The 84,853-nt window shown below is 71.3% G+C and carries 71 protein-coding genes and 1 pseudogene; 16 read left to right on the forward strand and 56 right to left on the reverse strand.

All coding sequences use genetic code 11. The annotated features are described in order from the left end of the window. The 5 genes and pseudogenes from IE97_RS0132555 to IE97_RS0132575 all read right to left on the reverse strand — a co-directional run. Nucleotides 1-260: pseudogene (locus IE97_RS0132555) on the reverse strand (aspartate aminotransferase family protein); the annotation flags it as partial. Between the two features lie 276 nt (nt 261-536). Continuing rightward, on the reverse strand, nt 537-3,068 hold the full coding sequence (gene pepN, locus IE97_RS0132560; protein ID WP_030248567.1) for an aminopeptidase N: 2,532 nt from the start codon (nt 3,066-3,068) through the stop codon (nt 537-539). A gap of 67 nt (nt 3,069-3,135) precedes the next feature. Then, nucleotides 3,136-3,687: a response regulator gene (locus IE97_RS0132565; protein WP_030248570.1), complete on the reverse strand. Its 552-nt coding sequence runs from the start codon at nt 3,685-3,687 to the stop codon at nt 3,136-3,138. Nucleotides 3,688-3,857: 170 nt separating this feature from the next. Further along, the gene (locus IE97_RS0132570) at nt 3,858-4,208 is read right to left on the reverse strand and encodes a chorismate mutase (RefSeq protein WP_030248572.1); all 351 of its coding nucleotides are present in this window, start codon (nt 4,206-4,208) and stop codon (nt 3,858-3,860) included. Between the two features lie 45 nt (nt 4,209-4,253). Beyond that, on the reverse strand, nt 4,254-4,706 hold the full coding sequence (locus tag IE97_RS0132575) for a GNAT family N-acetyltransferase (RefSeq protein WP_030248575.1): 453 nt from the start codon (nt 4,704-4,706) through the stop codon (nt 4,254-4,256). A gap of 122 nt (nt 4,707-4,828) precedes the next feature. Here IE97_RS0132575 and IE97_RS0132580 point away from each other — a divergent pair, with 122 nt between their 5' ends. After that, the gene (locus IE97_RS0132580; protein WP_030248578.1) at nt 4,829-5,716 is read left to right on the forward strand and encodes a hypothetical protein; all 888 of its coding nucleotides are present in this window, start codon (nt 4,829-4,831) and stop codon (nt 5,714-5,716) included. A gap of 13 nt (nt 5,717-5,729) precedes the next feature. Here the strand turns inward: IE97_RS0132580 and IE97_RS0132585 are convergent, their stop codons facing one another. The 3 genes from IE97_RS0132585 to IE97_RS0132595 form a co-directional block, all read right to left on the reverse strand. Next, the gene (locus tag IE97_RS0132585; RefSeq protein ID WP_030248581.1) at nt 5,730-7,385 is read right to left on the reverse strand and encodes a cytochrome b; all 1,656 of its coding nucleotides are present in this window, start codon (nt 7,383-7,385) and stop codon (nt 5,730-5,732) included. Between the two features lie 100 nt (nt 7,386-7,485). Beyond that, nucleotides 7,486-8,220, reverse strand: a complete 735-nt coding sequence (locus IE97_RS0132590; RefSeq protein WP_030248584.1) for a vWA domain-containing protein — start codon at nt 8,218-8,220, stop codon at nt 7,486-7,488. Between the two features lie 13 nt (nt 8,221-8,233). Beyond that, the gene (locus IE97_RS0132595) at nt 8,234-8,965 is read right to left on the reverse strand and encodes an ABC transporter ATP-binding protein (protein WP_030248587.1); all 732 of its coding nucleotides are present in this window, start codon (nt 8,963-8,965) and stop codon (nt 8,234-8,236) included. A gap of 136 nt (nt 8,966-9,101) precedes the next feature. Here IE97_RS0132595 and IE97_RS0132600 point away from each other — a divergent pair, with 136 nt between their 5' ends. The 3 genes from IE97_RS0132600 to IE97_RS0132610 are packed head-to-tail and all read left to right on the forward strand — an operon-like array spanning nt 9,102 to nt 16,151. Next, entirely contained in the window at nt 9,102-12,437 is a 3,336-nt protein-coding gene (locus IE97_RS0132600) for an FtsX-like permease family protein (RefSeq protein ID WP_030248589.1), read from the forward strand. 1 nt (nt 12,438) lies between these two features. Then, a complete protein-coding gene (locus tag IE97_RS0132605) occupies nt 12,439-15,174 on the forward strand; it encodes a membrane protein (RefSeq protein ID WP_030248592.1) in 2,736 nt (911 codons plus the stop codon). Continuing rightward, nucleotides 15,171-16,151: an ABC transporter ATP-binding protein gene (locus IE97_RS0132610; RefSeq protein ID WP_030248594.1), complete on the forward strand. Its 981-nt coding sequence runs from the start codon at nt 15,171-15,173 to the stop codon at nt 16,149-16,151. Before IE97_RS0132605 ends, IE97_RS0132610 begins: the two co-directional genes overlap by 4 nt. 102 nt (nt 16,152-16,253) lie before the next feature. Here IE97_RS0132610 and IE97_RS0132615 read toward each other — a convergent pair whose 3' ends face one another. The 14 genes from IE97_RS0132615 to hisI all read right to left on the reverse strand — a co-directional run bounded on the left by IE97_RS0132615 (nt 16,254) and on the right by hisI (nt 32,584). Continuing rightward, entirely contained in the window at nt 16,254-17,717 is a 1,464-nt protein-coding gene (locus tag IE97_RS0132615) for a glutamate synthase subunit beta (protein ID WP_030248596.1), read from the reverse strand. Further along, nucleotides 17,710-22,308 (reverse strand): glutamate synthase large subunit, encoded by a 4,599-nt coding sequence (gene gltB / locus IE97_RS0132620; protein ID WP_199807073.1) that lies wholly within the window; start codon nt 22,306-22,308, stop codon nt 17,710-17,712. The genes IE97_RS0132615 and gltB overlap by 8 nt, the downstream gene beginning before the upstream one ends. 379 nt (nt 22,309-22,687) lie before the next feature. Continuing rightward, nucleotides 22,688-23,419 carry a VIT1/CCC1 transporter family protein gene (locus tag IE97_RS0132625; protein ID WP_030248602.1) on the reverse strand — a complete coding sequence of 244 codons (732 nt, stop codon included), beginning with the start codon at nt 23,417-23,419 and terminating at the stop codon, nt 22,688-22,690. A gap of 332 nt (nt 23,420-23,751) precedes the next feature. Next, a complete protein-coding gene (lgt, locus tag IE97_RS0132630) occupies nt 23,752-24,726 on the reverse strand; it encodes a prolipoprotein diacylglyceryl transferase (protein ID WP_030248604.1) in 975 nt (324 codons plus the stop codon). Nucleotides 24,727-24,810: 84 nt separating this feature from the next. After that, nucleotides 24,811-25,611, reverse strand: a complete 801-nt coding sequence (locus IE97_RS0132635; RefSeq protein ID WP_030248607.1) for a DsbA family protein — start codon at nt 25,609-25,611, stop codon at nt 24,811-24,813. Nucleotides 25,612-25,697: 86 nt separating this feature from the next. After that, a complete protein-coding gene (gene trpA / locus IE97_RS0132640) occupies nt 25,698-26,516 on the reverse strand; it encodes a tryptophan synthase subunit alpha (RefSeq protein ID WP_030248609.1) in 819 nt (272 codons plus the stop codon). Further along, nucleotides 26,513-27,799, reverse strand: a complete 1,287-nt coding sequence (gene trpB / locus IE97_RS0132645; RefSeq protein WP_030248612.1) for a tryptophan synthase subunit beta — start codon at nt 27,797-27,799, stop codon at nt 26,513-26,515. Before trpB ends, trpA begins: the two co-directional genes overlap by 4 nt. Nucleotides 27,800-27,933: 134 nt before the next feature. Continuing rightward, nucleotides 27,934-28,104, reverse strand: a complete 171-nt coding sequence (trpM, locus tag IE97_RS42625; protein ID WP_199807074.1) for a tryptophan biosynthesis modulator TrpM — start codon at nt 28,102-28,104, stop codon at nt 27,934-27,936. A gap of 21 nt (nt 28,105-28,125) precedes the next feature. Next, the gene (gene trpC / locus IE97_RS0132655; protein ID WP_030248615.1) at nt 28,126-28,935 is read right to left on the reverse strand and encodes an indole-3-glycerol phosphate synthase TrpC; all 810 of its coding nucleotides are present in this window, start codon (nt 28,933-28,935) and stop codon (nt 28,126-28,128) included. Between the two features lie 140 nt (nt 28,936-29,075). Beyond that, on the reverse strand, nt 29,076-29,510 hold the full coding sequence (locus tag IE97_RS0132660) for a DUF2752 domain-containing protein (RefSeq protein WP_078603458.1): 435 nt from the start codon (nt 29,508-29,510) through the stop codon (nt 29,076-29,078). Nucleotides 29,511-29,592: 82 nt separating this feature from the next. Then, the gene (locus tag IE97_RS0132665) at nt 29,593-29,844 is read right to left on the reverse strand and encodes an HGxxPAAW family protein (RefSeq protein WP_030248620.1); all 252 of its coding nucleotides are present in this window, start codon (nt 29,842-29,844) and stop codon (nt 29,593-29,595) included. A 120-nt stretch (nt 29,845-29,964) separates the two neighbouring features. Further along, nucleotides 29,965-30,606 carry a TIGR02234 family membrane protein gene (locus tag IE97_RS0132670; protein WP_030248623.1) on the reverse strand — a complete coding sequence of 214 codons (642 nt, stop codon included), beginning with the start codon at nt 30,604-30,606 and terminating at the stop codon, nt 29,965-29,967. Between the two features lie 41 nt (nt 30,607-30,647). Beyond that, on the reverse strand, nt 30,648-32,129 hold the full coding sequence (locus tag IE97_RS0132675; protein WP_030248625.1) for an anthranilate synthase component I: 1,482 nt from the start codon (nt 32,127-32,129) through the stop codon (nt 30,648-30,650). Nucleotides 32,130-32,140: 11 nt separating this feature from the next. Next, on the reverse strand, nt 32,141-32,584 hold the full coding sequence (gene hisI / locus IE97_RS38840) for a phosphoribosyl-AMP cyclohydrolase (protein WP_078603462.1): 444 nt from the start codon (nt 32,582-32,584) through the stop codon (nt 32,141-32,143). Between the two features lie 140 nt (nt 32,585-32,724). Here hisI and IE97_RS0132685 point away from each other — a divergent pair, with 140 nt between their 5' ends. After that, the gene (locus IE97_RS0132685; protein WP_030248631.1) at nt 32,725-33,360 is read left to right on the forward strand and encodes a TIGR03085 family metal-binding protein; all 636 of its coding nucleotides are present in this window, start codon (nt 32,725-32,727) and stop codon (nt 33,358-33,360) included. Nucleotides 33,361-33,376: 16 nt separating this feature from the next. Here IE97_RS0132685 and hisF read toward each other — a convergent pair whose 3' ends face one another. The 8 genes from hisF to hisD are packed head-to-tail and all read right to left on the reverse strand — an operon-like array spanning nt 33,377 to nt 39,090. After that, nucleotides 33,377-34,132, reverse strand: a complete 756-nt coding sequence (gene hisF / locus IE97_RS0132690) for an imidazole glycerol phosphate synthase subunit HisF (RefSeq protein WP_030248634.1) — start codon at nt 34,130-34,132, stop codon at nt 33,377-33,379. Beyond that, nucleotides 34,129-34,533 carry a RidA family protein gene (locus tag IE97_RS0132695; RefSeq protein WP_030248636.1) on the reverse strand — a complete coding sequence of 135 codons (405 nt, stop codon included), beginning with the start codon at nt 34,531-34,533 and terminating at the stop codon, nt 34,129-34,131. Before IE97_RS0132695 ends, hisF begins: the two co-directional genes overlap by 4 nt. Next, nucleotides 34,530-35,255, reverse strand: coding sequence for a bifunctional 1-(5-phosphoribosyl)-5-((5-phosphoribosylamino)methylideneamino)imidazole-4-carboxamide isomerase/phosphoribosylanthranilate isomerase PriA (priA, locus tag IE97_RS0132700; RefSeq protein WP_030248645.1), 726 nt, complete (start codon nt 35,253-35,255; stop codon nt 34,530-34,532). Before priA ends, IE97_RS0132695 begins: the two co-directional genes overlap by 4 nt. Next, a complete protein-coding gene (hisH, locus tag IE97_RS0132705; protein WP_030248647.1) occupies nt 35,252-35,914 on the reverse strand; it encodes an imidazole glycerol phosphate synthase subunit HisH in 663 nt (220 codons plus the stop codon). The genes priA and hisH overlap by 4 nt, the downstream gene beginning before the upstream one ends. Further along, entirely contained in the window at nt 35,911-36,075 is a 165-nt protein-coding gene (locus tag IE97_RS42630) for a hypothetical protein (protein WP_030248648.1), read from the reverse strand. Before IE97_RS42630 ends, hisH begins: the two co-directional genes overlap by 4 nt. Beyond that, on the reverse strand, nt 36,072-36,665 hold the full coding sequence (hisB, locus tag IE97_RS0132715; protein WP_030248649.1) for an imidazoleglycerol-phosphate dehydratase HisB: 594 nt from the start codon (nt 36,663-36,665) through the stop codon (nt 36,072-36,074). The genes IE97_RS42630 and hisB overlap by 4 nt, the downstream gene beginning before the upstream one ends. After that, nucleotides 36,662-37,768 carry a histidinol-phosphate transaminase gene (locus IE97_RS0132720; protein WP_030248650.1) on the reverse strand — a complete coding sequence of 369 codons (1,107 nt, stop codon included), beginning with the start codon at nt 37,766-37,768 and terminating at the stop codon, nt 36,662-36,664. Before IE97_RS0132720 ends, hisB begins: the two co-directional genes overlap by 4 nt. Continuing rightward, a complete protein-coding gene (gene hisD, locus IE97_RS0132725) occupies nt 37,765-39,090 on the reverse strand; it encodes a histidinol dehydrogenase (protein ID WP_030248651.1) in 1,326 nt (441 codons plus the stop codon). The genes IE97_RS0132720 and hisD overlap by 4 nt, the downstream gene beginning before the upstream one ends. 178 nt (nt 39,091-39,268) lie before the next feature. On the opposite strand from hisD, the gene IE97_RS0132730 reads away from it, so the two are divergent. The 4 genes from IE97_RS0132730 to ybaK all read left to right on the forward strand — a co-directional run bounded on the left by IE97_RS0132730 (nt 39,269) and on the right by ybaK (nt 43,299). After that, the gene (locus IE97_RS0132730; RefSeq protein ID WP_030248652.1) at nt 39,269-40,846 is read left to right on the forward strand and encodes an oxidoreductase; all 1,578 of its coding nucleotides are present in this window, start codon (nt 39,269-39,271) and stop codon (nt 40,844-40,846) included. 157 nt (nt 40,847-41,003) lie between these two features. After that, nucleotides 41,004-42,035, forward strand: coding sequence for a hypothetical protein (locus IE97_RS0132735; protein ID WP_030248653.1), 1,032 nt, complete (start codon nt 41,004-41,006; stop codon nt 42,033-42,035). Nucleotides 42,036-42,046: 11 nt separating this feature from the next. Further along, a complete protein-coding gene (locus IE97_RS0132740; protein ID WP_030248654.1) occupies nt 42,047-42,787 on the forward strand; it encodes an LON peptidase substrate-binding domain-containing protein in 741 nt (246 codons plus the stop codon). An 11-nt stretch (nt 42,788-42,798) separates the two neighbouring features. Continuing rightward, entirely contained in the window at nt 42,799-43,299 is a 501-nt protein-coding gene (gene ybaK, locus IE97_RS0132745) for a Cys-tRNA(Pro) deacylase (protein WP_030248655.1), read from the forward strand. Nucleotides 43,300-43,401: 102 nt separating this feature from the next. Here ybaK and IE97_RS0132750 read toward each other — a convergent pair whose 3' ends face one another. The 4 genes from IE97_RS0132750 to IE97_RS0132765 all read right to left on the reverse strand — a co-directional run bounded on the left by IE97_RS0132750 (nt 43,402) and on the right by IE97_RS0132765 (nt 47,379). After that, nucleotides 43,402-44,115 (reverse strand): AAA family ATPase, encoded by a 714-nt coding sequence (locus tag IE97_RS0132750; RefSeq protein WP_078603459.1) that lies wholly within the window; start codon nt 44,113-44,115, stop codon nt 43,402-43,404. A gap of 56 nt (nt 44,116-44,171) precedes the next feature. Next, nucleotides 44,172-44,993 (reverse strand): ABC transporter permease, encoded by an 822-nt coding sequence (locus IE97_RS0132755; protein ID WP_030248657.1) that lies wholly within the window; start codon nt 44,991-44,993, stop codon nt 44,172-44,174. 76 nt (nt 44,994-45,069) lie between these two features. Then, on the reverse strand, nt 45,070-46,044 hold the full coding sequence (locus IE97_RS0132760; protein ID WP_030248658.1) for an ABC transporter ATP-binding protein: 975 nt from the start codon (nt 46,042-46,044) through the stop codon (nt 45,070-45,072). Between the two features lie 123 nt (nt 46,045-46,167). Continuing rightward, nucleotides 46,168-47,379 (reverse strand): NYN domain-containing protein, encoded by a 1,212-nt coding sequence (locus tag IE97_RS0132765; protein WP_030248659.1) that lies wholly within the window; start codon nt 47,377-47,379, stop codon nt 46,168-46,170. A 222-nt stretch (nt 47,380-47,601) separates the two neighbouring features. On the opposite strand from IE97_RS0132765, the gene IE97_RS40965 reads away from it, so the two are divergent. Then, entirely contained in the window at nt 47,602-47,766 is a 165-nt protein-coding gene (locus IE97_RS40965) for a hypothetical protein (RefSeq protein ID WP_234331881.1), read from the forward strand. A gap of 98 nt (nt 47,767-47,864) precedes the next feature. Here IE97_RS40965 and dnaE read toward each other — a convergent pair whose 3' ends face one another. Further along, nucleotides 47,865-51,404, reverse strand: coding sequence for a DNA polymerase III subunit alpha (dnaE, locus tag IE97_RS0132775; protein WP_030248660.1), 3,540 nt, complete (start codon nt 51,402-51,404; stop codon nt 47,865-47,867). 227 nt (nt 51,405-51,631) lie between these two features. Here dnaE and IE97_RS0132780 point away from each other — a divergent pair, with 227 nt between their 5' ends. The 4 genes from IE97_RS0132780 (at nt 51,632) to IE97_RS0132795 (ending at nt 56,426) form a co-directional block, all read left to right on the forward strand. After that, nucleotides 51,632-52,957 carry a DUF2252 domain-containing protein gene (locus IE97_RS0132780; protein ID WP_030248662.1) on the forward strand — a complete coding sequence of 442 codons (1,326 nt, stop codon included), beginning with the start codon at nt 51,632-51,634 and terminating at the stop codon, nt 52,955-52,957. Between the two features lie 82 nt (nt 52,958-53,039). After that, nucleotides 53,040-53,735 (forward strand): membrane protein, encoded by a 696-nt coding sequence (locus IE97_RS0132785; RefSeq protein ID WP_030248664.1) that lies wholly within the window; start codon nt 53,040-53,042, stop codon nt 53,733-53,735. Between the two features lie 95 nt (nt 53,736-53,830). Next, entirely contained in the window at nt 53,831-54,655 is an 825-nt protein-coding gene (locus IE97_RS0132790) for a thioredoxin domain-containing protein (RefSeq protein ID WP_030248666.1), read from the forward strand. Nucleotides 54,656-54,755: 100 nt separating this feature from the next. After that, the gene (locus tag IE97_RS0132795; RefSeq protein WP_030248669.1) at nt 54,756-56,426 is read left to right on the forward strand and encodes an alkaline phosphatase D family protein; all 1,671 of its coding nucleotides are present in this window, start codon (nt 54,756-54,758) and stop codon (nt 56,424-56,426) included. Here IE97_RS0132795 and IE97_RS0132800 read toward each other — a convergent pair. Next, complete coding sequence (locus IE97_RS0132800) at nt 56,411-56,992, reverse strand: dienelactone hydrolase family protein (RefSeq protein WP_030248670.1); 582 nt, start codon at nt 56,990-56,992, stop codon at nt 56,411-56,413. The genes IE97_RS0132795 and IE97_RS0132800 overlap by 16 nt on opposite strands. A 108-nt stretch (nt 56,993-57,100) precedes the next feature. Here IE97_RS0132800 and IE97_RS0132805 point away from each other — a divergent pair, with 108 nt between their 5' ends. Next, nucleotides 57,101-58,231 carry a mechanosensitive ion channel family protein gene (locus tag IE97_RS0132805; protein ID WP_030248671.1) on the forward strand — a complete coding sequence of 377 codons (1,131 nt, stop codon included), beginning with the start codon at nt 57,101-57,103 and terminating at the stop codon, nt 58,229-58,231. 56 nt (nt 58,232-58,287) lie between these two features. Here IE97_RS0132805 and IE97_RS0132810 read toward each other — a convergent pair whose 3' ends face one another. From IE97_RS0132810 to IE97_RS39510, 6 genes are all read right to left on the reverse strand, one after another. After that, the gene (locus IE97_RS0132810; RefSeq protein ID WP_030248674.1) at nt 58,288-59,028 is read right to left on the reverse strand and encodes an SDR family NAD(P)-dependent oxidoreductase; all 741 of its coding nucleotides are present in this window, start codon (nt 59,026-59,028) and stop codon (nt 58,288-58,290) included. Nucleotides 59,029-59,089: 61 nt separating this feature from the next. Then, nucleotides 59,090-60,676 (reverse strand): Na+/H+ antiporter, encoded by a 1,587-nt coding sequence (locus IE97_RS0132815; protein ID WP_030248677.1) that lies wholly within the window; start codon nt 60,674-60,676, stop codon nt 59,090-59,092. Nucleotides 60,677-60,781: 105 nt separating this feature from the next. Further along, nucleotides 60,782-61,267 (reverse strand): GNAT family N-acetyltransferase, encoded by a 486-nt coding sequence (locus tag IE97_RS0132820; RefSeq protein WP_030248679.1) that lies wholly within the window; start codon nt 61,265-61,267, stop codon nt 60,782-60,784. After that, nucleotides 61,264-62,208 (reverse strand): RluA family pseudouridine synthase, encoded by a 945-nt coding sequence (locus tag IE97_RS0132825; RefSeq protein ID WP_030248680.1) that lies wholly within the window; start codon nt 62,206-62,208, stop codon nt 61,264-61,266. The genes IE97_RS0132820 and IE97_RS0132825 overlap by 4 nt, the downstream gene beginning before the upstream one ends. A 55-nt stretch (nt 62,209-62,263) precedes the next feature. After that, on the reverse strand, nt 62,264-62,953 hold the full coding sequence (lspA, locus tag IE97_RS0132830) for a signal peptidase II (RefSeq protein ID WP_030248681.1): 690 nt from the start codon (nt 62,951-62,953) through the stop codon (nt 62,264-62,266). A 93-nt stretch (nt 62,954-63,046) separates the two neighbouring features. Beyond that, nucleotides 63,047-64,408 (reverse strand): TraR/DksA family transcriptional regulator, encoded by a 1,362-nt coding sequence (locus IE97_RS39510; RefSeq protein ID WP_199807078.1) that lies wholly within the window; start codon nt 64,406-64,408, stop codon nt 63,047-63,049. 638 nt (nt 64,409-65,046) lie between these two features. Here IE97_RS39510 and ileS point away from each other — a divergent pair. Further along, nucleotides 65,047-68,223, forward strand: a complete 3,177-nt coding sequence (gene ileS, locus IE97_RS0132845) for an isoleucine--tRNA ligase (protein ID WP_030248689.1) — start codon at nt 65,047-65,049, stop codon at nt 68,221-68,223. A gap of 197 nt (nt 68,224-68,420) precedes the next feature. Here ileS and IE97_RS0132850 read toward each other — a convergent pair whose 3' ends face one another. The 14 genes from IE97_RS0132850 to IE97_RS0132915 all read right to left on the reverse strand — a co-directional run. Next, nucleotides 68,421-69,545 carry a DivIVA domain-containing protein gene (locus IE97_RS0132850; RefSeq protein WP_030248690.1) on the reverse strand — a complete coding sequence of 375 codons (1,125 nt, stop codon included), beginning with the start codon at nt 69,543-69,545 and terminating at the stop codon, nt 68,421-68,423. A 54-nt stretch (nt 69,546-69,599) separates the two neighbouring features. Beyond that, the gene (locus IE97_RS0132855) at nt 69,600-69,884 is read right to left on the reverse strand and encodes a YggT family protein (RefSeq protein WP_030248691.1); all 285 of its coding nucleotides are present in this window, start codon (nt 69,882-69,884) and stop codon (nt 69,600-69,602) included. A 71-nt stretch (nt 69,885-69,955) separates the two neighbouring features. Further along, nucleotides 69,956-70,597, reverse strand: coding sequence for a cell division protein SepF (locus IE97_RS0132860; protein WP_030248693.1), 642 nt, complete (start codon nt 70,595-70,597; stop codon nt 69,956-69,958). A 127-nt stretch (nt 70,598-70,724) separates the two neighbouring features. Continuing rightward, the gene (locus tag IE97_RS0132865; RefSeq protein WP_030248695.1) at nt 70,725-71,444 is read right to left on the reverse strand and encodes a YggS family pyridoxal phosphate-dependent enzyme; all 720 of its coding nucleotides are present in this window, start codon (nt 71,442-71,444) and stop codon (nt 70,725-70,727) included. Between the two features lie 6 nt (nt 71,445-71,450). After that, a complete protein-coding gene (gene pgeF, locus IE97_RS0132870; protein WP_030248696.1) occupies nt 71,451-72,182 on the reverse strand; it encodes a peptidoglycan editing factor PgeF in 732 nt (243 codons plus the stop codon). A gap of 10 nt (nt 72,183-72,192) precedes the next feature. After that, on the reverse strand, nt 72,193-73,386 hold the full coding sequence (gene ftsZ / locus IE97_RS0132875) for a cell division protein FtsZ (RefSeq protein ID WP_030248699.1): 1,194 nt from the start codon (nt 73,384-73,386) through the stop codon (nt 72,193-72,195). A 288-nt stretch (nt 73,387-73,674) separates the two neighbouring features. Continuing rightward, nucleotides 73,675-74,469, reverse strand: a complete 795-nt coding sequence (locus tag IE97_RS0132880; RefSeq protein ID WP_030248701.1) for a cell division protein FtsQ/DivIB — start codon at nt 74,467-74,469, stop codon at nt 73,675-73,677. A 26-nt stretch (nt 74,470-74,495) separates the two neighbouring features. Further along, nucleotides 74,496-75,593, reverse strand: a complete 1,098-nt coding sequence (gene murG, locus IE97_RS0132885) for an undecaprenyldiphospho-muramoylpentapeptide beta-N-acetylglucosaminyltransferase (protein WP_030248702.1) — start codon at nt 75,591-75,593, stop codon at nt 74,496-74,498. 6 nt (nt 75,594-75,599) lie between these two features. Continuing rightward, nucleotides 75,600-76,964, reverse strand: coding sequence for a putative lipid II flippase FtsW (gene ftsW, locus IE97_RS0132890; protein ID WP_030248704.1), 1,365 nt, complete (start codon nt 76,962-76,964; stop codon nt 75,600-75,602). A gap of 300 nt (nt 76,965-77,264) precedes the next feature. After that, the gene (gene murD, locus IE97_RS0132895; RefSeq protein ID WP_030248705.1) at nt 77,265-78,692 is read right to left on the reverse strand and encodes a UDP-N-acetylmuramoyl-L-alanine--D-glutamate ligase; all 1,428 of its coding nucleotides are present in this window, start codon (nt 78,690-78,692) and stop codon (nt 77,265-77,267) included. Then, nucleotides 78,674-79,765 (reverse strand): phospho-N-acetylmuramoyl-pentapeptide-transferase, encoded by a 1,092-nt coding sequence (gene mraY / locus IE97_RS0132900; RefSeq protein WP_030248707.1) that lies wholly within the window; start codon nt 79,763-79,765, stop codon nt 78,674-78,676. The genes murD and mraY overlap by 19 nt, the downstream gene beginning before the upstream one ends. After that, the gene (locus IE97_RS0132905) at nt 79,765-81,180 is read right to left on the reverse strand and encodes a UDP-N-acetylmuramoyl-tripeptide--D-alanyl-D-alanine ligase (RefSeq protein WP_030248710.1); all 1,416 of its coding nucleotides are present in this window, start codon (nt 81,178-81,180) and stop codon (nt 79,765-79,767) included. Before IE97_RS0132905 ends, mraY begins: the two co-directional genes overlap by 1 nt. A 28-nt stretch (nt 81,181-81,208) precedes the next feature. After that, nucleotides 81,209-82,729 carry a UDP-N-acetylmuramoyl-L-alanyl-D-glutamate--2,6-diaminopimelate ligase gene (locus IE97_RS0132910; protein ID WP_030248712.1) on the reverse strand — a complete coding sequence of 507 codons (1,521 nt, stop codon included), beginning with the start codon at nt 82,727-82,729 and terminating at the stop codon, nt 81,209-81,211. A 182-nt stretch (nt 82,730-82,911) separates the two neighbouring features. Further along, on the reverse strand, nt 82,912-84,853 hold a 1,942-nt coding region (locus IE97_RS0132915), incomplete at its 5' end, for a peptidoglycan D,D-transpeptidase FtsI family protein (protein ID WP_037845159.1).

The following is an 84,853-nucleotide window of genomic DNA, read 5'->3' on the forward strand; positions in this document are numbered from 1 at the left end:
GCGCACAGGGGGTGGGCGGGGTCGGCGGCGTTCTCGGCGAACGCGTGGATCAGGGTGTGCAGGGCGTGCGGGTCGCCCTGGTCGGGCAGGGCCTCCCCCACCGTCTCCCGCATCCGCGCCGCGACGGCGTCCGGCCCGCCCGCGGGCAGTGGCCCGCCGCGTGCCCGGGCGCCGGTGTCCAGCGCGGTGAGCACGGTGTCGAGTAACGGCCGCAGGGCGTGCGGGCCTTGGGTGCCTGAGGCGAGGGGCGGCGTGCTCATGGACTGTCCTCCGGGGCGCTGGGGCGGCGCGCCCGAATAGCCCAACGACCGGATGCGGGAGGAGGTACTTCCGTACGGGGAGATCCTGCTGGAACTCCCCGTAGTGGGTTCCCGGTCTTGAAGTCGTCCGGGGGGTCCTCGGGGCCCGGACCGCGAAGGGGTGGGCCGGGTCGCCGGTCGGCCGCGGCGGCGACGGGGACGGGTGAGCCGGGTCGCCGGTCGGCCGCGTCGGCGACAGGTAGGAGCGGTCGCCTCCGTCGCCCAGGGTCGCCGGTCCTAGTTCTCCTTCCTGCCCTGCTGCACCCGCAATGCCCGTGCCAGGTCGTGGAGTTGGTCGGCGAGCGTGCGGCGTAGTGCCGGGGTCGGGGTGGCGTCGCGCAGGCATTCCTCGCCGAGGCGGAGGTTCTCGGCGTCGACGGCGTGGGTGGGGAAGGCGTCGCGGCCGACGGCCACGGCGATGGCGGGGCCGCGGCGGTCGGCGACGGGGACCGCGTCGGTGTAGTAGCGCGGTACGTACGCGCGTACCAGGTCGGCCTGTTCGGGCTGCCAGAAGCCCTGGGCGGTGGCGGTGAAGAGGTAGGTGGACAGGTCGTCGGAGCCGAACATCGACTGCCAGGCGCGGGCCTTGGCCTCCGGGTCGGGCAGGGCGGCCCGGCAGCGGGCGGCGCCTTCCTGGCCGGTGGCGCTCGGGTCGCGTTCCAGTTCTGCGGTGATGGCTGCCTCGTCGGTGGCGCCGAGGGCGGCGAGCCGGGCGAGGACGCGCCAGCGCAGCTCGGGGTCGAGTTCCGGGCCGCCGGGGACGGTGCCGTCGGCGAGCCAGGCGGCGATGGTGTCGGGGTGGGCCGCGACGTCGATGCGGTGGCGTACGGCGATCAGGCGCAGGCCGGGGTTGTCTCCGTCCTCGGTGCGGCGGATGAGGTCGCGGCACAGCTCGGAGAGGGTGGCGAGCGCGGCCGGCCGCTCCTCGGGTGTGACGTAGCGGTCGGCGATGTGGGTGGAGGCGAAGGCGAGCACGCCCTGGACGATGGCGAGGTCGGTCTCCAGCGGGAGATGGGTCCGGGCGGTCTCCAGGTAGGCGGCGGGTGGGAGTTCGCCGTCCCGGACGGCGTCACGCAGGGCGTTCCAGACGACGGCGCGGGTGAGGGGTTCGGGCAGGCCGGAGAGGTCCTTGCGGACGGTTTCGAAGGACTCCGGGTCGAAGCGGATCTTGGCGTAGCTGAGGTCGGCGTCGTTGAGGAGGAGCAGCGCGGGGCGCTTGCCGATGGGGTGGGCCGCGGTCTGCGGCAGGTCCAGGTCGAGGCGTTCGCGCAGGACGAGGTGTCCGCCGTCGTCGCCGAGGTCCCGGTCGTAGAGGCCGACGGCGATGTGGTGCGGGCGGTTTCCGGTGCGGTCGACGGTGAGGGTGCAGGTGCCGTGGTCGCCGGGGGTGATGTGCGGGGTGAGGGTGTCGACGCCGGTGGTGCGCAGCCAGGCGTCGGCCCAGGCGGGCACGTCGCGTTCGGTGGCGCCGGCGAGGGAGTCGATGAAGTCGGCGAGGGTGGCGTTGGCGAACTTGTGGCGGGCGAAGTGGGTGTTGATGCCGGTGAGGAAGTCCTCCTCGCCGAGCCAGGCGACCAGTTGGCGCAGGGCGCTGGCGCCCTTGGCGTAGGAGATGCCGTCGAAGTTCATGAGTGCGGCGGCGGTGTCGTCGACGGCTTCGGGGGCCACGGGGTGGGTGGAGGGGCGCTGGTCGGCGTCGTAGCCCCAGGCCTTGCGGTTGACGCCGAAGTCGGTCCAGGTGTCCGTGCCCCACTTCCTGGGGGGAGTCCCCCCAGACCCCCCGAGGGTGGCTTCGGTGAGGGTCTGGTAGCCCATGTACTCGGCGAAGGACTCGTTGAGCCAGATGTCGTCCCACCACTTGAGTGTGACGAGGTCGCCGAACCACATGTGGGCCATTTCGTGGGCGATGACCATGGCGCGGGTCTGCCGCTCGGTGTCGGTGACGGCGGAGCGGTAGACGAACTCGTCGCGGAAGGTGACCAGTCCGGGGTTCTCCATGGCGCCGGCGTTGAACTCGGGGACGAAGGCCTGGTCGTAGGAGTCGAACGGGTAGGGCTCGTCGAATTTCTCGTGGTAGCGGTCGAAGCAGGCGCGTGTGACGTCGAGGAGTTCGTCGGCGTCGTCGTCGAGGTAGGGGGCGAGGGAGCGGCGGCAGTGCAAGCCGAAGGGCAGGCCGCGGTGTTCGGTGCGTACCGAGTGCCAGGGGCCGGCGGCGACGGCGACGAGGTAGGTGGAGATCAGTGGGGTGGGGGCGGCTTTCCAGCGGCCGTCCCCGGTGTGCTCGGTGACGCCGTTGGCGAGGACGGTCCAGCTTTCGGGGGCCTTCACGGACAGTTCGAAGACGGCCTTCAGGTCGGGCTGGTCGAAGGCGGCGAAGACGCGCTGGACGTCGTCCATGAACAACTGGGTGTAGACGTAGGTTTCGCCGTCGGTGGGGTCGGTGAAGCGGTGCATGCCCTCGCCGGTGCGGGAGTAGCGCATCCGTGCGTGTACGCGCAGTTCGTGTTCGCCGGCGGTGAGGTTCTTCAGGGGCAGCCGGTTGTCGTCCAGGGTGGCCGGGTCCAGGGGTTGTCCGTCGAGGGTGACGGAGCGCAGTTCGGCCGGCCTGACCTCGACGAAGGTGTCCGCGTCCGCGCGGGCGCTGAACCGGATCAGAGTGCGGGAGTCGAAGGTCTCCTCACCGGTGGTCAGATCGAGTTCGATCGTGTACCGGTCGACGTCGAGGAGCTCTGCTCGGGTCTGCGCTTCGTCGCGCGTCAGTACGGACATGCAGGCCATGCTGCCTGATGGCACGTGCAGGGCACAGGGGCGGATCGGTTTGTGCCCGATGTCCGGTCTACGTACGGTCTTTTTCCAGTTCCCCGGCGTGCGCCCCCATGGGCCGCGGGGGTGGCACGCGTGCGTCGGGATGTGGCAGGGCGGGGCGCGCGGGGTGCGTGTCGGTCCCGTTGTGCTCCTGGACGACGGCGCGCAGGCGGCGCACCTCCCGCTCCAGGGCGAGGTGGCGCCGGTGCGTGTCGAAGAGGTAGCGGACCTTGGTGCGCAGGGCCCAGGGGTCCACGGGTTTCAGGACGAGGTCGGCGACGCCGAGGCCGAAGGCCGTCGTGGTCAGTTCGTGGTCGGCGCCGAATCCGGTGAGCAGGATCACCGGGATGTGCTGGGTCTGTTCGACGCGCCGCATGTAGCGCACGACCTCCAGGCCGCTGACGCCGGGCATGCGCACGTCGAGCAGGAGCAGGCCGACCTGGCCGCGGAGCACCTGCTTGAGTGCCTCGTCGCCGCTGGTGGCCCGGCTGAGCCGGTAGCCCAGCGGGGCCAGTGCGCTCTCCAGCGCGTACAGCGTGTCCTCGTGGTCGTCGACGATGAGGATCCTGGTATCCGACGGCATGGCCCGACGCCCCTCCCTCTTGGAGGTCCAGAGTAGTCCGGGACGCTGACGCGCAGTACTCGTCAGCTGACATGCTGTGTACAGCGCAGCATGCCCGGCGCGGGCCGTGGTGTCACGCCCCCGGGGGCCGCGCTGTCACGCCCCCCAGGGGAGATGGAGCTCGTGTGCCGTCAGTCGCGCCCGGCGGTGGTGCCGTTGAGTGCCTCGTCGGCGATGCGCTCGTGGTGGCGGATGACCTCGGCGACGATGAAGTTCAGGAACTTCTCGGCGAAGGCCGGGTCCAGTTTGGCGTTCTCGGCGAGTGCGCGCAGCCGGGCGATCTGGCGGGCCTCGCGGGCCGGGTCGGCGGGCGGCAGCTGGTGCTGGGCCTTGAGGTGGCCGACCTGCTGGGTGCACTTGAAGCGCTCGGCGAGCATGTGGACGACGGCGGCGTCGATGTTGTCGATGCTGGCGCGCAGCCGGGCGAGTTCCTCGCGGACGGCGGGGTCGGCGTCACCGGTGCCGGTGTAGCTGGTGGTCATGGCGGGTCAGCCTACGGGGAGGGCGCCTGGTGTCCGAGGGTCGTCTCACGAGTCGGCGGTGCTGAGCCGCTTGTGGAAGCAGACGTCCTCGTGGCCGCCGGGTACGCCCTGGACGCGGCCGCGTTCCCGGTAGCCGAGGCGCGGGTAGAAGCCGGGCGCCTGGAAGCTGTACGTGGAGACGATCATGTCGGTGCAGCCGCGCCGGGCGGCCTCGGTCTCCGCCGCGCGCATCAGCCGGCTTCCCCAGCCGGCGTGCCGCTGGTCCTCCCGCACCCAGAGCATGTCCACGGAGCAGAGGCTGCCCCAGGTCCAGGCGGTGAGTCCGCCGATCAGTTCGCCGGTGTCGTCGGTGACGCGGACGGAGAGGGGCGCGGTGGTGGCTCCGTCGGCGGCGACGGTGTTGAAGGCGGTCAGCTCCTCGTCGAGCCGCTTTTCCAGTTCGTCGTCCTGGCCGCCCACCCGGAGCCCGGCGGCGACGGAGCGTTGTTCGCTGGTCACGGCCTGGATTCTGCCCGGCGGCGGCGGGTGGCGGCGAACGGTTTTCGCCGCGGCGGCACGACCCCCTGGTGGACACACTTTCGTACAGTGGAAGCGGGTTCTGGGGCGTCCTGGGGGTAGGCGTGGCGAACGACGGTCCGGTCGAGCACGGCTACCCGCATCTGGAAACGGTGCGGGCCGCCATCACGGCGCTGTACAAGCGGCTGTCCTGCGACACGATCCAGACGTTCGCGACCAGTGTGCTCCCCGCCGACGTGGCGTTCTGCGACACCGACGATCTGTATCTGGGGGCGCAGCGGGTGGCGCACGAGCTGGTGCGGCACTACCGGCTGCCGGACGCCCGGCTGGTCGTGAGTTTCCGGGAGATGCGGCACGCGGCGAACGTCGAGCTCGCGGCCGGGCCGGAGTACTTCGTGGAGCTGAACGACCGGTTCCGCAGGCATCGGCGGGACATCGGGGCGGCCCTCGCCCACGAGGTGATGCATGTGTATCTGCACCGCCTGGACCTGTCGTTCCCGGGCGTGCGGGACAACGAGATCCTGACGGACACGGCGACGACGTACCTGGGCGCGGGCTGGCTGCTGCTGGACGCGTACCGGGAGGACGGGGCGTCGTCGCAGAAGCTGGGTTATCTGACGCCGGAGGAGTTCGGGTACGTCCTGGCCAAGCGCGCGTTGCTCTTCGGGGAGGACCCGTCGGTGTGGTTCACCAGCCCCCAGGCGTACACGGCGTACGGCAAGGGCATGACGCTGGCCCGCCGTGACGAGCAGGAGCCGCCGCTGACGGCGGCGGGATGGGCGGGGCGGCGCCGGTACGCCCGGGACCGGCGGCATGCACCGGCCGGGCCGCCGCAGCCGGGGGTGCGCTACCGGTTCTCTCCTGACGGGGGCGGCCGGTTGCAGGTGTCGTTTCCCTGTCCGACCTGTCATCAGCGGATCAGGGTGCCGGTGCGCGGGCGGGTCCGGGCGCGGTGTGGGCTGTGCCGGAGTGTGCTGGAGTGCGACACGTGAGCGGCTTCCGTGTTCAGTGCCGGTGATCGCCGCTGGTGATCTCCCGGTATTCCTCCGCCGTCGGCTTCTCGATCCGCGCGTCGGGCCCGAACATGGCCTTCGCCAGCCGGGCGCGCAGCCGCTCGGAGCGCTTGACCTTGCGGCGCACGCCGTGCGCGTCGACCACCGGCTCCATCTCGTACGGCGGTTTCTGCTCGTGCTGGGTGAGGGTGAACAGCTCGGCCTGCGAGAGGGGCTCGTGCGCCTCGGTGTACTCGCCGTTCGGCAGCCGTTTGACGGTGCCGGTCTCCCTGCCGTGCAGCACCTTGGCGCGGTCGCGGCGCTGGAGGCCCATGCAGATCTTCTTGGTGACGAGGAAGGCGACGACCGGCAGCACGAACACGCCGATCCGCACGAACCAGGTGATCACGTTGATGGACAGGTGCAGATGCGTGGCCACGATGTCGTTGCCGCCGCCGATGAGCAGTACCGCGTACAGGGTCAGCCAGGCGACGCCCAGGCCGGTGCGCACGGGCGCGTTGCGTGGCCGGTCCAGGATGTGGTGCTCGCGTTTGTCGCCGGTGATCCACGCCTCGATGAAGGGGTAGACGCCGATGGCGAGGAGGATCAGCGGGAACAGCGCGAAGGGGATGAACACGCCGAGCACCAGCGTGTGGCCCCAGAGGTTGATCTCCCATCCCGGCATCACCCGGATCAGGCCCTCGGAGAAGCCGAGGTACCAGTCGGGCTGGGCGCCGGTGGTGACCAGGTCGGGGCGGTAGGGGCCGAAGGCCCACACGGGGTTGATCTGGGCGAGTCCGCCCATCACCGTCAGGACACCGAAGACGAGGAAGAAGAACCCGCCGGCCTTGGCCATGTAGACCGGCAGGAACGGCATCCCCACGACGGACCGTTCCTTGCGTCCGGGGCCCGGGAACTGGGTGTGCTTGTGGTGGAAGACCAGGATCAGGTGGGCGGTCACCAGGGCCAGCATGAGCCCGGGCAGCAGCAGGATGTGGACGGGGTACAGCCGCGAGACGATGTCCTCGCCCGGGAACTCCCCGCCGAAGAGGAAGAACGACAGGTACGTCCCGACGATCGGGATCGACAGGATCGCGCCCTGGGCGAAGCGGATGCCGGTGCCGGACAGCAGGTCGTCGGGGAGGGAGTAGCCGGTCAGGCCGGTGATGATGCCGAGCATCAGCAGGCTCCAGCCGAACACCCAGTTGAGTTCGCGCGGCTTGCGGAAGGCGCCCGTGAAGAACACCCGCATCATGTGCACCAGCATGCCGGTGATGAAGACGAGCGCCGCCCAGTGGTGGATCTGCCGGATCAGCAGCCCGCCGCGCACGTCGAAGCTGATGTCCAGCGTGGACTCGAACGCCCTGGACATGAGCACGCCGTTGAGCTCCGTGTAGGAGCCGTCGTAGACGACCTCCTGCATGCTCGGTTCGAAGAAGAGGGTGAGGTAGACGCCGGTGAGGATCAGGACGACGAAGCTGTAGAGGGTGACCTCGCCCAGCATGAACGACCAGTGGTCCGGGAAGACCTTGCGCATGTTGGCCCTGGCCAGCGCGTAGAGCCCCAGCCGTCCGTCCGCCCAGTCGGCGAGCTTCTCGCCCTTGCCGGCAGGTGGTGCCCTGTGGGCGGAATCCGTCCCGTACACCCGGCGTGCGCCGTCGTCGCCCATACGTCGTCGCCTCCCCGTGGGATCCTTCCCAGCGTGGCACGGCGCGGCGATGGCGCAAACGGGGCGGCGGGGCGGTTGGACCAGGGGGGCGAGAAGCGGCTCAGCGGTCTCCGGGGGCCCGCACGATTCCCTGGGTCCGGGCGGCCGCCAGCCACTGCGGGAACTCCCCCACCAGCCGGTCGTACAGTTCCTCGTCGGGCACCTTCCGCGGATCCTCACCCGCGTGGAAGAACCCGGCGTTGTCGACGATCCGCTTCTCCGGTACGGCCAGCTCGTCGAGCCTCCGCAGGAAGTCGAACTGCTTGCTGCCCGGGTCGCCGAAGCCGATGAACTGCCAGAACAGGGGCAGCTTCGCGGCCTTGCACAGGTACCGTTCCGCGGCGAGTCTGCTGATGGGGCCGCCGTCGGTCTGGAAGACGACCAGGGCGGGATCCCGGGACCCGCTGTCCAGGTAGTGGTCGATGACGGCGTCCATCGCCAGGTGGTAGCTGGTCTTGCCCATGTGCCCGAGCCCGGCCACGATCCGCTCGATCCGCCCCTGGTGACCGGCCAGGGCGATCTCGGTCTCGGCGTCGACGCCGGTGGAGAAGAACACGACCGGCACGGTGCCGTCGTCGTCCAGGTGCGCCGACAGCCCGAGCACCCGGTCGGCCAGCGCCTGCACGCTGCCGTCCTTGTAGTACGGCCGCATCGAGCCGGAGTGGTCTACCACGAGGTAGACAGCGGCGCGCAGCCCGTTCAGGCCGTGCTTCTCGAGGGACACGCCGGCGCTCTTGTAGAGGTTCACCAGCGCGGGTGCCGTCTCCTGGACCTTGCTCAGACTGATCGCGGCCATGGCCGACAGCCTCTCACTCCTCGACGACCACCCCGTCGCTCAGTTCCAGCACCCGGTCGGCCAGGCCGAGGAGTTGGGGGTCGTGGGTGGCGACGAGGGCCGTGACGCCCTCGCTGCGGACCACGGCCCGCAGCAGGTCCATCACCGCCAGGCCGGTGGCGGCGTCCAGCTGGCCCGTCGGCTCGTCGGCGAGCAGCAGGGCCGGGCGGTTGGCGAGGGCCCGGGCGATGGCGACCCGCTGCTGCTGCCCGCCGGACAGTTCGGCGGGCCGCTGCGCCTCGTGGCCGGCGAGGCCGACCAGGGCCAGCAGCAGCGCCACCCGCTCCTCGCGTGCACGCGGCTCGGCCCGGCGCAGCCGCAGCGGCACGCCCACGTTCTCGGCGGCCGTGAGGATGGGGATGAGCCCGAAGGACTGGAAGACGAAGCCGATCCGGTCGCGGCGCAGTTCCAGCAGTTCGCTCTCGCCGAGCGTCGACAGGTCGGTGCCGTCGACGACGACACGGCCGGTCCGCGGCGAGTCGAGGCCGCCGATCATGTGCAGCAGCGTCGTCTTGCCGGAACCGGAGCGGCCCTTGAGGGCGACCAGTTCACCGCGCCGGACGGTGAAGGAGGCCCCGCGCAGCGCGTGCACGGCCCCGGCGCCCGTGCCGTAGGAGTGGTGGACGGCCTCCACCCTCAGCATCGGCTCGCCGGACGCGTCGCCGGCGAGGGCCGCACCGGGCCCCGGGCTGGTGTTCTCGGTCATCACCGCATCCCATACGGAACCGGTCCGGAAGGTCAAGAGCCGAACAACCGAGGTTCGAACTCATGTGCCGGGCCGGTAACTCCGTGATATGCATGCCGGGTTGGGGACGTGGCTCGGCCGACGGGGTGGGGAAAGAGTGACGGGCTTACTGCTGCTGCGCGCACGCGCGCACCGGCTGCTGCTCACCGCCGCCCTGCTCGCCGTACTGCTGACCACCTCGGTGCTCGCCACCCTCGCGGCCTTCTCCGGTTCCGTCGGGGACGCGGCGCTGCGCGGCACCCTGAGGGGCCGGGCCGCGGTCTCCGCCTCCCTGCTCGTCGAGGCGGACGTCGCCCGGGAGGGGCGGGACGCGGCGCAGCGGGCCGTGTCGCGTGGGGCGCGGGAGGCGTTCGGCGGGCTGCCGGTGACCGTGCGGAGGCTGGAGCGGTCCGGGCCGTACGCGCTGCCCCGTTCCCTCCAGGACGCCGACGCCCGGGCCGGGCAGCCCGACCTCACGCACCTGGCCGCCCTCGACCGGTCACGGATCAGGATGGTCTCGGGCAGCCTGCCGGGTCCGGCCCCGGCGGACCGTACCGCCGCCGTGCCCGTCGCCCTGCCCGAGGCGGCCGCCGGCCGGCTGGGGCTGCGGCCCGGAGCGCGCCTCGCGCTCACCGACCGGCTGGGCGGCAGGTCGCTCCAGGTGCGGGTGACCGGCGTGTACCGGGCGGCCGACAGCTCCGATCCCTACTGGCAGGCGGACGCCCTCGGCGGCCAGGGCGTGCGTACCGTCGTCTTCACCACGTACGGGCCGCTGCTGGCCGACGCGTCGGTGCTCGCCTCCGGCCGTACCTCCGAGGACGGCACCGGCTGGGTGGCGACCGCCGACTACCGGACCCTGACCACCGACGGCATCGGCGGACTCCGCGCGGCGGCGGCACGCGCGGCCGATGCGCTGCGCGAGGCCCCGGAACTCGGGGGCGACGCGGAGGTGCGCACCGGGCTGCCCGACGTGCTCGACCGGACCGAACGGGCCCTGCTGGTGTCCCGGTCCACCCTGCTGATCGTCTCCGTGCAGCTGGTGCTGCTCGCCGGGTACGCGCTGCTGCTGGTGGCCCGGCTGCTGGACAGCGAGCGGGCGGGCGAGACCGAACTGCTGCGGGCCAGGGGCGGCTCGCGCGGCCGGATCGCGGGGCTGGCCGCGCTGGAGGCGCTGCTGCTGGCCGTACCGGCCGCCGTCTGTGCCGCGCTGCTGTCCGGCCCGCTGGCCCGGCTGCTGGCCCGGTGGTCCTCGCTCGACCGGATCGGACTGCGGCTCGACACCGCCCCGGCGCTCCAGGTCTGGCTGGTCGCGGGCGGGGTGGCGGTGGGCTGCGCGGCGGCGGTGGTCGCGCCCGCGCTGACGGCGACGGCGCGCACGCCCGTGCGGCTACGGCGAGTCCGGGCCGCGGCATCGGCCGCGCCCGTGCGAGCCGGAGCCGATGTGGCGCTGCTGCTGATCGCGGGCGTGGCGTACTGGCAGCTCGACCGGCAGACCGACGCGACCGGCGGCGGGGTGCTCAGCCGGGACCGGGCCGGCCGGCTGGGCATCGATCCGCTGCTGGTCGCGGCGCCCGCGCTGGCGCTGCTGGCGGGCACGGTCCTGACGCTGCGTCTGCTGCCACTGGCGGCCCGGCTCGCGGAGCGGCGGTCCGCGAGGGGGCGCGGGCTGCCGGCGGCGCTGGCCGGATGGCAGTTCAGCCGGCGCCCGCTGCGCGGGGCGGGTCCGGTGCTGCTGCTGGTCATCGCCGTGGCGACCGGGATGCTGGCGATCGGGCACGGCGCGTCCTGGGACCGGTCGCAGGACGACCAGGCCGACTTCCGGACGGGCGCGTCGGTCCGGGTCCTCGACCACCGGCCCGGCAGCCCCGGGCAGACCGGTCTCTACGCGAGGCTGCCCGGGGCCCGGGACGCCGCTCCCGCGCACCGTGCCGCCCTGGGCCTGTCCGGCGGCCGGCAGGCGACGGTCCTCGCCCTGGACACGGCCCGCGTCGGGGACGGGATGCGGATGCGCGGCGATCTCGCCGACGAGCCCCCGGCGGAGCTGCTGCGGGCACTGGTGCCACCCGCGCGGGACGGGGACCGTGCCGTGCGGCTTCCCGAGGACACGCGGCGGCTCGTCCTCGACGTGCGGATCACGGACGAGCGGGCCGGGTCGGGGCGCTCGCCCTCCGGCCGCGCGCCCGCGCTCACGGCGGTCGTCGAGGACCGGTACGGCATCGCGTACCGCCTGGGCGCCGGGAACGTCCCGGTGGACGGCCGGGTCCACCGGCTCACGCTCGACCTGGACGTGACGGCGACGGGCCGGCGCGCCGCCCCGGCCGGGCCGTTGCGGCTGACCGGCCTGCAGCTCGACGACGCCTCTCCCACCGGCCGCGCCGAACACCACCGGTTCACCGTCGAACGGCTGCGGGCCGGCGGCCGTGACGGTTCCGCGCGGACCGTGCCGGTGCCCGCCGGGACGCGGTGGCAGGGCGGCCGGACCGTGACGATGAACGGCGAGATCGTCGCCCGTGGGTCCGCGCGACCCGCCGCGTCGGGGTCCGCGCCGCTGGCCGTGTCGTACGGCACCGGCTCCGACGCCGACGAAGGATACGGACCGGCTCAGATCTACACCGTCCGCGTCGACACCGCCGGGGCCGAGGCGCCGCGGACCCTCAACGCCGTCGCCACCCGGGACTTCCTGCGGGCGGCGGGGGCCGAGCCGGGTGACACCGTCGACGTACCGCTGTCCGGGGAGCAGCTGCGGGTGCGGATCGTGCGGACGGCCGAGGAACTGCCGACCACCGCCACCGATCCGGCCGGTGAGACCGCGGCCGGTGGAGCGCTGCTGCTCGACCTGCGGGCCGTCGACGCCGTGCTGGCCCAGCGGGGCAGCGCGCCGCTCGCTCCCACCGAGTGGTGGGTGGACGCCTCCCCCCGCGAGGCCGCCGAGATCGCCGCCGCGCTGCGGGCGCGCCCCGACCTCGAGCCGCAGCAGGTGCTGGTGCGGGACGAGACCGCGGCCGAGCTGCTGCGGGACCCGCTCGGCGCCGGGCCGCGCTCGGCGCTGACGGCGGTGGCCGCGGCCGCCGCGGCCCTCGCCGCCGGGGGCTTCGCGGTGGCCGCCGCCGGCGCGCGGCGGGAGCGGTCAGCGGAGTTCGCGGTGCTGCGTGCCCTGGGCACACCCCGCCGGGCTCTCGCCCGCCTGGTGGCGACCGAGCAGAGTCTGCTGATCGGGGTCGGTCTGCTCGCCGGCCTCGGCCTCGGCGCGCTGCTGACCCGGGCCGTCGTCCCGCTGATCGTGCTGACCTCCGGTGCCGCACGGCCGGACCCGCCCGTGCTCGTCGAACTGCCGGTGTCCCGGGTGGTCCTGCTCCTCGTGGGGGTGGCCGCCCCGCTGCTGCTGATCACCGCCGCGTCGGCGCTGCGCCGGGCCGAACCGGCGGTCGCGCTCCGCCATCAGGGGGAGGACTGACATGCCGCGGAACACGCGGGGCGCGCCCTGGGTGCGGACCCGGCTGCGGACCGCGCCCTGGTCCGCCGTCGCCTTCGGGGTGCTGGTCCTGGTCACGGCGTTTCTCGCGGCGGTCCTGCCCCGGGCCGTCGAGGCGTACGAGACGGACGGGCTGCGCGAGGCCGTCGCCACCGCCGCGCCCGGCTCCACCGTTCTGGAACTGCGGGCGCCGCAGCCCGGTCTCGAACGGCCGGACGAGGCCCGCGCGGACGAGGTCCGGCCGGAGGCGCTCGCAGTGGTCGACCGCGCGGCGCGGGCGCTGCTGCCGGAGCCGCTGCGGGCGGACCCGGCCGAGTCGGCGTACGGGCTGCGGACCGGGAAGAGCCTGGAGGGACTGGACGCGTCGCTGCCCCGGCCCGACGGGCTGCCGCCCCGGTTCACCCTGTTCGCGCAGTCGGGGGCGGCCGGGCACGCCACGGTGCGGGAGGGCCGGCTGCCCGCCGCCGGTGCCTCGGTGACCGAGGGCACCAGGGTGGTCGAGGGCGCGGTGACCGCTGAGACCGCCCGCACCCTGCGGCTGCGGGCCGGGTCCACGCTCACCCTGGCCGGCTTCCCGGACGGCCCGCTGACCGTGCGGATCACCGGTGTCCTCGAACCCCGGCATCCGCAGCGGAGTTACTGGTCCGCTGAGCCTGTGCTGCGCACCCCGGCCCTGTCGAGCGACAACGCCCGCCCGCCGCGCTACTACTGGGAGGCGGGCGTCCTGCTGGCGCCCGGGGCCGCCCCGGCGCTGCTCGGCGGCCAGGGCGAGCCGGAGAAGTACTGGCGGTTCGCGCCCGCGACGGGGCGGCTCACCGCGGCGGACGCCTCGGCGCTCGTCGACGCGGTCGCCTCCCTCGAGGACGGGCCGGGGCTGGTGCGGATGCGCGGGGCCGCCGGTCCGACGGCTCAGCTGTCCACCGGCCTGGAGGAGGTCGTCGGCGCCTACACCGAGACCCGTGAGGCGATCACGCCGGTGGTCGCCGTCGCGGCCTTCGGGATCGCCGCGGTCGCCGTGATCGTCCTGGTCATGAGCGGTGGTCTGGCCGCCGCCCGCCGCGACGCCGAACTCGCCCTGCTGCGGGCCCGGGGCGCCTCCCTGGGCGGCGTCGCCGGGCGGCTGCTGGCCGAGAGCGCGGTGCCGGCGGTGCCCGCCGCGGCCGGCGGTCTGCTGCTCGCCGTGCTCGTCGTGGACGGGGCCCGGCCGCTGCCCTCCGTGCTCGGGGCGAGTGCCGTGGCACTGCTCGCGTGTGCCGCGCTGCCGGTGCGCGCGGTGGTGGCGCATCGCCGGCCGCGGGCGCACCAGGAGCGCGACGACCTCGCCCACGCCCGGCCCGGCGGGCGCCGCACGGTCGCCGAACTCACCTTGCTGGTGCTGGCCGCCGGCTCGGTGACGGCGCTGCGCCGCCGCGGTACGGACGGTGCGGGCGATCTGCTGGTGAGCGCCGCCCCGGTGCTCGTCGGGCTGGTCGCCGCGCTGCTCCTCGTACGGCTGTACCCGCTGCCCCTGCGGTGGGCCGCCGGCCCGGCCGGACGACTGCGCGGCGTGGTGGGTTTCCTGTCGCTGGCCCGCGCGGGCCGCTCACCGGCGGCGGTCGCCACGCTCCCGCTGCTCGCCCTGCTGACGGCCCTGACGACGGCCGCGTTCGGTGGGTCCGTGCTGACGGGCGTGGCGGACGCCCGGGACCGGGCCGCGCTGCTGGAGACGGGCGCGGACGCGCGGATCGACACGGCCGACGGCGCCCCGCTCCCCGCCGGCTTGGCGCGGGCGGTACGGGATGTGGCGGGCGTACGGCAGGTCACGGCGGTGGGAGTCGGGTTCGCTTCGGAGCGCGCGCCCGACGACACGCCGTCGCTGATGGTGGTCGGGGTCGAGCCGGACACCTATGCGGGGCTGGCCCGGCGGACGGGACTCGGGGGGTTCGCGGCCGAGCGGCTGAGGGCCGGGGGCGGAGTGCTGGGCGCTGTCGCCTCCCCCGAGGTCGCCGAGCGGCTCGGGCGGGCGCCACGAAGGATCTGGACGGACGGCGGCGCGGTCACGGTGCGGATCACCGCCGTGCGCCCGGCCACTCCGGCCGTCCCCGAGGGTGAGTTCCTGCTGGTCGACGCGGCGGGCCTGAGCGGGTTCGGCGGTCCTGCGCGCCTGCTGGCGGCCGGTGCCGCGATCGACGCGAAGGCGCTGCGGGCGGCCGTGCGCGGCGCCGGATCGAACCTCTCGGTGACCCTGCGCGCCGAGGAACGCGCGGCGCTGGCCGACTCACCGTTGCAGGCCGGCGCCGAACGGATCTACGTCTGGGCCGTCGCCGCCGGCGCGGGGTACGCCCTGCTCGCCCTGATGCTCGGCATGCTGCGGTCCGCGCCGGAACGAGCCGCGATGCTGGCCCGGCTGCGCACCCTGGGCCTGACGACCCGCCAGGGACGTCACCTGCTCGGTCTGGAGGCGCTGCCGCCGGCGCTGCTCGCGGCCGGCGGGGGCCTGGCCGCCGGCTGGGCCACGGTAGGGCTGCTCGCTCCCGGCATCGACCTGGACCGGCTCGCCCTCGCCGGCGCGTCCGGCGTCACGGGGCCGCAGGGGGCCGTACTACGGGCCGACGTCTGGTCGCTGTCCCTGCCCGCCGCGTGCGCGGTGCTGCTGGCGGGGGCGGTGGCGGTCGCACAGGCCTGGTGGGCGGGACGCCGGACACCGATCACTCACCTCAGAGCGGGAGACATGCGATGAGCGGTACGACGGAGTCGCTCGCGGAGCTGGAGCGGCGGGCGGCGCGGCACCGCGACCGGCCGGCGTACGGGCACGACGCCCTGATCGCCTGCGACCGGCTGGTGCGGATCTTCGCCAAGCGCGGCGGCGGGGACGCCGTGGAGGTGCAGGCGCTCCAGGGGCTCGATCTCCTGGTCCAGCAGGGCGAGTTGATGGCCCTGGTGGGGGCGTCCGGCAGCGGCAAGTCGACGTTGATGAACATCCTCGCGGGCCTGGACGTCCCGACCGCGGGCGCCGCGAAGGTGGCGGGCCACGATCTGCTGACGATGGACGCGAAGGCCCGGCTGCGGTACCGGCGTGAGGTGGTCGGCTTCGTCTGGCAGCAGACGGCACGCAATCTGCTGCCGTATCTGACGGCGGCGCAGAACGTCGCCCTGCCCCTGCAGCTGGCGGGCCGCTCGCGGCGGAAACGGGCCGGACGGGCGGACGAACTGCTGGACCTGCTCGGTGTCGCCGACTGCCGGGACCGGCGTCCGCAGGCGATGTCCGGCGGTCAGCAGCAGCGCGTGGCGATCGCCGTCGCCCTGGCCAACTCCCCCGCCGTCCTGCTCGCCGACGAGCCGACCGGCGAGCTGGACTCGGCGACCGGGCAGCAGGTCTTCGCCGCGTTCCGCCGGGCCAACGAGGAACTCGGTACGACGATCGTCATCGTCACCCATGACCAGGCGGTCGCCGGCGAGGTCCGCCGCACGGTCGCGATCCGCGACGGCCGCACCTCCACGGAGGTCCTGCGCCGCACCGAGGTCGACGAGACGGGCCAGGAGTCCCTGGTGGCCCGTGAGTACGCGATGCTCGACCGCGCCGGCCGCCTCCAGCTGCCGACCGAGTACACGACCGCCCTGGACATGCGGGACCGGGTACTGCTGGAACTGGAGGAGGACCACATCCAGGTGTGGCCGGACGGGAACGAGAACGGGACCGGGACCGGGACCGGCTGAGGACATGCGACAGCGCCTGCCCGGTCGTCCGGTCGGGGACTGTGGAGCAGGCGCTGTCAGTGTTCCGCACGCCTTTGTGCGGGACGTCTGTGGAGGTGCCGGTCAGACCATCAGCGCACGGTCCGTCGGCCGGATCGGCGCCGGCAGCTCGCTGGCACCCGTGAGGTGGCGGTCCACGCCGCGTGCCGCCGAACGGCCCTCGGCGATCGCCCAGACGATGAGCGACTGGCCGCGGCCGGCGTCACCCGCGACGAACACGCCCGGCACGTTGGTCTGGTAGTCGCCGTCGCGGGCGATGTTGCCGCGCTCGTCGAGCTCCAGGCCGAACTGGTCCACGAGGCCGTTGTCGCGGTCGGTGCCGGTGAAGCCCATGGCGAGGGTGACCAGCTGGGCGGGGATCTTGCGCTCGGTGCCCGGCTTCGGGGTCAGCTTGCCGTCGATGAACTCGACCTCGGTGAGGTGCAGCCACTGGACGTTGCCGTCCTCGTCGCCCTCGAAGTGGGTCGTCGAGACCGAGTAGACGCGCTCGCCGCCCTCCTCGTGGGCCGAGGTGACCTTGTACAGCATGGGGAAGGTCGGCCACGGCTGGTTGACCGGGTGCCGCTCGTCGTTCGGGCGGGGCATGATCTCCAGCTGCGTGACGGAGGCCGCGCCCTGGCGGTGGGCGGTGCCCACGCAGTCCGCGCCGGTGTCGCCGCCGCCGATGACCACGACGTGCTTGCCCTCGGCCGAGATCGGGGGCGCCACGAAGTCGCCCTCCTGCACCTTGTTGGACAGGGGCAGGTACTCCATGGCCTGGTAGATGCCCTTGAGCTCGCGGCCGGGCACCGGCAGGTCACGGGCCGTGGTGGCGCCGACGGCCAGGACGACCGCGTCGTAGCGCTTCTTCAGGTCCGTGGCCTTGAGGTCGCGGCCGATCTCGATGCCCGTGCGGAAGCGGGTGCCCTCCGCGCGCATCTGCTCGATACGGCGGTTGATGTGCCGCTTCTCCATCTTGAACTCGGGGATGCCGTAGCGGAGGAGGCCTCCGATGCGGTCCGCGCGCTCGTAGACGGCGACGGTGTGGCCGGCGCGGGTCAGCTGCTGGGCGGCGGCGAGGCCCGCCGGGCCCGAGCCGACGACCGCGACGGTCTTGCCGGACAGGCGCTCCGGGATCTGCGGGGCGACGTCCCCGGTCTCCCACGCCTTGTCGATGATCGAGACCTCGACGTTCTTGATGGTGACCGGCGGCTGGTTGATGCCGAGCACACACGCCGACTCACACGGGGCGGGGCACAGCCGGCCCGTGAACTCCGGGAAGTTGTTCGTCGCGTGCAGACGCTCCGAGGCGGCGGCCCAGTCCTCGCGGTAGGCGTAGTCGTTCCACTCGGGGATCAGGTTCCCGAGCGGGCAGCCGTTGTGGCAGAACGGGATGCCGCAGTCCATGCAGCGGCTGGCCTGCTTGCTGATGATCGGCAGCAGGGAGCCGGGGACGTAGACCTCGTTCCAGTCCTTGACGCGCTCCTCGACGGGGCGGGACTTGGCGACCTCGCGCCCGTGGTTCAGGAAGCCCTTCGGGTCAGCCATTGATCGCCGCCTCCATCATCTTCTCGTGGGTCTCGGTCTCGGACAGACCGGCTCGCTCGGCGGCGTCCTTGGCGGCGAGCACTGCCTTGTACGTGCTGGGGATGATCTTGCTGAAGCGCTCGACGGCGGTGTCCCACTCGGCCAGGAGCTTCTCGGCGACGGTGGAGCCCGTCTCCTCCTGGTGGCGGCGGACCACGTCGTGCAGCCACTGCTTGTCGGTGTCGTCCAGCGCCTCGACGGCGTCCAGGTTGCCGGCGTTGACGTTGTCCCGGTCGAGGTCGATGACGTACGCGATACCGCCGGACATGCCGGCCGCGAAGTTGCGGCCGGTCTCGCCGAGCACCACCGCGTGACCACCGGTCATGTACTCGCAGCCGTGGTCGCCCACGCCCTCGGAGACGACCGTCGCGCCGGAGTTGCGGACGCAGAACCGCTCACCGGTCTTGCCGCGCAGGAACATCTCGCCGCCGGTGGCGCCGTAGCCGATGGTGTTGCCGGCGATGACGCTGTACTCGGCGAGGTGGTCGGCCGCGCGGTCCGGGCGGACCACGATCCGGCCGCCGGACAGGCCCTTGCCGACGTAGTCGTTGGCGTCGCCCTCCAGGCGCAGCGTGACACCGCGCGGCACGAACGCGCCGAAGGACTGGCCGGCGGAGCCGGTGAAGGTGATGTCGATGGTGTCGTCGGGCAGGCCCGCGCCACCGAACTTCTTGGTCACCTCGTGGCCGAGCATGGTGCCGACCGTGCGGTTGATGTTGCGGATCTGCACCTGGGCGCGGACCGGCTGGGCCTCGGTGGCGTCCGTGGCGGCGAGGGCGTCGGCGGCGAGCTTGATCAGCTCGTTGTCGAGCGCCTTCTCCAGGCCGTGGTCCTGCGCGATGAGCTGGTGGCGCACCGCGCCCTCGGGCAGCTCGGGCACGTGGAACAGCGGCTCCAGGTCCAGGCCCTGTGCCTTCCAGTGGTCGACCGCGCGGGTGACGTCGAGGGCCTCGGCGTGGCCGACGGCCTCCTCGATGGAGCGGAAGCCCAGCTCGGCGAGGATCTCGCGGACCTCTTCGGCGATGTACTGGAAGAAGTTCACGACGTACTCGGCCTTGCCGGTGTACCGCTCGCGCAGGGTCGGGTTCTGCGTGGCGATGCCGACCGGGCAGGTGTCCAGGTGGCAGACGCGCATCATGACGCAGCCGGAGACGACGAGCGGCGCGGTCGCGAAACCGAACTCCTCGGCGCCGAGGAGCGCGGCGATGACGACGTCACGGCCGGTCTTCAGCTGGCCGTCGGTCTGGACCACGATCCGGTCGCGCAGGCCGTTGAGCAGCAGGGTCTGCTGGGTCTCGGCGAGGCCGAGCTCCCAGGGACCGCCGGCGTGCTTGAGCGAGGTGAGCGGCGAGGCACCCGTACCGCCGTCGTGGCCGGAGATGAGCACGACGTCCGCGTGCGCCTTGGACACACCCGCGGCGACCGTGCCGACGCCGACCTCGGAGACCAGCTTCACGTGAATCCGCGCCTGCGGGTTCGCGTTCTTCAGGTCGTGGATCAGCTGGGCCAGGTCCTCGATGGAGTAGATGTCGTGGTGCGGCGGCGGGGAGATCAGGCCCACGCCCGGCGTCGAGTGACGCGTCTTGGCGACCCACGGGTAGACCTTGTGGCCGGGCAGCTGACCGCCCTCGCCGGGCTTGGCGCCCTGGGCCATCTTGATCTGGATGTCGTCGGAGTTGACCAGGTACTCGGAGGTCACACCGAAGCGGCCGGAGGCGACCTGCTTGATGGACGACCGGCGGGCCGGGTCGTACAGCCGCTCCGGGTCCTCGCCGCCCTCACCGGTGTTGGACTTGCCGCCCAGCTGGTTCATGGCGATGGCGAGGGTCTCGTGCGCCTCCTGCGAGATGGAGCCGTACGACATGGCGCCCGTGGAGAAGCGCTTGACGATCTCGGAGACCGGCTCGACCTCGTCGATGGAGATCGGCTTGCGGTCCGACTTGAAGCCGAACAGGCCGCGCAGCGTCATCAGGCGCTCGGACTGCTCGTTCACACGCTCGGTGTACTTCTTGAAGATGTCGTAGCGGCCGGAGCGCGTGGAGTGCTGGAGGCGGAAGACCGTCTCCGGGTCGAACAGGTGCGGCTCGCCCTCGCGGCGCCACTGGTACTCGCCGCCGATGTCCAGCGCGCGGTGCGCCGGGGCGATGCCGGAGGCCGGGTAGGCCTTGGCGTGGCGGGCGGCGACCTCCTTGGCGATGACGTCGATACCGACGCCGCCGATCTTGGTGGCGGTGCCGTTGAAGTACTTCTCGACGAAGGCCTCGTCGAGACCGACGGCCTCGAAGACCTGGGCGCCGCGGTAGGAGGCGACGGTCGAGATGCCCATCTTGGACATGACCTTCAGCACGCCCTTGCCGAGGGCGTAGATGAGGTTGCGGATGGCCTTCTCGGGCTCGACGCCGGGCAGGAAGGTGCCGGCGCTGACCAGGTCCTCGACGGACTCCATCGCCAGGTACGGGTTGACCGCGGCGGCGCCGTAGCCGATGAGCAGGGCGACGTGGTGGACCTCGCGGACGTCACCGGCCTCGACCAGCAGGCCCACCTGGGTGCGCTGCTTGGTGCGGATGAGGTGGTGGTGGACGGCCGCGGTGAGCAGCAGCGACGGGATCGGCGCGTGCTCGGCGTCCGAGTGGCGGTCCGACAGGACGATCAGCCGGGCGCCGTTCTCTATCGCGGCGTCGGCCTCGGCGCAGATCTCCTCGATGCGGGCGGCCAGCGCGTCACCGCCGCCGTGCACCCGGTACAGGCCGGACAGGGTCGCGGCCTTGAAGCCGGGCATGTCGCCGTCGGCGTTGATGTGGATGAGCTTGGCCAGCTCGTCGTTGTCGATGACCGGGAAGGGCAGCACGACGCTGCGGCAGGAGGCCGCGTTCGGGTCGAGCAGATTGCCCTGCGGGCCCAGCGCGGAACGCAGCGAGGTGACGAGCTCCTCGCGGATGGCGTCCAGCGGCGGGTTGGTGACCTGCGCGAACAGCTGGGTGAAGTAGTCGAAGAGCAGGCGCGGGCGGTCCGACAGCGCGGCGATCGGCGAGTCGGTGCCCATCGAGCCGATCGGCTCGGCACCGGCCTTGGCCATCGGCGCGAGGATGACGCGCAGCTCCTCCTCGGTGTAGCCGAAGGTCTGCTGGCGGCGGGTGACCGAGGCGTGGGTGTGGACGATGTGCTCGCGCTCGGGCAGGTCGCCCAGCTCGATCTCGCCGGCCTCCAGCCACTCCCCGTAGGGGTTCTCGGCGGCGAGCTCGGCCTTGATCTCGTCGTCCTCGATGATGCGGTGCTCGGCGGTGTCGACGAGGAACATGCGGCCGGGCTGGAGGCGGCCCTTGCGGACGACCTTGGAGGGGTCGATGTCCAGGACGCCGACCTCGGAGCCGAGGACGACCAGGCCGTCGTCGGTGACCCAGTAGCGGCCGGGGCGCAGTCCGTTGCGGTCGAGGACCGCGCCGACCTGGGTGCCGTCGGTGAAGGTGACACAGGCCGGGCCGTCCCAGGGCTCCATCATCGTGGAGTGGTACTGGTAGAAGGCGCGCCGGGCCGGGTCCATGGAGTCGTGGTTCTCCCACGCCTCGGGGATCATCATCAGCACGGAGTGCGGCAGCGAGCGGCCGCCCAGGTGCAGCAGCTCCAGGACCTCGTCGAAGGAGGCGGAGTCGGAGGCGTCCGGCGTGCAGACCGGGAAGATCCGCTCGATGGCCTTGTCGTCGGAGCCGAACAGGTCGGAGACCAGCTGCGACTCACGCGCCCGCATCCAGTTGCGGTTGCCCATGACCGTGTTGATCTCACCGTTGTGCGCGACGAAGCGGTACGGGTGGGCCAGCGGCCAGGACGGGAACGTGTTCGTCGAGAACCGGGAGTGCACGAGCGCGATCGCGGAGGCGAAGCGGCGGTCGGACAGGTCCGGGAAGAAGGGCTCCAGCTGGCCGGTGGTCAGCATGCCCTTGTAGACGATGGTCCGCGCCGACAGCGACGGGAAGTAGACGCCGGCCTCGCGCTCGGCGCGCTTGCGCAGCACGAAGGCCTTGCGGTCGAGGGCGATGCCCTCCGAAGTGCCGTCGCTGACGAAGATCTGGCGGAAGACCGGCATGGTCGACCGGGCGGTGGCACCCAGCAGCTGGGGCGCGACGGGCACCTCGCGCCAGCCGAGGACGGTGAGGCCCTCGTCGGCCGCGATCGTCTCGATCTGCGCGACGGCCTCAGCGGTGGCCTCCTCCGGCAGGAAGGCGATGCCGACGGCGTAGGCACCGGCCGCGGGCAGTTCGAATCCGGCCACGTCACGGAAGAAGGCGTCCGGGACCTGCGACAGGATTCCGGCGCCGTCGCCGGAGTCGGGCTCGGAGCCGGTGGCACCGCGGTGTTCCAGGTTGCGCAGGACGGTCAGAGCCTGCTCGACCAGGGTGTGGGACGCCTCGCCGGTGAGGGTGGCGACGAAGCCGACGCCACAGGCGTCGTGCTCGTTGCGGGGGTCGTACATACCCTGCGCAGCAGGGCGAGCATCCATGAACGACCAGTTCTGGCCATTCGCGGAGTGCTGGGACGGCTGGCGCGGCGTACGCATCGGCTCTCCCGTCGTCGTCAGGTGGCATATGCAAGTGCCGAGGGACGACGCTGGCCCTCGCGTGATCGCAAAATTTCGTGCAGGTTACATGATGGAGCGGTTCTCGGGAACCGGGATAATCCGTTCCAGCATGCGGACACCGCGGGTGTGCGGCAGGGGTTCCGCACCAGCAGTGGAGGCTGTAGGGGGGCCGCACGGAACGATCGGGTGAGATCGTCATTCGTCGGCCCGGGGGCGGGACGGGCGCCTTCGCCCACCCCGCTGAGTGCGCGGCGAGCCTCATTGCCCACAGCGCTTACGGCTCATGCCCGGTGGTCATGCATCTGAAACCAGCGAGTAACGGCTATTTATGCGGCCCATCGCATAAGCGCAAGCCGAGCTATCCTACGGCCGTCCCGAACAAGGTGCCCAGGGCGTACGTCACACCGGCCGCCGCACCTCCCAGGAACAGCTGCCGCAGCCCGCTGTACCACCAGGTCCGCGCCGTCACCCGGGCCACGACCGCACCGCACAGGAAGAGACCGAGCAGCGCCGAGAGCACGGCCGGCCAGAGGTTGCCGGCACCCAGCAGATACGGCAGTACGGGCACGAGTGCGCCCAGCGCGAAGGAGCCGAAGCTGGACACCGCGGCCACGGTGGGCGAGGGCAGATCGCCGGGGTCGATACCCAGCTCCTCCCGGGCGTGGATCTCGAGCGCCTGCTCGGGATCCTTCGAGAGCTGCCGGGCGACCTTGTCGGCCAGCTCCGGCTCGACCCCTCTCGCCCGGTAGAGCGCGGCGAGCTCGGCCTCCTCGTCCTTCGGGTGTTTGCGCAGCTCACGCCGCTCCACGTCCAGCTCGGCCTCGACGAGCTCGCGCTGCGAGGCTACGGAGGTGTACTCACCCGCGGCCATGGAGAAGGCGCCGGCGGCCAGGCCCGCGAGTCCGCTGAGCACGATGGTGTTCTGGCTGACCGACCCGCCGGCGACACCGGTCATGAGCGCGAGATTGGAGACGAGACCGTCCATCGCACCGAACACCGCGGGACGCAGCCAGCCGCCGTTCACGTCCCGGTGGGTGTGGTTGTCCCGGTGCGCCTCGTGCAGCGTCGCCTCGGTCTCGATGATGGCCATGAAAGATCCCCACTCCCCGCCGCCGGAACGACTCTTTGGACGAGTTCCAGTTTTTTACAACCCCCAAAGTACGTCGCGAATTCCGCTCCCGCCAGCAAGGAAAGGCTGGGCTAACCTGCGGTTTTGCCGTTTCGAATGATCACGCACGACCCCGCAGCCGCCGACGACGAAACAGCCCCACCGGAGACCAGGACCCTTCAGGTGACAGTCACGGACGGTGCGCGGGTGGGAGACACCGGGCCCGAAGGCGAAGCCGAGGCCGAAGGACCGACACACACAGAGGGCGCCCGGCGATCTCCGGGCGCCCTCTGACCATCACGTACGGCAGACCGTCAGGTCTTCTTCCCCGACCCGGCCTCGTTCTTGACCTCGCCCTCGGCGTCGCCGTCCTCGCCCCCGGTGTCGGCCGCGCTCTCGCTGTCCGCCGTGCTCCCGCTGTCCGCCGTGCTCTCGTCGTCGGCCTTGTCGTCCACCGCGGCTTCACCGCCGGAGGCAGCAGGCTCCACCACGGCCTCCCGGCCCGGCCGCTTCTTCGCCGACAGCACGAGGTAGGTGACCGCGAGCAGGAAGACGATGATCGCGGTCCACACGTTGAGCCGCAGCCCCAGGATGTGGTGGGCGTCGTCGACCCGCATGTACTCGATCCAGGCCCGGCCCGCACAGTACGAGGCGACGTACAGCGCGAACGCCCGGCCGTGCCCGAGCCGGAAGCGGCGGTCCGCCCAGATGACCAGCAGCGCGACGCCGATGCACCACAGCGACTCGTACAGGAACGTCGGGTGGTACGTGCCCGGCACCCGCCCGTCGGCGGAGGACGTGATCTCCAGGGCCCACGGCAGGTCGGTGGGCTTTCCGTACAGCTCCTGGTTGAACCAGTTGCCCCAGCGGCCGAGTGCCTGGGCGAGGGCGATGCCCGGCGCGACGGCGTCGGCGTACGCCGGCATCGGGATGCCCCGGCGCCGGCAGCCGATCCAGGCACCCAGCGCGCCGAGCGCGATCGCCCCCCAGATGCCGAGGCCGCCCTCCCAGATCTTGAAGGCGTCCACCCAGTCGCGGCCCTCGCTGAAGTACAGCTCGTAGTCCGTGATCACGTGGTAGAGCCGGCCGCCGACCAGGCCGAAGGGCACGGCCCAGACAGCGATGTCGGCCACCGTGCCGGCCCGCCCGCCACGGGCGATCCAGCGCCTGTTGCCGAGCCATACGGCTACGAAGACGCCGATGATGATGCAGAACGCGTAGCCGCGCAGCGGAATGGGGCCGAGGTACAGCACCCCGCGCGACGGGCTGGGAATGTAGGCAAGTTCCATGGCAAGGTCGACGCTACCGTGCCGGGCCGGGGCCGCGGCGGGCAGCCCGGCTACGGGTCCATAACAGGCGCGTGAGAAGGGGCCTTACCCCTTGTTCTGCTCCTCGTTCCGCTGTTTGTCCTTCTCCTGCACCATCTTCTTCAGCTTCGCCGGGGTCATCGTGCTGTCCTGGTAGATGTTCTCGCCGTCGAACAGCACGGTCGGCGTGCCCGAGAAGCCGCCCTTGTCGAAGGCCTGGTGCGACTTGTCGACCCAGCCGTTGTGCGTGCCCTTCTCCACACACTGGCGGAAGGCGGGGCTGTCCAGGCCGTCGACCTTGCCGGCCAGTTCGATCAGCTTGCCGGTGTCGGCGTAGGCGTCGTCGACCTCCGGGGGCTGGTTGTCGAAGAGCACGTCGTGGTACGCGGGGAACTTCCCCGCGTCCTGGGCGCAGGCCGCGGCGTTGGCCGCGTTGCGGGAGCCGGTACCGCGCATGTTGCCGTCGATGAGGGTGACCAGGTGGTACTCGACCTTGAGCTGTCCGGCTTCGGTCAGCTCGTGGATCACCGGCCGGTACGCCGTCTCGAAGGACTTGCAGGCCGGGCAGCGGAAGTCCTCCCACACCGTGAGCGTGGACCGGGCGCTGTCCTTGCCGACCGGGATGGCGAGGCCGTCCTTGCCCTGAGCTCCCGAGGGAGCCACGACCGGGCCCGACGCCTCGCTGTCGTCGTCCTTTCCGGCGTTGGCGGCGACGACGCCGATCACCGCCGCGAGCCCCAGGACGGCGACGACGGCCCCGCCCACGATCAGCGCGCGCCGGCGCTTCTCCGCGGACTTCTGCTTCTCGCGCTCGACCGCCAGCCGCTCCCGGGCGGTGCGCTTTCCCTCATGGTTCTTCTCGCTCACACCCCGGAAACGAACCGGGGAGGCGCACCGCGCCTCCCCGGCCCCAGGTCCACCCGTACGAGGGACCCGTATGACTACCCGGTTTCTTACGCCTGTCGGCGGACGCCCTTGGCGAGGTCGCCCGCCAGGGCGCGGACGGCCTCGACACCGGCCGCGTCGTCCGGGGCGTCCAGCATGGCCTTGACGAAGGCCGAGCCGACGATCACGCCGTCGGCGAAGCCGGCGACCTCGGCGGCCTGGGCGGCGTTGGAGACGCCGAGCCCGACGCAGACGGGCAGGTCGGTCCCCGTGGCCCGGGTGCGTCCCACCAGGTCCTCGGCCTGCGAGCTGACCGACGCGCGGGTGCCCGTGACACCCATGAGGGAGGCGGCGTAGACGAAGCCGCTGCCCGCCGCGGTGATCTGCGCGAGCCGCTCGTCCTTGCTGCTGGGGGCGACGACGAAGACGGTGGCGAGCCCGTGCTTCTCCGCGTGCTCCCTCCAGAGCGCGGACTCCTGCACGGGCAGGTCGGGCAGGATGCACCCGGCGCCGCCCGCCTCGGCGAGCTCGGCGGTGAACCGCTCGACGCCGTAGCGGTCGATGGGGTTCCAGTACGTCATCACGAGGACAGGCTTGCCGGTGGCCGCGTGCGCCTCGCGGACCGTGCGCATCACGTCGGCGATCTTCACGCCGCCGCGCAGGGCGATGTCGTCTGCGGTCTGGATGACGGGGCCGTCGAGGACGGGGTCGCTGTGCGGCAGACCGACCTCGACGACGTCGGCGCCGCCGTCCAGGACGGCCTTGATCGCCTCGATGCCGCCGTCCACGGTCGGGAAACCGGCCGGGAGGTAGGCGATGAGGGCGGAGCGCCCTTCGGACTTCGCCGTGGCGAGGGTGTCCGTCAACAGCTGAATGTTGCCGCTCACTTGGCGTCTCCCTCGATCTCGGCGGTGTCGGCGTCCGCGTCGGCGGCGACCTCGGCGTCGGTGTCGTAGAGGCCGAAGTAGCGGGCGGCGGTGTCCATGTCCTTGTCGCCGCGGCCGGACAGGTTGACCACGATCAGCCCGTCCTTGCCCAGCTCCCTGCCGACCTCGAGGGCGCCGGCCAGGGCGTGGGCGCTTTCGATGGCCGGGATGATGCCCTCGGTGCGGGACAGCAGGCGCAGGGCCCGCATGGCCGCGTCGTCGGTGACCGCGCGGTACTCGCCGCGGCCGGAGTCCTTCAGGTAGGAGTGCTCCGGGCCGATGCCCGGGTAGTCCAGGCCGGCCGAGATCGAGTACGGCTCGGTGATCTGGCCCTCGTCGTCCTGGAGGACGTAGGAGCGGGAGCCGTGCAGGATGCCGGGCTCACCGGCGGTGAGGGTGGCGGCGTGCTCACCGGTCTCGACGCCGTGGCCCGCGGGTTCGCAGCCGATGAGGCGGACGGACTCGTCGGGGATGAAGGCGTGGAAGAGGCCGATGGCGTTGGAGCCGCCGCCGACGCAGGCGACGGCCGCGTCGGGGAGGCGTCCGGCGCGCTCCAGGAGCTGGCGGCGGGTCTCGACGCCGATGACGCGGTGGAAGTCGCGGACCATGGCCGGGAAGGGGTGGGGGCCGGCGACGGTGCCGAAGAGGTAGTGGGTGTGGTCGACGTTGGCGACCCAGTCGCGGAAGGCCTCGTTGATGGCGTCCTTGAGCGTGCGGCTGCCGGACTTCACGGCGATGACCTCGGCGCCGAGCATGCGCATGCGGGCGACGTTGAGGGCCTGGCGCTGGGTGTCGATCTCGCCCATGTAGATCGTGCAGTCGAGGCCGAAGAGCGCGCAGGCGGTGGCCGTGGCGACGCCGTGCTGGCCGGCGCCCGTCTCGGCGATGACGCGGGTCTTGCCCATGCGCTTGGTGAGCAGGGCCTGACCGAGGACGTTGTTGATCTTGTGGGAGCCGGTGTGGTTGAGGTCCTCGCGCTTGAGGAAGACCCGGGCGCCACCGGCGTGCTCGGCGAACCGGGGCACTTCGGTGAGCGCCGACGGGCGGCCGGTGTAGTTGACCAGGAGGTCGTCGAGTTCCCTGGCGAACTCGGGGTCGTGCTTGGCCTTGTCGTACTCGACGGCGACCTCGTCGACGGCGGCGACGAGGGCCTCCGGGATGAACTTGCCGCCGAACGCCCCGAAGTAGCCTTCGGGGCTGGGGGTCTGACCCTCGGGGTCGGGGATGAAGAACTGGCTGGGCATGCGAATACCTCACGGTGAGTGTGTTTGGGTGCACCAATCGCCGTGGGGGCGGGGTTGTCAGTTGGCTGCGGGACCGTTGTGGCTGGTCGCGCCCGCGCGGCGGTAGCCGCACGTCAAACAGAGCCCCGCGCCCCCTAAAGGCAGGGGCGCTGCCATCGCATGCCGTTGACCTGGCCCGGCTCGTCACCGATGACGTACCGGACCCGGCGGCCGTGTACGCGGCGCGCGGGAGCACGGCAGCCGCGGGGGCGGCAGCCGCGCGCGAGGCGGGCGTACCGGTCCACGGTCGTCATGGTGGGAGTCATCGGGGCAAGCCTAGCGGGTGATCAGCTCCGGCCGTGCCGGATTGCGGGGTGTTCTCCGGCCGCCACCAGGTCGGCCACCGCCGCCTTGGGGTCCCTGCCGGTGACGAGGGACTCGCCGACCAGGACCGCGTCGGCGCCGGCGTTGGCGTAGGCGATGAGGTCGTGGGGGCCGCGGACGCCGGACTCGGCGATCTTGATGATGTGGTCCGGGATCTCCGGTGCCACACGCTCGAAGGTGCCGCGGTCCACCTCGAGGGTCTTGAGGTTGCGCGCGTTGACGCCGATCACGCGGGCGCCCGCGTCGACCGCGCGCTCCACCTCGTCCTCGTCGTGCACCTCGACGAGCGGCGTGAGCCCGATGGACTCGGCACGCTCGATGAGGGACTCCAAGGCGGGCTGGTCGAGGGCGGCGACGATCAGCAGGACGACGTCGGCGCCGTAGGCCCGGGCCTCCCACAGCTGGTACGACGTGACGATGAAGTCCTTGCGCAGGACCGGGATGTCCACGCGGGCGCGGACGGCCTCCAGGTCGGCGAGCGAACCGCCGAACCGGCGCTGTTCCGTGAGGACGGAGATGACGGCCGCGCCGCCCGCCTCGTAGTCCGCGGCGAGGCCGGCCGGGTCGGCGATGGCGGCCAGCGCGCCCTTGGAGGGGCTGGAGCGCTTGACCTCGCAGATCACCTTGACACCGTCGCCGCGCAGGGCGGCCACGCCGTCCTTGGCCGCGGGAGCCTTCGCCGCGCGCTCCTTGAGCTCGTCGAGGCTGACGCGTGCCTGCCGCTCCGCGAGGTCGGCACGGACTCCGTCGATGATCTCGTCGAGCACACTCACGCGAGCGGCCCCCTTCCAGACGCTTGACAGTTCCAGCGACCGATCGAGAACCGATGGTCACTGCGATGGTATCCGCAGCGGGGCGTAGGCCCCGCATCCGGTTGACGGCCGGTCCCAATACCTGGACAGCCGCCCGTGGATCAAGGGTGGAGCCAGCCGCCGAAGGGCAGGTTCCGGACAACCGTGAAGACCAGCAGCAACGCGCCCAGGCTCCACACCAGCCCCGGGCGGGGGTCGATCCGCAGCGGGCGTCCGCGGACCGCGTGGACCACCCATACGGTCCAGAGCGCGGCGAAGGCCAGATAGCCGAGGACGGCGATCGCGTTGGCGTGCAGTGCCGCCGGGAGGTCGCCGTGGACGAACGCGTGCGCGCTGCGCAGTCCGCCGCAGCCTGGGCAGTACAGGCCCGTGTACCTCAGGAGCGGGCAGGCGGGGTAGTGGCCGGGTTCGTTCGGGTCCACCGCTCCCACGTAGGCGAAGGCGGCGGCGACGGCCGTGAGCACCCCGGCGGGGACGATCAGGCGGCCCGGGACACTCCGCGTCATCCTTCGGCTGTCGGCGTTCACGCTACGCATTGTGCCCCGCACACGCGTGAGGGGCGGCCCCGGCACCAGTGCCGGCCGCCCCTTGTGCGACCACGCGGTGTTCCGCCGGGGATCAGCCCTCGGCGCGCGCCGGCTCGCGGTCGCCCGTCATCTGGTGCGGCTGGTGCAGGTCCTTGGGCTGGCCCAGGCCCATCATCCGCATGATGCCGCCGACGACACCGCCGAGCAGCACGACCACCATGCCCGCCCAGAAGCCCGCCGGCTGGTCCATCACCATGAACGCGCCCGCGACGCAGAAACCGATGAAGGCGATCGTGACACCGGTCCAGGCGGCCGGGGTGTGACCGTGGCTGCTGCCCGCCATTGCTTGCTCCTCGTTGCTGTGTGCGTGTCTGAGCAGGACGCTCGCGCTCATTGTCCCGCACGCGCGGTTGAGCGGTGAGCGGGGGTGCTCCTCGGCGGTCCGCGCTCCCGGTGCCGGCGCTCAGGCCCCGGTGGGGTCCTCGCCCCGGTCCAGTGCCTTCCACAGGTCCTCGGGCCGGTCCGGGTCGACGGCGGGGGCCTTGCGGCGCGGCCGGGGCACGCCGTCCCGCTCGTAGCGGCCGGACATCGCGGGCCACAGCCGGCCGTAGCGCAGGGCGAGCAGCCCGGCCAGGAGGAGCAGGACGCCACCGAGGGCCGCGACGTACGGCCAGGCGGTGTGGGTCAGGGCGTCGACGGAGGCGGAGGTGTCACCGGAGGCCTCGGCGGCCTTCTCGTCGAGGGCGGAGCCGTCGGAGGCGCCGAACAGGGCGGCCGCGACGGTGCCCGCGCCGGCCAGCGCCAGCAGGGCGGCCACGACGACCCGGCCGGCGCGGCGGACGGCGAAGACGGCGACGAGCGCGGCGAGGCCCACTATGGCGAGCGCCGCGGGGACGCCCGTGACGTCGCTGCCCTTGGCGGTCAGGGGGAAGTCGCCACCGGCCACCGTCGCGGTGCCCGCCACCCAGCGCTGCCGGGTGGCGAGGAGCGCCACGGCCGCGCCGAGCGCGCCGGCGAGGAGCGCCACGGCGAGGCTCAGGCGGCCGGCCCGGGTGGATCCGGCGGCTTGGGAACGGGAGGGAGGTACAGCAGTCACATACCCCACTATCGCTTGAACCCCGGGCGAACCGTCACCCGGGGTTCGCCTCACGCCTCGCCCAACCGGTTCGCGGTGTGCACGGCCCGCAGGACCGCCGCCGCCTTGTTGCGGCACTCGGTGTCCTCGGCGACCGGGTCGGAGTCGGCGACGATGCCCGCGCCGGCCTGCACGTACGCGGTGCCGTCGCGGAGGAGGGCGGTGCGGATGGCGATGGCGGTGTCGGAGTCGCCGGCGAAGTCGAGGTAGCCGACGCAGCCGCCGTACAGCCCGCGCCGGGACGGTTCGAGTTCGTCGATGATCTGCATGGCGCGGGGCTTCGGGGCGCCGGAGAGGGTGCCGGCCGGGAAGCAGGCGGTCAGTACGTCGAAGGCCGTGCGGCCGGGGGCGACCCGTCCCGTCACCGTCGAGACGATGTGCATCACGTGCGAGTACCGCTCGACGGACATGAAGTCGACGACCTCGACGGAGCCGGGTTCGCAGACCCGCCCCAGGTCGTTGCGGCCCAGGTCGACGAGCATGAGGTGCTCGGCGCGCTCCTTGGGGTCGGCGAGCAGTTCGTCGGCGAGGGCCTGGTCCTCCTGCGGGGTGGCGCCGCGCCAGCGGGTGCCGGCGATGGGGTGGACCATGGCCCGGCCGTCCTCGACCTTGACCAGGGCCTCGGGCGAGGAGCCGACGACGTCGAAGCCGTCGAAGCGGAACAGGTACATGTACGGCGACGGGTTGGTCGTCCTCAGGACCCGGTAGACGTCCAGGGCGCTCGCCGTGCAGGGGGTCTCGAAGCGCTGGGAGGGCACCACCTGGAAGGCCTCGCCGGCCCGGATGCGCTCCTTGATGTCCTCGACGGCCTCCTGGAAGTCGGGGCCTCCCCACAGGGCCGTGTAGTCGGGGACTTCGGAGGGCGGGAGCGCGGCCGGGGGCTGGGCGACCGCGCGGGACAGGTCGGCCTGCATGGCGTCGAGGCGGGCGACGGCGTCGGCGTAGGCCTCGTCGACGCCGGTGTCCAGGTCGTTGTGGTTGATCGCGTTGGCGATCAGCAGGACGGAGCCCTCCCAGTGGTCCATGACGGCGAGGTCGCTGGTCAGGAGCATGGTCAGCTCGGGCAGTTTCAGGTCGTCGCGCTCGCCGGGGCCGATCTTCTCCAGGCGGCGGACGATGTCGTAGCCGAGGTAGCCGACCATGCCGCCGGTGAAGGGCGGCAGGCCTTCGTGGTGGGGGGTGTGCAGGGCCTCGACGGTGGCGCGCAGCGCGGCGAGGGGGTCACCGTCGACGGGGACGCCGACGGGCGGGGTGCCGAGCCAGTGCGCCTGCCCGTCGCGCTCGGTCAGCGTGGCGGCGCTGCGGACACCCACGAAGGAGTAGCGGGACCAGGAGCGGCCGTTCTCCGCGGACTCCAGCAGGAAGGTGCCGGGGCGTTCGGCGGCGAGCTTGCGGTAGAGCGCGACCGGGGTGTCGCCGTCGGCGAGGAGCTTGCGGGTGACCGGGATGACCCGCCGGTCGGTGGCGAGCTTGCGGAACGTCTCGAGGTCCATGGCGGCTGACCTTACTGATCCGTCGGGGCGGGGTCGCAGCCGCCGTCCTTGAGCAGCACGTCCGCGTCGAAGCAGGTGCGGGCTCCCGTGTGGCAGGCGGCTCCGACCTGGTCGACCTTCACCAGGACGGTGTCGGCGTCGCAGTCGAGGGCGACGGACTTGACCCACTGGAAGTGGCCGGAGGTGTCTCCCTTGACCCAGTACTCCTGGCGGCTGCGCGACCAGTACGTGCACCGGCCGGTGGTCAGGGTGCGGTGCAGCGCCTCGTCGTCCATCCAGCCGAGCATCAGCACCTCTCCGGTGTCGTACTGCTGGGCGATGGCGGGCAGGAGGCCGTCGGCGCTGCGCTTGAGGCGGGCGGCGATCTCCGGGGCGAGGCGGCTGGATGGAGCACTGTGGCGCGAAGCGCCTCCCTGAGGGGTGGTGGCCGGGCGACGGGCGGGCGTGCTGGTCATGCCGACCATTGTGCCGCGCGCCACCGACAGGCCAGGTGGAGTGTCCACTGATCGGAAGGAGGGGGTGCGAAGCGCCTCAATGGGGGGTGGTGGCCGGGTGACGGGTGGGCGGACCCGGCGCGCGGCCGTAGGCTGGCCGCATGTCGACCCATGCCAAGCGTGAACGACTTCTCCTCGCCGACCTGTTGGAGACCGCGGGCCCGGACGCGCCCACTCTGTGCGAGGGCTGGACGACCCGGGACCTCGCCGCGCACGTGGTGGTGCGCGAACGCCGCCCCGACGCCGCCGGCGGGATGCTGATCAAGCAGCTCGCGCCGCGTCTGGACCGGGTGATGGCGGAGTACACGGACAAGCCGTACGAGGAGCTGATCCAGCTGATCCGTACGGGCCCGCCCCGCTTCTCGCCCTTCTCGCTCAAGCCGGTCGACGAGGCGTCGAACATCATCGAGTTCTACGTCCACGCGGAGGACGTCCGCCGCGCCCAGCCGGACTGGTCCCCGCGCGAGCTCGACCCGGTGTTCCAGGACGCCCTGTGGTCCCGGCTGGAGCGCACCGCCCGCCTGATGGGCCGGGGCGTCCCGACGGGCCTGGTGCTGCGCCGCCCGGACGGCCAGACGGTGGTCGCCCATCGCGGCACGCCGGTGGTCACGGTGACCGGCGAGCCGTCCGAGCTGGTGCTGTTCTCGTACGGCCGGCAGAGCCAGGCCAAGGTGGACCTGGACGGCGACGAGGACGCGATCGCGAAGCTGCACGAGACGAAGCAGCTGGGGATCTGAGCCCGGGGGCCGGGCATCACCTCACGGGGTGTCCGGCCTCCCTCAGCGTCTCCTTGACCTGGCCGATCCGCAGGTCCCCGAAGTGGAACACCGACGCGGCCAGGACGGCGTCCGCGCCCGCCTCGATGGCCGGGGGGAAGTCCGTCAGCCTGCCCGCGCCGCCCGAGGCGATGACCGGGACGGTGACGTGCTTGCGTACGGCCCGGATCATCTCGAGGTCGTAGCCGTCCTTGGTGCCGTCCGCGTCCATCGAGTTGAGCAGGATCTCGCCGGCGCCCAGCTCGGCGGCCCGGTGCGCCCACTCGACGGCGTCGATGCCGGTGCCGCGGCGGCCGCCGTGGGTGGTCACCTCGAAGGAGCCCGACTCGGTGCGGCGGGCGTCCACCGAGAGGACCAGGACCTGGCGGCCGAAGCGTTCGGCGATCTCGCGGATCAGGTCGGGGCGGGCGATCGCGGCCGTGTTGACGCCGACCTTGTCCGCGCCGGCCCGCAGCAGCTTGTCGACGTCCTCGGCGGTGCGCACGCCGCCGCCGACGGTGAGCGGGATGAACACCTGCTCGGCCGTGCGGCGCACCACGTCGTACGTGGTCTCGCGGTTGCCCGACGAGGCGGTGATGTCCAGGAACGTCAGCTCGTCGGCGCCCTCGGCGTCGTACACCTTGGCCATCTCGACCGGGTCGCCCGCGTCGCGCAGGTTCTGGAAGTTGACGCCCTTGACGACCCGGCCGTTGTCGACGTCCAGGCAGGGGATGACTCGGACCGCCAGGGTCATGAGGTCACGGCTCCTCTGAATGCTTCTATTTCCACGGACACCAGCACGCGCGGATCGATGAACCCCTGCACCACCAGGAAGGTCGCGACCGGGCGCGCGGTGTCGAACAGTTCCTTGTGGGCGCGGCCCACCTCTTCGATGTCACGCGTGTGTGCCAGGTACATGCGCGTACGGATCACGGCCCCGGGGCCGAGCCCGAACTCGGCGATCGCGTCGAGTGCGCTGGTGAAGGCCACCTTCGCCTGCTCGTACGGGTCGCCCTCCCCGTACAGCACGCTGCCCTTGAAGGACGTGGTGCCCGCCACCAGCACGTGGTCGCCCGCCGCGACGGCACGTGCAAAACCGAAGGACTCTTCCCAGGGACTTCCGCTCTGCACCCGCCGCACGGCTTCCGACGTCATGACGACACTGCCTCCAGGGCTTCTTCGAGAGTGAACGCCTTCGCGTACAGCGCCTTCCCTACGATCGCGCCCTCGACACCGGCGGGGACGAGGCCGGCGATGGCCCGGAGGTCGTCCAGTGAGGACACGCCGCCGGAGGCCACGACCGGGCGGTCGGTGGCGGCGCAGACGTTCCTCAGCAGTTCCAGGTTCGGGCCCTGGAGGGTGCCGTCCTTGGCGATGTCCGTGACGACGTAGCGGGCGCAGCCCTCCTTGTTGAGGCGCTCCAGCGTCTCGTACAGGTCGCCGCCGTCCCGGGTCCAGCCGCGGCCGCGCAGGGTGGTGCCGCGGACGTCGAGACCGACCGCGATCTTGTCGCCGTGCTCGGCGATGACCTTGGCGACCCATTCGGGAGTCTCCAGGGCGGCCGTGCCGAGGTTCACCCGGGTGCAGCCGGTGGCCAGGGCGGCGGCGAGGGTGTCGTCGTCGCGGATGCCGCCGGACAGCTCCACCTTGATGTCCATCGCCCCCGCGACCTCGGCGATCAGCTCGCGGTTGTTCCCGGTGCCGAACGCGGCGTCCAGGTCGACCAGGTGCAGCCACTCGGCGCCGGAGCGCTGCCAGGCGAGGGCGGCCTCCAGTGGGGAGCCGTAGGAGGTCTCCGTGCCGGACTCGCCGTGCACCAGGCGGACGGCCTGGCCGTCACGGACGTCGACGGCGGGGAGGAGTTCGAGCTTGCTCACAGTGTTCCGATCCAGTTGGTGAGGAGCTGGGCTCCGGCGTCGCCGGACTTCTCGGGGTGGAACTGGGTGGCCCACAGGGCGCCGTTCTCGACGGCCGCGACGAACGGCTTGCCGTGTGTGGACCAGGTGACCTTGGGGGCCTCGATCGCCGGGTTGTGGGTCTCCAGCGACCAGTCGTGGACAGCGTAGGAGTGCACGAAGTAGAAGCGGGCGTCCGCGTCCAGGCCGGCGAAGAGCTGCGAGCCGGGCGCCGCCTCCACGGTGTTCCAGCCCATGTGGGGCACGACCTCGGCCTGGAGCGGCTCGACGGAGCCGGGCCACTCGTCGAGGCCCTCGCTCTCCACGCCGTGCTCGATGCCGCGCGCGAAGAGGATCTGCATGCCGACGCAGATGCCCATGACCGGGCGGCCGCCGGAGAGCCGGCGGTCGACGATCCAGTCGCCGCGCGCCTCGCGCAGACCGGTCATGCAGGAGGCGAAGGCGCCGACGCCCGGCACGAGCAGGCCGTCGGCGTTCATGGCCTTGTCGTAGTCACGCGTGATCTCGACGTCGGCTCCCGCGCGGGCGAGGGCACGCTCGGCGGAGCGGACGTTACCGAAGCCGTAGTCGAAGACGACTACCTTCTTCTGCTTGTTCTGCGTCTTCCGGGGGGCGCTCAATTCCACACCTCCAGCCTGAGGACACCTGCCGTCAGGCACATCGCGGCACCGATCGACAGCAGCACGATCAGGCCCTTGGGCATCTTCTGCTTGACGAAGGAGTAGATCCCGCCGACCAGGAACAGGCCGACGACGATCAGCAGGGTCGAGATGCCGTTCACAGGGCGCCCTTCGTGGACGGGAGGATGCCGGCCGCGCGCGGGTCGCGCTCGGACGCATAACGCAGCGCCCGGGCCAGGGCCTTGAACTGGCACTCCACGATGTGGTGGGCGTTGCGCCCGTAGGGCACGTGCACGTGCAGCGCGATCTGGGCCTGGGCCACGAAGGACTCCAGGATGTGCCGCGTCATGGTGGTGTCGTACTCGCCGATCATCGGCGCCATCTTCTCGGGCTCGGTGTGCACGAGGTAGGGGCGGCCGGACAGGTCGACGGTGACCTGGGCGAGGGACTCGTCCAGCGGGACCGTGCAGTTGCCGAAGCGGTAGATGCCGACCTTGTCGCCGAGGGCCTGCTTGAAGGCGGCGCCGAGGGCGAGGGCGGTGTCCTCGATGGTGTGGTGCGAGTCGATGTGCAGGTCGCCCTCGGTCTTCACGGTCAGGTCGAACAGACCGTGCCGGCCGAGCTGGTCGAGCATGTGGTCGTAGAAGCCGACGCCGGTGGAGATCTCCGTCTTGCCGGTGCCGTCGAGGTCGATCTCGACGAGGACCGTGGTCTCCTTGGTCGTCCGCTCCACGCGTCCGGTGCGGCTCATGAACTCTGCTCCTTCTTCAGTGCACGTACCGCGTCCAGGAACGCGTCGTTCTCTTCGGGGGTTCCGGCGGACACCCGCAGCCATCCGGGGATGCCGTTGTCGCGGACCAGAACGCCCTGGTCGAGGATCTTCCGCCAGGCCGTGTGCGCGTCCTCGAACCTGCCGAACTGCACGAAGTTGGCGTCGGACTCGACGACCTCGTAGCCGGTCGCGCGCAGTTCGGTGACCAGGCGGTCCCGCTCGGCCTTGAGCTGCTCGACGTAGCCCAGCAGCGTGTCGGTGTGCTCCAGGGCGGCCAGGGCGGTCGCCTGGGTGACGGCCGACAGGTGGTAGGGCAGCCGGACGAGCTGGACGGCGTCGACGACGGCCGGGTGCGCGGCGAGGTAGCCGAGGCGCAGGCCCGCCGCGCCGAACGCCTTCGACATGGTGCGGGAGATGACGAGGTTCGGGCGTCCCTGAAGCAGCGGCAGCAGCGAGTCGCCGTGGCTGAACTCGATGTACGCCTCGTCGACCACGACCATCGACGGCTTGGCCGCCTGGGCGGCCTCGTACAGCGCGAGGACGGTCTCGGGCGGGACCGCGTTGCCGGTGGGGTTGTTGGGGGTGGTGACGAAGACGACGTCCGGCTGGTTCTCGGCGATGGCCTGCTCGGCGGCGGCGAGGTCGATCGTGAAGTCGTCGCCCCGGGGGCCGGAGATCCAGCCCGTGCCGGTGCCGCGCGCGATGAGCCCGTGCATCGAGTACGACGGTTCGAAGCCGATCGCGGTGCGGCCCGGCCCGCCGAAGGTCTGCAGCAGCTGCTGGATGACCTCGTTGGAGCCGTTGGCCGCCCAGACGTTGGCGAGGCCGACCTGGTAGCCGGAGGTGTCGGTGAGGTACTCGGCCAGCCGCGTGCGCAGCTCGACCGCGTCCCGGTCCGGGTAGCGGTTGAGGTTCCGGGCGGCCTCACGGACCCGCTCGGCGATGCGCTCGACGAGGGGCTCGGGCAGCGGGTAGGGGTTCTCGTTGGTGTTCAGCCGTACGGGGACGTCCAGCTGGGGCGCGCCGTAGGGGGACTTGCCGCGCAGCTCGTCCCGTACGGGGAGATCGTCGATGCCTGTCACTTGCCCTGGGGAACCTTCCAGTCGAACCTCGCCTTGATCGCCGCGCCGTGTGCCGGCAGGTCCTCCGCCTCGGCCAGCGTCACCACGTGGTGCGCGACGTCGGCCAGCGCGTCCTTCGTGTAGTCGACGATGTGGATGCCGCGCAGGAAGGACTGGACCGACAGGCCGGAGGAGTGGCAGGCGCAGCCGCCGGTGGGCAGGACGTGGTTGGAGCCGGCCGCGTAGTCGCCGAGGGAGACCGGTGCCCAGGGGCCGATGAAGATCGCGCCGGCGTTGCGGACCCGGTCGGCCACGGCCGCGGCGTCCGCCGTCTGGATCTCCAGGTGCTCGGCGCCGTACGCGTCGACCACCCTGAGGCCCTCGTCGATGCCGTCGACCAGCACGATCGCGGACTGCTTGCCGGACAGCGCCGGGACGATCCGGTCGTCGACGTGCTTGGTGGCCGCGACCTGCGGCTCCAGCTCCTTCTCGACGGCGTCCGCGAGGTCGGCGGAGTCGGTGACCAGGACGGCGGCGGCCAGCGGGTCGTGCTCGGCCTGGCTGATCAGGTCGGAGGCGACGTGCACCGGGTCGGCCGTGTCGTCGGCGAGGATCGCGATCTCGGTCGGGCCGGCCTCGGTGTCGATGCCGATCCTGCCGGTGAAGTAGCGCTTGGCGGCGGCCACCCAGATGTTGCCGGGGCCGGTGACCATGTTGGCGGGCGCGCAGGACTCGGTGCCGTAGGCGAACATCGCGACGGCCGTGGCGCCTCCGGCCGCGTACACCTCGTCGACGCCGAGCAGCGCGCAGGCGGCGAGGATCGTGGGGTGCGGCAGGCCGCCGAATTCGTCCTGGGCGGGCGAGGCGAGCGCGATGGACTCGACGCCGGCCTCCTGCGCGGGCACCACGTTCATGATCACGGAGGACGGGTACACCGACCGGCCGCCCGGTGCGTAGAGCCCGACCCGCTCGACCGGAACCCACTTCTCGGTCACGGAGCCACCGGGCACGACCTGGGTGGTGTGCGTGCTCCGGCGCTGCTCGCGGTGGACGGTCCGGGCACGCCGGATGGACTCCTCCAGGGCCGCGCGCACGGCCGGGTCGAGCTCCTCCAGGGCGCGGGTGAGCGCGGCGGCAGGCACCCGCACCTGATCAAGCCTGACGCCGTCGAACCGCTCGGCGAAGTCGATCAGCGCCGCGTCGCCCCGATGATGCACGTCCTCGCAGATCGGACGCACCTTCTCCAGGGCGGCCGCTACGTCGAATTCGGCTCGGGGCAGCAGGTCACGCAGGGCGGGGCCCTCGGGCAGGGCGTCGCCGCGCAGATCGATTCGGGAGATCACGTGCTCAATTCTCTCAGACCCGAATGTCGCGCCGTCCGCACGTATCAATGGCTGATACAGCACACCGCCGAAGCGCGGAAGATCCCCTTCACGTTTCGCGTTCGGCCCGTCACCCAGCGGGCATGAACTGCTGTAGGAGGGACGTGACCCGCGAGTACCTGAGGAGGAAGGAAGAGACGTGACCGAGGGGGCCGGCCTGGGGGCCGGGGAAGTGCCCGAGGACCTGACCGCGGCCGAGGCCGGCATGTGGCAGGCCTTCCGCAACGGCAGCGTGTACGACCTGAGCAGCGGCGACCCGGTGGTCGACGATCCGCACGGCGGGCACCCGTGGGGCGAGGACCGGACCGTACGGGCCCGGATCGTCTGCTGGCTGCTGCTCGACGGCCCGCCCGCCCTGGCCGGACGGGTGTCCTCTCTGAAGCTGGCCGGCCTGCGGGTCAGCGGCTCGCTGGATCTCGCGGGCGGCACGGTGGTGCCGTACACCGAGATGCGCCAGTGCCGTTTCGAGCAGGACGTGCTGCTGCCGGAGGCCCGCTTCACCACCCTGCGGATGGTGGACTGCTCGGTGCCGCGGCTGGAGGCGGCGCGGGTGCAGACGGAGGGCGATCTGCATCTGCCGCGCTGCCGCTTCCACCGCGGCATCCGGCTCACGGACGCGCAGATCGGCACGGACCTGATGCTGAACCAGGCGGTCGTGCACCGGGACCGCAGCGGCCGGTCGGTCGCCGCGGACGGCCTGACCGTCGGCCAGGACTTACAGGCGGAGCTGCTGGAATCGCACGGCGAGCTGAGCCTGCGCGCCGCCACGATCGGCGTGTCGCTGAGCCTGCGCGGCGCCCGGCTGGCCAACCCCTACGCGCGGCTCGCGCTGAACGCTCCGCAGCTGACCGTCGAGCGCAGCCTGTATCTGACTCCGGCGGGCGTCGGCGCCCAGGCGATGAGCGGCATGACCCCGGCGCAGGGGACGCGCATCCAGCGCTTCGAGTGCGAGGGCGGGATCCGGCTGGACGACGGGCGCTTCGGCGACGCGGTCGACTTCGAGCGGGCCCGGTTCACCCTCACGGACGACCAGGAGCTGTCGCTGCGCCGGATGCAGACGCCGGAGCTGCGGTTCCTCGGGGAACAGCCGGCGCGCGGGCGGGTGGTGCTGTCGGGGGCGAAGATCATCAATCTGATGGACCGGGCGGACGCCTGGCCCGGCCCGGGGCGGTTGCACATGGGCGGCTTCTTCTACGAGAACCTCGTGCCGCGCGGGCCGTTCTCGCTGGCGGAGCGGCTGGACTGGGTGGCGGCGGCGACCGCCGAGTACAACCCGGAGCCGTACGAGCGGCTCGCGGCCGTGCTGCGGGCCGGCGGGGAGGACGAGGACGCCCGTGAGGTGCTGCTCGCGAAGCAGCGCCGGCACCGGGAGAGCCTTCCGCCGGCCGCCAAGCTGTGGGGCTACGTCCAGGACTGGACGGTGGCCTACGGGTACCGGCCGGGCCGGGCCGCGGTGTGGATGGCGGTGCTGTGGGCGGCGGGTTCGCTCGCCTTCGCGCAGGCCGGCCATCCGCCGCTGAAGCGGGGCGAGCATCCGGAGTGGAACCCCGCGCTGTTCACCCTCGATCTGCTGCTGCCGGTCATCGACCTGGGACAGGTGGGCTTCTGGCAGCTGCGCGGCGGCTGGCAGTGGCTGGCGACCGCGATGATCCTGCTGGGCTGGATCCTGGCGACGACGGTGGCGGCGGGAGCGACCCGGCTGCTTCGCCGCAACTGACGACATCGGACCGCTCCGGGGCCGCCGTGATGTCCGTGATGCCTGTGTGACCAGGGTTGTTGAACTGTCACGCCTTTACCTTCTCTTGACCACGCGGCGTACAACTTTCCGCGAGTTCCATGAACGTACTGGCGCCGCCATGACCAGCGGACTTTCAATGGTCGGCACCATGGCTCTGCAGCTGCCCTTCATCCGCGCCGGCCGGATGACCAGGACCTCCCCCCACCTCGTCGGCGGCCCGTGCGCCGACGACGAGGTGATGCTCGACGCGCCTGACGCGCGGCTGAGCCCGGCGCTGGTCGCCGCCGCCCGCGGTGACCACGGACCGGCCGCCGGGCTGCTCCACGCCACGCGCGCGGCCGCCGAGTGGGAACGGCGCGACCGGTACGTGACCCGGCTGGCCGCCTTCGCACGCTCGCGTCCCGAGTGGCTGGACGCCTGGCTCGCCACCGCTCCGAAGGATCCGGACGCGCTGCTGGTCGGGGCCCAGCTCGCGGTGGACGGCGCCTGGCGGTCACCGGCCCGGGCCGAGGCACTGCGCGAAGTGAGCCCGCTGCTCACGGCGGCGGCCCGGGGCGACCGGCGGGACCCGGTGCCGTGGCGGCTCGCGCTCGACCACGCCCGCGGCGCGCAGGCCGGGCACAAATACTTCGAGGAGCTCTGGGCGGCGGCCGTACGCCGCGCCCCGCACCACTACGGCTGCCACGTGGCGGCCCTGCGCTACCTGGCCTCCTCCTGGCACGGCTCGCACCACGAGTGCTTCGACTTCGCCGACCGGGCCGCGCAGGACGCGCCCGCGGACGCCCTCGTCCAGGCCCTCCCGCTGCGGGCGGCCTTCGGCTACCTCACCGACGGCTGCGGGCCCGAGGTGCCACGCGAGCGGCTGGACGCGGCCGTCGACCGGGCGATCGCGCTGTCCCCGCGACTGCCGGCGGCCGACCCCTGGCCCGCCCGGATGCGGAACCTGCTCATCTTCGTCCTGGTGTGCCTGGAGCGCTGGGCGGACGCCCAGGAACAGCTGCGCCTGAACGGGCCGTACGCCACCTCGTTTCCCTGGGACCGGGTGTCGGACGATCCGCTCGGCCACTTCCTGCGGATCCGTGACGACATCCGGGTGGGAGCGGCCGGCCGGCCCCCGGAACATCCACGGAGTGAACGGGGCGGACGAGTCCGCCCGGGCGACCATTAGGCTTTTGCGTCGTGACCACCGTCCGGCTCCCCCTCTTTCCCCTGAACTCCGTGCTGTTCCCGGGGCTCGTGCTCCCGCTCAACGTCTTCGAGGAGCGGTATCGCGCCATGATGCGCGAGCTGTTGAAGACGCCGGAGGACGAGCCGCGCCGGTTCGCCGTCGTGGCGATCCGCGACGGCCACGAGGTGGCCCCGAGCGCGCCCGGCATGCCCGACCCGACGGCCGTGCCGGAGCGGGGGCCCGCGGCCGGTTTCGGCACGGACCCGGCCACGTCGTTCCACAAGATCGGCTGTGTGGCCGACGCGGCGACGATCCGGGAGCGTCCCGACGGCTCCTTCGAGGTGCTGGCGACCGGCACCACCCGGGTGAAGCTGCTGTCGGTCGATGCGTCAGGCCCCTTCCTGACGGCCGAGCTGGAGACGCTGGAGGAGGAACCCGGCGACGAGGCGGCGCCGTTGGCCGAGGGGGTGCTGCGCTCCTTCCGCCAGTACCAGAAGCGGCTGGCGGGCGCGCGGGAACGGTCCCTCACTACCGGCGCCGAGCTGCCCGACGAGCCGGGCGTGGTCTCCTACCTGGTGGCCGCGGCGATGATGCTGGACACTCCGACCAAGCAACGCCTGCTCCAGGCCCCCGACACGGCCTCCCGCCTGCGCGACGAGCTGAAACTCCTTCGCTCCGAGACCGCCATCATCCGTAGTCTGCCGTCGTTGCCGTCGTCGGACCTGACGCGCGGCCCGACGAGCCTCAACTGAAGCGGACCCGGATGGCGAAGAAGTCGAAGAAGCAGCAGCAGGGCGGCACGCCCGCGACCGTCGCCCTCACGGCGGCGGGCGTGGAGTTCACGGTCCACTCCTACGACCACGACCCCGCCCACCCCTCCTACGGCGAGGAGGCGGCCGAGGCGATGGGCGTCTCACCGGACCGCGTCTTCAAGACCCTGGTCGCCGACGTCGACGGCGCGCTGACGGTCGCGGTGGTCCCGGTCGCGGGCCAACTCGACCTGAAGGCCCTGGCAGCGGCGGTCGGCGGCAAACGCGCGACGATGGCCGACCCGACCCTGGCGGAACGCACGACGGGTTACGTCCGGGGCGGCATCTCCCCCCTGGGCCAGCGCAAGAGACTCCCGACGGTCCTCGACGCCTCGGCGTCCTCCCACCCGACCATCTGCGTCTCGGCGGGAAGGCGGGGCTTGGAGGTGGAGCTGTCCCCGGAGGACCTGGCGAAACTGACGGAGGCGGTACTCGCTCCTATCGGGCGCACCTAGCCTGCGGGCAGTCGTGCCGCTGGGGCGGCACGGGTGGGCGCAGGCGGCACCCCGTAGCGCCGGGTCGCGCAACGCCCTGAGCAGGACACCAACGCCGAGCACCTACGAAACGGCCGGTCCCTGATACGCCTCGTCCCCGTACTCCGGCTCCGGATCCCGAGGCCCGAACAACGCCGCAAGCCCGAGATGCACCACCAACGCGGCAACCGGCCAGGCCAGCAACGCCCCCTTCGCCCCCAGCCGCAACGGCGCGGAGAACGTCACCCCACGCCCCACCTCACGCGCCCGGGCGACCACGTCCTCCGCGGGCCCGAGCCACACCCCGGCCCGCCAGGCCAGCAACGACCCGAGCAGCCCCCCGACGACCAGCCCCACCACCAGCGGCACACCCCCGCGCCGCCGCAGCAGGAACACGACCAGAGCGCTGACGACGCCGAATCCCAGCGCGAGCAACGTGAACGTCCCGTCGACCCCGACGGCCTGCTCGCCCTCGGTGTCCTTGAGGTAGACGACCCATTTGCCCTCCACCACGTCACCGACCAGCGGCACGTGCGGTGCGAGCCACCACCACAGCACCCCGAGCAGCACCCCGCCGAGCGCCACGGCCACCGAGATCACGGCGGCCTCCCGCACTTCCGTCTTCATCCCGGGCCCGTCCTGTCCGTACCAGCCGTGCCCGGCGTACTCGGCATGCTGGGACCCGGGAGCCTGAGCCCCCTGGGCCTGGGGCCCGTACGCCTTTGCCCCGGCGTCCGGCGGCTGCCACGAAGACTGTGCGGAACGTCCATGCGGTGGCGGAGTCAGTGGTGCGGTCACCCTGACATCGTGCCAGGCCCGCCTGTGCTCCGCGTCACCGGACGATCCCTCCCCGCTCACCGGACGGCCGCCCGGCGGTACGCCCAGGTCGCCACGGCCAGCGAGACCACGCCCACGACCCCGCACACGGCGAGGTCGCCGAGGACGAAGGCCCAGTCGGGATTCGGCCCGAACGTACGGGCGAAAGCCTCGACGCCGTACGTCGACGGCAGCAGATCCCGCGCGAAGCGCACGGCCTCCGGCATCCGGTCCGCCGGCAGCACACCCAGCAGCAGCGCCGCGGACATGCCCAGCTGGCCGAGGAGTGTGGCCAGCTCCGGCCGGGGCGCGAGGAGCCCCAGCGCCGCCCCCAGCCCGGCGAGCGCGGCACCCGCGAGCGGGATCACCGCCACGAGAATCCAGAGATGAGCCAGCGGAAGCCCGAACAGCACACAGCCGAACACCGCCGTCACGACGGTCCCCGGCACGGTGAACGAGGCGTAGGCACCCGCCGCGCCCAGCACCACCGCCGCGGGGGGCACCGGCAGCGTCGCGTAGTGGTCGAGTCCGCCGCTGGCCCGGAGCTGCCCGAAGTACTGGGCGAGGAGGTTCAGCGCGACGAAGGCGACCACCAGGACCGACGACCCGGCGACGACCGCCTGCGCCTCCGCCCCGTCGTCCACCACGCCGCGCATCAGGACCATGATCCCGATCGACTGGAACGTCGCCACGAACAGCAGCGGGATCCGCGCCACCCGCGCGCGGGACAGCTGCGCCCGGTACACGGCCGCGAGCGACGGCCACAGCCGCGCGCGAGGTCCGAGTTCGGCCGCGGTCGCGGCGGGCTCCTCAGCGGCCAGGGCACTGCCCGGCAGGACATCGGCGGGTACGACACTCACGTCGTGCTGCTCCCCTTCGTCGGGTCCACTGCGGCAGTCGGTACGTACGCGGGGGCCCACGTACTCAGGGGGCTTCTCACGCCTTCACCAGCCCCTGCCGCACGGCACCGCCCAGGGCCAGGTACACGTCCTCCAGGCTCGGCGTGGCCAGCGTGAAGTCGTCCAGGGCGGCGAAGGCGGCCCCTCCGGTGACGGTCGCGACGACCGCCCGGGCCTCCTCGGGCCCCAGTCGGAGTGTCCAGCGCCGGCCCGATTCCACGACGCGGTCCCGCAGCGCGGCCACTTCGGGGACGTGCAGCGGCGCCGCGTCCCGCCACACCAGGTCCACCCGCACCTCACCGGCGACCTGCTCCTTGAGCCCGCCGGGCGTGTCGCAGGCGATCACCCGCCCCCGGTCGAGGACGGCCACCCGGTCCAGCACGGTCTCGGCCTCGATGACGTTGTGGGTGACGAGCAGCACGGTCGTCCCGCGCTCGGCCCGGCGCCGGTCGACCGCCGACCACACGGCCCGCCGCGCCACCGGGTCCATACCGGTGGTCGGCTCGTCCAGCACCAGCAGCGGCCGCTCCCCCACCAGCGCCGCGGCGAAGCACGCCAGGCGCCGCTGGCCCCCGGAGAGCTTCTTCAGCGGCCGCCCGGCGAGCGCCCCGAGCCCCAGTTCGTCGAGTACCTCGTCGCGCTCGGCCCGCGCCTGCCGCACGTCCAGGCCGCGCAGCCGCCCGGTGGTCTCGGCGGCGAGCGACACGGTCAGCTCGTCGAGGGCGGTCGACTCCTGACCGAGGTAGGCGAGGATCCGCGCGGCCCGCTCGGGATGGCGCACGATGTCGTGCCCGAGGATCTCCACGCTGCCGCTGTCGGGCCGCATGAGTCCGGTGAGCTGCCGTACGAGGGTGGACTTGCCGGCGCCGTTCGGTCCGAGCAGGCCGAAGATCTCACCGCGGCGGATGTCCAGCCGTACGTCGTCCGTGGCACGGACCTCGGGTGTGCCGGGCGCGCCGCGCCGGCCCCGGACCGCCGGATAGGTCTTGGTCAGCCCGCGCACCGCGCACACGACGTCACCATCGTGCCGAAATGCCTGTGCCGCGCGCGTACTCACAAGGGACGAGACTACGGGGTCGGGCGCCCTGGTCCGCTCCCGGGTCGGTCCTGGGCGGGAAATCCGCAGGCGAAGTCCTCAGTCGCCGACGGGTGCGTGCTCCACGCCCGTGCGCACGCCGATCTCCTTCCAGAAACCGGCCCGGATGGCGTAACGGTCCCGCTCGTCGATCTGGTCGTCCTTGTGGGCGAGCAGGCCGAAGCGGGCGGCATAGCGCAGCAGCTCCCCGTCGACACGGTGCGGGATGCGCGGGTACATCCCGGACAGTTTCTGCAGGTGGCTCTGGTCGCCGAGGCGCTCCACCCAGCGCCGGGCGAAGACCTGCCCCACCTCGAAGGGGTCGCCGCCGACCGTGGTGATGTCCTCCTCGCGGTCGGCCCACCGCTGCTCGGCCGTGGTCAGCTGGGCGAGCGTCGGCATCGAGGCGGCCTCGGGAGGCTCGGCTGCGGGCCGGTCGACCCAGCCCTTGTCGGAGGACCAGCGGAGGGTTGCGGAGGCGGGGTGCTGGGCGGGCTGGGCGCCGGGGGCACGCAGGGCGGCCAGGTCTTTGGGCGTCGGGACCCCTTTGGGGGCGGGCACCCGCTCCTCGGTGCCGTTCTGCCCGGGACCGGCCGCCGGGTGCGGGGGCTGCGGGGCGGGTCGTTCGGCCGCGGCAGCGAGGGCGGAGTCGGGCAGGGGGGCGGAGAGGATCGCGGCGATCTCCGGCCGGGATGCGGACTGGGGGGCGCACACGCCGGAGTACTCCCTGGCGCGGACGGCCTTGGTGATCCACGCCCGGTCCAGGACGCGCCGCTCGTCGGCCTCGGCGACCAGGTCCTCGGACTGGTTGTAGTCGCCGTCGGCGGCCTGGACGGCCCACAGGTGGACGGCGACGCCGTGCTCCTTGGCGGCCATCATGCCGGGCAGCAGGTCGCCGTCGCCGGTGACCAGGACGATGTCGGAGCAGGCGCGGTTGCGGGCCAGTTCGGTGAGCTCGGCGTGCATCGCCGCGTCCACGCCCTTCTGCGCCCAGCGGCCGTCGCTGCGGGTCAGCGCGCCGAGCCGGACCGTGACCCGGGGCATCACGCGCAGCCTGCGGTGCTCGGGTTGCGGAACGCGGTCGGGGGCGCCGTCGAACCAGTAGATCCGCAGCAGCGGCTGCTGGGTGTCGGACTCGGCGCGTTCGCGCAGGCCCTGGATGAGGGCGGTGTGGTCGACGGTGATACGGGACCGTGAGGGCTCCCCGGCGAGGAGACTCGCCGCGGCTCCCAGCAGATACCCGGCGTCCACCAGGACGATGCAGCGGTCCACGCGACTCACCCTCTTCCCAGGAGGTTTGCTTCGGGCTTGCTTCGAGTCTGCCCGACGCCGCGGAGGTTAACGGCCGGAACTCGATCTTCGGCGTGGCGTTTCGGAGGATCCCGCCGCGACCAGCCCTGTCACGCACGGTAATTGTCCGACATGCGATCGTTGTCGGCCTGTGTGAATCTGGTCCCGGCCCTGGCCCCTAGATCCCCCACAGGAGGCATCACCATGGCCAAGAACAAGAACCGTGACCGTAAGCAGCAGCGTCCCACCGAGCGTGGCCAGCGGGCGGACCGCCGCCCCGCGGCCGAGGCGGAGCCACAGCCGGAGGCGGAGATGACCCCCGGCGACGTGGCGTCGCGCAAGCGGAAGCGCAGCTTCGGCCACAACTGACGTCCGCGTGACGGGTCGTTGGTACCCGGACACACGTGAGGGGCGTACCCGGTACCGGGTACGCCCCTCACACGCATCGAGTGCCCTCTAGGGCCTGTTCAGCCCGCCAGGCAGGACGGCCCCAGCAGCACCTTCAGGTCGCCGAAGAGCGCCGGGTCCGGCTTCACGCGGTGCCGGTCGAGGCGCAGCACGGTCGTCTTGGTCGGCCCCTGGAGCTTGATGCGGACCTCACTGTCACCCTTGTGGTGGCTGAGGACCTCGCCGAGGCGGCTGACCAGCGGCGGGGTGACCCGGGTGGCCGGGATGGTGAGGATCACCGGCGCGTTGGTGCCCGCGTTGGACAGGTCGGGCACCATCAGTTCCATCGCGACGAGCCGCGGCACGTCCTCGCGCTTGTCGAGCCGGCCCTTGACGAACACCACGGCGTCCTCGACGAGTTGGGTCGAGACGAGCTGGTAGGTCGCGGGGAAGAACATGCACTCGATCGAGCCCGCGAGGTCCTCGACGGTGGCGATGGCCCAGGCGTTGCCCTGCTTGGTCATCTTGCGCTGCAGGCCCGAGATGATGCCGCCGATGGTCACCACGGATCCGTCGGAATAGTCACCACCGGTCAGCTGGGAGATACCGGCGTCGGCCTTGTCGGACAGGATGTGCTCAAGGCCGAACAGAGGGTGGTCGGAGACGTACAGACCGAGCATCTCCCGCTCCTGGGCGAGCAGATAGGTCTTGTCCCACTCCTCGTCGGTGAACTGCACGTCGAGGCCGAAGCCGGGCTCGCTGCTCTCCTCCTCGCCCATGCCGCCGAAGAGGTCGAACTGGCCCTCGGCCTCCTTGCGCTTGACCGCGACCACGTTGTCGATCATCGGCTCGTACTGCGCGGTCAGGCCCTTGCGGGTGTGGCCCATGGCGTCGAAGGCCCCGGCCTTGATCAGCGATTCGGTGGTGCGCTTGTTGCAGACCACCGCCTCCACCTTGTCCAGGTAGTCCGGGAAGGAGACGTACTTCCCCTTGGCCTTGCGGCACCTGATGATCGACTCGACGACGTTCGTACCGACGTTGCGGACGGCGGAGAGGCCGAAGAGGATCACGTCGTCGCCCTGGGCGGCGAAGTTGGACATCGACTCGTTGACGTCCGGTGGGAGCACCTTGATGCCCATGCGGCGGCACTCGTTGAGGTAGACGGCCGACTTGTCCTTGTCGTCCTTCACGGACGTCAGCAGCGCGGCCATGTACTCGGCGGGGTGGTTCGCCTTGAGGTACGCCGTCCAGTACGAGACGAGTCCGTACGCGGCGGAGTGGGCCTTGTTGAACGCGTAGCCGGCGAAGGGGACCAGCACGTCCCAGAGCGCCTGGATGGCCTCGTCGCTGTAGCCCTTCTTGCGGGCGCCCTCCTGGAAGAGGACGAAGTTCTTCGCCAGTTCCTCGGGCTTCTTCTTGCCCATCACGCGGCGGAGGATGTCGGCCTCGCCGAGCGAGTAGCCGGCGATGATCTGGGCGGCCTTCTGCACCTGCTCCTGGTAGACGATCAGGCCGTAGGTGACGTCCAGGACCTCCTTGAGCGGTTCCTCCAGCTCGGGGTGGATGGGCGTGATCTCCTGCTGGCCGTTCTTGCGCAGCGCGTAGTTGGTGTGGGAGTTCATGCCCATGGGGCCCGGGCGGTACAGGGCCGACACGGCGGAGATGTCTTCGAAGTTGTCCGGCTTCATCAGCCGGAGCAGGGAGCGCATGGGCCCGCCGTCGAACTGGAAGACGCCGAGGGTGTCGCCGCGCTGGAGCAGTTCGAAGGTCGTGGGGTCGTCGAGCGGGAGGCTCAGGAGATCGACGTCGATCCCCTTGTTGGACTTCACCATCTTGACGGCGTCGTCCATGATCGTCAGGTTGCGCAGGCCCAGGAAGTCCATCTTCAGCAGGCCGAGCGACTCACAGCTCGGGTAGTCCCACTGCGTGATGGTCACGCCGTCGGTGTGCCTGACCCAGACCGGCACGTGGTCGGTGATCGTCTCACTGGACATGATCACGCCGGCGGCGTGCACGCCCATCTGCCGGACCAGGCCCTCGACGCCCTTGGCGGTGTCGATGACCTTCTTCACGTCCGGCTCGTTCTCGTACATCGCCCGGATCTCGCCCGCCTCCGAGTACCGGGGGTGCTCGGGGTTGGTGATGCCGTCCAGGTTGATGCCCTTGCCGAGGACGTCGGCGGGCATGGCCTTGGTGAGGCGGTCACCCATCGCGTACGGGTAGCCCAGCACGCGCGCGGAGTCCTTGATCGCGTTCTTGGCCTTGATGGTGCCGTACGTGCCGATCATGGCGACCTTGTCGGCGCCGTACTTCTCGGTCACGTAGCGGATCACCTCGACGCGCCGGCGCTCGTCGAAGTCGATGTCGACATCGGGCATGGAGATGCGCTCGGGGTTGAGGAACCGCTCGAAGATCAGGCCGTGCGGGATGGGGTCGAGGTCGGTGATGCCGAGGGCGTAGGCGACGATCGAGCCGGCCGCGGAGCCTCGTCCGGGGCCGACCGCGATGCCCTGCTTCTTGGCCCACATGATGAAGTCGGCGACCACGAGGAAGTAGCCCGGGAAGCCCATCGAGATGATGGTGTCCATCTCGTACTCGACCTGCTTCATGCGGTCGTCGGGGATGCCGTCCGGGAAGCGGCGGTGCATGCCGCGCAGGGTCTCCTCGCGGAACCAGCTGACCTCCGTGTACCCCTCCGGGATGTCGAACTTGGGCATCAGGTCGCGCTTCTCGAACATGCCCGTGGTGTCGACCATCTCGGCGATCAGCCGAGTGTTGGCGCAGCCCTCCTGCCAGGCGTCCGAGGAGTCGATGGCGTACATCTCGTCCGTGGACTTCAGGTAGTAGCCGGTGCCGTCGAACCTGAAGCGGTCCGGGTCGGAGAGGTTCTTGCCGGTCTGGATGCACAGCAGGGCGTCGTGGGCGCTCGCCTCGTGCGAGTAGGTGTAGTGCGAGTCGTTGGTGACCAGCGGGGGGATGCCGAGCTTCTTGGCGATCTCCAGCAGGCCGTCACGGACCCGGTGCTCGATCTCGATGCCGTGGTCCATCAGCTCCAGGAAGTAGCGGTCCTTGCCGAAGATGTCCTGGTAGTCGGCGGCGGCCTTCAGGGCCTCGTCGAAGTGGCCGAGGCGGAGCCGGGTCTGGACCTCGCCGGAGGGGCAGCCGGTGGAGGCGACGATGCCCTCGGACCACTTGGCGATGGTCTCCTTGTCCATCCGGGGCCACTTCTGCAGCCAGCCCTCGGCGTACGCGTCCGACGACAGCCGGAAGAGGTTGTGCAGACCGGTCTTGTTCACGGCCCACATCGTCTTGTGGGTGTAACCACCGGAACCGGAGACGTCGTCCCGCTTCTGGTGCGGCTGGCCCCACTGGATCTTGCGCTTGTTGCGGCGGGACTCGGGCGCCACGTACGCCTCGATGCCGATGATCGGCGTGACCCCGGCCTTCTGCGCGGAGTGGAAGAAGTCGTACGCCCCGTGGAGGTTGCCGTGGTCGGACATGGCGATGTGCGTCATGCCCATCTCATTGCACGCGTTGAACATGTCCTTCAGCCGCGCGGCACCGTCCAGCAGCGAGTACTGGGTGTGGACGTGCAGGTGCGTGAACGGCGTCTTTGACACGGCTGCGGCCTCCAGAGAAAACATACGACGAATGGGGCCCGGCAGGCTGCGGACAGTCTGGGGGACAGCGTCGAAGTCTATGCCTCGGCGGTGACACCCGGGGGCCCGACCCGCGTACCTTCAGGCGGGGGTCGCGGGCACTCCCGCGGACCGCCGCACGTTGTGCGGAGGGCGGACCCGCCGTCCCCGAAACCGACGCAGACGTACGCACCAGGAGGCACCCAGCGATGTCGTTCCCGCAGCTCGACGACGAGCACCGCGGTGAGGAGATCCTCGCCGTCTTCGACACCGCCTTCGGCGAGCTCCTGGCCGCCGACCCGGCCGCGTTCCGCGTGAAGTTCCGGAAGATGGCGGCCTCCGCCTTCGCCTTCTACCGGGGGACGGCGTGCCTCTTCTACCACGACCTGGACGACGCCGAGCGGGGCGGACCCTACCTCGACGAGCGGACGTCCCGGGTCTGGATCCACGGCGACCTGCACGCGGAGAACTTCGGCACCTACATGGACGCCAACGGCCGCCTGATCTTCAACGTCAACGACTTCGACGAGGCGTACGTCGGCCCCTTCACCTGGGACCTCAAGCGCTTCGCCGCGTCCATCGCCCTCATCGGGTACGCGAAGGCGCTCAGCGACGAGCAGATCACCGAGCTGGTGCGGATCTACGCGATCGCCTACCGCGAGCGGATCCACGCCCTGGCCACCGGCGCCAAGAGCGACGAGGTGCCGCCGTTCACGCTGGACACCGCGCAGGGACCGCTGCTGGACGCGCTGCGTGACGCCCGTTCACTGACCCGTTTCGGCCTGCTGGAGTCGATGACCGAGATCCGCGACTTCGAGCGCCGTTTCGCGCCGGGCGGCGGCTCGGTGGAGCTGGACGCGGCCACGCGCTACAAGGTGCTGGCCGCCTTCGACGGCTATCTGGAGACGCTGCCGGACAGCTCGCTGGCCCGCCCGGACTCCTACCGCGTGAAGGACGTCGTGGGCCGGCGCGGCATCGGCATCGGCTCGGCGGGGCTGCCGTCGTACAACATCCTGCTGGAAGGTCACAGCGACGCCCTGGAGAACGACGTCGTGATCTACATCAAGCAGGCCCAGACCCCGGCGGTCTCCCGGCACATCACGGACCGGGCGATCCGCGACTACTTCCAGCACGAGGGGCACCGCACGGTCATCTCCCAGCGCGCCCTCCAGGCGCACGCCGACCCGTGGCTGGGCTGGACCGAGCTGGACGGCGCGGGCCAGCTGGTCGCCGAGATCTCGCCGTACGCGGTGGACCTCGACTGGGGCGACATCGACGACGCCGAGGAGATCGCCGAAGTGGTGGCCGACCTCGGCCGGGCCACGGCCACGATGCACTCGGCGGCGGACGACCAGTCCGGGGAGTCCCTGGTGCCGTTCTCCACGGAGCGGGCCATCGACGCGGCGATCGCTGCCGACGAGGACGGCTTCGCGCCCCTGCTGGTCGACTTCGCGCACCGCTACGGCGCACGCGCGCGTGCCGACCACCAGACCTTCGTGGATCTGTTCCGCAACGGCCGGATCCCGGGCCTCTAGCCGGGGGCTTTGGCCATTACCTTCCTCACAGGCATCCTTTAGGGGTCCCTTACAGGTCCCCGTGACAGACTCTCCTTTCGCTATGGACATATCCGGAATCCAGCTCAGAGCCGTACGCGCGGCGCTGTTCACGGCGGTGGTCGTGACAGTCAGCACCGCGTCGCACGTGCTGCTGTCCCGGGTTCCGCTGCCGATGGGCACGGTGGCCGCGGTCGCCGCCGCCGTGTTCGTGATCGCGTACGCCCTGGCGGGCCGCGAGCGCTCCTTCGGGCGGATCGCGGCCCTGCTGGTCCCGCTGGAACTGGCCGCCGACACGGTGTTCACCACGGGCCAGCACGCCTGTTACGGCCGGGCGGGCGGCCCCGTCGCCGGGCCGCTGCGGTCGGTCGGTCTGGACGTGCTGTGCGGGGGCGGCGAGGTCGGCACTCCCCTGGCCAGGATGGCCGGGGCCACCGGCACCGAGCGGCTCGCAGCGGTGATCGCCCATGCCGAGCCGGCCACCGCCTGGCTGCTGCTCGGTGCGCACATCGGCGTGGGCCTCGCCGCCGCCGCGTGGCTGCGCCGCGGCGAGCGGGCCCTGGCCCAGCTGCTGCGGGCGGTGGCGGCCACGACGTTCCGGCCGCTGCTGCTGGCGGTCGCCGCGGTGACGGTGGAGCGCGCCCCGGCGGGGCGCCCGCTGCCGTCGCGCGTCTCCGGCCTCACGTCCACGGCCCGTGACCTGGTCCTCGCGTACTCCCTGGGACGGCGTGGACCGCCGTGCTCGCCCGCCCTCGCCTGAGGCACGCGCCGTCCTGCACGGCCCTTCGAGCACGAGCAGTCCCCTGTACGTATTCCGCACACGACGTGTGCGCGTCCCCGACGGAGAACATCACCATGAGCAAGCGGAACAGCCAGGCGGCGAAGACTGCGGCCCGCGAGCGGCTGCGCGCCGAGCGCGAGCGCGAGGCCAAGCGGGCGAAGGCCAAGCGGCAGATCATCGTCGCCCTCTCGATCGTCGGCGTCCTGGCGGCGGCCGGCGGTGTGGGATACGCGATCGTCCAGGCCAACAAGCCCGACAGCTGGGAGGCCGCAGCGCAGGCCAAGCTCGTCAAGCCGGCCAACACGTCGGGCAAGGACGGCACCACTGTCGTCATCGGCAAGGACAGCGCCAAGAAGACCCTCGTCATGTACGAGGACCCGCGCTGCCCGGCCTGCGCCCAGTTCGAGCAGACCGTCGGCTCGACCGTCGACAAGGACGTCGAAGACGGCAAGTACAAGGTCCAGTTCGTCGGCGCGACGTTCATCGACAAGAACGTTCCGGGAGTGGGCTCCAAGAACGCCCTCAGCGCGCTGGGCGCCGCCCTGAACGTCAGCCCCGAGGCCTTCCTCAAGTACAAGAACGCGCTGTACTCGACGGAGTACCACCCCAACGAGACCGAGGACAAGTTCAAGGACGACGACTACCTGATCGACGTGGCGAACTCTGTCGACGGCCTGAAGAACAACAAGAAGTTCCAGGCCGCCGTGAAGGACGGCACCTACGACAAGTGGGCGCTCGTCATGAGCAAGAAGTTCGACACCGACGGGAAGAAGTACAGCTTCCAGGGCACGCCGACGCTGCTCATGGACGGCAAGAAGGTCACCGGCAGCGACCGCGAGAGCGCCCCGATGACCGTTGACGAGTTCAACACGGCCATCGAGACCGCGCTCAAGGGCTGACCGCGCACCGCGACGCGAAGCACTGCCTGAATGTCAGAGGGCGGGCGGACTTTCCCAGTTCGCCCGCTCCGGCGCGTACCGATCAGTAACCTGATCGTTCGTGACCAGTCGATACAGATCATCGAAGACGTCAGAGGGCCTCAACTCCCTCACCCCTCGCCGCCGTACGGTCGTCAAGGCCGCGGCGGCGACTGCTGTCCTGGCCGGACCGCTGGCGGCGACCCTGCCCGCGCGGGCCGTCGACCAGGCCCCCGCCTTCCTGCACGGTGTCGCCTCCGGTGACCCGCTGCCGGACGGCGTCCTGCTGTGGACTCGCGTGACCCCCGTCCCGGAGGCCATACCGGGCTCCGGACTCGGTCCGGACACCGAGGTGAGCTGGGTCGTCGCCCGGGACAAGGCGTTCACAACCGTCGTCGCCAAGGGCTCCACCACCGCGACGGCCGCCTCCGACCACACCGTGAAGGCCGACATCCGCGGCCTGGAGCCGGCCACCGACTACTGGTTCCGCTTCTCCGCCGGGGGCACCGACTCCCCCGCCGCCCGCACCCGTACCGCCCCGGCGGCCGACGCTGCCGTCACCAACCTGCGCTTCGGCGTGGCCTCCTGCGCGAACTGGGAGGCCGGCCACTTCTCCGCGTACCGTCATCTCGCGACGCGCGGCGACCTGGACGCCTGGCTCCACCTCGGCGACTACATCTACGAGTACGGCACCGGCGAGTACGGCACCCGCGACAAGGTCGTCCGTCCGCACGCCCCGGCCCACGAGATCGTCACACTCGCCGACTACCGCGTCCGGCACGCGCGCTACAAGACCGACCCGGACCTCCAGGCGCTGCACGCGGCGGCGCCGGTCGTGGCGATCTGGGACGACCACGAGTTCGCCAACGACACCTGGTCGGGCGGAGCGGAGAACCACACGGAGGGCGCGGAGGGCGCCTGGTCCGCCCGCCAGGCAGCCGCGAAGCAGGCCTACTTCGAGTGGATGCCGGTGCGTCCGGCGATCGCGGGCACCACCTACCGCCGGCTGCGCTTCGGCAAGCTGGCCGACCTCTCACTGCTGGACCTGCGGTCCTTCCGCTCGCAGCAGGTCAAGGTGGGCGACGGCGAGGTCGACGACCCGGACCGCACGCTCACCGGCCGCGCCCAGCTCGACTGGCTCAAGTCGGGCCTGAAGGCGTCCGACACGACCTGGCGGCTGGTCGGCAACTCCGTGATGATCTCGCCGTTCGCCATCGGCTCGCTCTCCGCCGACCTGCTGAAGCCGCTGGCCAAGCTGCTGGGCCTGCCGCAGGAGGGCCTCGCCCTCAACACCGACCAGTGGGACGGCTACACCGACGACCGCCGTGAACTCCTCGCCCACCTGCGCGCGAACGCGATTCGCAACACGGTGTTCCTGACCGGCGACATCCACATGGCCTGGGCCAACGACGTGCCGGTGGACGCCGGCACCTATCCGCTCTCGCCGTCGGCCGCCACGGAGTTCGTCGTCACCTCGGTCACCTCCGACAACCTCGACGACATCGTCAGGGTCCCCGAGGGCACGGTCTCCGCGGTCGCCTCACCCGTCATCCGGGCTGCCAACCGGCATGTCCACTGGGTCGACACCGACCGCCACGGCTACGGCGTCCTGGACATCACGGCCGAGCGCGCGCAGATGGACTACTACGTCGTCTCCGACCGCACGAAGCGCGACGCGACTGCCACGTGGGCCCGGTCGTACCGCACGCGCAGCGGCACGCAGAAGGTCGAGCGGACCTACGACCCGGTCTGAAGCGTTTCGAGGAAGCCGAGCGCCACCCGCCAGGTGGCCTCGGCGGCCTCCTCGTCGTAGTCCGGCAGGTCGGGGTCGGTGTAGAGGTGACCGGCCCCGGCGTACCGGTACACCTCCACGTCGGCGCCGGTCCGGCCGATCTGGAGGTACCAGGCGCTGAGCCAGTCGTCCGTCTCGAAGGGGTCCGGCTCCGCCACGTGCAGCTGGACCGGCAGCTCGTCCGCGGTGACGCCCGGCGCGATGTCCGACGTGCCGTGCAGGAGCAGCAGCCCGCGCGCCTTGTCGTCGCCGAGGGCGAGGGTCTGCGCGATGGAGGCGCCGAGCGAGAACCCCGCGTACACGAGCCCGCGCTCCGAGTAGGGCGCGGCGGCCAGCACCGCCCGCTTCAGCAGCTCGTCCTTGCCGATCTTCTCCTTGTGCTCCATGCCGTCCTCGACCGCGTCGAACGTACGCCCCTCGAAAAGGTCGGGCGTCCACACCTCGTGACCGGCCGAGCGCAGCCGGTCAGCGGCCTGGAGCACCGCGGGCCGCAGCCCGAAGGTCGAGTGAAAGAGCATGATGTTCATGAGGCCCATGGTGCCAGCCCGGTGTGACGACCCGGCTTCGCGGCACTACCCACCCGGCGTCGGAAGTCACATGTTCATGCCCCCTGGGAGCCGGTTAGGTTCGGTGGCATGGAGAACCTGCTACGACCGCTGATCGTGGTCGGTGGCTCGGTCGTGCTCACGCTGGTGATCGGCTGGGCCACCGACTTCCTGCTGCGCAAGGCCGACGATCGTCACCATGAGACACCGCTGTGGGGCCTGCTGCGCCGCGGCCGCATCCCTTACCAGCTCGTGCTCTTCGCCGCCCTGCTGAGAGGGTCGTACGACGAGGCGCAGCTGCTGGAGGCCCGTCGCGAGGGCATCGCCCAGGCGCTGACGCTGGTGCTGATCGGATCGGCCGCCTGGCTGGTGATCCGTATCGCGTCGGCGATCGTCGAGACGTCCTACAGCCGGTACGCCCATGGCCGGGCCCAGCGCGACCCGGCCAGGGTCCGCCGGGTGCGCACCCAGGTGACGCTGATCATGCGGGTGGTGTCCGCGATCGTCGGCGTGGTGGCCGCGGCGAGCATGCTGCTGACGTTCCCGGCGTTCCGGGCGGCCGGTGCCTCGCTGCTGGCCTCGGCCGGCATCCTCGGCATCGTCGCCGGTGTCGCCGCCCAGTCCACGCTGAGCAACATGTTCGCCGGGTTCCAGATCGCCTTCGGTGACATGGTGCGCATCGGGGACACCGTGGTGGTGGACGGCGAGTGGGGCACGGTCGAGGAGATCACGCTGACCTTCCTGACCGTGCGCACCTGGGACGAACGCCGGATCACCATGCCGGTGTCGTACTTCACGTCCAAGCCGTTCGAGAACTGGTCGCGCGGAACGCCGCAGATGACCGGCATCGTCTTCTGGCACGTCGACCACACGGCCCCGGTGGACGCGATGCGCGACAAGCTCCGCGACATCCTGCGCGAGTGCCCGGCCTGGGACGGCCGCGCCTACGACCTGTCCGTCACGGACACCACCCCGAGCACCATGCAGGTGCGCGCCCTGGTGACGGCGAAGGACGCCGACGACATCTGGACGGTGCGGGTCGCGGTACGCGAGCAGATGATCCGGTGGCTGACCGACGAGCACCCGTACGCCCTGCCCAGGGTCAACACCGCGGACGCGATACTGCCGCCGTCCCGCAACGGAGACCGCCCGTCCCCGGACCGGGTCCCGGCCCAGCAGCGCCGCTACCACGGCAACGGCTCCTCTCCTCCGGAGCGCTGACGAGCACAGGGGGAGGGCCGCCCGTGGCACGGGCGGCCCTCCCCCTGTCGTGCTCGTCAGTGACCGCGCTCGGCGCCGCCGTTGACCTGGATGATCTGGGAGGTGATGTGCCCGGCGCCCGGGGAGGCGAGCCAGTGCAGGGTCTCGGCCACGTCCCCGGGGGTTCCGGCCCGCCCGGTCGAGGTCTCGCCGATGAGCCGGGCCCGCCGCTCCTCGGCCATCGTGTCCCCGAAGAACTCGGTGTCCTCGATGTAGCCGGGCGCGACCACGTTCACGGTGATGCCACGCGGCCCCAGCTCGCGGGCGAGGTCGTGGGCGTAGGGGTGCAGACCGGCCTTGGCCGCCGCGTACGCCCCGCTGCCGGAGCCCCGGTAGGCGGCGATGGAGCTGAGGAACAGCACCCGCCCGCCGGGCTCGGCGAGCCGCGGCTTCAGTGCCTCGGTGAGGAGGACTGCGGTCAGGGTGTTGAGCCGGAAGTTCACGGTCCAGGTATGGGCGACGCCCGCGAGCGGGTCATCGATCCCGGCATCCGGCTCCAGCAGCCCGTTTCCCCCGGCACTGTGCACGAGCACGTCCACGGCCCCGAACTCCCGCTCCACGAGCGAGGCGACACCGCGTACGTCCTCCGGCTCGGTGAGATCGGCCGCGTAGGTCAACGCCCCGGGCACACCGGCCCTTTCCAGCACCTCGGCCCGCCGCCCGAGCAGCAGTACCCGATCCCCGCCGTCGGCGAACACCCGAGCCGCCGCGAGCCCAATTCCGGTACCCCCACCACTGATTACTACGTTTCGTGCCATAGCCACGACCCTAGGCCCCGTCAGCCGCCGTCGCCGAACGAGCCCCGCACGAGGGAGCACATCACCGCAGACTACGGACGTCGAGATGCCGCAGCACCCGGTCGACGACCTCCGGATCGGCCCCGGGCTCGCTGCGCGCCGCCAGCACCTCATGCCGCGCCGCACTCAGCATCTCCTGCTGAATCCGCCGCACCCGCTTCACCCGGTGCGCCCGCTCCCGGTGCGCCTCCCGTCGCTCGTCCTCCGCCAGTTCGGGGCTGATCCGCACCCCGATGTCGAACGCCCGCCGCAGCATCTGCTCGGTCAGCTCCTCCGGCAGTTCCTCGGTCTCCTCGATCTCCCGAAGCCTCCGCTTGGCCGCCTGTGCCGCGCGCTCCGCCAGCCCCTTCGCCAGCTCCTTCTCACGGTCCGTATCGGCCTTCACACCCAGCCGCCGCACCAGCCACGGCAACGTCAGTCCCTGCAGCACGAGCGTCGCCATGATCACTCCGAAGGCGATGAAGATGAGCTCGTCCCGGTTGGGAAAGGGCGCCCCCTCGTCCGTCTCCAGCGGAATGGCCAGGACCAGTGCCACGGAGGCCACCCCGCGCATCCCGGACCACCACATCACCACGGTCTCGCGCCAGCTCACCGGGATGTCCTCGTCGTAGTCCCGCCGCGCGTGCAGCCGCTTGGTCAGCCAGGTCGCCGGCAGCAGCCACAGCAGCCGGACGAGCACGACCACGACCACCACCATCGCCGCCCATCCGAGCAGCTCGCCCCACCGGCCGGACGCGGTGCGAATGGCGTTGTGCAGCTCGAGGCCGACCAGCCCGAACGCGACACCGGTGACGAGCGTGTCGACGATGTTCCAGAACGTGTGCCCGGCCAGCCGCGTCATGACGTCGTCCGCGTCGGACCCGTACTCCGCGAGGAACAGCGCGGTGGTGAGCACGGCGAGCACGCCGGACCCGTGCAGTTCCTCCGCCATGACGTACGAGGCGTACGGCACCAGCAGGGTCAGCGAGATCTGGAGGGTCGCGTCCCCGAGCAGCTCCATCAGCTTGTTGGCCCCCCAGCCCAGTGCGAGGCCGACGGCCACCGCCACCACCGCCGACAGCACCAGGTCGAGCCCCGCCTTCCAGGGCGAGAACGTCCCGCTGACGGCCGCGGCGATCGCCACGTGGTAGAGGACGATGGCCGTCACGTCGTTGAAGAGCCCCTCGCCCTCCAGGATCGACACCAGCCGGCGGGGCAGCCCCAGCTGACCGGCGACGGCGGTCGCCGCGACCGGGTCGGGCGGCGCGACCAGCGCACCGAGCGCGAACGCGGCGGCAAGCGGCAGCCCGGGCACGATGGCGTCGGCCGCGGCGGCCACACAGGCCATGGTGACGAACACCAGTGCCACGGCCAGCAGGAAGATCGGCCTCTTGTTCGCCGCGAACTGCCGCCATGACGTGCGCCGCACGGCGGCGTACAGCAGGGGCGGCAGCAGCAGCGGCAGGATCAGATCCGGCGGAACCTCGACGTTGGGTACGAATTCGAGCAGCGCGAGAATGATGCCGAGGAGGGTCATCAATACCGGCGCGGGCACCCGCAGCCGGTCCCCGATCGGGACGCTCACCACGGCCCCGAGCAGCAGGACGAACAACAGGGCCAACTGATCCACGGTCAGCGCTCCGGGAGGTCAGACGTGCACTCGGCTGACGTCAAACCTGCCACGCAAATCCGGAGACAAACCGTTTCGGCACCCACCGTGGCCAGCGCGGCGGCCCTAGAGCGAACGCCGCATCCCCTGGTGCGGAATGCCCGCCTCCAAGTATTCCGGCCCGTGCGGCTCGTAGCCGAGCCGCTCGTAGAAGCCCAGCGCATGCGTCTGGGCGTGCAGGTCCACCGCCACGAGGCCCCGCGTGCGTGCCGCCTCCTCGATGGCCCGCACCAGGGCGACGCCGACGCCCAGCCCGCGTGCGTGGCCGGCCACGGCCAGCCGGCCGAGGGACCCCACGGACGGGTCGGCACCGGTCTGCGCGACGGCCGCCTCCCCGTACAGGAGCCGCCCGGTGCCGAGCGGCACCCCGTCCTCCCGGACCGCCAGCACATGGACGGCCCCGGGGTCGTACGCGTCGTACTCGATCTCCTCCGGCACCCCCTGCTCACCGACGAAGACCTCCTTGCGGACCGCGAAGCACGCCTCACGGTCGGCCGGATCCTCGGCGACCCGCACCACGTACGCCGGCGACTGCGACGACGGCCCGCTCATCCGTACGTCTCCTCCCGGACCTGGTCCAGGGCCTCCTGCAGGTCGGCCGGGTAGTCGCTCTCGAACTCCACCCACTGCCCGTCCCCCGGGTGCTCGAAGCCCAGCCGCACGGCGTGCAGCCATTGGCGGGTCAGCCGGAGCCGCTTGGCGAGCGTCGGGTCGGCGCCGTAGGTGAGGTCGCCGACGCAGGGGTGCCGGTGGGCGGCCATGTGGACGCGGATCTGGTGGGTGCGGCCGGTCTCCAGCTTCACGTCGAGCAGGGAGGCCGCACGGAAGGCCTCGATGAGGTCGTAGTGCGTGACGGACGGCTTGCCCTCGGCGGTGACCGCCCACTTGTAGTCGTGGTGCGGGTGCCGCCCGATGGGCGCGTCGATGGTGCCGCTGGTCGGGTCGGGGTGGCCCTGGACGAGCGTGTGGTACCGCTTGTCGACCGTGCGCTCCTTGAACTGGCGCTTGAGCGAGGTGTACGCGTACTCGGACTTGGCGACCACCATCAGCCCGGACGTGCCCACGTCGAGGCGGTGCACGATGCCCTGGCGCTCGGCGGCGCCCGACGTCGAGATGCGGTACCCGGCGGCGGCGAGGCCCCCGATGACGGTCGGCCCGCTCCAGCCCGGCGAGGGGTGGGCGGCCACGCCCACCGGCTTGGCGATCACGACCACGTCATCGTCGTCGTGCACGATCTCCATGCCCTCGACCGGCTCGGCCACCACCCGTACGGGCGCGGGCGCCTGCGGCATCTCGACCTCCAGCCAGGCGCCGCCGTGCACCCGCTCCGACTTGCCGACCACCGATCCGTCGACCGTGACCTTCCCGGCGGCGGCGAGCTCGGCCGCCTTGGTCCGCGAGAAGCCGAACATGCGGGAGATGGCGGCGTCGACGCGCTCGCCCTCCAGGCCGTCGGGCACGGGCAGGGTACGGATCTCGGGAATCGTGCTCACCCGTCGAGTATGCCGGACGGGTGAGACAGCCCCGTACGAGAGCCCCGACGGTCGCTCAGTCCTTGTGGACGGTCCCGTCCGGGTCGAGCCCCTTGAATGAGAGCAGCACGATCAGGATGCCGCCGCACACGATCGCCGAGTCGGCCAGGTTGAACACGGCGAAGTGCTTCGGCGCGATGAAGTCCACGACCGCGCCCTCGAAGACCCCCGGGGCCCGGAAGATCCGGTCGGTGAGGTTGCCCAGCGCACCGCCGAGCAGCAGGCCGAGCGCGATCGCCCAGGGCAGGCTGTAGAGCTTGCGGGCGAGCCGGGCGATCACCACGATGACCGCCGCCGCGATCATGGTGAAGATCACCGTGAAGGCCTCGCCGAAGCCGAAGGCCGCGCCCGCGTTGCGGATCGCCTCGAACTTCAGCCAGTCCCCGATGATCTCGATGGGCGGGTGGTGCTCCAGCTTGGCCACCACGATCAACTTGCTGCTCAGGTCGAGGGCGTAGGCGAACAGGGCGACCGCGAACAGGACAGCGATACGGCGCTTCCCCCGGGGCCGTCCCGGCGTGGCCTCCGGCCGGTCCGTGCCGGACGCTCCGGCGGCGGCCGCGTCGGTACCGGACTCACCGGCCGGGGCGGGGGCGCCCTCCGCGTCGGCGCGCTCGCCCGGCGCCGCCTCGCCGGGCCGCTCCTGCCCGTTACCGGCCGCGTCCGGTGTGTCCGGCGTACCGATGATGCGTTCCGCCTCTGCCACGTGAGTGAGTCCCTCGACCTAGGTGCCTGACTGAGGACGAGGGTACGGCACGTGCCGTGCGCCTCACGTGCTCAGGAGGTATTCGGCGGCCGGTCAGTACCTGCGCTCCTGCTTCTGCTTGCACTCCACGCACAGTGTGGCCCGCGGGAAGGCCTGCATGCGGGCCTTGCCGATGGGGTTGCCGCAGTTCTCACACAGTCCGTAGGTGCCCGTTTCGAGACGTTCCAGGGCTCGCTCGGTCTGGACGAGCATCTCGCGTGCGTTGGCGGCCAGGGCCAGCTCGTGCTCACGCGTGATGTTCTTGGTACCGGTGTCCGCCTGGTCGTCGCCCGCGCCGTCCCCGGAGTCCCGCATCAGACCGGCGAGTGACCGCTCGGACGAGGTGATCTCCTCACGGAGCCGCGTCTCCTCGGACATCAGCTCGGCACGCGCCTCGTCGACCTCCTCCGCCGTCCATGGGTCCTCACCCGGGCGTACCGCGAGCTCACCGGGCTCGGCAGCGCCGCGCGCCTTGGGAACCGCCGTCTTGGCGGCCGTGGCCGCGCCAGGAGTCTTCTTCGCACCCACCGTCGTCGCTCCCGTCTGCTGCGCGGCCTCGACCGCACCCGCCTTCTTGGCCGGGCTGCGCCCGGCCGTGTCCTGTGTGACCGCGCCGGTCCGGGCGGTGCCCTTGCCGGTCGCGCCCTTCGTGGTGGTGCTCCTGCCCGCGCCGCGCACGCCCTCGGCCTCGACGCCCTTCTCCGCGGCGACGGCCTCGGCGGCCTTCGCCCGTTCGACAGCGGCCTTCCTTTCCACCGTCTTCTCGGCAGCCGTCTCCTTGGTCGGGGGGTTTTCGGCCCCGGTCTTCTTGGCTGCGGTCTTCTTGACAGCCGTCTTCTTGGCTGCCGTCTTCTTGGCTGCGGTCCCCTTCGCTGCGGTCTTCTCGGCGGCCGTCTCCCTGACTGTCGCCCCTTTCGCTGCCCCCTTGGCAGCCGTGTTCTTCGCAGCCGGCTCTGTCGCAGCCATCCCCTCGGCCGCCACCTTCCTGGCTGCCGCTTTCTTCGCCGCCCCCTTGGCAGCCGCCTTCCCGGTAGCCGCCTTACCGGCTGGGGCCTTCTTCTCGGCCGGGGCCCGTTCAGCCGCGGTCTTCTTGGCAGGCGTCTTTCCGGCCGCCGTCTTTCCGGCCGCCGTCCTCTCGACCGGAGCCTTGGCCGCGGCCTTCGTGGTCGGCACCTTCTTGGCCACGGCTTTCCCGGTGGCGGCCTTCGTGGTCGTGACTTTCTTGACGGCCGCCTTCGTCTTCGAGACAGCCGCCTTCGTCCCCCCGGCCGCCTTCCCGGCCGCCCCCTTCACCGCCCGCCCCGCCGAGCCCCCCTGCGTCGTCTTCTTCCCGCCCACATCCTTGGCCGCACCGCCGGAGGCCTCCGCGGACCTGCCGGACGCCGGCTGCTGTACGGCGGTCTTCTTCGCCACCATGGCCGCGGCCCCTTCACATATTGTGATCTTGCTCGCGAAATCGTGCTGGGACGATAAATCGACTTGAGTCCCGCGGCAACGGGGCACACCGCCCGATTCGCCCGCCTCGAGCACGCCACGCGGCGAACCTGCATCCGTTGTGCCCAGCTCCCCGCTCGGTAATCCGCCCAGCGGGACGTCCCAGGATCCGAACACCTATACCTCGCCCTTCAGGTCATCAAACCCATAAATCATCCAAATGCCACTTTCCACCCCGACCCACAGGCCCCTCCACCCCCAGCCGCCCCGAAAAGCGGTCGGCCGCTTCCCGCACGGCGCCGTACACTGGCCGCAGCGAAAAGCGTGGATGGGGACGAGTAGCGGCGTACGCAGCCCAGAGCGACCCGGGGACGGTGGGAGCCCGGGGGCGAGCGCGACGTGAAGATCACCCCGGAGCCGCCGGAAGAAAGCCGCAGCCGAGCGCCGCGGCGAGTAGAACCGGCATCGCGACCCCAATGAGGGGGCTCGCCGACGCACACCCCGCGCCGGAGAGCCAAGGAGGGTGGTACCGCGGGAGCGCGCCGAAGGCGGCGCAGGCACAGACACAGCTCTCGTCCCTCCGGACGGAAGGCAGCAAGTCCGCCGGAGGAAGCCCGCTGATGACATCGCCGACGTACCGCCAGGTACCCGCCCAGGTCGACCTGCCCGCCCTGGAGCACGCCGTGCTCGACTTCTGGCGCGAGCAGAAGATCTTCACCAAGAGCCTGGAACAGTCCGAGGGACGCCCCGAGTGGGTGTTCTACGAGGGCCCGCCCACCGCCAACGGCATGCCCGGCGCCCACCACATCGAGGCCCGCGTCTTCAAGGACGTCTTCCCCCGCTTCCGCACCATGCGCGGCTACCACGTGGCCCGCAAGGCCGGCTGGGACTGCCACGGCCTCCCGGTGGAGCTGGCCGTCGAGAAGGAGCTCGGCTTCTCCGGCAAGCAGGACATCGAGGCCTACGGCATCGCGGAGTTCAACGCGAAGTGCCGCGAGTCGGTGACCCGGCACACGGACGCCTTCGAGGCGCTCACCACCCGCATGGGCTACTGGACCGACCTCACCGAGCCCTACCGCACCATGGACCCCGAGTACATCGAGTCGGTCTGGTGGTCGCTCAAGGAGATCTTCGGCAAGGGGCTGCTGGCCCAGGACCACCGCGTCGCCCCCTGGTGCCCCCGCTGCGGCACGGGCCTGTCGGACCACGAGCTGGCGCAGGGCTACGAGACGGTCGTCGACCCGTCGGTCTACGTGCGCTTCCCGCTCACCTCCGGCCCGCTGGCCGGCGAGGCCGCGCTCCTGGTCTGGACGACCACGCCCTGGACGCTGGTCTCCAACACGGCGGTCGCCGCCCACCCCGAGGTCACCTACGTCGTCGCCACCAACGGCGAGGAGAAGCTCGTCGTCGCCGAGCCGCTGGTCGCCAAGGCCCTCGGCGAGGGCTGGGAGACCACCGGCCAGACCTTCACGGGCGCCGAGATGGAGCGCTGGACCTACCAGCGGCCGTTCGAGCTGGTGGAGTTCCCGAGCGTCAGCGAGGGAACCAATGGTCACAGCCCCGAGGCCGCGCACTTCGTCGTCAACGCCGACTACGTCACGACCGAGGACGGTACGGGTCTGGTCCACCAGTCCCCTGCCTTCGGTGAGGACGACCTCAAGGTCTGCCGCTCCTACGGCCTGCCGGTCGTGAACCCGGTCCGCCCGGACGGCACCTTCGAGGAGGACGTCCCCCTGGTCGGCGGCGTCTTCTTCAAGAAGGCCGACGAGAAGCTCACCGCCGATCTCGACGAGCGCGGCCTGCTCTTCAGGCACATCCCGTACGAGCACAGCTACCCGCACTGCTGGCGCTGCCACACCGCGCTGCTCTACTACGCGCAGCCCTCCTGGTACATCCGCACCACGGCGCTCAAGGACCGCCTCCTCGCGGAGAACGAGAACACCAACTGGTTCCCGGACACGGTCAAGCACGGCCGGTACGGCGACTGGCTGAACAACAACATCGACTGGGCGCTGTCCCGCAACCGCTACTGGGGCACCCCGCTGCCGATCTGGCGCTGCGAGGACGACCACCTCACCTGCGTCGGCTCCCTCGCGGAGCTCACCGAGCTGACCGGCACGGACCAGTCGGGCCTTGACCCGCACCGGCCGTTCATCGACGAGGTCACCTTCGCCTGCCCGCAGGACGGCTGCGGCAGCACGGCCACGCGCGTGCCCGAGGTCATCGACGCCTGGTACGACTCGGGTTCGATGCCGTTCGCGCAGTGGGGCTACCCGTACAAGAACAAGGAACTGTTCGAGGCCCGCTACCCGGCGCAGTTCATCTGCGAGGCCATCGACCAGACCCGCGGCTGGTTCTACACGCTGATGGCGGTCGGCACGCTGGTCTTCGACAAGTCGTCGTACGAGAACGTCGTCTGCCTCGGCCACATCCTCGCCGAGGACGGCCGCAAGATGTCCAAGCACCTGGGCAACACCCTGGAGCCGATCCCGCTCATGGACCGGCACGGCGCGGACGCGGTGCGCTGGTTCATGGCGGCCGGCGGTTCCCCCTGGGCGGCCCGCCGCGTCGGCCACGGCACCATCCAGGAGGTCGTCCGCAAGACGCTCCTCACGTACTGGAACACGGTCGCCTTCCAGGCCCTGTACGCCCGTACGTCCGGCTGGGCCCCGTCCGAGGCCGACCCGGCCCCGGCCGACCGCCCGGTCCTGGACCGCTGGCTGCTGTCCGAACTGCACGCGCTCACCGACCAGGTCACCCAGTCCCTGGACGCCTACGACACCCAGCGCGCCGGCAAGCTGCTGTCCGCGTTCGTCGACGACCTGTCGAACTGGTACGTGCGCCGCTCGCGTCGCCGTTTCTGGCAGGGCGACAAGGCGGCGCTGCGCACCCTGCACGAGGTCGTCGAGACGGTCACGCAGCTGATGGCCCCGCTGACCCCGTTCATCACCGAGCGGGTCTGGCAGGACCTGATCGTTCCGGTCACCCCGGGTGCTCCGGAGTCGGTCCACCTGTCGTCCTGGCCCGAGGCGGACCTCTCCGCCATCGACCCGGAGCTGTCGAAGCAGATGGTGCTGGTGCGCCGGCTGGTGGAGCTGGGCCGGGCCACCCGCGCGGAGTCGGGGGTCAAGACGCGTCAGCCGCTGTCCCGCGCCCTGATCGCGGCGACGGGCTTCGACGCGCTGGACTCCGAACTGCGCACCCAGATCACGGAGGAGCTGAACGTCGAGTCGCTGGCGACGCTGAGCGAGGTCGGCGGCTCCCTGGTCGACACCACCGCGAAGGCCAACTTCCGCGCGCTGGGCAAGCGGTTCGGCAAGCGTGTCCAGGACGTGGCGAAGGCCGTCGCGAACGCGGACGCGGCCGCCCTGTCCCTGGCCCTGCGCGAGGGCACGGCCTCGGTCGAGGTCGACGGCGAGACCATCACGCTCGCTCCCGACGAGGTGATCATCACGGAGACGCCGCGCGAGGGCTGGTCGGTGGCGTCGGACTCCGGCGCGACGGTCGCCCTGGACCTGGAGATCACGGAGGAGCTGCGCCGTGCGGGTCTCGCCCGTGACGCGATCCGTCTGATCCAGGAGGCCCGCAAGAACAGCGGCCTCGACGTGGCCGACCGCATCGCACTGCGCTGGACGGCTACCGACCCGGCCGTCACCGAGGCCTTGACCGAGCATGCCGGCCTGATCGCCGACGAGGTCCTGGCGACGGACTTCGCACAGGGCGAGGCGGACGGCCCGTACGGCGAGCCGTTCACCGACGAGGGGCTTTCCCTGACGTTCCGCCTGCGCAAGGCATAACCTCCCCGGGCCGAACGGCCCGAAGGCCCGGACCCGTCAAAAATCTTGGTGGGTCCGGGCCTTCGGCGTTGCGTACGCTCGAACGCGAGTGCGCGGGCACGAACACGCGCGGCAAAAGGCGAGGCCCCGGGTCCTGGACCCGGGGCCTCGCCCTGAACGCTGCCGACGTCTACGCCGTACTACTGGCCATCAGGCCGTCAGTTGTCATCCTCGTCGATCAGGAAGCCTCGCATGGGCGAGGGCGCCTGACCCATCGGCGAGGGGCCCTGCGGACGCACCGGCGCCATCGGCTGGGTCATCGCCGGCGACATCTGCTGCTGACCGCCGTAGGACGGACCGGACGGCGAGGGACCGCCGCCCATCGTCTGGTTGCCACCGCCGTAGGACGGGGCGCTCGCGCCGGCCGGAGCCATGGAAGGCGCCGGGGACGGCGGGAGCGAGGCGGCCGCAGGAGTGCGCGGCGGGGCCAGCGAGTCGTCGGCCTGGGTCTCCAGCTGACGCAGCTGCGACTCCAGGTACGACTTCAGGCGCGTGCGGTACTCGCGCTCGAAGCCGCGCAGGTCCTCGACCTTGCGCTCCAGCGTGGCGCGGGCGGACTCCAGGGAGCCCATCGCGACACGGTGCTTCTCCTGCGCGTCCCGCTCCAGGGCGTCGGCCTTGGCACGGGCGTCACGCTCCAGACCCTCGGCACGCGAACGCGCCTCGCCGACGATCTTGTTGGCTTCGGAACGGGCCTCGGCGATCGCCTGGTCGGCGGTCTGCTGGGCCAGCGAGAGGACACGGGCGGCGCTGTCGCCACCGGGGCCTCCCTGACCGGGGCCGCCCATCGGACCGCCCATGGGGCCGCCCATCGGACCACCCATCTGCTGCTGCATCGGGGGCTGGCCCATCGGGCCCGGACCGCCCGGACCCTGGCCCATCGGACCGGGACCCTGCGGACCACCCTGACCGCCGGGACCGGCGGGCAGCTGCGGGGCACCGCTCGGCAGCTGGGGCGGACCACCCATGGGGCCACCCATCTGCTGCTGCGGCGGGCCCGATATGCCGGCGGGTACAGGACCCCCAGGACCGCGCATGCCCTGCTGCTGCTGTTGCTGCTGATCCTGCTGCTCCGGAGGCTTGCGCATGTTCTGCTGGTTCTGGGCAGCAGCGCGCGTGGCCGCGGCCAGTTTGGCGCGCAGGTCCTCGTTCTCGCGGAGCAGGCGGGTCAGTTCGGCTTCGACCTCATCGAGGAAGGCATCGACCTCGTCCTCGTCATAGCCTTCTCGGAGGCGGACGGTCGTGAACTGCTTGTTCCGCACGTCCTCGGGGGTCAACGGCATCTCTTCACCTCAACGTAGTCGTCGGCATTCGGCAAGACCAGTAGTTCACATCGCTCACAGCCGGCTCACGATCGAGATCAGGATGTAGACGATGATCATCAGAACGAAGAAGGACAGGTCGAGCGCCACGCCCCCGAGACGCAGCGGCGGGATGACCCGCCGCAGAAGCTTGAGCGGTGGATCCGTGACAGTGTAGGTGGCCTCCAGAACGACCACCATCGCCTTGCCGGGTTGCCATGAGCGGGCGAACTGGAAGACGTAGTCCATGACCAGCCGGAAGATGAGCACGATGAGGAAGCACATCAGCGCGATGTAGACGACATCCAGAACCACGCTCATGACCTCTTGCTTCCCTCTCCCCTGCGCCCTGCTCGTTACTGCCTGTTTACTGCTGTTTCCGGTGTTACGTCTCAGCTCTGGTTGAAGAACCCGCCCTCTGCGATGCGGGCCTTGTCCTCCGCCGTGACATCGACGTTAGCAGGCGACAACAGGAACACCTTCTGCGTCACCCGCTCGATGCTGCCGTGAAGACCAAACACCAAACCGGCCGCAAAGTCGACAAGTCGCTTCGCATCTGTGTCGTCCATCTCAGTCAGATTCATGATCACCGGGGTGCCTTCACGGAAGTGTTCCCCGATGGTACGGGCCTCGTTGTAGGTCCGCGGGTGGAGCGTGGTGATCCGGTAAGGCTCTCGTTCGGACACGACCTTGGGCATGATCACCGGTGCGTTCTTCTCCAGACTTGCGCGTTCTTGTGTGATGGACGCCACGGGCGCGATGCGCGCCGGGCGCCCGGATTCCGCGGCGAGCGAAGCGGAACGGGGGGCCGGCTCGCGGGGTGCGGGCGGCTGCACGACTCGCACCTCTTCGTCCCTTTGGGGCTGATGTGAGATATGTGACTGATGGGACGGCTCGTGCCGTCGGTGCTCCCGCTCGGGTTCAGGGTCGAGTTCAGGTTCGAAGTCGTCGTCGGGGTCGAATCCGCGGCCGTCGTACCCATCGTCCTCCACGAGGCCGAGGTAGACCGCCATCTTGCGCATCGCGCCGGCCATGCTCTGAGTCCTCCGCTCTGTGGTGGATCGGCTGACGACTGCCAAGTGCCCGCGATCCACGAGGCCCTTGTCCGCCTAACGGCGGCAATGACCATATTTTCTGCTGTGGTCCGACTTCCTGGCGACGTTACCGGAGCCTGGGGCGGACTCCGAGTACCGCGCTGCCGACGCGCACATGTGTCGCTCCGGCCGCCACGGCATCTTCGAGGTCCGCACTCATCCCTGCCGAGACCATGGTGGCAGCCGGATGGCTCCTGCGCAGGTCAGTCGACAAATCCATCAACCGCCCGAACGCCGCCCGTTCGCGTCCCGCGTACTCTCCGGTGAGCGGCGCGACGGTCATCAGCCCATCGAGTCGCAGCCCCGGGGCCGCGGCCACGAGACCGGCCAACTCCTCGATCCCGCCGGGCGCCACGCCGCCCCGTTCACCCCGGGCGCTGACGCCGGCGTCGAGTGCGACCTGGATGAGACACCCGAGTTCGCGCCCGGCCCGGACGGCCTCCTTCGACAGAGCTGTGACGAGCTTGGAACGATCGACCGACTGCACGAAGTCCGCGTAACCGGCCACGGATCGCACTTTGTTGGTCTGGAGTTGACCGACAAAATGCCAAGTAAGGGGCAGATCCGCACAGGCCGCGGCCTTGGGAGCCGCGTCCTGGTCGCGGTTCTCGGCGACGTGGCGGACGCCGAGTTCCGACAGGATCCGCACATCGCTCGCCGGATAGGTCTTGGTGACCACGATCAGGGTCACCTCGTCGCGCTCGCGTCCCGCGGCGGCGCACGCGTCGGCGATGCGCCGCTCCACCTTCGCCAGATTTGCGGCGAGTTCGTCCTTACGGTCCGTCATGTCCCATCAGTCCAGCCAGACATAGCCCGCCAGCCGACCGGTGGTGCGGTCGCGGCGGTACGAGAAGTGATCGTCCGACTCCAGCGTGCACACCGGAGACTGCGCCCGGTCACGCACCCCGAGCCGTTCGAGCTGGGCGTGCACTCCGGCGCTCACGTCGACCGCCGGCGTGCCCCAGCTCGTCTCGGCGTACGCCGCCGGCTCGACGGCGGACACCTCGGCGCGCATCGCCTCCGGCACTTCGTAACACCGGCCGCAGACGGTGGGTCCGGTGCGGGCGACGATCCGGGAGGGCTCGGCACCCAGCTCCGTCATCGCGCGTAGCGCGGCCGGGACGACTCCGGCGATCATGCCGGGCCGGCCCGCATGGGCCGCGGCGACGATCCCGGCCACGGGGTCGGCGAGCAGCACCGGCACGCAGTCGGCGGTGAGAACGGCGAGGGCGAGCCCCCGCCGCACGGTGACGATCGCGTCGACCGACGGGACCTCGGACGAAGATCCCCACGGTCCGTCCACCACCGCCACGTCGGCCCCGTGCACCTGGTTCATCCAGACCACCCGGTCCGGCTCGACGCCCAGGGACTTGGCGGCCAGTTCGCGGTTGGCGCGTACGGCGCCGGGGTCGTCGCCGACCGCTCCGCCGAGGTTGAGCTCCTCATACGGAGCGGCGCTCACCCCGCCCCACCGGTCGGTGAAGCCGAAGTGCGCGCCGCTCACGCTTTCGCGCTGTCCTATCACCACTGAAGGATCACTTGAGGAAGTCCGGTACGTCCAGTTCCTCGGCCGCGCTGTCCGAGTAGGTCCGCGGCGCCGGCGGGACCGGCGGGGCGACCGGGATGTCACTGACCGGCTCCGGAGCGGGCTCCGGGTCCTCCTTCGGGGTCACGCTGCCGAGCGATCCGAAGGACGGGCGGCTCTCGCTCTGCCGGGCCGGGGCCGGCTCCTCGCGCTTGGCCGAGGACGAGCCGAGGACGTTGTCCCGCTTGGCCGGGGGCTGGCCGCCGTCGAAGCCGGCCGCGATCACGGTCACCCGGACCTCGTCGCCGAGGGCGTCGTCGATCACCGCGCCGAAGATGATGTTGGCCTCGGGGTGGGCGGCCTCGCTCACCAGCTGGGCGGCCTCGTTGATCTCGAACAGGCCGAGGTCCGAGCCACCGGAGATGGAGAGCAGCACGCCCCGGGCACCGTCGATGGACGCCTCCAGCAGCGGCGAGGAGATCGCCATCTCGGCCGCGGCCACCGCGCGGTCGTCGCCGCGGGCCGAGCCGATGCCCATCAGGGCCGAGCCCGCCTCGGACATGACCGACTTGACGTCGGCGAAGTCGAGGTTGATGAGGCCGGGGGTGGTGATGAGGTCGGTGATGCCCTGCACACCGGAGAGGAGGACCTGGTCGGCCGACTTGAAGGCGTCGAGCACCGAGACCTGGCGGTCCGAGATGGACAGCAGCCGGTCGTTCGGGATGACGATGAGGGTGTCGACCTCTTCGCGGAGCTCGGCGATGCCGTCCTCGGCCTGGTTGGCACGGCGCCGTCCCTCGAAGGTGAACGGGCGCGTGACCACACCGATGGTGAGGGCACCGAGCGAGCGGGCGATGTTGGCCACGACGGGCGCGCCGCCGGTGCCGGTGCCGCCGCCTTCACCGGCTGTCACGAAGACCATGTCGGCCCCCTTGAGGACCTCCTCGATCTCCTCGCGGTGGTCCTCGGCGGCCTTGCGGCCCACGGCCGGGTTGGCTCCGGCGCCGAGTCCGCGGGTGAGTTCACGGCCGACGTCCAGCTTGACGTCGGCGTCGCTCATCAACAGAGCTTGCGCGTCGGTGTTGATGGCGATGAACTCGACGCCCTTGAGACCGACCTCGATCATCCGGTTGATGGCATTGACACCACCGCCGCCGACACCGATGACTTTGATGACTGCGAGGTAGTTCTGCGGTGCTGCCACGTCGAAGGCCTCTCGCCTCGAGTTACGTGTCGCCGAATCACCGTGACGCGCTGCGCCCCGCGACCCGACGACTGATGCCGAATGGGACGGTCCGTATCGCCGACCCGAACCCTAACCCTGAAGTTTAGGGTTACCAGTGTGTCTGTTCCTTGGAGTCTTCTGAACAGGACACTAAGTCGACAAGTGGCGCACGTTCAACGAACACGCCGAACCTCCCGTTTTTCTTTTCACCCTATGTGATCAGCCGTAGCACTGCCCAACCAGGGTGCTGGCCTGCGCGGATGTGCGTCAACTCCCTGATGACGCGGGCGCGGTGGGAACACTCACGTCGAAGTGCCGTGCGCGCGGCGTGGCTTTCATGAGGGCGGTGAGCGCACGGGCCTTCGAGGCGCCCTTCTCACTGCTCCCCCAGGTGACCGTACGGCCGTCCCTCAACTCCAGCGAGATGCCGTCGTAGGACCGGACTTTGACGGACCGCGTCTCGCGTGCGACGGCGGCCGGAACGGCCCGGGCGACGCCCACCGCCTCGCGCACCAGCCGGGCCTCGCCGAAGCGGCGCAGGCTGGCGGTGGCGGAGCTGGACCGGGAGGGCGTCAATTCCAGCGCGGGCACACCTTTCGGCGCCTCAGAAACCGTGGCGAAACGGACACCTTCATCGTCCACTTCGACGAACTTTCCGCCTTTTTGGACATAGAGAACCGGAGTCCGCTCGACCACTTTCAGCCCGATTCCATGGGGCCAGGAGCGGACCACGTCAACCGAGTCGATTCGGGGCAATTTCCGGCGCAGTCGTGTCTCGATCGCATCGGTGTCGACGGAAATCAGCGGCTTCCCGAGGGGAACGTCGGCGGCCGCCTCGACCTGAGCCGGCGTCAGGACTCGGGTGCCCGACACCGACACGGTCTCGGCGCGCAGCCACGCGGAACCGTAGAAGAGCCAGACCGTCGGGAAACCGACGAAGACCAGAACGAGACCCAGGATGACGATCACACGAAGCCGGGCCCGCCTCGACCGCAGAAGGGGCGGCGGGCCGGACGACTCCTGCTTGCGTTCACCGCGCTCGGCGGTGGTCGATCCGGCCACGCTCCCCTGCCTTCCGTCATACGGTCCTAACGATGTGCACGACTGGCGGCGATCGCCTCGTACACCATGCCGACGAGCAGGTCGTCGGCGTCCCGGCGGCCGAACTCGGCGGCGGCGCGGGACATCTGGTACAGCCGGTGCGGGTCGGCGAGCACGGGCAGCACGTTCTGCTGGACCCACTCGGGGGTCAGCTCCGCGTCGTCGACCAGCAGACCGCCACCAGCCTTGACCACCGGCTGGGCGTTGAGCCGCTGTTCGCCGTTGCCGATGGGCAGCGGGACGTAGGCGGCCGGCAGCCCGACGGCGGAGAGCTCGGCGACGGTCATCGCGCCCGCGCGGCAGAGCATCATGTCGGCCGCGGCGTACGCGAGGTCCATCCGGTCCAGGTAACTTACCGGGATGTAGGGGGGCATTCCCGGCATCTGGTGGACCTGCGGCAGTTCGTTCTTCGGGCCGACCGCGTGCAGGATCTGGATTCCGGCCTGCTGGAGCCACGGAGCGACCGTCTGCACGACCTCGTTGAGTCGGCGGGCGCCCTGGGAGCCACCGGAGACGAGCAGTGTGGGCAGGTTCGGGTCGAGCCCGAACGCGGCACGCGCCTCGGGGCGTACGGCGGCCCGGTCCAGGGTGGCGATGGAGCGGCGCAGCGGGATGCCGATGTAGCGGGCGCCCCGCAGCTTGCTGTCCGGGGTGGAGACGGCGACCTGGCTGGCGTAGCGCGAGCCGATCTTGTTGGCCAGGCCCGGGCGGGCGTTGGCCTCGTGGATGACGATCGGCACACCAAGACGCTTGGCCGCGAGGTAGCCGGGCAGGGCGACGTAGCCGCCGAAGCCGACCACGGCATCCGCCCTGGTGCGCTCCAGGATCTGCTCGGTCGCCTTGATCGTGCCGCGCAGCCGGCCCGGGACGGTGATCAGTTCGGGGGTGGGCTTGCGTGGCAGCGGTACGGCGGGGATCAGCGCGAGTTCGTACCCACGCTCGGGTACCAGACGTGTCTCGAGGCCGCGCTCCGTGCCCAGGGCCGTGATGCCCACGCTCGGATCCTGCCTGCGCAGGGCGTCCGCGAGGGCGAGCGCGGGCTCGATGTGGCCCGCGGTTCCTCCGCCGGCGAGTACGACATGCACCGAAATTCACCGCTCTCCGGACGTACGCGCCGCCGAGGCACGCCGTCGCATCGTGTTCCATCTCCGGGGACTCCGCTTGGAACCGGTGCCCCCAGCCCCCCGCTTTCTACCAAAGCGGGGTTGCCGCATCGCAAGCGCCGCCCGCGCAGCGGGCTCGTCACGCGCGAAGGCGATCAGCAGCCCGATGGCGAACATGGTCGGCAGCAGGGCGGATCCTCCGTAGGAGAACAGCGGGAGAGGGACGCCGGCGATCGGCAGCAGACCGAGCACCGCACCGATGTTGATCACGGCCTGGGCCGTGATCCAGGTGGTCACGCCTCCCGCGGCGTACCTGACGAAGGGGTCCTCCGTGCGTCCGGCCACGCGGATACCCGCATAGCCTAGAGCCGCGAAGAGGGCGAGTACCGACAGCGTCCCCGCCAGGCCCAGTTCCTCACCGGTGACGGCGAAGATGAAGTCGGTGTGGGCTTCGGGGAGTTGGCCCCATTTCTCCACACTCGCACCCAGCCCGGAGCCGAAGATCCCGCCGGAGGCGAGCGCGTAGATCCCGTGCACGGCCTGCCAGCAGTCGACGGGTCCCGACTGGGGCTCGGTGGCCCCGAGGCACTGCAGGCGGGCCATCCGGTTGGGGCTGGTCCTGATGAGGATCAGGCCGAGCACGGCCGCGACCGACAGCACTCCGGCGAACAGCCGGGTGGGTGCGCCGGCCAGCCAGAGCAGGCCGAACAGGATGGCCGTGAGGATGATCGCGGTGCCCATGTCGCCGCCGATCATGATCAGGCCGAGCAGCATGAAGGCGGCCGGCACCAGCGGCACGAGCATGTGCTTCCACTGGGTCAGCAGCCTCTTGTCCTGTTTGCGGGCCAGCAGGTCGGCGCCCCACAGGACGAGGGCGAGCTTGCCGAACTCACTGGGCTGGATCTGGAAGGAGCCGCCGACCGCGATCCAGTTCTGGTTGCCGTTGACCGACACTCCTATCCCCGGGACCTGCACCAGGACCATCAGGAAGACGGCGCCCGCGAGGATCGGGTAGGCCAGTGCCCGGTGCAGCTTCACCGGCATCCGGGAGGCCGCGAACAGCAGACCGGCGCCGATGACCGCCGCGAGCAGCTGCTTGCGGAAGAAGTACGAACCCGGCAGCGACATCTGGAGCGCGGTGATCTGCGAGGCCGAGTAGACCATCACCAGGCCCAGCACGGTGATCAGCAGACTGCCGCCGAAGATGAGGTAGTAGGCGGTCAGGGGGCGGTCCCAGCCCCTGCGCGCACGGTGGTAGAAGGCCAGGACACCGTTCTGGGGCGGGATCCGGGGCGCGGTGGGGCGCTTGGGAGCGCGTGGGGCCGGAGGCCGTCCGGTGCGGCTGGTGGGCATCGCCGCTCACCCCGCCATGCCGGAGTGGGTCGTTCCGCGGCTGGCGGGTGTTTCGGACGTCCAGTGCGGTGCCCGCGGCGTCCGGTGCGTGCCCTCGGCGTGCCGGACGAGGACCCTCGTAGCAGAGCTGCTCGGGTCTTGGGCCGGTGCGGCGAGGGTGCGTGCCGGGCGCCGTGGGTGCTGTGCGGGACTTACCGAACCCCCCCTGACGTTCCCCGGCCGCTCGGGCACCAGCCACATCCGTGTCACGCGTCCCTCCCAGGTACGCCCGGCACCGCCGCCGGGCGAGGCGGACCCGGGTCAGCCCTCGGCGGAGCCGAGCTCACGAACGGCGTCCGCGAAAGCGTCCCCGCGCTTGTTGTAGTTGGCGAACATGTCCATGGAGGCGCAGGCCGGAGCCAGCAGCACCGTGTCACCGGTGCGGGCGAGGCCGCGCGCCTCCTGAACCGCCGCACGCATCGCCCCAGTGTCGGTCCGGTCGAGGTCGACGACGGGTACTTCCGGGGCGTGTCGCGCCAGGGCTTCACGGATGAGCCGGCGGTCCGCGCCGATCAGCACGGCCCCGCGCAGCCGCTTCGCCGACTTGGCCACCAGTTCGTCGAAGGTCGCACCCTTGGCCAGCCCGCCCGCGATCCACACGATCGACTCGTAGGCCGCCAACGAGGCCTCCGCCGCATGGGTGTTGGTGGCCTTGGAGTCGTCGACGTAGGTCACACCCTCCACATCCGCCACGTGCGCAATGCGGTGGGCGTCCGGGGTGAAGGCCCGCAGGCCGTCCCGTACGGCCTTGGCGGGTACGCCGAAGGCGCGTGCGAGGGCCGCCGCCGCGAGGGCGTTGGCGATGTTGTGCGGGGCCGGCGGGTTGACGTCGGCGACCTCGGCGAGCTCCTGGGCGTTCTTCTGCCGGTTCTCGACGAAGGCCCGGTCGACCAGGATGCCCTCGACGACGCCGAGTTGGGAGGGCCCGGGCGTGCCCAGCGTGAAGCCGATGGCCCGGCAGCCCTCCTCGACGTCGGCCTCCCGGACCAGGTCCTCGGTCGCCTTGTCGGCGGCGTTGTAGACGCAGGCGATCCGATTGCCCTCGTAGATGCGGCCCTTGTCGGCGGCGTAGGCCTCCATGGAGCCGTGCCAGTCGAGGTGGTCGGGAGCGAGGTTGAGCACGGCGGCCGAGTGGGCGCGCAGGGACGGCGCCCAGTGCAGCTGGTAGCTGGACAGTTCCACGGCCAGGACGTCGTACTGCTCCTCGCCGAGCACCGCGTCCAGCAGAGAGACACCGATGTTGCCGACGGCGGCCGTGCGCAGGCCGGCCGCCTTCAGGATCGACGCCAGCATCTGGACGGTGGTGGTCTTGCCGTTGGTGCCGGTGACGGCCAGCCAGGGAGCGGCGTCGGGGCCGCGCAGGCGCCAGGCCAGTTCGACGTCGCCCCAGACCTCGACGCCGGCCTTCTCCGCCGCCGCGAACAGCGGCTTGTCCGGCTTCCAGCCGGGCGCTGTCACGATCAGCTCGGTGCCCTCCGGCAGGGTGTCGCCATCGCCCAGGCGCACGGTGACCCCCAGGGCCTCCAGGTCCGCCGCCTGGGTCCGTGCCCGCTCGTCGTCGCCGTCGTTGACGACGGTGACCCGCGCGCCGAGTCCGTGCAGCACCTTGGCCGCCGGGACGCCGGAGACACCGAGCCCGGCGACGGTGACGTGCTTGCCCTGCCAGTTGATCACTTGTCCGCTGCCCATCCCGCATAGAAGAGGCCAAGTCCGACAATCACACAGATACCCTGGATGATCCAGAAGCGGACCACCACAAGGACCTCGGACCAGCCCTTGAGTTCGAAGTGGTGCTGGAGTGGCGCCATCCGGAAGACGCGCTTGCCGGTCAGGCGGAAGGAACCGACCTGGATCACCACGGACATGGTGATCAGGACGAACAGGCCGCCCAGGATGGCGAGCAGCAGCTCGGTGCGGGAGCAGATCGCGAGCCCCGCGAGCACACCGCCGAGCGCCAGTGAACCGGTGTCACCCATGAAGATCTTGGCCGGAGAGGTGTTCCACCACAGGAAGCCGAGGCAGGCACCCATCAGCGCGGAGGCGACCACCGCGAGGTCGAGCGGGTCTCTCACCTCGTAGCAGGCGCCCGGGTTGGTCAGGGTCTGCGCGTTGGCGCAGGACTCCTGGAACTGCCAGACGCCGATGAAGGTGTAGGCGCCGAAGACGAGCACCGAGGCGCCGGTGGCCAGGCCGTCCAGACCGTCGGTCAGGTTCACACCGTTCGACATCGCGAGGATCATGAACAGCGCCCAGACCACGAACAGCACGGGGCCGATCGTCCAGCCGAAGTCCGTGATGAACGACAGCTTCGTGGAGGCCGGGGTGTTGCCGCGGTTGTCCGCGAACTGCAGCGAGAGCACCGCGAAGCCGATGCCGACGATCAGCTGGCCGGCCATCTTCGCCTTGGCCCGCAGACCCAGCGAACGCCGCTTGACGATCTTGATGTAGTCGTCGAGGAAGCCGACCAGACCCATGCCGACCATCAGGCCGAGCACCAGCAGACCCGAGAAGGTCGGCGCCGCGTCGGCCTCCGGGTCCAGATAGCCCGTGATCACCTTGGCCAGGAAGTACGCGGCGACCGTCGCCAGGATGAAGGCGATACCGCCCATGGTCGGCGTACCGCGCTTGCTGGCGTGCTCCCGCGGCCCGTCGTCGCGGATGTACTGGCCGTAGCCCTTGCGGGCCAGCAGCTTGATCAGCAGCGGCGTGCCGACCAGGGTCAGGAAGAGACCAATGACTCCTGCGAACAGGATCTGCTTCATCATCGGGCGGAAACCTCACCCTCGGCACCGGACTCGAGCAGCGCCTGCGCCACGCTCTCGAGGCCGACCGAACGGGACGCCTTCACGAGTACGACGTCTCCCGGGCGCAACTCGCTGCGCAACAGGTCGACCGCCGCCTGTGCGTCGGACACGTGCACCGACTCCTCACCCCACGAACCCTCGTTATATGCGCCCAGTTGCAGCCAGGCGGCTTCCCTGCCACCGACCGCGACGAGCTTGCTGACGTTGAGCCGGACGGCGAGCCGTCCGACCGCGTCGTGCTCGGCGAGAGCCTCGTCCCCGAGCTCGGCCATCTTGCCGAGCACCGCCCACGTCCGCCGCCCCTTGCCGATCGCCACGAGCGCGCGCAGAGCGGCTCGCATGGACTCGGGGTTCGCGTTGTAGGCGTCGTTGACGACCGTCACGCCGTCCGGGCGCTCGGTGACCTCCATCCGCCAGCGGGAGAGGGAGCCCGCCTCGGAGAGCGCGACGGCGATCTCGTCTGCGGACATGCCCAACTCGTGGGCGACGGCGGCCGCGGCGAGCGCGTTCGACACGTGGTGCTCACCGTACAGGCGCATGGTCACATCGCTTGCACCGGAGGGTGTGTGAAGCCTGAACGAGGGCTGTCCGGTGTCCGTGAGTCGCACGTTCTCGGCGCGAACGTCCGCTTCGCCGGACTCTCCGAAAAAGAGCACCTTCGCCTTCGTACGGGAGGCCATGGCCCGTACGAAGGGGTCGTCCGCGTTGAGGATCGCGGTGCCGCCGTCGGCCTCGGCGGGGAGGGACTCGACGAGTTCGCCCTTGGCCTGGGCGATCTGCTCGCGGCCGCCGAACTCGCCGATGTGGGCGCTGCCGACGTTCAGGACGAGACCGACCTTGGGGGGCGTCAGGTCGGTGAGGTAGCGGATGTGCCCGATACCGCGGGCGCCCATCTCCAGGACGAGGAACCTCGTCTCCTCGGTGGCGCTGAGCGCGGTCAGCGGCAGCCCGATCTCGTTGTTGAGGGAGCCGGGCGTGAAGACCGTCGGCGCCTTGCGCTGGAGCACCTGCGCGATGAGGTCCTTGGTGCTGGTCTTGCCCGCCGAGCCGGTGAGGGCGACGAGGGTGGCGCCGAGGCGGCGTACGACGTGCCGGGCGAGGGCGCCGAGGGCGGTCTGGACGTCGTCCACGACGATCGCGGGCACGCCGACGGGCCGGGTGCCGAGCACGGCCACCGCTCCCGCCTCGACGACCGCCGCCGCGAAGTCGTGGCCGTCCGCGCGCTCACCGGCGAAGGCCACGAACAGGCTGCCCGGCCCCGCCTCGCGGGAGTCCCGGACGACCGGGCCGGTGACCTGGACGGACGGGTCCGGTATGTCGTGCGTCTGCCCGCCGACGACTTCTGCGATCTCGGCGAGGGAGAGGGCGATCACAAGTTCATCCCCTGGATCATGCGGGATTTCATCCCTGGGTCTTCTGGATGGCTTCGCGAAGCACCTGGCGGTCGTCGAAGGGACGGACCACCCCGGCGATGTCCTGGCCCTGCTCGTGGCCCTTGCCCGCGACCAGGACGGTGTCGCCCGGTTCGGCGCGGGCGACGGCGGCGGCGATCGCGGCGGCCCGGTCCTCGAAGACCGCCACCTCGCCGCGCTCGTACGCGGGCACGGAGGCCGCGCCCTGGAGCATCGTCGCGAGGATCGCGAGGGGGTCCTCGCCGCGGGGGTTGTCGGAGGTCAGTACGGCGGTGTCCGCGAGCCGGGCCGCGGCGGCGCCCATGGGCCCGCGCTTGGTCTTGTCCCGGTCGCCACCGCAGCCGAGGACGATGTGCAGCTTGCCGTCGGTGACCTTGCGCAGGGCCCGCAGCACGGACTCGACGGCGTCGGTCTTGTGGGCGTAGTCGACGACCGCGAGGTAGGGCTGCCCGGCGTCCACCCGCTCCAGGCGGCCCGGCACTCCGGGGACGGCGGCGACGCCGTCGGCGGCGGCCTGCGGGTCCAGGCCGGCGACGGCGAGGGCGACGATCGCGGCGAGCGTGTTGGCCACGTTGAAGGGGCCCGGCAGCGGCGACTTGGCGGCGATCCGCTCGCCCTTGGGGCCGATGACGGTGAACGTGGAGTCCAGCCGGCCGACCACGACGTCCTCGGCGCGCCAGTCCGCGTCGGGGTGGCCCTCGGCGGAGTAGGTGACGACCGGGACGGTGGCCTCGTTCGCCAGTCGGCGGCCGTACTCGTCGTCGACGTTGACCACGCCGAGTTTGCCGCGCTTCGGCGTGAACAGCTGCGCCTTGGCCTGGAAGTAGTCCTCCATGCCCGAGTGGAACTCCATGTGTTCCGGGCTGAGGTTGGTGAAGACGCCGATGTCGAAGACACAGCCGTCGACCCGGCCGAGGACCAGGGCGTGGCTGGAGACCTCCATCGCGACCGCGTCGACGCCGCGTTCGCGCATCACGGCGAACAGGGCCTGCAGGTCGGTGGCTTCGGGGGTGGTCCGCTCGGACTTGATGCGCTCGTCTCCGATGCGCATCTCGACCGTGCCGATCAGGCCGGTGGACCGGACCGTCTTCAGGCCGCCCTCGACGAGGTAGGCGGTGGTGGTCTTGCCGGAGGTGCCGGTGATGCCGATCTGGAGCAGGTCCCGGCCGGGGTGGCCGTAGATCGTGGCGGCCAGCTCGCCCATCCGCCCGCGCGGGTCGTCGACGACCAGCACCGGCAGTCCCGACGCGGCCGCGCGCTCGGCGCCGGTCGGGTCGGTCAGCACGGCGGCGGCGCCGAGGCCCGCGGCCTGGTTGACGAAGTCCGCGCCGTGCAGACGGGCGCCCGGGAGGGCGGCGTAGAGGTCGCCGGGGCGCACGGCGCGCGAGTCGTGGGTGATGCCCTTGACCTCGGCGGCGCTCGCCGGCGCGGTGGCACCCAGCTGATCGGCGAGTTCCGCGAGGGGTGTGGCGGAGACGTGCACCGGCCTGGGCGGCCCGGGGTATGTCACGGGTTGGCCCTTCTGGGTGGTTTGGGACTGATCAGCGTGTGGCACGGCGGTGAGCGTACCGGGCGTACCCGCCTCCGGGCGAAGCGAGGGGCGGGCAGCGCTCTGGTTCCCGGGATCGGGGGTGATCGTTGTCACGAGGTGGTTCCTGGCTGGTTCCGTGCTGATCGGGCGACTGTGGCCGATCAGCGCCTGAAGGTGACCGGCAGCTTCGCGGGCTTGGCCCCGGTGGGCGGGACCTGGAGGGATTTCAGTGCGAACTCCATGACCTGCTTGTAGACGGGGCCGCAGATCTGGCCGCCGAAGTAGCTGCCGCTGGTGGCGTTCTGGATGGCGCAGTAGACGGTGACGCGGGGCTTGTCGGCGGGCGCGAACCCGGCGAAGGACGAGGTGTAGCCGTGGTACTTGCCGGTGGCCGGATCCACGCGGTTCGCCGTGCCCGTCTTGCCCGCGACGCGGTAGCCGGGGATGCGCGCCTTGGTGCCGGTGCCCTCCTCGTCGTCCACGACGGACTCCAGCATCTGGGCGAGCGTCTTCGCGGTCTTCGCGCTGACGACCCGCTTCTTCTCGGGCGCGGGGGCCGGGGTGAAGCGGCCGTCGGGCCCCTTGGTGCCGCGGACGAGCGTGGGTGCGACCCGGACGCCGCCGTTGGCGATGGTCGAGTACACGGACGCCGCCTGCATGGCGTTGATGGAGACGCCCTGGCCGAAAGGGATCGTGTACTGCTGCGAGGTCGACCACTTGTCGGGCGGGGCCAGGATGCCCTTGGTCTCGCCGGGGAAGCCCAGGCCGGTCTCGCTGCCGAGGCCGAACTCACGCAGGTAGTGGTAGAGGACCTTGTTGGCCTGGGCCTGGGTCTTGCCGAGCTGGCCGGTGGCGAGGATGGTGCCGATGTTGCTGGACTTGGCGAGGACGCCGTTGAGGGTCAGGTACCAGGTCGGGTGGTCGATGTCGTCCTTGAAGAGCCGGTCGCCGCGGTGCAGCCGGTTGGGCACGACGACGTTGGTCATCGGGGTGGCGGCGTTCTCCTCCAGGACGGCCGCCATCGACATGACCTTGGCGGTGGAACCGGGTTCGAAGGCGTCCTGGACGGCGGCGTTGCCGAGGGCGGCCGGGTCGGCGTCGGACAGGTCGTTCGGGTCGAAGCCGGGTGAGTTGGCCATGGCCAGGATCTCGCCGGTGCGGGTGTCCTGGACGATGACGTACCCGCGGTCGGCCGCGGACTCCTTCACCTGGTCGCTGATGGCCTTCTGGGCGGCCCACTGGATGTCGCGGTCGATGGTGAGCTCGACGTCGCTGCCGGGCACGGCGGGCGTCTCGGTGGAGCCCGCGGTGGGGACGAGGCGGCCGCCGGACTGGGCGTAGCGGATCTTGCCGTCCTTGCCGGCGAGCTGCTTGTCGAGCTGCAGTTCGATGCCGCCGCCGGGCTTGCCCTCGCCGTTGACCCAGCCCAGTATCCCGGCGGCGAGGTCGGCGTTGGGATACACGCGCTTGCTGGTGGCGACGGAGAAGACGCCCGAGAGGACGTTGGGCGTGGACTTGTCGGTCTCCGCCTTCTTGGCGAGCGCGGACTTCAGGTCCTTGATCTGCTTCCAGACCTGCGGGGTCTGGCGGGAGGCCAGTTTCACGTACCGCAGGGCCTCGTTCTCCGGCCGCAGCTTCTTGACCAGCGTCTCCTGGTCCTGGCCGAGGATCGGTGCGAGCAGGGCGGCCGCCTGCTCGGGCCCGTCCCCGATCTTCAGCATGTCGGGGGCGAACATCGTGGGGTCGGCGGTGATGTCGTAGGCGTCCTCGCTGGTCGCCAGGGCCACGCCGGACCGGTCGGTGATCTCGCCCCGGTCCGCGGCGAGCACCTGCCCGACGTACCGGTTCTGCTCGGCCTTCGCGGCGTACGTGCTCGCGTCGACGGCCTGTACCTGGAACAGCCGCACGACGAAGGCGACCAGCACCAGCGTCAGGGCGAGCCCGACCAGGCGCAGCCGGGGCCGGGGGCTGGCCAGGCGCAGCGGCCGGGGCGCACCCGGACGTCCCTGCGCAGGGCGTCGCGCGGGCCTGGCACCGGGCCCGGGCCGGCGGCGGGCGTCGGGGCGGGGCCCCCGCCGGGCGTCGGGGCGGGCGGGCCTGGCG

It is taken from the genome of Streptomyces sp. NRRL S-455, from assembly GCF_000717875.1.
Taxonomy (GTDB): domain Bacteria; phylum Actinomycetota; class Actinomycetes; order Streptomycetales; family Streptomycetaceae; genus Streptomyces.

Excerpts from the sequence above, each read along its gene's own strand:
- pepN (WP_030248567.1), bottom strand. The coding sequence starts at position 3,068 with ATGTCCGTACTGACGCGCGACGAAGCGCAGACCCGAGCAGAGCTCCTC.
- IE97_RS0132565 (WP_030248570.1), bottom strand. The coding sequence starts at position 3,687 with ATGCCGTCGGATACCAGGATCCTCATCGTCGACGACCACGAGGACACG.
- IE97_RS0132570 (WP_030248572.1), bottom strand. The coding sequence starts at position 4,208 with ATGACCACCAGCTACACCGGCACCGGTGACGCCGACCCCGCCGTCCGC.
- IE97_RS0132585 (WP_030248581.1), bottom strand. The coding sequence starts at position 7,385 with ATGGGCGACGACGGCGCACGCCGGGTGTACGGGACGGATTCCGCCCAC.
- IE97_RS0132590 (WP_030248584.1), bottom strand. The coding sequence starts at position 8,220 with ATGGCCGCGATCAGTCTGAGCAAGGTCCAGGAGACGGCACCCGCGCTG.
- IE97_RS0132595 (WP_030248587.1), bottom strand. The coding sequence starts at position 8,965 with ATGACCGAGAACACCAGCCCGGGGCCCGGTGCGGCCCTCGCCGGCGAC.
- IE97_RS0132605 (WP_030248592.1), top strand. The coding sequence starts at position 12,439 with ATGCCGCGGAACACGCGGGGCGCGCCCTGGGTGCGGACCCGGCTGCGG.
- IE97_RS0132610 (WP_030248594.1), top strand. The coding sequence starts at position 15,171 with ATGAGCGGTACGACGGAGTCGCTCGCGGAGCTGGAGCGGCGGGCGGCG.
- IE97_RS0132615 (WP_030248596.1), bottom strand. The coding sequence starts at position 17,717 with ATGGCTGACCCGAAGGGCTTCCTGAACCACGGGCGCGAGGTCGCCAAG.
- gltB (WP_199807073.1), bottom strand. The coding sequence starts at position 22,308 with ATGCGTACGCCGCGCCAGCCGTCCCAGCACTCCGCGAATGGCCAGAAC.
- IE97_RS0132625 (WP_030248602.1), bottom strand. The coding sequence starts at position 23,419 with ATGGCCATCATCGAGACCGAGGCGACGCTGCACGAGGCGCACCGGGAC.
- lgt (WP_030248604.1), bottom strand. The coding sequence starts at position 24,726 with ATGGAACTTGCCTACATTCCCAGCCCGTCGCGCGGGGTGCTGTACCTC.
- trpB (WP_030248612.1), bottom strand. The coding sequence starts at position 27,799 with ATGCCCAGCCAGTTCTTCATCCCCGACCCCGAGGGTCAGACCCCCAGC.
- trpM (WP_199807074.1), bottom strand. The coding sequence starts at position 28,104 with ATGACTCCCACCATGACGACCGTGGACCGGTACGCCCGCCTCGCGCGC.
- IE97_RS0132660 (WP_078603458.1), bottom strand. The coding sequence starts at position 29,510 with ATGCGTAGCGTGAACGCCGACAGCCGAAGGATGACGCGGAGTGTCCCG.
- IE97_RS0132665 (WP_030248620.1), bottom strand. The coding sequence starts at position 29,844 with ATGGCGGGCAGCAGCCACGGTCACACCCCGGCCGCCTGGACCGGTGTC.
- IE97_RS0132675 (WP_030248625.1), bottom strand. The coding sequence starts at position 32,129 with ATGGACCTCGAGACGTTCCGCAAGCTCGCCACCGACCGGCGGGTCATC.
- hisI (WP_078603462.1), bottom strand. The coding sequence starts at position 32,584 with ATGACCAGCACGCCCGCCCGTCGCCCGGCCACCACCCCTCAGGGAGGC.
- IE97_RS0132685 (WP_030248631.1), top strand. The coding sequence starts at position 32,725 with ATGTCGACCCATGCCAAGCGTGAACGACTTCTCCTCGCCGACCTGTTG.
- hisF (WP_030248634.1), bottom strand. The coding sequence starts at position 34,132 with ATGACCCTGGCGGTCCGAGTCATCCCCTGCCTGGACGTCGACAACGGC.
- IE97_RS0132695 (WP_030248636.1), bottom strand. The coding sequence starts at position 34,533 with ATGACGTCGGAAGCCGTGCGGCGGGTGCAGAGCGGAAGTCCCTGGGAA.
- hisB (WP_030248649.1), bottom strand. The coding sequence starts at position 36,665 with ATGAGCCGCACCGGACGCGTGGAGCGGACGACCAAGGAGACCACGGTC.
- IE97_RS0132735 (WP_030248653.1), top strand. The coding sequence starts at position 41,004 with ATGGTCGGCACCATGGCTCTGCAGCTGCCCTTCATCCGCGCCGGCCGG.
- ybaK (WP_030248655.1), top strand. The coding sequence starts at position 42,799 with ATGGCGAAGAAGTCGAAGAAGCAGCAGCAGGGCGGCACGCCCGCGACC.
- IE97_RS40965 (WP_234331881.1), top strand. The coding sequence starts at position 47,602 with ATGGCCAAGAACAAGAACCGTGACCGTAAGCAGCAGCGTCCCACCGAG.
- IE97_RS0132780 (WP_030248662.1), top strand. The coding sequence starts at position 51,632 with ATGTCGTTCCCGCAGCTCGACGACGAGCACCGCGGTGAGGAGATCCTC.
- IE97_RS0132785 (WP_030248664.1), top strand. The coding sequence starts at position 53,040 with ATGGACATATCCGGAATCCAGCTCAGAGCCGTACGCGCGGCGCTGTTC.
- IE97_RS0132790 (WP_030248666.1), top strand. The coding sequence starts at position 53,831 with ATGAGCAAGCGGAACAGCCAGGCGGCGAAGACTGCGGCCCGCGAGCGG.
- IE97_RS0132800 (WP_030248670.1), bottom strand. The coding sequence starts at position 56,992 with ATGAACATCATGCTCTTTCACTCGACCTTCGGGCTGCGGCCCGCGGTG.
- IE97_RS0132805 (WP_030248671.1), top strand. The coding sequence starts at position 57,101 with ATGGAGAACCTGCTACGACCGCTGATCGTGGTCGGTGGCTCGGTCGTG.
- IE97_RS0132810 (WP_030248674.1), bottom strand. The coding sequence starts at position 59,028 with ATGGCACGAAACGTAGTAATCAGTGGTGGGGGTACCGGAATTGGGCTC.
- IE97_RS0132820 (WP_030248679.1), bottom strand. The coding sequence starts at position 61,267 with ATGAGCGGGCCGTCGTCGCAGTCGCCGGCGTACGTGGTGCGGGTCGCC.
- IE97_RS39510 (WP_199807078.1), bottom strand. The coding sequence starts at position 64,408 with ATGGTGGCGAAGAAGACCGCCGTACAGCAGCCGGCGTCCGGCAGGTCC.
- ileS (WP_030248689.1), top strand. The coding sequence starts at position 65,047 with ATGACATCGCCGACGTACCGCCAGGTACCCGCCCAGGTCGACCTGCCC.
- IE97_RS0132850 (WP_030248690.1), bottom strand. The coding sequence starts at position 69,545 with ATGCCGTTGACCCCCGAGGACGTGCGGAACAAGCAGTTCACGACCGTC.
- IE97_RS0132855 (WP_030248691.1), bottom strand. The coding sequence starts at position 69,884 with ATGAGCGTGGTTCTGGATGTCGTCTACATCGCGCTGATGTGCTTCCTC.
- IE97_RS0132860 (WP_030248693.1), bottom strand. The coding sequence starts at position 70,597 with ATGGCCGGCGCGATGCGCAAGATGGCGGTCTACCTCGGCCTCGTGGAG.
- IE97_RS0132865 (WP_030248695.1), bottom strand. The coding sequence starts at position 71,444 with ATGACGGACCGTAAGGACGAACTCGCCGCAAATCTGGCGAAGGTGGAG.
- ftsW (WP_030248704.1), bottom strand. The coding sequence starts at position 76,964 with ATGCCCACCAGCCGCACCGGACGGCCTCCGGCCCCACGCGCTCCCAAG.
- murD (WP_030248705.1), bottom strand. The coding sequence starts at position 78,692 with ATGGGCAGCGGACAAGTGATCAACTGGCAGGGCAAGCACGTCACCGTC.
- mraY (WP_030248707.1), bottom strand. The coding sequence starts at position 79,765 with ATGAAGCAGATCCTGTTCGCAGGAGTCATTGGTCTCTTCCTGACCCTG.